Source organism: Thalassospira lucentensis (assembly GCF_032921865.1).
GTDB lineage: Bacteria > Pseudomonadota > Alphaproteobacteria > Rhodospirillales > Thalassospiraceae > Thalassospira > Thalassospira lucentensis_A.
Window position 1 is genome coordinate 4,422,192 of record NZ_CP136684.1, and the last position, 115,343, is coordinate 4,537,534.

The window sequence follows — 115,343 nt, forward strand, 5'->3', positions numbered from 1 at the left end:
TCGGGCACCGGCAAATCTGTCACGTTGAAATGCGTTCTGGGCCTGCTTGTTCCCGAACAGGGATCCATCAAGGTCAATGGGACGGAAATGGTTGGCGCATCGCGTTCAACCCGCGAAGACATGCTCGCCCATACCGGCATGCTGTTTCAGGGGGCAGCATTGTTTGACTCCCTGCCGGTTTGGGAAAATGTCGCCTTTGGGCTGATCGAAGGCCGCGGTATGAAACGCAAACAGGCCCGTGATATTGCGATTGCACGCCTTGCCGATGTCGGCCTTGGTTCCGAAGTCGCCAACATGTCCCCCGCGTCCCTTTCAGGGGGTATGCAAAAACGTGTCGGCCTGGCACGTGCCATTGCGACCGAGCCGGAAATCCTGTTTTTTGACGAACCGACCACCGGTATCGACCCGATCATGGGCGATGTGATCAACGACCTGATTGTCAAATGCACCCGTGAACTTGGCGCCTGCGCCATGACCATCACCCATGACATGGCAAGCGCACGTAAAATCGCCGACCGGGTTGCCATGCTGTATCAGGGCAAAATCATCTGGGATGGTCCGGTTTCTGAAATCGACAAGGCCGATAACCCCTATTTGCAACAGTTCGTTTCGGGTGATATCGAAGGTCCGCTGGATCTTGATCTGAAGCATCTCTGATTACCGATCAAGCCCCTCGCCCGTTTCGTTCCATCCTTATGCGCGGAGCCACCAGTGGCCAAAACCCAAAGTCGTTTCATTTGCCAGAATTGCGGTGCCGAATACCGAAAATGGACCGGTCGTTGTGATGCGTGCGGTGAATGGAATTCGATCGAGGAAGAACGCATCGAAGCCGGACCAAAGGCAACCGGTGGGATTGCCACCGGGACCAAGGGAAAGCAGCTTGATTTTGTAGCCCTTGAAGGTGAAAGCGCAAGCCCGCCCCGCATCATCACCGGCATTGCCGAACTTGATCGTGCGGTTGGTGGTGGGCTGGTGCCCGGTTCCGCCCTTCTGGTAGGCGGCGATCCGGGGATTGGTAAATCGACGATCCTGTTGCAGGCCGTTGGCGTCCTGTCAGCCAGACATAAATGTGCCTATATCTCGGGCGAGGAAGCGGTTGATCAGGTGCGCATGCGTGCCGCCCGTCTTGGACTTGAAAAATCCAAGGTCGATTTCGCCGCTGCCACCAGCCTGCGCGATATTATCGCCACACTGGATCAAAGCGCGCATGAAGTCGTGGTCATCGATTCCATTCAGACCATGTATGCCGATACCCTTGATAGCGCCCCGGGTACCGTTTCACAGGTCCGCGCGTGTGCGCTTGAACTGATCCGCCTTGCCAAGCGCAAGGGATTTGCCGTGATCCTTGTTGGTCATGTCACCAAGGAAGGGCAGATTGCTGGCCCACGTGTTCTGGAACATATGGTCGATACGGTTCTTTATTTCGAAGGCGAACGCGGCCATCAGTTCCGTATTTTGCGCGCGGTCAAAAACCGTTTCGGTGCCACCGATGAAATCGGTGTGTTTGAAATGGGTGATGCGGGTCTTGTCGAAGTCCCGAACCCGTCGGCCCTTTTCCTTGCTGACCGCGAGGCACCTGTATCGGGTACTGCCGTGTTTGCCGGGCTTGAAGGCACCCGCCCGATGCTGGTCGAGATACAGGCACTGGTCGCGCAATCGGCACTTGCCACACCGCGTCGCGCGGTTGTTGGCTGGGATTCGGCCCGTATGAACATGATCCTTGCGGTTCTTGATGCCCGTTGCGGATTACCGCTTAGCCAGTTTGACGTTTATCTGAACGTTGCTGGTGGGATGCGCGTGGGTGAACCCGCCGCCGATCTTGCCGTGGCGGCCGCCCTGATATCCGCGGTTGCCGATGCGCCTGTTCCCGCCGAAACCGTTATTGTCGGTGAAATCGGCCTTTCAGGCGAAGTCCGTCCCGTCGGTCAAATCGAATCGCGCCTGAAAGAAGCCGCCAAACTCGGCTTTGCCAACGCCTATTCGCCACGTACCGGCGCAAACGGCAAAAAGAAGATCACGATAAAGGGCCTGAACCAGCGCGAAATTGGCCATCTTCAGGATTTGGTAAATCTCTTCGGCGACGATGTCCGCGACAAGGTGCGTCCACGCGAAGGCATGTATTGATCATTGCCTGCCTTTATGTGCGCGCTTGCGAACAGACTGACCAACAGGATTTACTGAATTATGGATTTCTCCAGCCTGCCCGATCTTGGTGCACGGGACGTATTCGATCTGGTGATTGTGGGCATTGTCCTGATCTCGGGTCTGTTTGCATTTTTCCGGGGCTTTATCCATGAAACCCTGTCGATGATGGGGTGGGTCGGGGCTGGTGTCTGTGCGCTATACGGATACCCGATTGTGCGTCCCTATGTCCGCGATCTGATCCCGTCTGAACTGATTGCCGATCTGGCAACCGGGGTTGGTCTGTTTCTGATCACCTTCCTGATCTTTTCCTTCATCAGCGGCCGGATTGGCCGTGCAGTTCAGAATTCCGGACTTGATAGCCTCGACAGCACCCTTGGCTTTGTCTTTGGTCTTTTGCGTGGCGGTCTTATCGTCTGTATCGGCTTTCTGGCCCTGTCATGGCTTTTGCCAGCAACCTCGCAGCCAGACTGGGTTCGCGATGCCCGGACACGCCCGGTTCTGGAAGAGGGCGCGTTCCTGCTGATGCGCGCAATGCCCGATGAAATCTTTGACACAACGACCGAAGAAATGGCCCGTGCTCAACGTGATGCAGAAATCAACGACCAGACATACCGTCAACTTCTGGGTCCCGAGCCAAAAGGTGCTGGACCCAAGCCCCTAAACGGGTATACAAGGCCCTCGCGCGATGATTTGGATCGTCTGATAGAGGCGACCACCAACGAGTGAGGCGACAGGGTTTCGCATGGGTGCGGCATCCTGCGCCACCGGCGAGAGAGCGGAACCCACTCATGCTGACCACCAATCCATTTGACGACGACAAGCTGCGTGAAGAATGCGGTGTTTTCGGTGTTTTCGGTTCGCCCGATGCGGCGGCCCTGACGGCCCTTGGCCTGCATGCGCTTCAGCATCGCGGACAGGAAGCCGCTGGCATCGTTTCCTATGACGGCGAAGATTTTCCAGCACACCGGGCGTCCGGTCAGGTCGGGGACATCTTCGGTTCTCAAGACGTAATCAAAAGCCTGCAGGGCCATCGTGCGATCGGCCATGTGCGCTATTCCACAGCCGGGGGCAAAGGCCTTCGCAACGTGCAGCCGCTATTTGCCGATTTCGAATTCGGCGGGCTGGCAATTGCGCATAACGGTAACCTGACCAACGCGCTTGCCGTGCGTGAGCGTCTGGTCAAACGTGGTTCGATTTTCCAGTCGACCTCCGATACCGAAACCTTCATTCACCTGATCGCAACCAGCCTGTACGAGAAGATCGTTGATCGTCTGATTGATGCTGTCCGTCAGGTCGAAGGCGCATACAGCCTTGTGGTCATGACCCAGAAGAAACTGATCGGTGTACGTGATCCTCTGGGGGTCCGTCCGCTGGTTCTGGGCAAGCTGAATGACAGCTACATCCTGTCTTCAGAAACGGTTGGCCTTGATATCGTTGGCGCGGAATTCATTCGCGACGTCGAACCGGGCGAGATCGTTGAAATCACCGATAATGGCCTCAAATCAATCAAACCGTTCAAACCGGTGAAATCGCGTTTCTGCATTTTCGAACATGTCTATTTCGCCCGCCCCGACAGCATTGTCGAAGGCACAAGCGTCTATGACGTGCGCAAAAATATCGGTCGCGAACTGGCACTGGAATCCGGTGTTGAAGCCGATGTGGTCGTACCGATCCCCGATTCAGGCGTTCCGTCCGCCCTTGGCTATGCCGAGGCCAGCGGTGTTCCGTTTGAACTGGGCATCATCCGCAACCATTATGTGGGCCGGACCTTTATCGAGCCGACAGATCAGATCCGCCACCTTGGCGTGAAGCTGAAACACAACGCCAACCCCGGCAAGCTGAAGGGCAAACGCGTTATTCTGGTCGACGATTCCATCGTTCGCGGCACCACATCGACCAAGATTGTCGATCTGGTCCGTCAGGCCGGTGCTGCCGAAGTCCATATGCGCATCGCAAGCCCGCCGACCACCAATCCATGCTTCTATGGTGTTGATACACCGTCGAAGGAAAAACTGATGGCGGCCAATCACGACATTGAAAGCATGGCAAAGATCATTGGTGTCGACAGCCTTGCCTTTGTCACCATTGATGGCCTTTATCGCGCAGCCGGTCTTCCGGGACGCGACAATAACAGTCCGGCCTTCTGCGATGCCTGCTTCACTGGTGATTACCCGATCCGTCTGGTCGATCATCAGGCCGAGAACAAGGACCGTAAACTCAGCCAGCTTGTCGAAAGGCAGTCCGCATGAGTGACGCAAAGCGCCTTGAAGGCCGCGTCGCCCTGATCACAGGGGCCTCGCACGGGATCGGTCGCGCGGTTGCAAAACGTTTTGCCGCCGAAGGTGCCACTGTCATTGCGCTGGGTCGCAATGTCGGTGCGCTTGAAGAACTTGATGACGAAATCCGGGCTGACGGCGGGAAACTTGTACTGCTGCCGATGGACTTGACCATGTATGAAAAGATCGATGCCATGGGTGCATCGATTTATGAACGCTTTGGCAAGCTTGATATCGTCGTTGGCAATGCCGGACTTCTGGGTGAACTTGCCCCGGTCGGTCATATCGATACACAGGTGTTTGAAAACACGTATGCGACCAACGTCACGGCGAACTTCCGTCTGATCCGCAGTGTCGATAAACTCCTGCGTCTTTCCGATGCCGGGCGTGCGATTTTCGTGACCTCGAATGCATCGTCCAAGGGGCGTGCCTTCTGGGGCCTTTATGCTTCGACCAAGGCAGCCCTTGAAAGTCTGGTGCTGTCCTATGCCCAGGAACTCGAAGAAACGCCTGTACGCGTTAATCTGATCAATCCGGGCCGTATCCGCACCAAGATGCGCGCCGAAGCCTATCCGGGTGAAAATCCCGAAACGCTCCCGACTGCTGAAAGCATCACTGACGTGTTTGTCGATCTGGCTGCAGCTGATTGTACACGTCATGCAGGCGTCGTCGACGCCTACTGATACGGCAGTGATCGAGATTGCGAAGGCCGGACAGGTTGATTGTCCGGCCTTTTTCAATTCAGGCGGATGTTTTCGGCACAGAAATCCAGAAACGCCCGAACACGGGCCGGTAAATGCCCGCGCCCGCCAATATAAACGGCGTTAATATCGACACCGCCACCGGGATAAAATTCGTCCAGCAAGGGCTCAAGCCCGTCATTTGCCAGATCGTTTTCGACGTGAAACCGGGCAAGCCGAACGATGCCGCCGCCGGCAACGGCCAATTGACGCGCGCTTTCGGCATCCCCAACATCAAATACGCCGCCCGGCATTACAGACACCTCCTGCCCGTTTACCCGAAACGGCCAGTCCGGAATAACACGCTGAAAGTTGTACCCGATCAATGTATGACCTTGCAGTGCATCTACGGTCGTTGGTCGCCCGTGTTTTTCAAGGTATGCCGGGGACGCAGCAATCACCATCCGGCATTGGCCAAGCTTGCGCGCAATCAGTCCGGATGACTGTAATGGACCACTTCGAATCGCGACATCAGCGCGTTCCTCATACAGATCCATCACCTTATCGCTGACCGTCACATCCAACGTGATATCGGGATACTTTTCCCGAAATCGCGGTACCAGTGGCAAAAGGCGGTGCAGGCCGACCGGCACGTTGGCCGTCACGCGCAACCGTCCGCGCGGTGTCATTGCAGTTGCGGCTTCCTGTTCTGCCTCATTCAGATCGGCAATGATATCAAGTGCCCGCTCATAAAAACGCTGCCCTTCGGATGTCAGGTGCAACTTGCGGGTTGATCGATTGAACAATCGCGTTCCCAGCCGGTCTTCCAACCGGCCAACAAGCTTGCTGACGGCGGATGGTGTCATGTTGAAATCGCGCGACGCAGCCGAAAACCCGCCGCGTTCAACGACACGCACAAAGACTTCCATCTCGCCGGATCGATTGGTTTCAAGTCGAGCCATAGTGAATTCAACTCACAAATCTTCTTCTTAGAATATCCGTAGTTGAAAATGCGCCCTTTGTCCATATTCCGTCCATGAACCATTTCCAGCGACGGAGAAGACAATGGAATACAGACAATTGGGGAATTCCGGTTTGCGCGTTCCCGCACTTAGCTTTGGCGCCGGGACCTTTGGCGGCCGGGGTCCCCTGTTCGGCGCGTGGGGTACAATTGACGCCCGTGAAGCCAGCCGCATGATCGATATCAGCCTCGAAGCAGGCCTGAACATGTTCGACAGTGCCGACGTCTATTCCGATGGTGCGTCTGAACAGGTTCTGGGCGAAGCCATCAAAGGACGCCGCGACAAAATCATCCTGTCGACGAAGTTTGCCCTGCCTGTTGGCGATGGCCCGAATGACTTTGGCACCTCGCGCCACCGCCTGATCACGGCAACCGATGCCGCCCTGAAGCGGCTGGGAACCGATTATATCGACCTGCTGCAACTTCACTCCTTTGATGCATTCACCCCGATCGAGGAAGTCTTATCAACGCTTAATGACCTCGTACGCGCCGGGAAGCTGCGCTATATCGGCGTATCGAACTTTGCCGGGTGGCAGATCATGAAGTCGCTCGCCGTGTCTGATCGCCTTGGTTACAGCCGCTATGTCGCCCATCAGGTTTACTATTCACTGGTCGGGCGCGATTACGAATGGGATCTGATGCCGCTGGCACAGGATCAGGGACTGGGCGCACTGGTCTGGAGCCCCTTGGGATGGGGCCGGTTGACTGGCAAAATCCGCCGCGGCACACCGATACCGGATGGCAGCCGCCTGCATGAAACCGCACAATTCGGCCCGCCGGTCGAAGAAGATCATCTATATGACATTGTCGATGTGCTTGATGAACTGAGTGCCGAAACCGGCAAAACCGTCCCACAGATTGCCATCAACTGGCTGCTGCAGCGCCCCACCGTGGCGTCGGTGATTATCGGGGCCCGCAATGAACAGCAATTGCGCGACAATCTGGGTGCGGTTGGCTGGTCCCTATCCAGTGATCAAATCACCCGCCTTGATACCGTCAGCAAAAGGCAGCCGCCCTACCCGCATTACCCCTATTACATTCAGGAAGGCTTCGCCCGACTGAACCCGCCCCTATCTGCGTAAGGGTTATAAATACCTGCCACAGGGCCGATCATCCGGTGTTGATCACAACGGATTGATCGGCTCTGACTTGTCTTTGCCAACATCAACGGCTAGTCGGAATATCCGGTTTGATCATGCCATGGATACCCGATGCGATTTCTGCGCTGCCTTATCGTTTCTGCAATATTTGCCGCCACAGCACCTGCCTTCGGGGGGACTGAAGCATCACCGCTGACGCTGATGGGTGAAAGCAGCCAGTTTGTCGAACTTGATCCCCAACGGATCGCACGCAACACCCGATTTTATGACCGGCGAAATCACCCGACCGATATCAGCGCCTATCGCGGCAAAGTGGTTCTGGTCAATTTCTGGGCCAGCTGGTGCCTGCCCTGCATGGCAGAAATGCCGTCGCTTGACCGGTTGGCCAATGATCATTCCAATGATGACCTCGCCATCATTCCGATCTCGATAGACGAAGACGGATTGCTGGCTGCCATTCCCTTTTACCGCCGTTTGGGCCTTCAAAACCTTGATCTTTTTGTCGACCCGACGGGCGAAACAGCCTATAGCGACCGAGATAATCCCAGGGATGCCGAATTTGCCCTTTATGGCCTGCCGATCACATATGCCCTAGATCGTGATGGCCGTATTCTTGGCTATATATCGGGACTGGTCGATTGGCAGTCAGACGATGCTGCGGATTTCATTGACCGCCTTTTGGAAGCTGGCAAATAAAAACGGGGGCATTCCTGCCCCCGTTTGATGTTTGTACGATCAAGCCCTAGCGCTTTTTCTTCTTGTTGCCATAGGGGTTATCACTGCTGCGCAGATAAATGCGGATCGGAACGCCAGGCATGTCGAAATCTTCGCGAAGCCCATTGATCAGGTAACGCGTATAACTTTCGGGCAGTTCTGCCGCCTTGGAACAGTTGATAAAGAAACTTGGCGGACGCGATTTGGCCTGGGTCATATACCGCAGGCGGATACGACGCCCCGAAATGACCGGCGGCAAATGGCGTTCGGTAATGGCTTCGAGCCAGCGGTTAAGCTGCGATGTCGGAATACGGCGGCTCCAGATATCATAGATATCAAGAACGGTCGGCATCAGGCTGTCCGTGCCACGCCCGGTCAGGGCCGAGAATGTCAGGATCGGAATGCCCTTGGCCTGCGCAAAGGACGTATCAAGCTTGTCACGCAGTGCCGACATCACACCGGCCTTGTCTTTGACCGCGTCCCACTTGTTCACAGCAATGATCAGCGCACGGCCTTCTTCAAGGACCATGCGTGCAATCGTCAGATCCTGCTTATCAAGCGTATTGGTCGCATCAAGCATAATGACAACGACCTGTGCATAACGGATCACACGCAGGGTATCAGTGACTGAAAGCTTTTCAACGCGATCATCAATCTTCTTCTTGCGGCGCATCCCGGCGGTATCGACCAGACGAATAGGACGGCCTTCATAGGACCAGTCAACCGCGATGGAGTCACGGGTTAAACCGGCCTGCGGCCCGGTCATGACACGGTTTTCACCCAGAAGCTGGTTCAGAAGGGTCGATTTGCCCACATTCGGACGACCGACAATCGCAAGCTGGATTTTCGAATTGTCCTTGCGAACAACTTCTTCCTCGCCCTCATCGTCTTCGTCATATTCGATTTCAAAGGACGGGAATGAACCATCATCCTCGTCCATTTCATCATCTTCGAAATCGTCATCAATGGCGGCAAGATCGCCTTCCTGCCGCGCCTTGCGCTGCTTGTCGCGATATTCTTCCCAATGAGGACGCATGATATCGATCAGCAATTCCATGCCAAGCCCATGCTCCGCCGAGATCGGTGCAACATCGCCAAGACCAAGACCATAGGCCTCGTAAAGGCCGGCATCCTGATCCTTGCCCTCGTGCTTGTTGGCAATCACATAGACCGGTTTCTTGCGCTTGCGCAACCAGTCGGCAAAGTGATTGTCAAGCGGGGTCAGGCCCGCACGGGCATCAATCAGGAAAAACGCGATATCGCATTCCTCAAAGGCCATTTCGCTTTGCTGGCGCATTTTACCTTCGATGGAATCGTCAAATGCCTCTTCCAGACCAGCAGTATCAATAATGTCGAATCCCATATGGCCAAGACGCGCCTTGCCATAACGGCGATCACGCGTGACGCCCGGCTGATCATCGACCAGCGCCAGCTTCTTGCCGACCAGACGGTTAAACAGGGTCGACTTCCCGACATTGGGGCGACCGATAATGGCTACTTTCAGCGACATCTGACTTTCAGACTCATTGTTATAAAACGGCGATGTGCGCCGAGGGGCAGTTTACCCCGTTCCGGCGCACGCGCATATCAGGCAAAAGATCGGATCTTTTGCGAAAAACTGTGTTCGACCTGTCAGCGATACGCGATTAGATCGGCATCCGCAGTCAGGAAGTAAAGACTGTCACCCGCAACAGACGGCGGCAAGGTGATAGGGCCGGAAACTTCATCCTTGCCCATGATCTCGCCGCTATACGGGGAAACGGTCATGATTTCGCCCTGCTCGTTTCCAACGATCAACCGATCGCCAACCAGAACCGGACCGGTCCATACCATCGGCTCTTCCTGATCTTCGGGATCGACAAAACGCGGCAAAGCGGTCACCCATTTAACCTGTCCGGTGTCCCGACGCAAGGCAATCAGATCATTTGTGTTGGTAAGAACGAAAACATAGTCGCCAGCAACCCACGGTGATTGAATGCCACCGGCCTCCAGTTCCCAGACGCGATACCCAGTCCGCAGGTCAATCGCAACGGTCAGACCGGCGTTGCTTGTCGCAATCACCAGATTGTTGTCGATCACCGGAAGGCCACGAATATCGGCAATGGCCGACACCGCATCGGTACGCCCGGCAGATGCCAGCGCATCGGACCAGATCACCTGACCGTTTTCAACACGCAGCGCATACATTTCACCGGTGGTGTAGGCAGAAATAACAACCCCCTGGTCCACGGCCGGGCTCGCACCGCCGATAAAGGATGCGCCTTCTGATGCACCACGATGAGACCAAAGCGTATCACCAGTCATCGCATTCAGTGCGACAGTCTGGTTATCGACCGTCACGACAAAGACACGCCCGCCACGGACTGTCGGCGCACCGCGCATCGGGGCGGTCACCTGCGAACGCCACATGACGGTCGCACTTGGCGCATCAATCGCGATGACCTCGGCAAAGCCCGTCGTCGCGTACAAAATACCGTTTTCATAGGCAAGACCGCCCCCCAAAAGGGTGCTGTCTTCGTCCTCGTCCTTCGCCAGTTCAAGCGACCAGATACGCTTGCCGGATTTGGCACTGAAGGCACGAACAACGGCATCGGCATCAATGGTAAAGACAACACCGCGCGCAACAATCGCCTGGTTCAGCAGAAGATTGTCATCCATCGACCCTTCCCCGATGCCAACCGACCAATCCTGTCGCAAGACGTCGTTTTCAAGACCGACATGATGCAGGGCATGGCTTGGCAGACCACCATTCTGGGGCCAGTCGACCATCGGCTCCGGTTCCGGCAGGACCACACGCTGGTCGCTTAGTGCCACATCGGGCTGAACCGTGCTTTCAAGTGACAGCACGGCAAGACGTTCACCGGGAAGCGGCGGATCTTCGGATTCACCAAGCCAGCTGGAACATGCCGAAACGAAAACCGACATGCCCATAACGCACAAAAGGGATTTAATGTTGCGTGGTCTCAAAACCATATCCTCTGATCCAGTCCCTGTGAACAGGTTGCCGCTTTCATTACGCCAATCAGGCGTCAACGGCCTTCAGAATTTCACTCGCACGTGCCCGCATGCCCGACGGTGCTTCGCTGTCATCGGCGATTTCGGTCAACAGCGGCTTGGCTGCCTCGATTTCGCCGGCAGCAATATGCAACATCGCAATCATTTCACGCGCAGAGTAGTACCAGGGATTTTCCGGCACAGCGATTGGTTCAAGACGCGCAATCAAGTCTTTTGAATTTGCACCATCGGCATTGTTCATCGCGATCTGAACCACGGCAAGATCACGATAAATCTTTTCGACGTCGCTGTTACCTGCGATTGCCTCAAGCTCGGCAACAGCAGAATCCTTTGCTCCGGCCCGCAGATAGACAGCAGCCTTCTGGAAATGACCAAGGGCGACAAAACCGGCATTGCCATCCGCGATGATCGCGTCAAGCGCACCAAGTGCCGCATCCTGTTTCTCTTCGCCTGCCTGTGCCAGTTCGATGGCGTTTGCCATGCGCGTACCGTTTTCGATGCGCGAATTTTCCTCGTAGCTTTTCCAGCCTTCACGTCCGGCAACACCCAGCACGATCACGGCGGCCACGCCAACGATGTATTTGCCGTATTTGCGCCACAGCGCTTCATTGCGCTCGCGCTTTAGGTCTTCTTCGACTTCCTGGAAAATATCAACCACGAAAACCGCTCCAATCCGATCAAAAGAAAGCGGGCAACCTGCCCGCTTATCAGAATTAATTCCGGCAAGGATTTAACGCGCCAGTGCGCAAGGGGTCAAGTCCGCTGGACATCCGGAACCGCCAATATCGCAATTAAATCCCGCAAGTCCGGTTTTCATGCCCCAAAGGGCCCCCGGTCACCCTGTTTTGGGTGATGTAAACACATATCGCAGGAAAGAATTGCCGCCTGAGACAGATAACGATGCCTGAAAACGAACCGGAACCATTACCGGAATGAATGTCTGTGTTCGGATAATCGGTAAAACCGGCTGAAATGTGGCCAAACTGCCCCGACATTAAAGAGGGCTTTTGGGTTGGCCAAAACGGCACGTGGATTGCATTTGTAAATTCGGGAAACGGAATTTTAATCGTCACCGGGCAAATAGTGACCGGTCGATGCACGGAGATCACGATGAAAAGCTTGTACAAGGCGCATAGCCGTCAAGAGGCGAAACGGATGATCCGCCAGCGCATTCTGGCTGGATTATTCGCAACGCTGCTTGGCGCCGGGGTCTCTGGCTGCGACACCACCGCATCCGACGTTGCGGGTACCAATCTGTTCACAGGCGTTGAATGGTATATCGCCCTTGATGTTGTCAGCATCATCAACACCGACAAAACACTTGTCGATCACGTCGTTTCCCTTTCGACCGGCCGGGATTGCTCAACCATCCGCAAGATTGACGGCAAATCCTATTGCAAAAAGGACCCGGTTCCCGAACCTCCGCTTTATTGCTATCGCACTCTGGCCTCGGTCAGCTGCTATCGTACGCCTGATCCATATAATACCGGCGCCCAAACCGTTGACTGGCCACCGACCCGATCACGCAGCCTGTAACCTGGACAACCATCTGAAATTCCAATGATATTTGTAAAAACTTTGCCCCAACAGCCTATTCAAACTTGAGGCTGCGGACAAAGCGCGCTACCGTGTCATAAGGGCGTCACAAATGCCCGAACCCGGCCTTCTGAAATTACGTCCGGAGAAAGACATGGGTACATTGTTCAATCTGGCTCAATACCGCAAAGCCAAAAGCTTTGTGCATTTCGACCGGACTGAACTGATGCAACTCATGAATACCTATTCCAGACAGGTCGCAAGTGGTGCATGGCGTGACTACGCCATTGATCATCTTGATGGCATGGCCATGTTCTCGATCTTCCGTTCCTCGCACGAAACGGCCATCTTCACCGTCATCAAGCTTGGTGCAGATCACAAGAATGCCGGGCATTTCGTTGCACTTCACAGCGGTGAAAAAATCAAACAAAGCTCCGAAATCCAGAACGTTCTTGATGCCGTTGAAAAACGCGCCCGCAAAGTCATCCCGCTGTTCAAATCCCGTTAAAGATCGGTCCCGCCTTTTGCCCCTTTCCATTTTTTTCTTCCGTGCGCCCGTTCGCGGCATTCGCCCTTTTGTATACGGCCTGCTTGCCTTGGCATTCGCATGTCACGCGCCTCCGGCCCGCGCAGATTACACAAGCGGCTACAAGGCCTATCAGGCCGGCAATTATGAAATGGCCCGCGCGCAATGGCGCGTTGCAGCACAGGAAGACGATCCCCGTGCACAATATGCCCTTGGGCTGCTTTATTACCGTGGACTTGCCGGGCCAAAGGATTACCGGCAGGCTGCCGAATGGTTTTCTCTGGCCGCGCGTGCCAATCATCCCAATGCGATCTACTATCTTGGCCTGATGTATTTCAATGGCTGGGGACTGCGCTATGACCAGTTTCGCGCAACCGAGTTCTTCAAGCGTGCTCTTCGCGCTGCACCCGGCAATTCCGATGCAGCCTTTTTGATTGGCGAACAATATTTTCACGGACGCGGGGCAGAACAAAACTATGTCGAAGCCGCCCATTATTACAGGATCGCCGCCGAAAACGGCATGCATGCTGCCCAGTTTCTATTGGGCGCTATGACTGAACGAGGCTGGGGTGTTGAACCCGATTATGCCGATGCCTATTACTGGCTGCGCCGTTCGGCACTTGGCCCCCTAACCCTGCCGCCCGGTGTCGAACTTGAAATGGACCCGGCAACCGCAATCGCCAATCTAGAACCAAAGCTGCGTCTGGAAGAAATCAGACGCGTCGATAAACGACTTCAGGAACTCTCTGCTCCCTAACCCCCAAAACCAAAAGACCGCCCCAAAGGCGGCCTTTTGCATAATATTCATTCCGTGATCGGGATCAGGAAAATGCCTCATCCCAGGTACCGCGTGTCGCGGCCTTGGAATACTCGGTCGCACGATTTTCAAAGAAGTTGGTGTGCTCGACCGCATTCAGCATCGCATCCATCCACGGCAACGGGTTCTGTTCGATCCCGTATTGCTCTTCAAGTCCAAGCTGGCTAAGGCGACGATCTGCGATATAGCGAATATATTTCTTGATATCTTCCGCCGTCAGGCCCTGCACGGCACCGGCTTCGAACGAAAGATCGATAAACGCATCTTCGTGGCTGACGATGGTTTTGCAGGCCTCGATCAGGTCGCTGCACATTTCGTCATCCCAGATTTCCGGATTCTCTTTGCAGAATGTCCTAAACAGGCGGATGATGCTTTCGCAATGCAGGCTTTCGTCGCGCACCGACCATGTCACGATTTGCCCCATGCCCTTCATCTTGTTGAAGCGCGGGAAGTTCATCAGCATCGCGAACGATGCAAACAGTTGCAGACCTTCGGTGAATGCGCCAAATACCGCAAGCGTCTTGGCGATGTTGCGTTTGCCCTGTGCCGTCAGGCGCAAATCACCATGTTCATCAGTATATTCGTCCTCAGGACCGATGCCCCAAATCTGCATGTAATCGTATTTGTCCTTCATCTCCTTGTATTGGAGGAAGGCCTCATACTCGGCTTCGGGCATACCGATGGTATCGAGAAGATGCGAATAAGCCGCAACATGGATGGTTTCCATGTTCGAAAACGCCGCCAGCATCATCTGGACTTCGGTCGGTTTGAACACGCGGGTATAATGACGCATGTAGCAATTATTCACCTCGATATCCGACTGGGTGAAAAAGCGGAAAATCTGCGTCAGGAGGTTACGCTCGGCATCGGAAATCGTGTGGTTCCAATCCTTGACATCATCAGCCAGCGGCACTTCTTCGGGCAGCCAGTGAATCTGCTGCTGGGTCAGCCATGCCTCGTAGGCCCAAGGATAACGGAATGGCTTGTAAACCGGGTTTTCCGTCAGAAGATCAATTACTTTATCGTCAGACATATCGTCACTTCTCGCAAAAATTTCCGTGCCCTCAAGCCGCCTTACTGGCAGGCAAGGCATTCATCATAATCAGGTTCGCTGGCAGCCTGTGCGGTGGCAGCCGCAACCAGTGCCGGGATTTCGAACGAGCTTTCCGGGCTTGGCATATCGTCGTCATTCGACTTTGCCCGCCCCGGAATATTCGCAACCACCTCGGCCCGCTGGATCGATTTCGACCGGCAGTAATAAAGGCTTTTGACACCCTTCTTCCATGCCTGAAAATGGATCTGATGCAGATCGCGTTTATGAACGTTCGATGCCAGGAAGATGTTCAATGACTGTGCCTGATCGATCATCGGGGTGCGATCACCGGCCAGTTCGATCAGCCAGCGCTGATCAAGCTCGAACGCGGTCTTGAAGATGTCTTTTTCCAGATCGGACAGAAAATCCAGATGCTGAACCGATCCTTCATGCACAGTGATCGAGGTCCAGACTTCCTCGTTATTCCGGCCTTTTTCCTCAAGTACCTCGGCAAGATACTTGTTGCGCACGTTAAACGAGCCCGAAAGCGTCTTGTGGGTATAGGAGTTTGCCGCCATCGGCTCGATCCCCGGCGAAGCACCACCACAAATGATCGAGATCGAGGCTGTCGGCGCAATTGCCGTCTTGTTCGAAAAACGTGCTTTGATACCGTATTCGGCCGCATCCGGGCAGGAACCACGTTCTTCGGCCAGCTTCTCGGATGCCGCATCGGCATGTTTTTTGACGTGATCGAAAATCTGCTTGTTCCAGACCTTGCTCATTACCCCTTCAAGCGGCACCTTCTGCGCCTGCAGGAAGGAATGGAAGCCCATCACGCCAAGACCAACCGAACGTTCGCGCATCGCGGAATATTTCGCGCGCGCCATCGTATCGGGCGCATGATCGATAAAGTCCTGAAGCACGTTATCAAGGAAACGCAGAATATCTTCGATGAACTGCTCGTCGTCCTTCCAGGTCAGATAATGTTCAAGGTTCAGCGACGACAGGCAGCAAACAGCAGTACGATCCCCGCCCAGATGATCCTTGCCGGTCGGCAACGTGATTTCCGAACACAGGTTCGATGTCTTTACACTCAGCCCGGCCAGCTTGTGGTGTTCCGGCACCGCCCGGTTCACGGTATCGATGAACAGCATATAGGGCTCGCCGGTTTCAACCCGCGACGTCAGCAAACGTATCCACAATGAACGCGCGCTGATCTTGCGGACAACATGCCCGTCTTTCGGCGATGTCAGCGCCCATTCCTCGTCATTTTCAACCGCACGCATGAAGGCATCCGAAATCGCAACGCCCTGATGCAGGTTGGGTGTCTTGCGGTTCGGGTCACCACCGGTCGGACGACGCATTTCGGAAAATTCTTCGATCTCGGGATGGCTGACCGGCATGTAAACCGCAGCCGATCCGCGGCGCAGCGATCCCTGGCTGATCGCCAATGTCAGGCTGTCCATCACGCGAATGAACGGCACGACACCCGATGTCTTGCCGTTCTTTCCGACCTTTTCGCCGATCGAACGCAGATTGCCCCAATACGAACCGATCCCGCCGCCACGCGCGGCAAGCCAGACATTCTCGGTCCAGATATCGACAATCCCGCCAAGGTTGTCGTCCGCCTCGTTCAAAAAACAGGAAATAGGCAAGCCGCGGGTCGTCCCGCCATTCGACAGGATCGGGGTTGCCGGCATGAACCAAAGCTTTGAAATATAGTCATAAAGACGCTGCGCATGCGCTTCGTCATCACCATAGTAACTGGCGACGCGCGCAAACAGATCCTGATAGCTTTCTCCCGGCATCAGATAACGGTCGTTCAAAACCGCCTTGCCAAAATCGGTCAGCAATGCATCGCGCGAACGATCAACAATGACGCGCGCACCTTTTTCGTGCTGCACCACATCCAGCATCTTCATGCTTGTAGTCCCCTTACCTGAACGGTCGCCCGTTGGCGGCGATCCGCTTCCTGTTTGTTATCTTCATCAAACGGCACTTGCCTGATCCTGCCCCGATTGACGGTCTGCCAGATCACCAAAATCGCCGTTTCCAATGCCCGTTTGAAAATGGTTATGCCTGCTCAGGACCGGATTGAAAACACAATATGTAGTGGAAATAGATAAAAAACCGTCAATCGATTGTATCAGTTCCGTTACAATCCCGGATATCCAATGATTCGCGTCAAAGGCGCTTCTGGCGCGCCCTGTGGTCAAGCAAAAGATCAGCAAAATTTTTGCGAACTGCTTGATCCCAAAGGTTGAGTTTGGGGTGATCGGCATCCCTCAAATTCGCAAAATACCAGTCGCGATTCCCGATTTGAATTGCCCCAAACAAAAAGCGCCCGGACAAACCGGGCGCTTTTGCAGATACTCAAAACATGCTTAGGGCAGCTTGTAGGCCATCACGTAATCCCCGGCCTTGGTCCCGATAGAACCATGCCCACCAGCAACGATCAGCACATATTGCGTACCGTCATCTGTGGTGTAGGTCATCGGTGTTGACTGCCCGCCAGCAGGCAGTCGCGCTTCCCAAAGCTGTTTGCCCGTGGTGACGTCATAGGCACGGAAGTAGTTATCAACCGCCGCACCAAGGAACGCCACACCACCCTTGGTGATGATCGGGCCCCCGATGCCTGGCACACCAAGCTTGAACGGCAATGGCAGGGGCGTCATATCCTCGACCGTACCGTTTTTATGCTTGTAAACAACCTCGCCAGTGCGAAGGTCCGCGCCCGCGACATAGCCCCATGGCGGAGCTTGGCACGGTACGCCAACTGGTGACAGGAACGGTCCCATACTGACTGCATAAGGCGCACCTTCATTGCGGTTGATTCCCATCTCGCTGGCCTTTTCCGTACCGCGCGGCGGCACTTCGTCGCGCGGGATCAATTGCGATGTGAAAGCAAGATATGTCGGCATGCCGAACATGATCTGTTTTTCCGGATCGATCGCCACACTGCCCCAATTGAATGTACCGAAGTTGCCGGGATAAACCAGCGTCCCCTGCAAGGATGGCGGGGTATAGCGACCTTCATATTTCAGCTGATGGAACTGGATGCGACATGCAAGCTGATCAAACAGCGTAATGCCCCACATATCCTTTTCCGTCAGCGGTTCAGGCATGAAGGTAAGATCCGAAACCGGCTGTGTCGGCGCGGTGAAATCTTCCGGAATGGCGCCCCCCGGGGCCGGAACCTCTTTCACCGGAATAATCGGCTCACCCGTCCGGCGATCAAGGACATAGATATCCCCCTGCTTGGTCGGCCCGACAAGTGCCGGGACATTTTCACCATCGTCTGTGGTGATATCAAGCAATGCGGGCTGGGCCGGAACATCCATGTCCCAAAGGTCATGATGCACCGTCTGGCGTACCCACTGAACCTGCCCGGTTTCAAGGCTAAGCGCAACGATCGAGGATGAATAGGTTTCTACTTCTTCGCTGCGCCCCATGCCCAGTTGATCGGGCACTTTGTTGCCAAGCGGCACATAGATCATGCCGAGGTCCTCGTCAGCACTCGACACCGACCAGCTATTGGGCGAATTGGCGGTATAGGTCTGACCTTCGGGAATTGGTTCAGTCTGTTCCGGATTGCCGGAATCCCAATTCCAGATCAATTCCCCACTATCAACGTCATAAGCACGAATGACGCCAGACTGCGATTTGGTCGAATAATTGTCATTCACCGCCCCGCCAATAATGATCTTGCCATCGGCAATAACCGGCGGCGAGGTCGAATAATAGTATCCGGCCGGATTATAAGGCATGCCTTCTTCCAGATGCACGGTCCCCTGATTGCCAAAGTCCGGGCAAACCTCGCCGTTATTGGCATCAAGGGCAATCAGACGCGCATCCGATGTCGGCAGATACACCCGAGATGCGCAGGGGGCATCCGCAGCCATCGCGCTATCCTGATAATAAGTTACTCCTCGACATGTTTGATGCTGTCGGTCCGTATTGTCGGGGACCTCTGGATTGAACCGCCATTTTTCCTGCCCGGTTTTGGCATCAATCGCTATTGCCCAGCTATGCGGTGTGCAAAGATAAAGCGTGTCTTTGATCTTAAGTGGCGTCACCTGATAGGTTGTTTCAGGCACATCCTCGGATCGCCTTACATCGCCGGTCTGAAAGACCCAGGCCTGTTCAAGGGTCGCAACGTTATCGGCATTGATCTGATCAAGTGGCGAATAACGTTGCCCATAAGGCGTACGTCCATATTGATGCCAATCGCCTGCCGGAACATCGCCGCCCAGATCCGGGTTACTGACGACCGGGGTGTTATTAAGCTGGCCTTCGATCGCGTTGGGATTATTCATCATTGAATACACAGCAACGACAATTGCCAGGACAACACTGCCTTCCAGAACGAATGATCGTGCCGGCTTGACTTCCGGCACCGGCTGTCCGACCGAAAGTGTCTTGCGATAGACCGGCATTGCCAGCCACACACCGATCAGGACGGTCAAACCACCACGCGGTCCCAATTGCCACCAGTCAAACCCGACTTCCCAAACAGCCCAGCCAAGGCTTGCAAGCATGAAGAGGGCGTAAAACGGTAAAACGACAGGGCGCTTTGCAAATGATAGGGCTGCGGCAATCAGAAACGCCAATCCGGCTAGCGCATAATACCAGCTACCGCCCAGCAAAATCAGCCAGACGCCACCTGCACCAAGCGCCAATCCGATCAAAGCCATCAACCCGGATGTCAGAATATTGATCATGAGATTGTCCTCGTTGCACAAAAAGCGGGACATACCAACACAGCCTTTGGCCACAAGATGGCAGGCTAAAGGCAATATTGGCATTCATTCGGAAACGTGCAAACGCGCATCCCGGTTCCAACAAGCGTTTGGAAAAAAATAAAAAACCACCGGTTTGAATAAATCCGGTGGTCAGCAGCCATTTGGAATTTGTCCGGAAAAGGCCTAGTGATGGGTCTCAATAATAGTGCCGGACTTGACAACTTCGGTGATCGTTACGCCAAGGTTTTCATCAACAACGACAAGTTCGCCGCGCGCCACCAGCCGGTTGTTGACGTAAATATCAACCGGTTCCCCGACCTTGCGATCCAGTTCAAGTACAGCACCACGGGTCAGGCGCATCAATTGCGCGACCTGTATCTGGCTTTTGCCGATCACCGTCGATACGCGTACCGGCACATCATACGCCGCCCCGATTTCAGATGCGGCATGACGTTTGGCAAAGGGATCGTCGTCGTTATTGGCCATGGTAACCAGATCACCCAGATAAAGTGGAAGAATTGTTAAACTCTATTCTAGAGGTTAGCTTTGAAAAAAGTGTTAGCAAGCTTATTCGTAAAATTTACGGTAGTTTTCTGTATAATAATCGCCTACATCAAGAACCCTTCAACGATCCGCGTCACCAGCGCCAAACAGAAATACAGGACTTTTCATGAGCTACGATCGCCAATGGGTGGCTGATGCCATCAACATCATCGAAGCGGACTTCAACCGGTCTGCCGACACCCATCTGATCCGTCTTGATCTGCCGTCACTTGATGGCATAGGGCTTTACCTGAAGGATGAATCGACCCATCCTTCCGGCAGCCTGAAACACCGTCTGGCGCGCTCGTTGTTCCTGTATGGCCTTTGCAATGGCTGGATATCCAAAGACACCCCGATCATCGAGGCATCAAGCGGCTCCACTGCCGTGTCCGAAGCCTATTTTGCCCGCCTTCTGGGGCTGCGCTTCATTGCCGTGATGCCTAAATCAACGTCGCAGCAGAAAATCGATCAGATCGCCTTTTATGGTGGCGAAAGCCACCTGGTCGATCACAGCGGTCAGATTTATGCCGAATCACAGCGCCTCGCGCGCGAGCTGGGCGGCCATTACATGGACCAGTTCACCTATGCCGAACGCGCAACCGATTGGCGAGGCAACAACAATATCGCCGAAAGTATCTTTGATCAGCTCAAACGCGAACCCCATCCGGTTCCGCGCTGGATCGTGGTCGGTGCCGGTACGGGCGGGACATCTTCAACCATCGGCCGCTATATCCGTTACGGACAAATCCTTGGCATGGGATGCGAACTTTGCGTCGCCGACCCGGAGAACTCGGTTTTCTATGATGCCTACGAAACCGGTAAATGCGATATCACCGGGGAAAAGGCATCGCGCGTCGAAGGCATCGGCCGCCCCCGGGTCGAACCCAGTTTCAACCCGACTGTGGTTGATCACATGATCCGGGTGCCTGATGCTGGCAGTTTTGCCGCCCTGCAATATCTCGAAAGACACATGGGCCGTCGTTGTGGCGGGTCGACCGGCACTAACCTGATCGCCACCCTGTCACTGATCAGTCAGATGAAAAAGGCCGGTGAAACCGGATCGGTCGTGACCCTGCTGTGTGATGGCGGTGACCGCTATCGCGACACCTATTACAACCCGGACTGGATCGCCAGACAGGGTATCGACCTTGCACCTTGGCATGCGGCCCTCGAAGCCTTTGATAAAACCGGTGTGTTTGAAATGCCGATGGATTGCTGCACGGCTCACTGACCATCGCCATGTGACTGGAAACAAAAAAGACGGGCGGATTTCTCCGCCCGTTCAGGTGCTTCATCAAGGTTGAGGCAAAACTTAGCCCGAAATCGCGATCTTGCGCGGCTCCGGCTTCACTTCCGCTACTTTAGGGAGAGTGAGCGTCAGGACACCGTTCTTGAACGATGCCGCAATCTTGTCTGCATCGACGGTATCGGGCAGACGGAATGAACGTTTGAAGCTGCCATAGGTGCGTTCGACAACGCGGGCACCATCATTGCTTTCACGGGTTGATTTCTTTTCACCCGTAATCGTCAGGACACCTTCAAGCACCGAGACATCAACATCGCCCTGTTCAACACCCGGGAGTTCGGCGGAAAGTTCGATATTGTCATCGGTCTCATGGACATCGATACGCGGGGTCAAAAGCTTTTGCGGCGCTTCATTGCCATTTGTATCGGCAGAATTCACAAGCCCGTCACGTCCAAAGATCGAGCCGATCATACGATCAAAATCACGTCCGAGAACACCAAACGGATCACCATATGCCGGACGCGAAACCAAACGACGAGCAGTACCATTTACAGTCTGAAGACCAGTCATAATTACCCTCCTAAACAGACAGGTAGTTCTTGCGCCGCAGGTCCAGTCATGCTGCAACCCTGACGCGTACAAGGCCACCATGGCCCTTCAATTCAACAAATAGATCAGGGCGATTTTTCCGCAAGTAGGCGCACGCATTTTTTTGAAAAAATTTTTGCACCTTACTTCACTATCCTCCCTGCCCTTATCTGCCCGATCATTCCACAAGACGGAAAACCCTTGGGTCCCTATGGCGCGAACAGCAATTTCCAACTAGCTTCATGTCATTGTCGGCAGGAACCCCTGCCCCCACTGATACAGGACACCTCCATGAGCCACCTTTTTACGCCGCTCTCCATTGGCAAGCTTGAACTGGAAAACCGCATTGTCATCGCACCGATGTGCCAGTATTCCGCCGCGAACGGAAAGTTTACCGCATGGCATGACATGCATCTGGGCAATTTGGCCCAATCAGGCGCCGGCCTTCTGATTATAGAAGCCACCGCAATCGAACCGGAAGGTCGCATTACCTATGGTGATGTTGGATTGTGGGATGATGAAACCGAAGCAGCTCTTGGCAAAACCATTACCGCTGTGCGCAGCCATTCCGACATGCCGATTGCCATTCAACTGGCCCATGCCGGACGCAAGGCATCCTGCGAAAAGCCCTGGGATGGCGGCGGCGCCATCGCGCCAGATCACAAAAATGGCTGGCAGGTTGTTGCACCGTCTACAGTTCCGTTCCGTGCAGGTGATCCAGAACCCGAAGCACTAAGCACGTCACGCATTCGAGAAATCGTTCAGAGCTTCGCGGACGCTACAAAGCGTGCGGATCGCCTTGGTATTGACGCGATCGAGGTTCATGCGGCACATGGCTATTTGCTGCATCAATTCCTGTCGCCGCATTCCAACAAACGTCAGGATGACTATGGCGGGTCGCTTGAAAACCGCATGCGGATCGTGATCGAGGTTTATGATGCAGTTCGCGCCGCGTTCGATCCTTCCAAACCGGTCGGCATTCGCATTTCGGCATCCGACTGGGTCGAGGGCGGCTGGGATATTGACCAAAGCGTCCAACTGGCACGCGTCCTCAAAGAACGCGGCTGCGATTTTATCGATGTATCATCCGGCGGTCTTCACATTGACCAGAAAATCCCCCTTGGTCCGAACTATCAGGTTCCCTTTGCGGAACGCATCAAATCGGAAACCGGCATGATCACCATCGCGGTTGGCCTGATCACGGAACCAGAACAGGCAGAAGCCATCGTCTTCACCGGTCAGGCCGATGCCATAGCGCTTGCGCGCGGCATACTCTATGACCCACGCTGGCCCTGGCATGCTGCTGCAGCACTTGGTGCCGAGGTCAAGGCTGCCAATCAGTATCTGCGCTGTCAGCCAAGAACGCTGAAAAAACTGTTCGGTTAATCCGGAAAATCCCCGCATCTCATCTGGCTGCGGGGATTATTATCTCAATCGATACCGAAACAAAAAAGGGCCTCGCAGTGCGAGGCCCTTTCCGTAGTGAGAAGGTCGGTTGGTGGTAAAGCTTAGAAGCCCATACCGCCCATGCCGCCCATACCACCCATGCCGCCCATGTCAGGCGCGCCACCGGAGGATTTGTCTTCCGGCTTTTCAGCGATCATGCATTCGGTGGTGATCAGCAGACCTGCGACCGATGCTGCGTCCTGCAGGGCAGTACGAACAACTTTGGCCGGATCGATGATGCCTGCTTTGACCAGATTGGTGTATTCACCTTTCTGGGCATCGAAGCCGAATTCAACATCATCCTGCTCAAGCAGCTTGCCAGCGACAACCGCGCCATCAACACCTGCGTTCTGAGCGATCTGACGGACCGGAGCCTGCAGCGCGCGACGAACGATGTCGACACCGATGGTCTGGTCGTGGTTTGCACCTTCAAGACCGTCAAGAGCACGGGTTGCGTACAGCAGGGCCGTACCACCACCAGCGACAATGCCTTCTTCGACAGCAGCGCGGGTTGCGTGCAGGGCATCATCAACGCGGTCTTTGCGTTCTTTCACTTCGATTTCCGAAGCACCGCCGATTTTGATTACGGCAACACCGCCAGCGAGTTTCGCCAGACGTTCCTGCAGTTTTTCACGGTCGTAATCCGAAGAGGTTTCTTCGATCTGTGCTCGGATCTGGCCAACGCGGGCTTCGATCTGTGCTTTCTCACCGGCACCATCAACGATGGTGGTTTCTTCTTTGGTGATGGTGATCGACTTCGCGGTACCGAGCATGTCGAGCGTTACGCTCTCAAGCTTGATGCCGAGGTCTTCGGAGACAACCTGACCACCGGTAAGGATGGCGATGTCTTCGAGCATTGCTTTGCGACGGTCGCCGAAGCCCGGTGCTTTGACAGCAGCGATTTTCAGACCGCCACGCAGCTTGTTGACGACCAGCGTCGCAAGAGCTTCGCCTTCGACGTCTTCAGCAATGATAAGAAGCGGCTTGCCCGACTGAACGGCAGCTTCCAGAAGCGGCAGCAGCGGCTGCAGCGAGGAAACTTTTTTGTCGAACAGAAGAACATACGGGTTGTCGAGTTCGGCAACCATCTTTTCCGGATTGGTTACGAAATACGGCGAAAGGTAACCACGGTCGAACTGCATGCCTTCGACAACGTCGAGTTCAGTGTGCAGGCCTTTGGCTTCCTCGACGGTGATAACGCCTTCATTGCCAACCTTTTCCATGGCTTCAGCGATCATGTCGCCGACTTCACGGTCACCGTTAGCCGAAATGTTACCGACCTGAGCAATCTCATCCTTGCCCGACACTTTACGTGCACGGCCCTGGATGGCTTCGATTACTTTGGTGGTCGCAAGATCAATACCGCGTTTCAGGTCCATCGGGTTCATGCCGGCAGCAACGGATTTGTTGCCTTCACGAACGATTGCCTGTGCGAGAACGGTTGCAGTGGTGGTTCCGTCACCAGCCAGATCGGCGGTTTTGGAAGCCACTTCGCGCAGCATCTGTGCGCCCATGTTTTCGAACTTGTCAGAAAGTTCGATTTCCTTGGCAACCGAAACACCGTCCTTGGTCACGCGCGGTGCGCCGAAGGACTTTTCGATGACAACGTTACGGCCTTTCGGGCCGAGCGTCACTTTAACGGCATCAGCAAGGATGTCGACACCACGCAGCATTTTCGCGCGTGCGTCGGTGGAGAATTTTACTTCTTTAGCAGCCATAATATTCTTTCCTCTCTATGAGACGGATGAACGTGGATTTAAGTCACCAGAAGGCTGACTTATTCCATGATGCCCATAATGTCGGACTCTTTCATGATCAGCAGCTCTTCGCCATCGACCTTGACTTCGGTGCCCGACCATTTGCCGAACAGAACCTTGTCACCAGCCTTGACGTCAAGCGCGACAAGCGAGCCGTCTTCTTTGCGAACACCGGAACCGACAGCGATGATCTCGCCTTCCTGCGGTTTTTCTTTCGCGGTATCCGGGATAATGATGCCACCGGCAGTCTTGGTGTCGGATTCGACACGACGCACCAGCACACGATCATGTAACGGACGGAACTTCATGTTAGACAACTCCGTGTTTAAGTATGGCTCGATTAAGTACAAAACTAACCGGGATGAGCCCGTATTAGCACTCACCCCCGGCGAGTGCTAACAGCATGTATTGAAGCCATCGGAATTTGTCAACAGAAGAGAGCAAAAGGACGCAAAAATGTCATGATTTCAGGGTTTTTCTCGCACTTGCGAGAATTAAATCGGTGCCCTTTGCCCGCGCACCGCGTCATGATCATTTCGGTGAAATATCTCTATCACGCGCGCAGTCTCATGACAAAGGGCAATATTGTGACGTCATTCCTCATATCTGTCATACCCACCCTGGTAGATGCTTTCCGAGATTTTGTTTCAACCAAGGTCCCAAGCATCTTTATAAGTTATGTTAAGTGAGATATTCGTATTGTTGAACATTGGCCCGACCGGAACGCTGGCCTGCGGTTTGCCCCCCCTTCCAAAAAGGTGATTCTATGAAGCTTGAATCTCTGGAAATCCCCGAGGTAAAATTGCTGTTCCCGAAAAAATTCGAAGACGAGCGGGGCTTCTTTTCTGAAACCTATAATCAAGACGTGTTTGCAAAAGCCGGGATTACCCAAGGCTTCGTCCAAGACAATCATTCGCTGTCAAAAACCGCCGGTGTTTTACGTGGCCTGCATTTTCAGCGCGAACCATTTTCCCAGGATAAACTCGTTCGGGTTTTGCGTGGCCGCATCCTTGATGTCGCGGTCGACATTCGCCCCAATTCGCCGACACTTGGCAAATCGGTTATTGCCGAAATCAACGCAGATGACTGGAACCAGATTTTTGTTCCGCGCGGCTTTGCCCACGGTTTTCTGACGCTCGCCCCCGATACAGAAGTTGTCTACAAGGTAAGTCGCCCTTACACCCCATCTGCGGAGCAGACCATTCTCTGGAACGATCCTGATCTTGCGATTGATTGGCCGATGGATGAAAGCCGGTTGGTACTTTCGGCCAAAGATGCCAATGCCATGTCGTTCAAGGACTACCTCAAAATGGTCTGAGACCGAAGCTAAACCCGGGATTACATCCGATGCAGGCTGCGCAAAACGGATCGCAGATAGTCGCGATACGAACTGGCACCAAAAGCATCAATCAGCTTTTCAAATTGACCCTCATCAATTAGGCCTGTGCGTAATGCTATTTCTTCGGGGCAAGCAATTTTAAGGCTTTGCCGCTTTTCTACTGTTTCAACAAAGTTTGCGGCATCAAGCATCGCACCGTGGGTTCCAGTATCAAGCCAGGCATATCCGCGCCCCATCTTTTCCACCTGCAACTGCCCACGTTCCAGATACGCATTATTGACATCGGTAATTTCAAGCTCGCCACGCGCCGATGGTTTTATGGTTCTGGCGATTTCAACAACCTGCGCGTCATAGAAATACATCCCGGTCACGGCATAATTCGATTTCGGCTCTTTCGGTTTTTCCTCAATTCCCTTTGCCATTCCATTGTTATCAAATTCGACAACACCGTAGCGTTCCGGGTCCTGCACATAATAGGCAAAAACCGTTGCACCGGCGGTCTGCCTCATCGCATTGCCCAAAAGCTCGGTCAAACCATGCCCGAAAAATATGTTATCCCCCAGAACCAAGCAGCACGGGTCGTTGCCTATAAAAGTTGCCCCGACCCTAAACGCGTCGGCAAGACCGCGAGGTTCTTCCTGTACCGCATATTCGATCTGGAGCCCCCACCTTTGACCATCGCCCAACAGTTCGCGAAATAACGGCAAATCTCGCGGCGTACTGATCAAAAGAATTTCTCTGATTCCAGCCAACATCAACGTAGTCAGCGGGTAGTAAACCATTGGTTTATCGTAAACCGGCAAAAGCTGCTTTGACACAACCATCGTTGACGGGTGCAATCGCGATCCCGTTCCACCCGCTAGAATGATGCCTTTACGCATTTTCTATCCGCCCGCTTCAAGATTGTTCAAACATGCCGGAAGGCTCTCCGAAATATCGGGCAGCCCATAACCGAAAGTATCGGTAAATTTTTGTGTCGACATTATGGAATAGGCTGGACGCCTGGCAATCGTTGGAAAGGCATCAGAGCTTACCGGATCAATCCTGCAATTTCTTCCGGTCCAGTTTGCCCCAAACTGCTCAACCGCAGCATCATGAATACGTTTGGCAAAATCAAACCACGTCATCTGATTACCGGCAACAAGATGGTAAGTCCCAAATCCGGAGAAAGCCGGATCAACTATCAACGGCAACAATCGCAATGTTGCATTCGCCAGATCAATTGCCGATGTCGGACATCCACGCTGATCATTCACGACCGTCAAGGCATCGCGTTGTGCCATCAATCCCAGCATCGTTTTAACGAAATTCTTGCCAAACGGGCTGTAAACCCAGGCTGTACGGAAAATAAGGTGACGTTTAGCCGCAACCCTAACCGCGTTTTCGCCTGCCAGTTTGCTGGCACCGTAAACGCCAAGTGGCGCGACCGGATCATCTTCCCGATAAGGGTGGTTTGCCCCCCCATCAAAAACATAGTCGGTTGAAAAATGGATCAGTGGAATATGAAGATCGTCGGCAGCCCGGGCCATCATATCAACCGCATCGCAATTGACCTGATAGGCGTTCTCACGATCATTTTCGGCAAGATCAACAGCCGTATAAGCAGCAGCATTGATGACAACATGCGGCTGATTGTCCCGAATTGCCGAAGCAATTATCGACAGATCAGATAAATCACACTTGCTTCGATCCATGAGTATTAAACGGACTTGCGGGAAAGTCGCACCACATAGCGCCAGACTTCGTCCCAATTGGCCGTTTGCGCCAAAGACAAGTGCATTAATCATCACTATTTCACCGTTCCGAGCCGCTCACCTGCATATTTATCTTTCAGGATCGGCTCCCACCACGCCCGATTTGCCAGATACCATTTCACAGTCTGCTCCAGACCGCTTTCAAAGCTGTGTTTTGGTTCCCAGCCAAGCTCGTCGCGTATCTTCGATGGATCAATCGCATACCGCCAGTCATGCCCCGGGCGGTCAGTGACAAACCGAACCTGTGCCTCGAAGTCACTTTTCACAGCGTCGAACTCGAAGCGAGTTACAACGTCAAAGATGCTGCGTACAACCTCAATATTTGCAACTTCGTTGCAACCACCGACATTGTATTTCTCGCCAATTCTGCCCTCAGTCAAAATGGTAAAAAGCGCATCAGCATGGTCTTCAACATGAAGCCAGTCCCGCGTATTTTTACCATCGCCATAAACCGGCAATTCCTTGCCATGCAAAACATTCAGGATCATCAGAGGGATCAGCTTCTCGGGGAATTGATAGGGCCCGTAATTATTCGAACAATTGCTGATAATCACCGGCAACCCATACGTATGATGCCAGGCGCGCACCAGGTGATCCGATCCCGCCTTGCTTGCAGAATATGGCGAATTGGGCGCATAGGGGGTTTCTTCTGTAAAAAGCCCCTCGTCCCCAAGCGAACCATATACCTCGTCAGTCGAAATATGGTGAAATCGAAATTTCGACCTCCTATCGGCAGATAAGCCGTTGAAATAATCCCGTGCTGCTTCCAGCAGTGTGAATGTGCCAACAAGGTTCGTCTGAATAAATTCAGACGGCCCATCAATCGAACGGTCTACGTGGCTTTCTGCCGCCAGATGCATCACAGCGTCGGGCTGAAAATCATCAAATATCCGGTCAAGTTCCGCCCGGTTGCAGATATCCTGCTTCACGAAACGATAGTTGGGTAACGAAGAAACACTTTCAACAGTGCGCAAATCGGCCGCATATGTCAGCTTATCAAGGTTGAGAACCTCGATCTTTTTCTGCCCGGCCAAAAGCCGGCAGACCGCCGACCCGATAAACCCTGCACCACCTGTCACAATGAGTTTCATCAGCCCCGCCCGTTTGTCCGCCTTTGTCGCCCAAAATAACGACTTTATTCCACCGTAACCGACTTGGCGAGGTTACGCGGCTGATCGACATCCGTCCCCTTGTGAACAGCCACATGATAGGCCAGCATCTGTACCGGAATCGTATAAAGGATTGGCGCAACGAAATCGGCAACCTTTGGCAGTTCAACCGTGGCGGATGCCATATCACCAAGCTTCGCAAGCCCCTCTGCATCGGAAAGGAAAATCACCCGCCCGCCACGTGCAGCCGCTTCCTGCATGTTCGATGCAGTTTTTTCAAACAGCTCGTCGGACGGCGCAATCACGATGATCGGTACCGATTGATCGATCAGGGCAATCGGGCCATGCTTCATCTCGCCTGCAGCATATCCTTCGGCGTGGATATAGGAAATTTCCTTAAGCTTGAGCGCCCCTTCCATCGCAATCGGATAGCCAAGACCACGCCCCAGATAAAGCACATCGCGTGCATCTGCGATATTGATCGCAAGCTCGCGGATCTCATTGTCATGATGAAGAACTTCCGCCGCATGTTTTGGCACTTCGGTCAACGCATTGACAATGGCGGCCTCTTCGTCCTTGGCAAGCGTGCCGTTATCACGTCCGATCGTCACCGCAAGGCAGGCGAGAACGGTTAACTGCGTCGTGAATGCCTTGGTCGAAGCCACCCCGATTTCCGGACCGGCATAGGTCAGCAAGACCACATCGCTTTCGCGTGCAATCGTACTTTCCGCCACATTGACAATGGAAACGATCTTCTGCCCCTTGGACTTGGCATAACGAAGGGCCGCCAGGGTATCAAGCGTCTCGCCAGACTGCGAAAGGAATAGCGCAACGCCCCCTTTGGGAAGCGGCGGGCAGCGATAGCGGAATTCAGACGCAATATCGATATCAACGCCCAGTCCGGCGTAACGTTCGATCCAGTGCTTTGCCACCATACCGGCATAGTAGGACGTGCCACACGCGACAATCGTCAACCGGCTGACATCATTAAACGAAAACGGCATATCAGGCAGTTTGATCGTGCGCGTCGCCGGATTGATGAAGGCATGGAGCGTATCGCCAATTACCGCAGGCTGTTCAAAAATTTCCTTCTGCATAAAATGGTTATAGTTACCCTTGCCCATCATGGCCCCGGAAACAGCCGACAGCTTGGTTTCGCGGGTAACGTCATTGTCATGCTCGTCACGGACCTGAACGCCATCGCGGGTCACTTCGACCCAATCACCTTCTTCAAGGTAAATCAGCTTGTTCGTCAGGTGCGACAGTGCCATGGCGTCCGATCCAAGATACATCTCGCCCTCGCCCAGACCAACCGCAAGCGGCGTACCACGGCGCGCACCGAAAATCACGTCATGCTGCCCGGCAATCATGATCACCAGTGCAAAGGCACCCTCGATGCGATGCAAGGTGGCGGCAACCGCATCACGCGGCGATTTGCCCTGATCAAGGAATTCAGACACAAGATGAACGATAACCTCGGTATCGGTATCCGTGGCAAAAACCCGGCCCTTGCTGGAAAGCTCCGCCTTGATTTCCTGATAATTTTCGATGATGCCGTTATGCACCACTGCGACCTTGCCGTCAGTGTGCGGATGGGCATTGTTTTCAGTCGGCACACCATGCGTTGCCCAACGGGTGTGACCAATCCCGACATCGCCCGACAACGGTTGTTCAACAAGACGGTTGGCAAGATTGATCAGCTTGCCCTCGGCACGGCGACGGTCGATATGACCATTCACAAGCGTTGCAATCCCGGCACTGTCATAGCCACGATATTCAAGCCGCTTGAGCCCCTCAAGAATACGGTCGCTGACGCTGTTCTTGCCGATAATGCCGATAATGCCGCACATATTACTGTCTTCCCCGTCGAAATTTTGCCCGTCGCGCGCAAATGCGGCGCGTCAATTACCGTTACTTGCCCAGAAGGGCCTTCATCTTTTCGCGAAATAGCTTGGCCCACCCCGGCTTATCAAGCCTTTGCGCACGCTCAATCACCAGAGCATCGGCCTCGACCGTGCCAGTAATCGTGCTGCCCGCACCAATAATGGCACCCTCGCCTATCGTTACAGGGGCAACCAATGCCGAATTGGAGCCGATAAATGCACCAGCCCCGATATCGGTATGCTGTTTGCGGTATCCGTCGTAATTGCACGTGATGGTCCCGGCCCCGATATTGGCCTTTGCCCCGACCCGGGCATCACCGATATAGCTCAGGTGATTGACCTTCGCCCCATCTTCAACAACAGCCTTTTTGATCTCGACAAAGTTGCCAACCCGGGCACCGGCACCAATTTCCGCCCCCGGCCGCAACCGGGCATAGGGACCGATATCGGCCTTATCACCCACGACACAGCTTTCAAGATGGCTAAAGGCCTTGATCGTCACGTCATCGCCAACCGTAACACCCGGTCCAAAAACCACATTTGGTTCGATAATCACATCACGGCCCAGTTTGGTGTCGCACGCCAGATAAACCGATCCCGGATCAATCAGCGTCGCACCATTGGCCATCGCCGCCTCCCGCAAGCGTTCCTGCATCAGCGCCTCGGCCACGGCAAGCTGGCTTCTGGAATTCACACCAAGTGTTTCTTCCTCGGCGACCTCGACGGCAACGCAACTGTTTCCGTTGGCACGCGCCACCTCGACTGCGTCGGTCAGGTAATATTCGCCCTTGGCATTGGCATTTCCAATTGCTTCAAGGGTTTCAATCATGCTTTCCGCCCTAAAGCACATCACACCGGAATTGCAAAAATTGATCGCACGTTGCGTTTCGTCACATTCCTTGTCTTCAACAATCGCCAGCAACTCGCCATTTCCCGGGTCGGTCACAAGGCGCCCGTAGCCCGTTGGATCTTCCGGGCGAAAGCCCAGAACCGCAACCGCGTGATCGCCATCCTCACGCGCGGCAACAAGGCGCGACAAGGTTTCGGCGGTAAAAAGCGGGCTATCGGCATAAAGCACAAGCACATTGCCCATAAGGCCACGAAGGGCCTCTTTGGCGGCAAGCACCGCATGCGCGGTTCCAAGCCGATCCGTTTGTTCGAATGTCGGATGCGGGGAAACGGCTTCAATCAGCTTGGGCATATCGGGGCCGACAACAACCATGGTTTTGGTTGCATTCAGGTTTGCCGCCGTATCAATTACATGATTGACCATCGGCTTGCCTGCAACCTTGTGCATGACCTTCGGAAGCGCACTTTTCATTCGCGTTCCCATACCCGCAGCCAGAACCACCACACTTAATTCACGCGACATGCTTTAACCCTTTAGTGCCATGCGTTGCACGGCGTCCCCTTTTGTTTCGATCCGACCACAATATGCTCGTCCAAACCTGCCACAACCGATTTGAAGCAACTCCTAACCTATAATCCCCAAAGGCAAAAGCCCCGAAAGAATCACGTTTTGTTACTTCGTGTTAGCAGATGTTACCGTTTGTTAATGGCACCATTTCGGTTAAGGTCCGATAAACTGGTATTCGTTTTCAAAGGCAGCATCGCAAAATGGCAAAATTCATCCTGTTCGATCTTGACGGCACCCTGATTGACGGGGTGGATGATCTGCTGTTTGCGATGAACGAAACCCTTGCCGCCCACGACCTTGCGCCACTCGCCCGTCCCGAGCTCGAAGCCATGCTGGGCGATGGCACCAAAATGCTGACCAAACGCGCGTTTGATGCGCGTGGGCTCACGATTGATGGTCAACAACTTGATGACTACGAAGCCGATTTCACCACGCGTTATATCAGCACCGACTATGCCCATACCCGGCTGTTTGAAAATGCCGAAGCAACCCTTCGCAATCTGGCGTCCGATGGCTGGATCATCGGTCTGGCATCAAACAAGCCCACAGCCCCCTGCAAACGCATTCTTGAAAGGCTGGGTGTGTCCGATCTGTTTGCCGTGATTGCGGGGGGTGATGCAACGGACGTTAAAAAGCCCGATGGCGGCCATTTGACATTCGCCCTTGATCAAGCCGGATATGATCGGGCACGGGGTGATATTGCCATCATGGTTGGCGATCACGCCAATGATGTGAATGCCGCGCGCGATTTTGGCATTCCGGCCATTGCGGTTGCCTTTGAAGTCGATGATACACATGCAAAAAATCTGGGCGCGGACGGGGTTGTTACTGCATTTGAAACTCTGCCGGACGTGATCGGAAAAATCGTCAAACAGGCTGCTTGACACCCCCGGATCACCTCCTTATAACCCCGCGCTACCGACGGAAAACAAGCCACCCAACCGGGCCGCGATTTCCGAATTCGGGCGTATAGCTCAGTTGGTTAGAGCGTTCCCTTCACACGGGAGAGGTCACAAGTTCGAATCTTGTTACGCCCACCATTTTCCCAAACAATCGATCCTTTCACATAATTGCCCGCGCAATCCACCCGCGGGGAAACTGACCGTCTTTATTATGTGTGAAGAACAAAAAACCGGTCAGCAGTTTCCTGCCGACCGGTCGGAGTGCGCAATCAACGCTATCGCGTCTTGCGGGAGATTTGATCTAGTGGCTGTCTTTCGGAATTTCCTTGCCACGATGACCGACGAGGAAGTCGAAATCGGCCCCCTTGTCCGCTCCAATAACGCTTTTGTAATACAGGTACGCATAGCCACTTTCGGGTACCGGCACCGTTGATTTCCAGTTATCAAGGCGCTTTTTAAGCTCCTCGTCACTGATATCGAGATGCAGTTTGCGGTTTGGCACATCCAGCTCGATCATGTCGCCATTCTGCACCACCGCCAACGGGCCACCAGCAGCAGCTTCGGGGGATGTATGAAGGACAACCGTGCCATAGGCCGTGCCGCTCATGCGGGCATCGGAAATACGCACCATGTCGGTAATGCCCTTGCGCAGTACTTTGGGCGGTAGCCCCATATTGCCGACTTCGGCCATCCCCGGATAGCCTTTCGGCCCGCAGTTTTTCAGGACCATGATGCAGTTTTCATCGATATCAAGGTTCTCGTCATAGATCTTGGCCTTGTAATCATCGATGTCTTCAAACACCACCGCACGACCGCGATGGGTCAGGAGCGCCGGTGTTGCCGCCGACGGTTTCAAAACCGCACCATTGGGCGCAAGGTTGCCTTTGACAACCGCGATGCCGCCGCTTTGGGTCAGGGCCTTTTCGAACGGGCGAATGACATCGTCATTCCAGTTCTGCACATCCTTGACCTGATCCCACATGGTGTCGCCCGAAACGGTCAGTGCATCATTATGCAGCTTGCCCGCCTCGCCCAGCGCCTTGATCACGACGGGCAAACCACCAGCATAGAAGAATTCCTCCATCAGGTATTTGCCCGATGGCTGCAGATTCACAATCGTCGGAATATCACGGCCCAGACGGTCCCAATCATCAAGTGTCAGGTCGATGCCAACACGCCCGGCAATGGCGAGCAAATGGATCACCGCATTGGTCGAACCGCCAATCGCACCATTGACCCGGATCGCGTTTTCAAACGCTTCCTTGGTCATGACGTCCGATGGTTTCAGATCATCCTTGACCATCTGCACGATCCGGCGGCCCGTCACATGCGCCATCACGCGGCGGCGGCTATCCACGGCTGGGATCGCGGCATTGCCCGAAAGCGCCATGCCCAATGCCTCGGCCATGCTGGCCATGGTGGATGCGGTGCCCATCGTGTTGCACGAACCGGGCGAACGCGACATGGCGATTTCGGCTTCAAGGAAATCCTCGGTGCTGATCTTGCCAGCCTTGCGGTCTTCGGAAAGCTGCCAAAGCGACGTGCCCGAACCGATATCCTGCCCGCGCCATTTACCGTTCAGCATCGGCCCGCCGGTAACCACGATCGCCGGGATATCAACGCTGGCAGCCCCCATCAGAAGTGCCGGGGTGGTTTTGTCACAGCCCACCATCAGAACCACACCGTCAAGCGGCGTTCCGCGCAGCGCTTCTTCAACATCCATGGCCGCAAGGTTGCGGAACATCATGGCGGTCGGGCGCAATGTGCTCTCACCCGCCGAGAAAACCGGGAATTCAAGCGGCAAGCCACCGGCTTCGTAAATGCCGTGCTTGACGCGCTCCGCCAGATCGCGCAAATGCGCGTTGCAGGGGGTCAATTGCGACCAGGTATTGCAAATCCCGATCACCGGACGACCGTCAAACAAATCGGACGGCAGGCCCTGATTCTTCATCCAGCTACGGTGATAGATATTGTCCTTGCTGGTTCCACCGAACCAGCCTTCCTGCGAGCGCAGGACACGCGGCCATGCCGCCGGTTTGAACTTCGTCATGCCCGTTCTCCTTTATGAGTTTTTATCGAGACGGGTCCGATCCCATATGGATGTGGCATTCCATATGGGGGACTTTGAACGGCACGGCTTTGCAATTACCTGACCCCAGACAATTGATCCTGACCGAACCGTGCCGTTCCTCGTCTGCATGTTGTTACGCTTTGTTCTTGTTATAAACGTCAAAGATCACGGCGGCGAGCAGCACCAGGCCCTTGATAACCTGCTGCCAGTCGATACCGACGCCGATGATCGACATACCGTTATTCATGACACCCATGATCAGCGCGCCAACCACGGCACCGATCACCTTGCCAACCCCGCCAGACATTGACGCACCACCGATAAACACGGCCGCAATCACATCAAGCTCGAACGCAAGACCGGCTTTCGGTGTTGCTGTGTTCAAGCGCGCGGCAAACACCAGCCCGGCGAGTGCGGCAAGCATGCCCATATTGGCAAAGGTCAGGAAGGTCAGGCGCTTGGTATTGATGCCCGAAAGCTTGGCCGCCTTTTCATTCCCGCCCAGCGCATAAATACGGCGCCCAAGAGTCGTGCTGTTGGTGATGAAGGTAAAGATCGCAATCAGAAGCGCCATCACGATCAGAACGTTCGGCAAACCGCGATAGGTCGACAGAAGATAGGTGACATAAAGGATCGCAAGACCCGCAATCGCATGTTTGGCGGCAAAGAATGCCATCGGCTCTTCGACTTCGGCAAACTTCGCCTGTTTGGCACGGGCCCGCAGACCAAGAACCGGCAGGATCACGGCAATCGCAACACCAAGAACCATCGAAAAGACGTTAAACCGGCCTTCAATCAAACCGGCAAAGAAGTCCGGAAGGAAGCCAGACGACATCCCCTGGAAGCTGTCCGGGAACGGCCCGACAGATGCCCCACCCAGAAGGGCTAGCGTCAGCCCCTTGAACACCAGCATGCCCGCAAGGGTCACGATAAAGGACGGAATACGCCAATAGGCCACCCAGTATCCCTGTGCGGCACCGATCACCGCACCGACGATCAGACAGGCCGGGATCACAATAACCGTCGGCAAGTCCCAATGGACAATCATCACCGCAGCAAGCGCGCCGATAAAGCCAACGACCGAGCCGACCGAAAGATCGATATGGCCACCGACAATCACCAGCAGCATGCCCACTGCCATGATGATGATATAGCTGTTCTGAAGGAACAGGTTGGTCAGGTTGACCGGTTTGAGCATCACGCCATCGGTCATCACCTGGAAGAAGGCCAGAATCGCGATCAGCGCGATCACCATGCCGTATTCGCGCATATGCGTGCGCAGGTAATAACCCATTGATTTGCTGCTAGAAGTATCCGTCATTGTCTGCTTCCTCACGCTTTCAGGATCATGCGCATGATTTTTTCCTGGCTGGCATCGTTTGCCGCCAGTTGCCCTTTGATCTCACCCTCGTTCATCACGTAGATGCGATCGCACATGCCCAGAAGCTCCGGCATTTCCGACGAGATCATGATGACCCCCTTACCGTCGGCTGCCAGCTGGTTGATAATCGTATAAATCTCGTATTTCGCACCCACATCGATACCACGCGTGGGCTCGTCCAGAATAAGGACCTCCGGCCCGGCAAACAGCCATTTCGCCAGAACGACTTTCTGCTGGTTACCACCCGAAAGATTGACCGCCTTTTGCGCGACATTCGGGGTGCGGATATTGATTTTGCTGCGGTATTCCTCGGCCACCTGACGTTCGGCGCCTTCATTGATGACACCGCGTTCGGCAACACCGTCAAGATTGGCGAGCGTAATATTGGTCGTGATGCTTTCTTCAAGCACCAGTCCCATTTCCTTGCGGTCCTCGGTCACATAGGCAAGACCCGACGCAATCGCCTTTTCGACGGTCGTTACATCCGCAAGCTTGCCATTGATCAGGACTTCGCCGCTGATATCCGCGCCATAGGCGCGGCCAAAGATGCTCATGGCAAGTTCGGTTCGCCCGGCCCCCATCAGACCGGCAATCCCGACAACCTCGCCCGCCGCAACATCGATATTGACGTTTTTGACAACCTTGCGTTCAGGATGCAGCGGATGGGTCACATTCCAGTTGCGGACTTCCATCAGCTTGGCCGTACCGATATTTGGCGTACGATCCGGATAGCGGTGCGCCATATCGCGCCCGACCATATCCTTTACGATATCGTCCTCGGTAATTTTGCCGCCGCGCGCATCTAGGGTCGAAATCGCCTTGCCATCGCGAATGATCGTGATGCGGTCCGCAACGCGATTGATCTCGTTCAGTTTGTGCGAAATCAGGATCGACGTAATGCCCTGCGCCTTGAATTCCAGCAACAGGTCCAAAAGCTTCTGGCTATCATTTTCCTGCAAACTTGCCGTGGGCTCGTCAAGGATCAGAAGCTTAACCTTTTTCGAAAGCGCCTTGGCAATTTCAACAAGCTGCTGCTTGCCGACACCGATATTCGTAATCAGTTCGCTGGGTGTTTCGCGAAGGCCGACCTTTTTCAAAAGCTCACCGGTGCGCGCAAAGGTCGCCGGCCAGTTGATCACACCATTTTCACAAATCTCGTTGCCCAGAAAGATGTTTTCGGCAATCGAAAGCAACGGCACAAGTGCCAGTTCCTGGTGAATGATGATGATGCCGCGCTCTTCGCTGTCGCGGATATCCTTGAATTCCTGCACATCCCCGTCATAAAGGATGTCACCTTCATAGCTACCGATCGGGTAAACGCCACTCAGTACCTTCATCAGGGTCGATTTACCGGCCCCGTTTTCGCCGCAAAGGGCGTGGATTTCGCCACGTTCCACCTTCAGGCTGACATCGTCCAGCGCCTTCACCCCCGGAAAGGTTTTGGTGATGTTGCGCATTTCCAGGATGGTATCCATCCGGTCCTCCCACTGCCGATGCTATTACAACGGCCATATTCTCGGTCGCAGTCTTGTTTACCTGCAACTGTCCATTTTCGGCAGCACAGGAAAAAGGCGGGCCAGCATTCAAGAGCGAGCCCGCCCTTTGTCACGTTCAGCTCAGCAAATTACTGAACCTGATCCTTTTCGTAGTAGCCCGAACCGACCAGGATTTCTTCCCAGTTGGATTTGTCGACCATGACCGGTTCCAGCAGATAGGACGGCACAACCTTGACACCGTTGTCATAGGTTTTGGTGTCATTGATGGTCGGTTCTTTACCGGCAAGAACGGCATCAACCATCGAAACGGTGACACGTGCAAGTTCACGGGTATCCTTGAAGATTGTGGAATACTGTTCACCGGCAAGGATCGACTTGACCGACGGCAGTTCCGCATCCTGACCGGTTACAACCGGCATTTTCATGTCGCCAGAACCATAACCAACGCCCTTAAGCGACGACAGGATACCGATCGAAAGACCGTCATAGGGCGACAGGACACCATCAACCTGATCGTCAGTGTAATAAGCCGACAGCAGGTTATCCATACGGGCCTGTGCAACCGCACCGTCCCAGCGAAGGGTACCGACCTTGTCCATGCCCATCTGGCCGGATTTGATCACAACCGTGCCCTCATCGATCAACGGCTGCAGAACCGACATTGCGCCGTTATAGAAGAAGTAAGCGTTGTTATCGTCCGGCGATCCACCGAACAGTTCAACGTTGAACGGCGGTTCGCCCTGCGCCAGAAGACCGTCAACAAGCGAGGTTGCCTGCTGCACGCCGACCTGGAAGTTATCAAAGGTCGAATAATAATCGACATTGGCACTTTCGCGGATCAGGCGGTCATAGGCGAAAACCTTGATCCCGGCAGCCTTGGCATTTTCAAGTGCATTCGAAAGCGTGGTGCCGTCGATTGCAGCAATCACAAGGACATCGACGCCCTTGACGATCATGTTTTCAATCTGGGAAAGCTGGTTGGGAATATCGTCTTCTGCATATTGCAGATCGGTTTTGTAACCGGCGTCTTCAAACTGCTTAACCATGGACTCGCCGTCCGAAATCCAGCGTGCCGAGGATTTGGTGGGCATCGCGATCCCGACATATCCTTTTTCATCGGCATGTGCATAACTGCCAGAAATCATCGGGCTCATCATTGCGGCCGCGCCAAAGGCGACCCCTGCCATTACGGCACTGAGACGTTTCATATCTTTCCTCCCTAAAAGACACGGCCTTTACAGCCTTTTGCCCGACTTTCCAGGCAAAGCTGCCTGTATGCGCCGCGTCTTTGTTTTTCGCTTGGTGATGCATCCCGTTTTCCCGCGGGATGCGGCGCCATTATTCCGAGGCCAGACATAACAATCAAATAAGGAATTTCGAAACTTGCATATCAAAAATGATATATTAAACTTGCCCGGCAAGGAGAATCATCATGACCGACCCCGCCAAGACGCTGCCGCTCAGTTCCGCAAAATCCCTGCTGTTTCGATCCGGCAATCTGTTTCAACGTGGCCTGAAGCTTAGCCATCTGCGCATGATCGTCGCGATGGAGGAAACCGGGCAGATCAGCCAGGCCGCAGACATGTTGCAAACATCGCAGCCCGCGGCATCGCGTCTGTTGTCGGAAATGGAAACCATTCTTGAAGCCCGACTGTGCGTGCGCGGATCACGCGGTATTGAAATGACCAATGCCGGTCGAGCCCTTGCCCGACGTGCGCGCAGCATGCTGATTGAAATCCGCGAGGCCGAACGCGAGATCGAGGATATCAAACATGGCGGCGGCACGGTTTTTATCGGTGCGGTGACCGCCGCGGCAGTCGATCTGGTCGTGCCCGCGATCCGAACCGTACAGTCGATCAATGCCCTGCTTGAAGCCCATGTTTCGGTCGGGCCATCGCATTTGCTGATCAAGGATCTGCTGGCGGGCGATCATGATTTTGTCATTGGCCGCGTGCCCGAGGACATGGACCCGCGCCAGTTCAATATCCGCGAAATCCGAAGCGAGAAAATCCGTCTGATGGTCCGCGCCGGGCACCCATTGCTTGCCGAAAACAAAGCGGTATCCCTTGCCCGTCTTGCCAAGTTCGAATGGATTTTACCGCCACCGGGCAACCTGATGCGCCGTACGATCGAAGATGTCTTCATCTCACGCCATTTGCCTTTGCCGCATTCCAGCCTGAATTCCGCGTCACTTCTGGTCACCCTTTCCACCCTGTCGGGCACGGATGCCATTGCGCCAATGGCCGAAGAAGTCACATCGCTTCTGAGTATCGGGGGCATGATTGCCGAACTGCCATTTGACGATGCGATTGAAATCAAGCCCTACAGCCTGATTACCGCGCGCGGGCATCGTCTGTCGCCATCGGCACAACTTGTTTCGGATCATATTCTGGCCCGTATCGAAAAGCCCGCTCCATAATTTTGTGCCGCTGTCCCGGCCCCTACCAAATGCGAGTGGCGCAATGGCATATGTTTCGCATAAGATTTTGACACAAATACAGAACATTTCACCGGACACGTAATGCGACCTGTAACACTTGCAGTTTTGACAGTTTTGACAGTTTTGACAACCGGACTGGCTCATTTTCCCGCCACAGGCTTTGCGCAGGAAAATGCTGCCGAGATGCCGGTGGCCGATCCCTACGTCCTGTTTGACCTGCGCGACGATTTTGTCTGGAACCTGACGCATTACCAGATCCTCAACCCCGACGAGGATGTTGTAAGAACCCTGATCGCCGAAGCCGATCAGGGTCAGATGATTTTTGACATGGTCCTGCGTGATACAGTCCCGCCCTATTGCGAATTGCGGTTTGATCCGACGATTTGTGATGATCGTGGCACCCCGGTCGACTGGTATAGCGACCTTCCACAGACGATCTGCATGGATATTCCGGCCAATGTTACCTTTGACCATGCCGACCGGTTAAAGGGGGCAAAGTACCTGTGTCTTGAACCACGTGAACGACTTCTGTTGCCCGAAAGCTGGCAAAGCAGACAATCGGGTGCGCAAACCTATCTGTCGCAGCGGATCGAACCTGGGGCTGTTACGGTCCGCGACGATATCGCCACCATCGATATCCTTGTCCTTGATGCCATAAACACCCCGCTTTCGACATTGACACCCGAAGGATATGGTGACGCCAAAACTGGCATGACCGAGGATGAAGTTCGTGCTGCCATGATCGAACCGATGACATCAACCCGCGAAGGGACCGAGGATGCCGAATGCTATCACCTGCAATCGGCTGGCGGCCCGACGGGGCTTGGCTTTATGATGGTCGATAGCAAACTGGCCCGCATTTCGGTCTATGCCGACGAATATGACATCGCCACCAGCCTGATCCGAACTGGCCGCGCCATTCAGGTCGGCGATACCATTGATGACGTGCGCGCCGCCTATGGCGATGGCCTGATCGAGGAAGAACACGAATATGACGGCCCCGATGGCCGTTATCTGACATGGTGGGCAAATGATGCCAAAACATCGGGCATCCGCTTTGAAACCGGGCGGGACGGCACCGTAACCGCCATCCATGCGGGGACCGGCTCTATCGCCCGCTCCGAAAGCTGCTACTAGGCGTCCATCTCTGTATTGACAGCCTTTCGCCAGCGGATTAATGCCCTGCGTCTCCCTGCCTTGCGGGCGTCCTGCCCCAAAGGCCCAAACAATCATTTTTACGCCATCAGCTTGCCGCAAAGCGCTTTCATATCGTGCGCCTTGTGCAGGAAATACGAATGCAATCGCCTTATCCATCCAATCTTGTTGTTATCACCGGCGGGCCCGGTGCCGGCAAAACCACATTGATCAATTATCTTCACGAACGCGGCTATGAAATCAGCCGCGAAGTCGCGCGTGCCGTGATCGAGGAACAGCAGGAACGCGGCGGCAATGCCCTGCCCTGGGGCGATAACGAAGCCTATGCCGGGTTAATGACGCGCGGTTCGATCCGAGCCTGGCAACATGGCATGGGTCAGGACCCGCAAACGGTTTTCTTTGATCGCGGCCTGCCCGATACGCTCGCCCACCGGGAACTTTCCGGCCTACCCGATGATCCCGGGCTAAAACGCGCCATTGAAACCTATCGCTATCGCAGAACGGTTTTCATCCTGCCGCCATGGTCGGAAATCTACAAAAACGACAATGCGCGAACACAAAGCTTCTCTGAGGCCGTCAGAACATATGTCGTTCTGTATCGCACCTATCTGCAATGCGGTTATGAGCCGGTTGAAATCCGTAAAGGTCCCGTCGAACAACGCGCCGCCCAGATTCTTGCCCGCCTGAAACTTTAATCCGCCTTAGACAAGTCAAAAGAACACGCCTATGCCCCGACGGTCCGTCCCTCACAAGATCATGACTTCGCTCCTCGTTACTCTCCTATCGCCATTCGCCCCTATCGCTGCCAACGCCACCTGCTATGACTGGCCGCTTCGTGAACGTCAGGGCGAATATGCCTATGACGGCGACACCATCTATGTGAATATCCCCGGCCTTCCCGGCGAAATTGCCGAAATGTCGGTACGTGTGCGTGGGGTGGATACGCCCGAAATCCGTGGCAAATGCGAAACCGAAAAATCCCTTGCCGGCAAAGCCCGCGATTTCGCGCGTCAAAGCCTGAGATCGGCCAAACGCGTTGAATTCTGCGAACCTGAATGGGGGCGTTATGGTGGGCGTGTCGTTGCATCGGTGCGCATTGACGGCAAGGCACTTGATCAGGAACTGATCAATCAGGGTTTCGCCCGCCCTTATGACGGCAAAACAAAGCGCCAGCCGTGGTGCCAAGGGTGAACAAGCCACCAAAATCCATAACTTTGCCGTGAAGGCACTGGACATTGCGGCCAATCCGACCATCTTCGGAAGCATGACCAAATCACGCCTGCCGGAGTAACCATGACGAAATACACCAAGAACCCGGACGCAATCAAAGCCCTTGACGCCAACCAGTATCACATCACGCAAAACAGCGGCACCGAACCACCGTTTCGCAATGAATTCTGGGATCACAAGGAAGATGGGCTTTATGTCGATATCGTCTCGGGCGAGCCATTATTCACATCCCGCGACAAGTTTGATTCCGGCTGCGGCTGGCCAAGCTTCACCCGCCCGGTCGAAACCGATCATGTCGTCGCCCGCGAAGACAATACGCACGGCATGCGTCGGATTGAAGTCCGCTCCAAACATGGCGACAGCCATCTGGGCCATGTCTTCCCCGACGGCCCCAAAGAAGCCGGTGGCCTGCGTTACTGCATCAATTCCGCATCGCTTCGCTTTATCCCGGTCAGTAACCTTGAGGCCGAGGGATACGGAGACTACAAACCGCTTTTCGATTAAAACGACAAAGACCGGCAAATTGCCGGTCTTTTTCTTTACGGGCCTAAAAATCCCCCGGTGCGCATTGCAGACAGGTCAGCCCCATATCGCGCCATTTATCCACCACCCGCTTGCGATCATCGACCACCAGCCATGGGTTAAAACCATCCGCCCGGATTTGTGCCAGAAGGTCTTCCTTGACTTCCTCGTCCGTGCGGTGATCGGCATCTTCTGGGCGCAGATACATGCCGTCAAACGGAATGCCATGCGCACGAAGCCATGCTTCGGAGCGGTGCTGCCACCCAGCCGGGCGGCCCGAACAGATCACAATCGCCTGCCCGGATTGATGCAAAACCCGCAAAAGCCGTTCGATATCTGCAATCGGGGCGGCCCTGTCCATTTCATCGAAAAACGCATCCCAGTGCTTTTCCACCCCATGCACCAGATGCCCCAATTCATCAGCATCGAAATGGGCCAATGTGCCATCCATATCAAACACCACCGCATCACGAACGGACGATATGTTTACCCCTGAAGTACTGGTTGTGGGTTGGCTCACGCGGAAATCTCCCTGATCAAATCTTCGGTCAAATTTTCATATCCCCATCCCATTGCCGTCGGACGAAACAGGATCGGTGTTGCATTGGCAATGCGCGGGCCTTCGGCATCAAAACCGGTCATATAAAGAATGCAGCGCCCGACACCCGAATGGGCTACCACCACGGTCAGGCGATCACTGACCTCGGCCAGCGCGGTCTGCATGGCAAACGACACGCGCTGGCACATGGCATCAAATCCCTCGCCATTGGGCGGGGTATCGAACCGCGAACACACTTCGGAAATCGGGCGCCCTTCAAGGTCACCCCAATGGCGCTCGCGCAACCCGTCAAGAATGTGCAATTCATAATCGGGCAAAACCAGTTCGGCTGTTTTGCGCGCCCTGTCCTGCGGGCTGACATAGACCGCCTGCCATTTTCCCATCGCCATCAATGGTGCAATCGCACGCGCCTGTTCGCGGCCCGCATTGTTCAATGGCGGCTCGCTTGACCCGGCGATGATTTCGGCCTTGTTGGCATCGGTTTCCCCGTGCCGGATAAACACAAACGGCACTTTCGGAAAATCGAACGTCTTTGCAGGATAAATCATGTCTGGTTTTCGCCCATTTACAGATAAAACCGATCCGAAAGCTGTAACCGCCCGTCAAAGCCATCGACAAGGGCAAAGTCCTCCGGACGGCCATTAAACAGCGGCACGATCTGCATCGCGTGGCAGTCATTGGCCATCGCAACCACATCGTCAAATAGCGGATGCACGTTCCAGCGCCGGAAATGCGCATGGCCCTTTTCAACCATCCTGCGCGCCTCGACCGGCATGAAGCCGGTAAAGATCACATGCGCATCACGGCCAAGCCGACCTTCCTGTTCCCATTTTTCAATCAGTTCGCCCGCCGTACCATATGTCCCGCATGGGGCGTGACACAAAAGCAATCTGGCATCCGGGTTAAAATCGCGCGCCTTATCCTTAAGATCGCGCAATTTACGGATCGCATCAAACGACACATAGTCCGATCCCCCGTCGCCCAGAACCTGTTTAACGCGCCCATAGCACCGCGCATCCATCGACCAGTCGGCCATGCCGTGTTTTTCAAACAGCAACGCCATTTCAGCCGCCCGCCCGCTCGGCGGTACAGGAAACAGGATCTGGCCATCAAGTTTGGACATCTTGGTCAAAAGCCCATCGATCCGCACCTGCTGTGTCAGGCGCTCCATACCATAGGACGCGTCCATCAAAACCGTCGCCGCGTCGGGCGGCGTGTCATACAGGAAGTAATCAAACTCCTTGCAGAAATCGCCGGTGTAAAGCACCCCGCCACCCAGTTCAAAATGCAGCCATACTCCGCCAAAGGCATGCCCGGTCCTCCCGGTCGTAACCGTCACACCGTCAACCTGGATTTCCCCATAAGGTGGCAGGATAATCACATTCGCACCGGCGGGTAATGACCGTGCCGTGACTTCGGTACAATAAATCGGCAGGCCTGCCGCAATAACTTCGGCCGCGGCCCCAATATGATCGACATGATCATGGGTAATGAAAACAGCGTTAACTTTATTGAGCCATGCCGGGTCAAAACCGCTGTCATTTTCCGGACCGACCCCGCAATCAAGCAGCCAGCGCCGGTTGAAAAACTCCAGCCGCAGACAGGCCGGGCCCTTTTCACCAAGTCCCGATAAAACACGCATCCGGGCAGACATCAGGCGGCCTCACCTTCTGAACGGTCAAAGACCCAGCCGTCGGAAATCACAAGCCCGACCGTCTCACCAATCCGTGCCCGTCTGGTTGCGTAAACCGGCAGGATCTGATCGGCACCGACCCTCACCTGAAGCCGGAACCGACCGCCCAGATAAACGCAATCCTCGACCGAACCGCGCAATGTCCCGGCTTCATCGACCCAGACATCTTCGGGCCGCAGGCAAAGACCAAGGTCCTGCCCGTCGCTGTTATTTGCCGCCTTCTGGCAAATCCGCGCATGGATCGCCGCCTCGCCCAACCGAACAGAACACCGCCCGGTTCCCCGCATGGAAACATCGCCAATCGGCAACACTGCCCCGGCCCCGACAAAGCCTGCGACCATATGATCGGCCGGTTCCCGGTAAAGGGTTTCCGGGGCCGCCACCTGACGAATGCGGCCCTTGTCCATCACGGCAATTCTGTCGGCCATTGCCATAGCTTCGGCCTGATCGTGGGTGACGTAAATCATCGTCGCCCCGGTCCGGCGATGAAAATCCAGAAACGCCTGCTGCATGGTTTCGCGCAAGTGAACGTCAAGGTTAGCAAGCGGCTCATCAAGCAACACCGCACGCGGCTCCATCACTAGACAGCGCGCCAGTGCCACCCGCTGTCGTTGCCCACCCGAAAGTTCCGTCGGGCTGCGATCGGCACAGGGTTCAAGAGCGACAATCGACAATGCCTCGGCAATTTTCGCATCGCGTTCCGCCCGGCCAAGCCCGCGGACCTCCAGCGGGTAACCGACATTTCGCGCGACCGACATATGCGGCCAAAGCGCATAGGACTGAAACACGATGCCAAGGTTGCGTGCTTCGGGATTGACCATCACCCCGTTGGCCGGATCGGCAACCGCCTGCCCGCCCAACGATATGGTGCCATGATCGGGCTCCTCGAACCCGGCCAGAAGACGCAGCAATGTCGTCTTGCCGCATCCTGATGGTCCCAAAAGGGCAACAAATTCGCCATCCTTGATATCAAGCGACACCTGATTGACCGCACGGTAATCGCCAAACGATTTGGTAATCCGCGAAAGATTTATGTCTGCCATGGCACAACTCCCTTGGGCAAACGGCGTGATGCCAGTTGAAAACAGGACATCAACGCAATAACGACCAGCACAACCAAAACCGCCACGGCCGAGGCTAGAACGGTGTCGCCACTGTCATCGAGATTGAAGATCAAAACACCCAGCGTCTCGTTCCCGGCCGACCACAAAAGGGCCGAAACCGTCAATTCGTTAAACGCTGTCAAAAACACAAGTAACGCGCCGGCTGCCGCCGACGGTGCCGCCAATGGCAGCAGGATATCGCGCAACCGGCGGCCAAGCCCGGCACCACATGCCTGTGCGGCTTCTTCTAATGCCGGATCAAGCTGGGAAAAACTGTTCATCACCGGGCGCAGTGCAATCACCAGGAACCGCGCCAGATAGGCGACAAAAATGATCGCGAGCGTGCCATAGAGACTGACATCAATCACCGGAATGCGGATGAACAGAAGAATGCAGGCAATCGCCAAAACCACACCGGGCAAGGCATAGGGCACCTCGACCAGAAGATTGACCATATGGGTCAACCGGGTTGGCCGCCGGACAATCACATAAGCCAGCGGCAAACAGATCGCGACCAGCGTCACCGCCGCCCCAACCGACAACATGAAACTGTTATGGAACGCGCGGATGGTCGATGGCTGAACAAACAGAACTTCGTAAAACGCATCGAAACTGTAATTGGCAAGGCTCAGCTTCACCCCGAATGCCGGAACCAGTGCGGTCGCAATAAGTGCCATCAATGGGATCACCAGAATGGCCATCAAAACCGCCCAAAGCACCGCTTCAACCAATGTCCGCCGCTGGCCCAACCGGATGTCAAGCGGCCGCCCAACCATCCCCATCAGACGATAATCGCGCTTGCCCAGTAACCGGTGATGCAACGCCACACCGCAAATCGCAATCGCCCCGATCAGCATCGCCAAGACCGATACCTCGCCCAGAACCGACGGACCAAATCCGGCCAGTTTCTGATAAATCAGGGTCGGCAATGTCGAATAATTGGCCGGTATCCCCAGCATTGCCGGAATACCGAAATTGCCAAGGGCCGTGACAAACGCCATCGCCGTTCCGGCAATCAAACCGGGGCTGGTCAGCGGCAGGATGATCTGCCACCACAACCGACCGCCACGCGCCCCCGCCAGACGGGCGGCTTCGATCTGTTCGCGCGGCAGCAGGCGCAAATTGGCCCGAAGGGTCAGAAACACGATCGATGCATGCTGAATCCCCAGCAACAGCGCAATCCCCTCTGCCGAATAGAACGGCTGGGGCGATCCCATCGCCGGTGCCATGCCCAGCGCATTCAAAAGAGCACTGCTCGGCCCGGTCAATTGCACCCATGCCAATGCCGTAATCTGCGGCGGGATCATCATCGGGATCATGAAACAGAAAACCAGAACCGCCTTGGCGCGGATATCTGTCAATGCGACCAGAAAGGCAAACGCCCCCCCGATCAGAAGCGAGATAATCGTGCCAAGCCCTGCGGTATAAAGACTGTTGACGGTCGCCCGCCAGGTCGTCGAACTGCCCAGCACATCGCGGATATAATCCGCACTTGGCACACCACCGATAAACACGCCCTCAATCGCAAGGCGCACAATCGGTAAAATCGAAATCACGAACACCGGCAATAAAAGCCATGGCAGCAACCGGTCCGAAGACCGGTTGCCAACCGTCGGGCTTGCAAAGCCGGGCATGAAGCCGCGAAGGCGACTTGCAGCCTGCATTATTCAGCCCCGAAAATGTCCGCGAACTTTTTCTTGTTCGCTTCTGCCTGTTCGAGTGCCACTGCCGGATTGAAATCCATCAGCTTGATGTCACTGCGTGCCGGGAAACCATCCGGAAGCGCCATATCGCCGCGTGCTGGGACATAACCCATATCCAGAACCAGTTCCTGCCCCTTGCTCGACAGAACGAAATCAACAAACTTGTGCGCCGCATCGACGTTTTTGGCGTCTTTCATGATCGCAACCGGCTCGGTCACATAGGTAACACCCTCGGTCGGAAAGACGAAATCAACCGGCGAACCTTCAGCCTTGCCACGGATCGCAAGGAAGTCGACAACCACGCCATACGGCTTTTCGCCCGACGCCACAGCCTTGAACACGCCGCCATTACCGCCCTGTGCGCGTGCTTCGTTGGCGGCCAGTGCCTGGTAATAATCCCAACCCAGTTCCTTGTTTTCCGTCAGGGTCGACAGGTGAATAAGCGCTGCACCGGAATAAAGCGGGCTTGGCATCACGACCTGATTTTTCATCGCCGGATCGGAAAGGTCCTTCCAGCTTTTCGGGGCTTTTTCAACACCGGTATTATAAACGATACCGGTCGTGATCAGCTTGGTGGAATAGTAATAGCCATCCGCATCATAAAGGGCGGCTTCATAGGCCGAGGCTTCGGGCGATTTATACGCCTGCAAAAGACCTTCGCCTTTCATGCCTTCCAGTGTCACGGTATCGGCAATCAGCAAAACATCCGGGCGCGGATCGCCAGCGGCGATCTCGGCGCGCAGCTTTGCCATCAGCTTGGTGGTGCCGTCACGCACCCATTCGACTTCAACATCCGGATAGGCGGCCTTGAAGGCATCGACGGTGGTCTGGGCATCCTGATTTGGCTGGCTGGTATAAAGAACCAGTTTCTCGGCAGACTGACCAACAACCGGCAGCATCATCGCCGCAGTTACCACGGCAGCAAGAAGAACGTTACGCATCATCCACATCCCTTGATTGCGTGGGGCGTACCGTTTGCGGCCACCCCGAAGGTTTCGTTCGAAAACAATCCGACGGGGACGCTATATGGATTTCGATTTCAGTTGTGTGACAAAGCAAAGAATTAAATGTTTCAACAAGTCTACCGGGCTTTTCAGGCATAGATAACCCTGTTTATACTTCCTGATATCGCGAAACACATACTTTCGAACGAAAGAATATCAAAGGAAACCAATGTCTGATCCAGTGCCTCTTGACCGCCGTCGCGACCGGATTGTCGCCCTTGTCAAATCCTGCGGCTTCATGGCGGTCGAGGAACTGGCACGCCGCTTTAACGTCTCGGTCCAGACAATCCGGACCGATCTGCGCGATTTGCAGGAACAGGGCCGGATTTTCCGCCGTCACGGGCTTGCTGGGCCAGCCCCCGATCCGGATAACTCGGCCTATGAAAAGCGTGAAGTCTGGAACCGCAGCGGCAAACGCGCCCTTGCCACAAAAATCGCCGACATCATCCCCGAGGGATGCACAATCGCCATTGGCACCGGCACCACCGCCGAACTGGCGGCCCAAAGCCTGGCTTCACACCGCAATCTTACGGTGCTGACCAATAATATCCATGTCGTGCTGACATTGCAGAACGCACCCAACGTCACGCTGCGCTTGGCAGGCGGAACCATTCGCACCCGCGATCTTGATATTATCGGGGCCGACAGCGCGGAATTTTTTGGCTCCTACCGCGCAGATTTCGGGATTGTCAGTGTCGGGGGGATGTCGGAAACCGGCGACCTTATGGACTTCAACATGGACGAAGTCCGCGCGCGGCGCGCCCTTGTCGCCTGCTGCGATCACCCGATCCTTCTGGTCGATGAAAAAAAAGTCGGTCGCAAGGCCCTTTGCCGGGATGGCCATGCATCAGATTTCAAAACCGTGCTGCTCAACACCGCCCCGGGCGATATCCTGCAGCAGCAACTGGTTCGAGGTCGATCACAGGTGATCGTCGCGAACTAGGGTTACGCTGCGCCCAAACACCCCGTCGCCGACAGTGTCGGCTCTTCGCAGACATTCAGATCGCGGCAAACATGCAGGGTATGGTTCGGTGCCACCGCGATCCAGCTATCACTTTCGGTATCAAGCGGCTCGGACACGACAATCACATGATCCCCGCGCTTGCGCCAGTAAAGCGATGGCGGCTTGTCATCGCTAGCATGACGGATGGCACAAACGCTTTCGCCATTTGACAGGCATGCGGTAAAGCGGAAGGGGGCGGTTGCCCCGCGGTCTTTCATTTCACGTTCGACAACCTCAATGGTTTTGCGGATCGCGCGATGCGGATCAGTGCGCAAACCGAATGTCAGCATCAGACAGAAAATCAGCTCGCTATCGGTCGTGCCATGGCGGGTTGCGTAAAATTCGTCATCAATCATCGCTTCGAGCACACGCCGCACCAGCGGATAATCGCCGATCTGGCCGTTATGCATGAAAAGGTAATTTTCATGCGCAAACGGGTGGCAGTTCGTGCGGCTGGTTTCAGTTCCCGTCGATGCCCGGACATGGGCGAAAAACATGCCCGATCGGATATGATGCGCAAGCGACCGAAGGTTCGGATCGTTCCAGGCTGGCAGGATTTCACGATAAAGGCCGGGTGTTTTGCGTTCGTCATACCAGCCGATGCCAAACCCATCGCCATTGGTCGGCGTCTTGGCCTGTTCGGCATGCAGGCTTTGCTCAACAAGGGAATGGCGTGGCTCGAACACCAGTTTTTCAAGATAAACCGGATCTCCGATATAGCTTAGCCAGCGGCACATATGACTTCCCTTGGTTGACGTTACGGCATGAAGCAGCGCGACGCGTTATCTATGCCGGGGAACTACATTACGGTCAATGTGATATTTACGGTTTTGGTCGATCTTCCTGACACCCTGCACAATCTTCCGGATACAGTTGGGGATGGATGATAAAAAGAACAATAAAGCACTTGCCAACCGGGGGGATTATCCGTATTTTCCGCGCCACAAAATGAATCGTGCTGATGTAGCTCAGCTGGTAGAGCGGCGCATTCGTAATGCGTAGGTCGTAGGTTCAAATCCTATCATCAGCACCACTATAACCCCGTCGGGCGAATAGCCCTGCGGGGTTTTTTGTTGTCTTTCCCTGCACGCGATTTGACGTTTTTTGTCACAACCTCCGGTGCTCCCCGTCCTTCTGGCATGTGAACCGTCGCAATCCTTGTGAAATCCGGTTCGGCGCAGGCATGCACCTTCCGCAGCGTTTCGCAAGTGCAACCAGGGGATTGTCAGCATGACCGACAAAGACCACCAGCCCAACAGCACTGTAAATGGCACCGCCAGCACCGATAACGGCAATAGTAATCCCCCCAAAAGCCCCTCCGTCGATAACTGGCCATGGGCGCATGTACTGGGTTTCGACACGGCAAAGGAATGGGGGCTTGATGCCGTTATTCCCCGCCCGTCTCCGGCATCTCCAAACCCTGATCCGTCCAACACTGCGGCTGGCGGCGACAATCCCGGTCCGCTTGACGGGCTGTCAGGCCATACGCCATTGGCGGGGCAGAACCTGATTGAGTACGCCATGCAGAAAATTGAACAGGCCTTGGGGCAGCCGATGCAGGCGGTTCCGCCTCTCTCATCCTATGGCTATGACGAATATGGCAACCTGACCACGACTGCGGGGTCGGCTTCACCGGTACCGGCATCTGCGCCTACGACGCCCCCCGCGACAGAAAACACGGCACCGAACACATCAACTGCCATACCAACGGACGAAGCTCCAACGGACACAGATGGCAGCATCAATGATCTGGCGAATGAAGAATTACCACGTGGTTTTGTGGCCCCCGGAGATACGACTGTCTCACCTGCCTCCCCGACCCGCGGGATGTCCAGCACCTCCGGCCCGCAATCCTATCGCGTCGATCTGATCCGCGAAGACGGCCGCACAACGCGGCTTGAAGGCATTGTAACTTATGGCGATCTGTATCGTCCGCTTTTGCCCGAACTTTCCGGCAATACACAGAATGCCGACATATCCGACTGGTCGATCACGCTTGATCAATTACCCAATCCCGGCCCCAGCGGCAGCGACACGGATGCCATTGTCACAGCCCGGCTTGATGCCGCCGAAATTCCGGCCGACATCCGGCAATGGTCTTTGTCGGTCGGGCCACAAAATATCAATACTGCGCGGCTGGCAATCGATATCCCCGCCACCCTGCCGTCACTGACGCGTGCCAGCATCATTGGCGGATTACCATCCAGCGAATGGCACATGGTCGCTGCAACACTTGCCGCGGGCGCTGAAAGCACGGACACCGGCACCCCGATCCAGGAAAGTACCGAACCCGTCGCCCCGGCAAGCCTTGGCATGGATCAGCAGCTTGGCAGCCCCGACAGCACGCAGGAACCCTACATCGCCACCCTGCGCATCACATCAGCGATCACCAGCACCCCGGCGTCGATCCCGGTCCAACTGCAATATACCGGCACCCTGCCAAGCCCGATCCTGCAGGGCGATGTGCCCCTCACGACGGAAAGCAGCCTGTCACTTCGCATGCAGGTCATCGCACCAACCGATGGCAAATCGGGTGCAACCCTTGTTGCACTGATCCTGCGCGGGGCTGCGTCGGGCTTCTCAGTCACGGCACAGTTGCGCGGTGATCAGAAAATCTCGACCCCGACCGCGATGCTCGGTTGCGTTGATCCGGGGCAGGATACCGAATGCCGTGCCGAAAGCATGATCGCCAATGCGACCTCCAGCCTGCAAACCAGCCTGATCAGTATCACCGATGCCCCCGATGATGACGGGCTCGCCGCCTATGGCTTCGTCCTGCCCGCCCCGTCGGGTGACGACGACACCGACAACACCGTCCAGGCAGCAAAATCCGCCAAAGCGGATGATCCGGCGCCGACACCCCCGGCCAAAACGCCCCCGGCAAAAGGCAAGAGCAAGGCCGTGACTCCAGACACCACCACCGCCACAGACGACACAGACGGTGCCAAGAATGCTGACGATGCCGGAGGGACCGATGACACCAGCGGCACCACCGACAACAACACTGGAAAACCGGACAAGGGAGCCTCCTGATGACAAGCGGCCCGAACTTTCCCGGCGTCGAAACGGCAAGCAGCAAAAAGGATGCGGTGAAAAAGGCCTTCAATCAGGAATATCAGGCTACCATGAAGGCAATGGCAAATGCCGCTGATCGCGCCCGCGCCCAAATTCTTGATCAAAAGCTTGCCGCGGCCAGCCATTCCAGGTCAACACAGGATGCCAAGGCTGCAGTCGCGCAATCCCCATCATCCGGTCAAAGCCCCGCCAAATCAGGCGGCGCAACAGGCAGCACGCCCCCGTCCGATCCCGGCGCGATGGTTATGATCGAAATCGCCAATGAACTGCGTCGAATCATCGTCGCGGAAATCGACATGCGCATGAACCATCTCGCCAGACAGGTCGAAGAGGCAATTGCAAGCTCGCTTTCCGCCACGCCAGAGGATGCGACATCGTCGCCGGTCAAAACCGATGATCAGGTCCCGACCGACACCGCCGCAGACACCTCGGCGAAGCCTGATACCTCAGCCACACCCCTGGCTCAAACGGAACCAGCATTGCCCGAAAGCTCCCCGGATCCCCAACCACCGGAAAAGGAATGATTCGGCATTTTGCCAAAAGTTGCAAAACACCTCTCCGACACGCCACCAGAAGAAGGGGCACACTACCCCAACGGGAATGCAGATAAAGCGGATAAAAAACAATAACTTGAAATAAAAGTGATGCAATTTTTCATCTCGAGAATACAACAACTTTAGATTGCATTTTTCTTTTTATTCACAATTCAAACTGCACACCGTCATAATAGTCGCGAGAGACCTAAACAGCCTTTGGTTGTAATCTTTCTGAGGAGGGGTCCGAAGTGCAGTACGAAAAAAATAGCGAACCGGGACGATCGGAATTATCGGAGAACGAAATCACGTTCGCCAAATCACTAGATGATGCCTTGGAAAGGGCATTAGGGACAGGAGACAATGTAACATCCATCTGGTCGCATCTCAAAGACGAGCAACGCGCCAGACTGGCTGCGGACTACCTGGCCGCCCTTGATAACAATTCACGTAAAAGTTGTAATTTCGAGAATACGACCCAACCAGATCCTACCCCGCAGGAACCGCAGGCCGCCACAGAGCCCCCCGCCATTCCCCGCGGATATCCGGCAAACTTCAATCCTTTGGCCGGCTTACCAGGGCTGGAGCCATCATCCAACGGACCGAGCCCGACCGATATCATTGCAGGCAGTCTCGGCAACTTTGGCGGCATGCCCGGCATGAACGGATTTGCCGGATTAAACGGTCTGGCTGCCCCCGGAAACCCGATGAACCAGATGCAGCGATCCTTGCAGGATGCAATGTCGCTACTGGGCGATCTCGGTTTCGAACAACCCGCCCCCTGCCAACCACTTGGCACACCGCAATCTTCCCCCGCCCATGCAAGATCATGGCAACCCGATCCATTCGAAAACGCAGACGCCTCCGGCATGGAACCGGCTGCCCCAAATTTCTGGCCGCTCTGGATGGATCAACAGGACAGCCTTCTGAAACAATGCCTGAAACTGATGTCGGGCAATATGGACGACGCGCAGGATGCATTGTCGGAAGCCATGCTCAAGGCATCGGTCAAGTTCGAAGATTCCATGGACGAAATCCGCAATCACCGCGCCTGGCTTTCCCGGATCGTACATAATGCCTGCATCGATCTGCACCGCCAGAACCGACGCAAGGCGGAATACAAGGAAGAAAACCACGGCACCGCGGATGCCGCCCTCCCGCCGATTTCCGGTCGCAACGAACCCAGCCCCGAGGAATCCTTCCTCGCGACCGAAATGTTCGACCACCTTGAACGCGCCTTGCGCGCCCTTCCCGAAAAATTGCGCAAGCCACTTCTGATGCGATGTGTCGAAGACCGCAGCTATGACGATATCGCGGACAATCTCGGACTAAGCAACTGCGCCGTTCGTAAACGCGTCCAGCTTGCCCGCGATCATCTGCGCGGTGCCGGTATTCAGTAACCGCACCCTGATCCGCAACCCGGGCAGAAGGGCAAATGCCGTTCTGCCCGTTTTAAGACCGGCCTGAAAATGTCAGGCCTCCAAAAGACTTATCAAAGCCTTTTGCTGGCAAAAAAATTCACCCGTCCCGTCACAAGCCCGAATTGCCAGCGTCGATAGGATGAATTCGGGACGGAGAAACCCCGTCAGGATTTCCACCGCAAGCAGCATACGAAGGAGTTTTGAAATGGCGATTCCGACCCCGGTAAACGGTCAAATCACCGATGCCGTCACCCAGGCAAACGTCAAGGTGCTCGGTGATGCCCCTGCTATGGCCATGGGCTCTATCTTCCAGTCTCTGGCACATTCCACGGGCATTCTCTATGAAAATGCCGTCAGCGCCCAGCAGCAGCTTGGTATTGCATCCCAGGCCGCCACCAACCAGGGCGTCATCCAGATCTATTCGGTCGACACCATGGCCGATGCCGTCGCGACCTCGAAAATCGCGCAAAGCGATGTCCCCGACAACATGCTTTCGCTTCTGACCACGCTTCAGGCTGTCAAAAGCTAAGCCGCTTCCTCGAAGACCTCCCCGATTGGGCGGCCCGTTTTCCGACCGGCCGCCCAATATCGTTTCCCGGTAATTTTGCCCGCAGTTTTTGGCGGTTTGGCGTCACAAAGGCCCATCGTCCCCGTCAAATGACTGATCGCCGCGCACCACGCGGAACGGGCCGGTTTCCGGCATATTTTTCCAGGCAACCAGGAGACAGATTATGGCTGATAATACCCCGGTCAATGGCATGATTACCGATGCAGTGACCCAGGCCAATGTCAAAGTACTGGGCGATGCACCGGCCATGGCCATGGGCTCGCTGTTTCAGTCGCTGGCACATTCCCACGGCATTCTCTATGAAAATGCCGTCAGCACCCAGCAGCAGGTCGGCATCTCGTCGCAGGCTGCAACCAACCAGGGCGTCATTCAGGTCTATTCCGTCGACACCATGGCTGGTGCCGTCGCAACGCAGAAAATCGCCACCAGCGATGTTCCGGACAACATGCTTGCATTGCTGTCCGCCCTGAAGGCAACCACCGGCACCGCAGTGTCGTAATCCTTCATTGGTTTCGCCGCCCGAACCGGCCCGGCATGCAAAAGCTTGCCGGGCTTTTTTTGCGTCACAAATTTCGTCCTTCACCGTCATTGCGGTGTAATCCACGCGCCAGCCAAGGAGACCGTGATGGCACCGGCAAAAACCGACCCGTCCGACACCAATCCCGACGCAACCAAAATCGCCGACGCGATGATCAACCTGCAGGATGAGGTATCCCACCAGATCAGTGATGCTGTCAGTCTGGTCAACGTTGGCACCATCGGCATCGGCCCGGCTTACGCCACCCTGCAGGCCATGCTGGCCCAGTCACAGGCGCAGGGTGTTCTGATGGCCAATATGGTTTCCGGTCAACGGCAGCTCTCGATGACTGGCATGGCGACCCTGACCAAAAGCATCGAACAGATGATGTCGCGTCCTAACCGATAAGGATCAAAACGATGAGCTCTCCGCGCGAAGTCGACGAACAGATCACCGATGGCGTGACCCAGACCAACACTACCGTCATTGGCACCGCGCCGGCCATGGGAACCATGCAGACCTACCTGTCGCAGGCACAGGCACAGGGCGTACTGTTTGCCAACATGGTCAACGAACAGCAACAGCTTGCGGTGGCCAGCCTGGCAACCACCATGGAATGCGCCCGCAATACGCTGGCCATCGGAGACAAGGGCCCAAAGTCCTAAGGGGGGATGACAGCGGGACAGCAAAGCGCCCCCCCACCCTCAAGAGCGCACCGCCCCCCGCCCCCGTACCACCACCGGAAGATCCCGACAAACATGTCGAGCTGACCGACGAGGAACTCAAACGTCAGCAGGAAGAATACGAAAAACAGAGACAGGCCCAGCAATAGGAACATTTTAACCGGCGCGCCGGTTCTGATCGTGCCTGCGGGCACCCATCCAAGGCAAAGGCATGATGTCATGAGCGATATCGTCAATCCGCAAATCACCGATGCCGTGACACAGACCAACGTCAAGGTGCTGGGCGAAAGTCCTGCACAGGCGGTATCGATCGCCCTGCAATCGCATTCCCATGCAACGGGTCTGGCCATGGAAAACGCCACCCTGACACAGGGAAACATGCAACAGGTCGCCAATACCGCAACTTCGAAGCTGGTGGCAATGATCACCGCCCAGGCCGGTGGCTAAGGAACGCCCCGTTCGGGAATTTTGTCACAAAGATCAATCATCTGCGTCAAAACGGGTACGGTCATCGTGACCGCCAAATCGGAGGAAGAAATGGCTATTCCAACCCCAGTGAACGGTCAGATCACAGATGCGGTGACCCAGACATCGGTCAGCGTTCTCGGCTCGGCCCCGGCGAACGCCATGGGCATGATCTATCAAAGTGCCGCCCACTCGACATCGATCCTGTTCCAGAATGCCATTCAGGCCCAGCAACAGGCTTCCATGTGCTCGCAGGCTGCCACCAATATGGGTGTCATGCAGCTTTATTCGGTCAATACCATGGCCGGGGCACAGGCAACCGCCAAGATGTCGCGATCGGACAACAGCAATACACTTCTGACCCTTTTGGTCATTTTGGCAGCAACTCGCCGTTAGGCAGAATTCGGATGTCACGCGCCGTGCGTGTTATCCGAAGATTTCAGTGAGGGCGTGACATGGCAGACAACACCCCGGTTAATTCCCAGATTACGGACGCGGTCACACAGACCAACGTCAAGGTTCTGGGCGAAGCTCCGGCACAGGCAATGGGGCTCGTGTATCAGACGATGGCACATTCCATCAGTCTTTCGATGCAGAACGCCATGCAAACCCAGGGCGGCCTGCAACAGATTGGCAACGCCGTAACTTCCAGCGCGTGTCGCATGATCCTCGACAGCACCGGTGGCGGCATGGGTGGCGGCGGAAAAACCTGACGCTGCCAACATACGCACCACGCCCGAATACCCGGAAAGTTTACGCCCTGAATTTGAAAATGCCCCGTTAACGCAATGAGGCCCGTCATGGCAGATGATACCGATCCCAACGCATCCAATACGGCTGATAGCAGCACCCCGCCCGCCGCCGGTGCGGACAGTTCGACGGATACCTCCACAGACGGCTCACCGGGAAGTTCGGCAGCAAGCCCCTCTTCGGATGGGGCGTCGAGCCCGGGATCCTCTGGGGCATCGGGTGAATCTTTCGATAGCCCGTCTTCGACCAACAATCCCCCGTCGGGTGGCGGCGGCACCAGTTCACCCCCACTTAGCACCGCCCTTAATCCGCAAATCGTCCAGGCGGTCGGCACGACAAATCATGCCGTACTGAACGGTGCTGGTCCGGGCGCAAACGGGATTGCCTATCAAAAGGTCGCACAGGCCGCCGCCTATGCCGTACAGGACAGCACCGATTACATGCGCAACATCATGTCGATGGCATCCGCCACAACCGGTGTGGCCCTGCAAAAAATGCTGGTGGAAAAGAAGACCGATCCCTACGCCGATATCATCAAGGCAGCGACACAGGCTGTCACCGACGCCCAGCAGACATTTACCAGCGTCGGCACCGCTTCAAGCAGCGTGGTCAAGGATTTCGACAGTATGGCGTAAGCTTTGGCTTACGCCCAAAGGAAATCACCCGGCCTGCATCAACTGGATGCGTTCGCAGGCTTCCTTGAAGTCGGGCGCAAACAGTTTCAGGCTCAAACCTGTTCCCTGAAGCTCGAATGCACCCATTTCCTCTGTCGGACAGGAAATGAATTTTGCCACCTGATGGCTGACCAGAACCCGCTTGTTAAGCTGCTTGGTCAGTTGCTCGATCCGGGCGGCCTCGTTGGCCGCTTGCCCGATCACGGTAAAGTCGACACGATCAGGCACGCCGACATTGCCGTAAATCACATCACCGACATGCATGCCAAGGCCATAGTCAAAGGCGGGTAAACCGCTTTCTTCGCGCTGACTGTTCAATTGATCAATATTGATCTGTGCTTCGGCCGCGGCATAAACCGCCGCCGTACAGGCCTGCTCCAGATCCTGTTCATCCTCGCGGATCGGGAAAATCGCCAATGTCGCATCCCCGATATAACGCAAAACCTGCCCGCCATGTTTCAGGACCGCACCGGCAGTCGCGGCAAAGAAATCGTTCATTTCGCCGAGAAATGCGTCATCGCCGACGCTGGCGGCAACCGATGTCGAATTTCGCATATCCGAAAACCAGATCACCGCACGCGTCTTCGTACTGTCGCCCAGTTTGATCTGCCCATCACGCACCCGCTGCCCGGCGTCCGACCCCAGATAGGTCTGAAGAATGGTTTTGGTTTCTTCATGCATGATCCGCATCTTGCACGACACGGCAAAACGGCGCTGGATCGCCGACAGGATCGCCAGATCCTCGTCGGTAAAGCCACTCGGGCGGCGCGTCATATAGGTCATGAAGATACGGTTCGTACCAAGCGTGCTGTCACGATCCGTAGTGAACGGCGTCATCAGCGCCAGATAATCCGTCCCGCCGGTTTTGCGGAAAGTCTGCAAAACATTGAAATCAAGGATCGCACCGGGCCCGATCAGATGTCGGCGCATGAATGTGACATCGTTGTCCGACATCCACTTCATCGGACTTTCAAGCCAGTCGGGGTTCTTTTCGCGCACATCAAGATGTAGCGACCGCTCGACCCGCCCCTGATCCTTTGACCAGATATAGGAAACCCCTTCATACAGCGGATGCAGGGTCTTGAACCCGACCATGACGCGTTCGATCGGAATACCCGCCGCGACAAGTCGTGACACCATGCCTTCGACAATCGCGTCAATATCGGTATCTTCCAACGCACGTTCCATCAGCCAGTCATTGACCGCCCGCACAAAACCGCCGCCTGACAGGGCACTGTTCGTCCCCGGCAGCGATGTAACATTGTTCGTGGGTTTCGCGTTTTCCGACATGACGGGCTCCGTCCAATTCTTACGCTAATATGACACCGCATAAATGGGACAGGCTTGCGATTTCGCAATCGCAAAATCGCAAAAACTGCTCTGACCGGTATTATTCCTGACAAAATCGGGGCAAGCCAGCGAAACCTTAGTTACCTGCGATAAAGAATTAATGGGCAATCGGCGGTAGATAAATCCGGGCCAAAAGCCCACCAGACGGCGCATCTTCAAGATAAATTTCGCCACCATGGGCCCGGATGGCGGTGCGGGCAATCGCAAGTCCAAGCCCGATACCGCCCGTTTCACGATTGCGCGAGGATTTAAGCCGGAAGAACGGCTCGAACACCTGATCGCGCTGATCGGACGGGATACCCGGCCCGTCGTCACTGACTTCAATCCATATGCCACCATCATCGGCGGGCTTTAGCAACACTTCGACCTGATCGCCAAATGTCAGGGCATTTGAAATCAGATTGCCAAGGGCGCGCTTGATCGAAAGCGGACGACACGGATAAACCCGCGGCTCGCCATCACCAAGGAATTGGATCGGGCGACCGGTTTCAGCCAGATCCTCGACCGCCGCCTCTATCAGGGCAGCGATATCAATCTTGCGGGTCGCTTCGTTGGCCGTTTCCTCGCGGGCAAAGGTCATTGCCGCTTCGACCATCTGTTCCATTTCGTTTAGCGTTTCGATGATCCGCGACCGGTTTTCGGCATCCTCGACAAATTCCGCCCGCAGGCGCAGGGACGTGATCGGGGTGCGCAAATCGTGCGAAATCGCCGCCAGCATCCGGGTACGATCCTCGACAAAGCGCTTCAGCCTTGCGGTCATACGGTTAAATGCCTTTGCCGCACGGCGGATTTCAATCGGGCCGTTTTCCGGAACCGGTTCGGGATAATCGCCGCGTCCTACCCGGTCGGCTGCCTGCGCCAGAACCGCCCAGGACCGCGTCATGCGGCGCGCCAGGAAGAACGCGATAAATCCGATCAGGATCGCGGAAATCGTAATCCGCAAGATATTTTGCAACACTACGCGCGGCGGCGGAGCCACTCCGTTAATTCGCGCCTCCAGCCAGACAACAGGTTGCGCCGCGCCGGATGCCGATGCTGTCGGCCCTGCACCGTTTGCACCACCATCTGCCGTCACCCCCACCGGGAAAATTGGAACGCTGATCTGCATTAACGGTGCGGCGACACAATCCAGATGATCAAAGAAGCGCGGGCCGACATGACCTTGGCGATAATATCCATTTTCCTTGCGCCAATCCTTGCCGCGATCCCTTTCCTTGCCACCATCGTCGTCATCATGATGTTTTTTGCGGTTCTTTTTCTCGCGCTCCTCGACCGCGTGACAGTCATCCTCCGACAGGATATGAACACGCGCCGGCACCGCCGGCCCGTCAAGCGCCTGATTAAGCCGCTCGCTCAGCGTATAACTGATATCTGACATCGGCAGACTGTTATCGGGATTATCAACCAGACGCATGATGCTTTGCGGCGACTGACCGACTTTCAAGACATCGCGCCAGTTCTCCGATGGCGTTGCCGCCAGAATGCGCGAAATCGCTGCCACCCGCGCCAATGCCCCGCCGCGCCGTTCGCTCAGCAATGCGTCGCGACGCTCTTCCGCCAAAAGCAGTCCCAGAACAACATGGGTAAGAACCACGGCACCAAGGATCAGCAAAACCAGTTGCCCGACCAGCGTCTGCGGCCACAAACGGGAGATGAAACTGCGCCGTTTCATTTCTTCACCACATCGCAGGTAAACATATATCCCCCGCCCCAGACGGTTTTGATCAGGGTCGGGTTTTTGGGATCGGGTTCGATCTTTTTGCGCAGGCGGCTGACCTGATTATCGATGCTGCGGTCAAACGGAATGGCCTCACGCCCCTTGGTCAGGTCCAGCAACTGGTCGCGGTTAAGCACCATATTGTGGTGATCGACAAAGGCACATAGCAGGGCAAACTCACCGGCACTAAGCGGCACCACAACATCGTTCTCGTCACGCAATTCATGCCGCGTACGATCCAGTATCCAGCGATCAAAACTGATTTCACCCCCGGCCTTCTGGCCGCGCCGCCCGCTTGGCAAACTTTGCGCCCGCCGAAGAACCGCCTTGATCCGTGCGAGCAATTCACGCGGGTTGAACGGCTTTGCCAGATAATCATCAGCCCCCATTTCAAGGCCGATGATACGGTCGGTTTCCTCGCCAAGAGCGGTCAGCATCACGACCGGCACATCATAATTCTCGCGCAGCCACCGGCAGAGGCTCAACCCGTCTTCGCCAGGCATCATCAGATCCAGAACGATCAGATCAGGCAAAACATTTTCGCCCATCAGCTTGCGCAGTTCACGCCCGTCGGACGCCAGCGTCACGCGATATTCGTGCTGGCGCAAATAACGCCCCAGCAGATCGCGAATATCGCGGTGGTCATCAACGACAAGAATATGGGCCGGATCACTCATTAAGCTGTGCCTGTGTTTTCGATAATCTCTGATCGCAGCTTATCGCGCCGGATGTCCCATCAAAAACAGCAATTTGTATCAGATTGTCGCAAAAACCCGTTTTGGTAGACATTGCGACCATTTCCCCGGTTTACCGGGATCATTTCGCGACAAATCAGCGTCATAAAGGCCTCAGCCAAACAAAACGTCCCCCAACGAAAAGAGGCCCCCATTGACCCGTAACAGCAAACTTAAAATCGCATCCCTTCTGATCGCGACCAGCATTGTCGCAACCCCGTTTGCAACTGCCATTGCATCGGGCGGCGATCATCGCCCCTGGCAGATGAGTGACGATGACCGCGGCGATGGTCCGAAATTTGGTAAACATGACGGCGACCATCACAAGGGCATGTACAGCAAACACGGCATGCGCCGCACCACCCCGCTGACCATTGACGAGGCCCGTATTCTGGTCGATGCAATGCTGCTGCGTCGTGGCGCCACCGATCTTAAAACCGGCGATGTCGAACTGGTCGATGACGGCAAGGAAATCGAAATTACCCTGCTGAATACCAATGGCGATGTCATCGATACCGTAACCTTCGATGCCAAATCGGGTCGCCCGGATCGTGGCGAGATGCGCGACATGCATCGCATGATGCCCAAACCCGACCGTGAAGATCGCTTTGACCGTCGCTTCACCACCGAACAGATGACCCTTCTTGCCAGTGCCATGGTGATCCGGTTTGGCGGCGGCGAACTGACACTGGGCGAAATCAAGGAAACACCACGTGGCACCTATATGGCGACCGTCACCAACAAAGCTGGCGATATCGTGCGCGAAATGGAACTCAGCCGCGTAACCGGCCGCCCGATCAGCTAACCGCGGTCGGCCCGAACGGTCCGAACTGTTCCTTAGAATTCCTTCGCCCCAACTCCCTTTGTCCGGGTTCGTCCCCCACCCAACCGATAGCCCGGACAACACTGGCGCCCCCAACATTCCCCCGGGGGCGCCACTTTTTTGGGCCACCTGTCGATCTGCCGACCGGCCATACCCATTCCTTTCCCGCTTTCACTGCCCCGATCAATCGACACTCTGATTTGATGCCTCAAACATCTCCGATACCGCCATTTCGCATCAATTTTGGTTTGACGCGCTTCAGATCCCTGATCATTCTGCGTTTTTAGAAACCAAGAAGCTGCGTCATGATCGCCACCAACCTTTTGCCCATCCCACGTACCGCACTTGAAACCGACATTCCCGCGATCACAAAACTTTGGCAGGAAACCGGGCTTTATCGCCCCTATAATCCGCCGGAATGGGATGTGCGTTTTGCGCTTTCGGATCGCAATTCGACCCTGATGGTATGGGAAGATATCAACAATACTATCATCGCCACCGTGATGGTCGGCCATGACGGGCATCGCGGCTGGATTTATTATCTGGCCGTCGCGCCGAGCCATCAGAAAACCGGGCTTGGCAAAAAGCTGGTTGCCATCGGCGAGGACTGGCTGCGTAACCGTGGGGTCTGGCGGATGCAGTTGATGGTGCGATCAGAAAACAGCACGATGCAGGATTTCTATCGCCATCTTGGCTATCGCGCACTTGATGTCACCGTCATGCAAAAAGATATCGACATCCCGCCCGCTGACCGCTGAGAAAAAGAAACAGCTGTTAAGGTGCCACCGGCTGCCCGTGCGGCGTTCGTTCAGGGCTGTTACTGTTGTCGCCTCGATCATCGCGCGTAATTGCCAGTGACGCCCGCGCAATGCGGCGTGCACGTTCATATAAGCGGTTGATACGCTCGACCAGCGCAACTTCTGTGCGGTAACGGCGGATATCGGCATCTCTTGGGCCGATCTCGTCGCTGATGCGGCGCAGGGTAACATCCATTTTTTCGATGAACTCGCCCTTGCGGGCCAACACACGATTGGCGGCTTCGACATCATCACTGGCAAAGGCCGTCAGTGCCTGTTTAAGGCATTCTTCAGAAAAAGTGAATAATTCGGACATTTTTTCACGGCTATCTAATAATGGCAGATTGCGTTCGGCTAACAATCTGCCAACCAGCTCGGTCATTTCCTCGCTGATAATATCGCCGATAGCCTCCAGATGATTGCTGATCGCAAGCTTGTTTAACAGCCGGTTCTGATCCGATGGCAGCAATTCCGAATGGCGCAGTTTTCCGGCGAACCGCGCAATCGCATCCTGAAGGCTGTCAACCCCGTCATCAAGTTCGGCAATCTTTTCAAGTTTCTCAAGTGTCGGGTTTTGCATGGTTTCACGCCCACGCCTTACAACATCGCACACGATATCGCCCATATGCATGACCTCGTTACGCAGCAGCATCAGCGCGGCAGACGGGGTATCGGCGATGTCGTCGACCAGAAATTTTGGCGCAGGATCAAGCGGGGGTTCAAACACATCGTGCACTGGCACGCATTTTTCGATCAACCGTGCAATCCATGGCACGAAACCGATCATGATTACCACATTGGCAATGTTGAAAATGCTGTGCGCATTGGCAATTTCACGCGCAATATCAACCTGCCCACCGTTTTCACCCAGCGATATGACACGCACGATATCGGCCAGTTGCGGAATAAACGGCAACCAGACCAACACCCCGACCACGTTAAAGAACACATGCCCAAGGGCGGTACGCATCGCATCGCGGTTCTTGCCGATTGTCACCAGAAGCGCTGTGACACAGGTACCGATATTGGCCCCGAAAATCAGCGCAATCCCGCCTTCCAGCGGCACCAGTCCCTGCCCGGCCAGCACAATGACAATACCGGTCGTCGCCGCGCTTGATTGCACCAGTGCGGTAAAAAGTGCCGCAATCATGATCCCGATCAGCGGATTGGTCATTTGCGCCATCAGATCAATGAAGGGCGCATAGGTGCGAAGCGGTTCCATCGCATCGCTCATCATGCCCATGCCAAAGAACAAAAGCCCCGTTCCCAGCAACGCCCGCCCGGCAAGCGACCAGCCACGATGGGGAACGAAGCTCATGACGCCAAAACCGACCGCAATCATCAGCGGTGCGATTGCATCAATCCGAAAGGCAATAATCTGTGCGGTCAGCGTACTGCCGACATTCGCCCCCATGATCACCGCAATCGATTGCCCGAACCCCATCAACCCGGCCGACACAAAACCGACCACCAGAACGGTGGTAACACTGGAAGACTGGACAAGTCCGGTCATCGCCGCACCGGAAAGGGCCGCCATAAACCGGTTTCGCGTCATTTTCGCAAGGATCGCGCGCAATCTCCCCCCAGCCAGCGTTTTAAGCGCTGTCGCCAGATGATCCATGCCATACAGGAAAAGGGCAAGCCCGCCCAAAAGACCAATCGCCATCCAGCCCGGATGCAATTCCGACACCGCGGGATCATTGGCTGCCGCAAGAATGCCGTGCATCGGAAGAACGGCCAGCAGAACTGTCAGAACGGATAAAAAGGCAGATAAGCGAAGGAATGACATCGGCACGGAACCTGCCATAAACTATTGATATGCCATCATAGCACACAGAAATCCCGCGTATAGATCAGACTGGATTACCCCGATGTGCCCGCCCCGAACTGGCACGAAAGGATGCGCATATCGGCACGACATTATCCCATCGCGCAAACAGGAATTCCGCGATTTACTGGCGCAGTTACGCAGTGAAATCGCGGAACGATAATTCCTGCAGATTATTGTGCCGCAATCCGATCCGATTTTACCGATGCCAGACGTTTGCGCAGCACGGCAATCTGATCTTCTGTCAGGCGCAAACCAAGTTTCGAACGACGCCAGACAAGGTCTTCGACGCCACGCACCCATTCCTGATCAATCAGGTAACGGACTTCGGCTTCATACAAATCATGACCATAACAAACGCCAAGGTCAGCGATGCTGTTGCAACCATCAAGCAGCTTTTCGATCCGGCTGCCATAGGCGCGAACCAATCGTTTCAGGGTTGCGGCTGGCAACCAGTCATAACGGATACCATAGGATTTCAGGGCCTTTTCAAAGGATCTATCGGGCAAATCACCACCGGGCAGAACCTCGCCCGAAGTCCAGGGACGATCGGCCACGCCAAGCTGTTTTGAAATCAGTTGCAAGGCATGTTCGGCCAGTTTGCGATAGGTGGTGATTTTACCGCCGAACACATGCAGCGCCGGGGCTTTGCCCCGCCCGGATTCAAGTTTCAGCGTATAATCGCGCGAGACTTTCGAGGCGTTGGTAACTTCGCCGTCTCCCGCATACAGCGGGCGCACACCGGAATAGGACCAGACAACATCCATCGGTGAAATCGGCGTTTCGAAATAATCACCAGCCAGCTTGCATAGGTAATCGACTTCGTCAGCACTGATTTCAACCTTGGCCGGGTCGCCGGTAAAATCGACATCGGTGGTACCGATCAGGGTAAAATCATCCTGATAGGGAATGGCGAAAACGATGCGGCCATCCGGGTTCTGGAAAATGTAGCAATGATCATGATCGAACAGTTTCGGAACCACGATATGGCTCCCCTTGACCAAACGGATGTTCGCCTTGGTTTCGGCCTTAACCACACCGTTTTCAGGATCGATCAGCGAAGCACACCACGGCCCGGCGGCATTGATCAGCATCTTGCCACCAACAATGCGCTCGGCACCGCTATCGCGATCATGCAGGATCACCTGCCATTTGCCATCCTGCTGGGTTGCACCGACACATCGGGTGCGTGTCAGGATTTCGGCACCGCATTCGCGGGCATCCATGGCGTTCAGGACCACAAGCCGCGCATCATCGACCCAGCAATCGGAATAGACAAATGCCTTTTCCATCCCGGTCTTGAGCGGCTGCCCCGCAACGTGCTTGCGCAGGGAGATACCTTCGCTTCCCGGCAGTTTTTTACGGCCACCAAGATGATCATACAAAAACAGGCCAAGGCGGATCATCCATGCCGGGCGCAGGCCGGGAACATGAGGCAGAACAAACCGCAACGGCCAGATGATATGCGGCGCATTGCCCAAAAGGACTTCGCGTTCGCTCAGCGCCTCGCGTACCAGACGGAATTCATAATGCTCAAGATAACGCAGGCCGCCATGGATCAGCTTGGTACTGGCCGAAGACGTGGCACTTGCGAGATCGCTCATTTCGCACAGCAGGACCTTCAGCCCGCGACCGGCCGCATCACGGGCGATCCCCGCCCCGTTGATTCCGCCGCCGACGATGATCAGATCATATTCCGAATGGTTCTGCATGGCATGAATTCCGCGCTTTAGTTTCGATATTAACCATAAAATATTTCATTTTCGAAAATTTTCAAGCACTGAATTGTGACAATTTGTAGTCACATGATACCTGACGCCACAGTTACTCCTCTTAAACATCGGGAGAATTTACGCAAAAATTTCGATTTTGAAAAATATGAACAGATTTATTTGCGGCACATACGAAAACACCCCGCCAGAGGACGGGGTGTTGGGATGCTTCAGAAGCCGGAATATGAAGACGGAATCAGGAAAGCCAGCGACGCTGCCAGTCAGACAGCATGGCAATCGCCCAAAGCTGATGCGACCAATTGCGCCGTCCTGAGACGTGCTCGTTAAAGCGCTTGTCGATTTCCGCACGGTTCAGGCCAAGATCAGAATATAGCGCATCGCGTGCCAGAAGGTCCCCCACCCATTCCTTAAGCGGCCCGCGTAACCATTCGGCCAGTGGAACGCCAAAACCGGTTTTGGGACGGTCGATCAGTTCGCGCGGAACATATTTGTAAAGGATTTTGCGAAGGGCGACCTTGCCGACCGCCCCATCCAGCTTAAGGTGGGTCGGCATACGCCAGCCAAATTCGATGACGCGATGATCAATCAAAGGCACACGAACTTCAAGCGAGCTTGCCATTGATGCCCGGTCGACCTTGGTCAGAACATCATCCACCATATACATCATCGTATCCATGACCTGCATCGAGGACACATAATCAAGATTGCGGTTACGGCAGAACTTTTCGCCCGGAACGCGGAATTTCTTATGAGCTTTACCCGGTCGATCAGCCATCAGGACATCGGGGTCCCAAAGCGACAGCAACACCTGATAACGATCCAGATCATCGCGGATCGACAGAAGTGGTGCGACCTTGTAAATCTTGTCGCCCAATGCCGTCGTCCCGCGCTTGCCGGGCAAAAGACCGATCAGCGCATCCCATTGTCCGGGCGACAGCGCCGTAAGCCCCTTGGACACCAGCGACGACCCAAATGGGATATTTTTAGCGACGTTGCTGATCTGGCGCGCCCACAGATACCGATTATAACCACCAAAGGTTTCATCCCCGCCATCCCCCGAAAGGGCAACCGTAACTTCCTTGCGGGTCAGGGTCGAAATCAGGCTGGTCGGGATGGATGAACTGTCAAAGAACGGCTCATCATAGATTTCCGAAAGGCGCGGCACCAGATCAAGCGCATCCTGCGCAGTGACGTAAAGTTCGGTATGGTCGGTACCAAGATGCTTGGCGACTTCACCGGCAAAAGCCGCCTCGTTATAGGCATCATGATCGAAACCGATGGAATATGTTTTGACCGGCTGGTCTGAAATCGATTGCATTAGGGCAACGATTGTCGAGGAGTCGATACCGCCCGAAAGAAACGCCCCCAGGGGCACATCGGCAATCATGCGCCGTTCAACGGCATCGCGCAGCAAATCTTCAAGCGCGTCAATCGCACTTTGATCATCGCCACTCCAATGATGGTTCTGACCGCTTAGAACCGCATCTTCGACCGACCAATATGCAAATTCCGACGCATGTCCTTCATCCGCAATTTCAAGGATGTGTCCCGGCTGCAACATTTTGGCATGGGCATAGATCGAATGCCCTGATGGCACATAGCCAAACCGCAAATAGGCATCAAGGGCCGTCCGATTGACTTCGCGCGAAATGACATTTCCGCCAATCAGGCCCTTAAGCTCTGACGCAAAAGCGATATTGCCGTCAAAACGCGACCAGTAAAGCGGCTTGATCCCCAAACGGTCACGCACCAGCGTCAGCTTGCCGGTCTTTTTATCCCAAAGGGCGATGGCGAACATGCCAATCAAGCGCTTGACCGTATCGCGCACGCCCCAGCGCGCCATGCATTCAAGGATCACTTCACTGTCGGAATGGCCACGCCACGCGATATTTTCACCGGCCAGTTTGGCACGCAGGTCTTCGGCGTTATAGACCTCGCCATTATAGACCATGACATAACGGCCATCGGCCGAATGCATCGGCTGTTTTCCGGCATCGGAAAGATCAATGATTGCAAGGCGACGCTGCCCCAGTGCCAGTCCGGCATCGCTATCGCACCAGACATCGCCGCCATCGGGCCCGCGATGAAGCAATGCATCGGTCATGCGCGTAATGGTGTCGCGCAATTTATCGCCGTCGCTATTGCGACCGAGCCACAGACCGGTGATGCCGCACATGAAAATATCCCTTTATTATTTGCCCCTACTTAAAAACGATCCGGACGCGTTCGACAATCAAAATCATGGGCTTGCCGACACGGATTTGCAGTTTGTTTCGGGGATTTTGGTCGCATGCAATGGCAAGCGGTGATAAACAGGCAGCATTGCCCATCAAGCTGGAATGACCATGCTGAAACTGGATCGACTGTTCATCAAAATCCTGCAGGTTTTGCAAACCAACGGCCGGATTTCGAACCTTGATCTTTCAGAAGAGGTCAACCTGTCACCATCACCCTGTCTGGAACGGGTGCGCAAGCTTGAAGAAGCCGGGCTGATCACGCAGTATCTGGCGGAAATCGACCTTGATAAAATCGGCGCCAACCTGCACATCATGGCAGAAATCACGTTGGGCAATCATCTGGTTGACGATTTCAAACGGTTCGAAGCCGCGATCACCGACGTCCCCGAAGTCATATCATGCTACAAAATCGCCGGTCCGTTCGATTACACGATGGATATGATCTGCCGCGATATCGCGCATTTCAATCAGCTGAAAGAAAAGCTTCTGGCCGCCAAAATCGGGATCGAACATTTCCGCGGCCATGTGGTGATGGAACGCACCAAAACATTTTCGGGCTATCCGCTCGAAAGCCTGACCGCGCCCTCGCCACTTGACGGCGTGCTTAAGGGCTAGGCTTCACGCCTTATATCGAACCGATCCATCTTGCGATAAAGCGTATTGCGACTGATGCCGAGCGCCTTGGCGGTTTTGCTGATATGCCAGCGGTGCTCATCAAGCACCTGACGCAATGCATCGGCTTCAGCCCGCTTCAGGATCGATCCGGCAGGGGCCGGGTCGCGCGTAACGGTTTCGTGGAAATCATCGGGCAGGTGCGACCTCAGGATCAAACCACCCTCGGCAAAGACGCAGGCATATTGCAAGACATTAACTAGTTCGCGGATGTTGCCCGGCCAGTCATGGCGTGACAGCAATTCAAGAACATCGTCCGAACAACGAACATCCCCCGCCATATCGCCAGAAATACCGCGAAGAAGCCGGGCGATGAGATCGGGCAGATCGGACCGTTCGCGAAGCGCTGGCAGGGAAAGCCGCGCCCCTTTGATCCGGTAAAGCAGATCTTCGCGGAATTTGCCATCCGCCACCGCACGGGTCAGATCGACATTGCTGGCACAAATCAGACGGAAATTGACCGGCACGGACTTGGTACTGCCCAGCGGCTCAACCGTGCGCTGCTCAAGCACGCGCAAAAGCCGTCCCTGTGCCGATAACGGCATATCGCCGATTTCATCCAGAAACAGCGTCCCGCTATCCGCCTGTTTGATCCGCCCGCCAAAACCATCACGCGCCGCCCCGGTAAAGGCACCACCGGCATGACCAAACAATTCGCTCTCGATCAGGCTTTCGGGAAGGGCCGCGCAATTGATCGCGACAAAGGGTTTGCGCGCACCAACAGACGCCGCATGGATGGCACGCGCCATATGTTCCTTGCCGCTGCCGGTTTCGCCCGACATCAGAACATTGATACGGTTGGTCAGAAGCTTGCTGCCGACCTTGTAAAGACGACGGATTGCCGGGTCCTGATCGGGGATGTCACCGGTTTCGTTCGCCGCTAAACGCGCAGACGAACGCGATACTGGTGCGGGCCGCATCGAAATGAATTTGCGGCGCTGCTTTTCGGGCAAGGTCACCCGCCCGAACAAAAGCCCCCCACCATTAACCGGCAGGGCCTTGGCCGATCCCGAAGTCGACGTTTCCTCGCCCACGCCAAGGGTCGTGATCAGACCATCAAGATCAAAACCGAACATCGATTGCACATCGCGCGCATTGTCCGCCGCTGCCAGCAAACGGCGCGCGGTTGAGGTCGCCCCGCGGATGTTGCCATCCGGGCCAATCGAAATCAGGGCGTCACGGGTCGATCCGACATGCTGGGCATCGGGATGAAGATGCAGGACCAGATCAGACGCACATTCATCAAAGAACAGAATGCGTTCAAGCGCATCGGCATAATCGGCAATCAGGCTTCGGACCCGCAAACAATCCGTACGTTTGATGTCGTCGCGCACGGCAGAAACATCAAGGACCGAACAAACCTGCCCTTCAGGGTCAAACACCGGTGCCGCCGTACAGGTCAGCACCGCATGTTGCGCCAGAAAATGTTCGTCCTTGTGGATGGTGATCGGACGACCTTCGACGATACAGGTGCCAATACCATTGGTCCCCTCGCGTTCCTCGCTCCAGACGGCACCGGGCAAAAGGCCGTTGGTGCGAAACGACGGCAGCAGCGTGTGGGCCGCCACACTGTCAAGGATCACACCGTCATTATCGGTCAGGAAAACCGCATAGCCCGATGCATCAATCTTGCGATAAAGGGTGCGCACCAGATCATGGGCATGATGATAAAGCCGCCCGCTGCGGTCACGACGCTGCCGGGTTTGGCTTTCGGGCATGACTTCCGGACGGCGTAGCGTGTCATGGGCAAGGCCAAAGCGCTGTTCGCAACGTTGCCAGCTTTCAAGAACGGCGCGATTTTGGGCGACGCCACTTAACTGCAACGCAGCTTCGATCCGTCCACCATGATGGTTTCCAGACATAAGACGTTATCTCCCTTGTGCCGGTGTTTTATCGGGAATGCGTTCTGGCATCGCCCGGCTTGCGGATTTGTCCGCGTCCGATCACAGGCAGGATCGTAACACACCAAAGCCCCGAAACGCCAAAAGGTTTCACGGCAAATCCGCGGCATAATCGGGAGTGTCACGAATATGGGACAGTTTGTATCACCTGTGCCACCGTCGGGAACGGAATGACACAATCGCTCCTGATCACCGCCCTCCTCCAACCGATTGTTAAAAGACGAAAAAACGGATCATTCGATCATCTGGCACGGGATTTTACTAATTGGCACGGGCTTTGCGGAAATGTCAGGGCCAAAACCAAAAACAGGTGGCAAAGCCGCCTTCCGATCATGGAGGATCCAAGATGATTTACAAGAATCCGGGCGACGCGGGCAGCGTCGTTGCATTCAAATCCCGTTATGACAACTATATCGGTGGCGAATGGACCGCCCCGGTCAAGGGCCAGTATTTCGAAAATGTCTCGCCGGTGAATGGCAAGCCGTTCTGCGAAATCGCACGATCCAGTTCGGAAGATATCGAAAAGGCACTTGATGCCGCCCACGCTGCAGCAGAAGCATGGGGCAAAACATCGGTCACCGAACGCGCCAATATCCTCAATAAAATCGCCGACCGCATGGAACAGAACCTTGAAATGCTGGCGGTTGCCGAGACATGGGATAATGGCAAGGCGGTGCGTGAAACGCTGGCCGCCGACATTCCGCTGGCGATTGATCATTTCCGGTATTTTGCCGGTGCGATCCGCGCACAGGAAGGATCGCTTGGCGAGATTGACGACAACACCGTCGCCTATCACTTCCACGAACCGCTTGGCGTTGTCGGGCAGATCATCCCATGGAACTTCCCGATCCTGATGGCAGTCTGGAAACTCGCCCCGGCACTCGCGGCTGGCAACTGCGTTGTCCTGAAACCGGCCGAACAGACCCCGGCATCAATTTGCGTGCTGCTGGAACTGGTTGGTGATCTTCTTCCGGCTGGCGTGCTGAACGTTGTGCAGGGCTTCGGGGTCGAAGCAGGCAAACCATTGGCACAAAGCAACCGGGTCGCCAAGGTCGCCTTTACCGGTGAAACCACCACCGGCCGCCTGATCATGCAATATGCCAGTGAAAACATCATTCCGGTCACGCTGGAACTGGGTGGCAAATCGCCGAACATCTTCTTTGATGACGTGATGGCACAGGATGACGATTTCCGTCAGAAAGCCGCCGAAGGCCTGACCATGTTCGCGCTCAACCAGGGCGAGGTCTGCACCTGCCCGTCGCGCGCACTTATTCAGGAAAATATCTATGACAAGTTCATGGATGGCGTGCTTTCACGCGTGGCCCACATCAAGCAGGGCAACCCGCTTGATAGTGAAACCATGATCGGCGCGCAGGCATCGACCGAACAAATGGAAAAAATCCTGTCCTACCTTGATATCGGCAAGCAGGAAGGTGCCGAAGTCCTTTGCGGCGGTGGCAAGGCGGAACTGGGTGGTGATCTTTCGACCGGGTTCTATATCCAGCCAACCATCTTCAAGGGCCATAACCGGATGCGGATTTTCCAGGAGGAAATCTTTGGCCCGGTTGTTTCGGCCACGACCTTCAAGGACGAGGCAGAGGCGCTTAAAATCGCCAACGATACGCTTTATGGCCTTGGTGCCGGTGTCTGGACCCGTGATGGCACACGCGCCTACCGGTTTGGCCGCAATATCAAGGCCGGTCGCGTCTGGACCAATTGCTATCACCTCTATCCGGCACATGCGGCCTTTGGCGGCTACAAGCAATCGGGCATCGGACGTGAAAACCACAAGATGATGCTGAACCATTATCAGCAGACCAAGAACCTGCTGGTTTCCTATGATCCGAAACCGATGGGCTTCTTCTGATCGGAATGTTCTGGCCGGGGTCCTGTTCATCCCCGGCCCTTCCCGATACAGAGGAGGTTGTCATGACAACAGACCAAATTCCGGTAAGGGTCACAGCCACCGATGCGGCCATAGCCCTGATCCGGAAGCTCAAGGACATTCACGGACCGCTGATGTTTCATCAGTCAGGTGGATGCTGCGACGGCAGTGCACCGATGTGCTTTCCGAATGGGGAATTCAAAACCGGCGATCAGGACGTGTTGCTGGGCGAGATTGAAGGCAGCCCGTTTTATATCGGACGCGCGCAATTCGAATATTGGCGTCACACACAGCTGATCATTGACGTCGTGGATGGACGCGGCGGGATGTTTTCGCTTGAGGGACCCGAAGGCAAACGCTTTCTGACCCGATCACGCATCTTCACCGATGACGAATGGAATGCACTGAAACACGCCAAACAAGGAAACGAGCAATCTAAAACAGAAGCAAGAACGTAAAGAAGATTACCAACGCAGATCTACCCGTGACATTGCGCGATCCCTGCCTCCCAAAGAGTCTGCTCCGCAATGTCTGAAGATGCCGGACGCATCTTCCCCTTGCCCGTCGCCATCCCCCCCGAACAGGCGACGGGCTTTTTTTATCCCTATCGAAGCCATTAAAATTATTGCGAAAAAATCTGGAACAACGTCCCTACTGCATGTGTTCTGCAATTGGAAAGCGACCCCGGGACGCAAAGCGCCCGGAACTGAATTCCAACACAAAAGGAGCATCACATTATGCGACGCTCAATGATTACACTGACCGCCCTTTCCGCTATTGCCATGGGGACAGCCCCCGCGATGGCAGCAGAGCAGCAGAAAGAAAATCCGCAACTTCCCGAAACGACGCAGCAGTCGACGCAGAAAAATCCTGCGATCCTTAACGAAGCGGAATCGGTGCATCTTTCGGGGATGGTAAAAGAAATTACCGATAACCAGTTCACCATGAACTACGGCAATGGCGAAATTGCCGTCGATATGACCGATTACACCTGGTTCGACCAAGGCTTCATCAAAGCTGGCGACAAGGTCCGCGTTAATGGTGAAGTTTCCGAAGGGTTCTTCACCGACAAGATGGTTGTCGCGACGTCGATCTTCCTCCCGGAACGCGGCGCCTATTACACCAATGGCGAGGATCGCACCGGCTTTGTGAACAATAGCGGCCTTGCAACAGGCGACGAATGGGTGACATTCACCGGCGAGGTCACGGAAATCCGCGAAGATGAAATTGCCCTGAATACCGGCAATACATCAATCACTGTCGATACCAGTGATGTGCCGGAAAACAGTGCCGATGGACAGACCTATCAGAAAATCAAAACCGGGGATCGGGTTTCGGTCGCCGGGGAGATGGATGCAGCCGGCCTGTTTACCGACCGGGAGCTTGTTGCATCGTCGATTGTCGTCATGAATGACAGCGACACCTACATGCAGTAACCCGTTAAAGATAACCGTTACCTGAAGATATAAAAATGGCCGACGCCGGGAAACTGGCGTCGGCTTTTCTGTTCAGGATCAGGCCAAAATCACCAGAACCAGAAATCCCAGCGCGCACAGCACCAGAAGCGATAGAAGGGCCGCGGCAATCACCCGCCCTCCGACATGCATGAAGCTTCGGATATCGACACTTAACCCCAGTGCCGCCATGGCAAGGATGGTCAGGAAGGATGATATCGTGCGCATCGGTTCCAGCGCGATTTCGGGGATCAGACCAAACGAACGGGCTGCCATCATGGCCACGAACCCGACAATGAACCACGGCACCATCTGGGTCAGAGGCAGGCGAACCTCGCGTTTGCGCCCGCCCATCAGGGCAAGCGTAAAGATCACCGGGCCAAGCATCAGAACGCGGATCAGCTTGACCAGGGTGCCGACCTGCACGGCCAAGGCTCCTGCCGGGGCGGTCGCGGCCAGAACCTGCGGGACGGCATAAACCGTCAGCCCGGAAAAGATACCATATTGCGCGGCACTCAGGCCCAGACCGACATGCACCAGCGGCAAAACAAAGACAAAAAGAACCCCCAAAACGGCAGTAAAGGCGATGGAGGCCGCAACATCATCGGATTTTGCCGAAATCACCGGGGCGGTGGCGGCAATCGCCGAATTGCCGCAGATCGAATTGCCGCACGCCACCAGCATCGACAAATGCTTCGACAGGCCAAGTGCCCGCCCGATATGGAAGCTTAAAAACAGGCTGGCACAAACCACCAGAACGATGGCCGCAATCAGGCCAAAGCCCGCCTGCCCCAGGGCCTGCGCACTGATTGAGGCACCCAGAAAGACAATCGCAATTTCAAGCACCGTCTTGCCACAAAACCGCACACCGTCATGAAACGGCTTGGCAAGGCCGAACACGGATCGCACCACTACCCCCAGAAGGATCGCAAAAACCAGACTTTCGATCCAGCCATGCCCCAGAAGGCTACGCTCCGCCTGCTCGACCAGTTTCGCGATCAACGCAATCGCCGTGGTCAGGAACAGACCGGGCAAAAGAGATTTCAGGTGCGCTTTAAAAAACATGATTTGCCTGTGAAATGTGACAGGCAGAAAATCACACGATCAATCATTTACATCCATCGAATAAAAATGGATATTTCATTCGATATTTTCGAATGATTTATGGATAGACGCCATGATGACGCTTGAGCAACTCGCCATCTTTGTTGCCGTGGCCGAACGCGAACATCTGACAAAGGCCGCCGATGCAATCGGCCTGACCCCCTCCGCGGTCAGTTCGGCGATCAAGAACCTCGAAGGGTTTTATGGCGTTGCATTGTTCCATCGGGTCGGACGACGGATCGAGCTTAGCGAAACCGGGCGGCTGTTTTTAAACGAGGCCAAGGCGACCCTGGCACGCGCACGCGCCGCCGAACTGACACTGGCCGAACTTGGCGGCTTGCTGCGTGGTGAACTTAACGTCTATGCCAGCCAGACAATTGCCAGTTATTGGCTGCCGCCCTTCTTGATGCAGTTTCATGACCAGTATCCCGGTATTGCCATCAATCTTACGATTGGCAATACCAAGACCGTGGCCGATGCCGTCCGTGGTGGTGCCGCCGATATCGGCTTTATCGAAGGCGACGTAAATGAACCCGTCCTTGCCATGCGCGAAGTCGCCGAAGACGCCCTGGTGATCGTGGTCGGGCCCAAGCATCCATGGGCCGATGGAAGGCCGCTAAGCGCGCAGGACCTTACAACCCAAAGCAGCTGGGTGCTCCGCGAAGCCGGTTCCGGCACAAGGTCTGAATTTGAAAATGCCCTGCGCCAGTCGGGCGTTGATCCGCAAAAACTTAAAATTGCCCTGACATTACCGGCAAACGAGGCAGTGATCACCGCGGTTGAAACCGGCATCAGCGCCACCGCCGTTTCAAGCTTTGCCGTCAGTTCCCTGATCGCGCAGGGGCGGCTTTTCCGTGCGGCATTTCACATCCGCCCGCGCAAATTCATGATGCTGCGCCACGAGGAACGCCGCCAGACGCAAAGTTCGCTGGCGCTGGAAAAGCTTTGCCTTTCAACAAACGCATAATCGAATTTTTCCAGATCAAAATTGCGAATACGCAATGCACAATGCATGCGGGAACTTTATCTAATTGTCCTTATGAACACGGCCTCTGATCCTTTGCTTTCATCGGATCAGGTCATGTAATGAGCGATTTCGCGTTGCAGCGAAAAACGCGGCCGGACAGGAAGGCTTTGCCTGACAAAAGGACCAACGCCAATGTTTGATCCCGATATATTGGCCCGCATACAATTCGCGTTCACCATCTCGTTCCACATCATTTTTCCGTCTTTTACCATTGGATTGGCCAGTTTCCTTTTCGTGCTCGAAGCACTTTGGCTGCGCACGCGCGATGATACCTATCTGGCGCTGTATAAATTCTGGCTGAAAATCTTTGCGCTGGCCTTTGGCATGGGCGTGGTTTCGGGCATTGTGATGTCCTATCAGTTCGGAACGAACTGGGGGCCGTTTTCCGAATTTACCGGCGGGGTTCTGGGGCCGCTTATGGCCTATGAAGTGCTAAGCGCCTTTTTCCTCGAAGCCGGTTTCCTAGGCATCATGTTGTTTGGCCTTAACCGTGTCGGACCGAAATTGCATTTCACCGCGACCACCATGGTTGCGATCGGCACCCTGTTTTCGGCCTTCTGGATTTTGTCGGCCAATAGCTGGATGCAAACACCCACCGGCCATATCATCGAAAATGGCCGGGCGGTTGTCGAAAGCTGGTGGGATGTGGTGTTCAATCCAAGCTTCCCGTACCGGCTTGTCCATATGGTTCTGGCGGCATTTCTGACCACCGCACTTGTTGTCGGTGCCGTCGGTGCGTGGCATTTGCTGCGTGATCGGGAAAACCGCGCGGCACGGATCATGTTTTCCATGGCAATGTGGATGGCGGCCATTGTCGCCCCGGTCCAGATCGTCGCCGGTGACATGCACGGGCTTAATACCCTTGAATATCAACCGGCCAAGGTCGCCGCGATGGAAGGCCATTTTGAGACGCAGAATGGTGCCCCGCTGATCCTGTTTGGCTGGCCCGACATGGCGGCAGAGGAAACAAAATATGCCGTCGAAATCCCGAAACTGGGATCGATGATCCTGACACATGACTGGGATGGCAGGATCACCGGATTAAAGGATTTCGCCCCCGAAGACCGCCCGAATGCGACCATCGTATTCTGGACATTCCGCATCATGGTCGGGCTGGGCCTTTTGATGGCGTTACTCGGCATTGCCAGCCTGTTCGCCCGGTGGCGCAAATCGATTTATAGCTGTACGTGGCTGCATCGCTTTGCCCTGATCATGGGGCCAAGCGGCTTTATCGCCATTCTGGCCGGGTGGTTCACCACCGAAATCGGGCGTCAGCCATGGGTGGTTTACGGATTGATGCGCACATCCGAAGCCGGATCACCGGTCGCCCCGGCCGCGATTGCCGGATCGCTTGCCGCATTCGTTATTGTCTATACCATCGTTTTCGGGGTTGGCACCGCCTATATCATCCGCGCGATGAACAGGGACCCGCGCTTTGCCCATTCGCCCAAGGGTGAAGTGCTGCGCGCCGGTAGCCGTCCGGTTGCCGATCCCACCTTCCCGCAGGCAGGAGAATGATCATGGATTATCAACTGATCTGGGCCCTGCTGATTGCGGTTGCCGTTTTTGCCTATGTCACGCTTGATGGCTTTGATCTTGGCATCGGCATTCTGTTTCCCTTTATCAAGGACCCTGCCAAACGCGGCAGGATGATGAATACGGTTGCCCCTGTGTGGGATGGCAATGAAACCTGGCTGGTGCTGGGCGGTGGCGGGCTTTATGCCGCCTTCCCGCTGGCCTATTCATTGCTGATGACCGCGTTTTACATTCCGGTTTTCACCATGCTTCTGGCCCTTGTGTTTCGCGGGGTCGCGTTCGAATTCCGGTTCAAAAGCCGCGATCACCAAAAACACTGGGACTTTGCCTTTTCCGCCGGGTCGATCATTGCCGCCGCGATGCAGGGTGCGATGCTGGGCGCCTTTATTGAAGGGATTGTGGTTGAAAATGCCAAATTCGTTGGCGGCCCGTTTGACTGGCTAAGCCCGTTTTCGGTGTTCTGCGCATCCGCCGTTGTGGTCGGCTATGCCCTGCTTGGCACTGGCTGGCTGATCATGAAGATGGAAGGCAATTTTCAGGGACGTTTGCGTGGCCTTGCCAAGCCTGCGGTCATCTGGATGGCGGCCAATCTTGGTGTGGTGTCGCTGATGACAAGCTATATCCACCCGGCTTATGCGGCGCGCTGGTTTGATATGCCAAACCTGTTTTTCCTGGCCCCGATCCCGATTGTCACGGCCGGTCTGCTTTTCTGGCTCTGGCATGCGGTAAAGCACCGCGAAAAGACGGTATTTGGCATTACACTTGGAATTTTCTTCCTGTGTTATGCCGGGTTCGGCATCACGCTTTATCCCAATATCGTCCCGCCGATGATTGATTTCAGGACCGCCGCCGCACCGGATAACAGCCTGTCCTTCATGCTGGTCGGTGCTGCCATCCTGATCCCGATCATCCTGGCCTATACCGCCTATGCCTATTGGGTATTCCGGGGCAAGGTCGGGGATGAAGGATATCACTGATGTCCTTAGCACCATCCCCAAAAATCCGGCGTGTTCTTTGGTTTATCGGGCTCTATGCCGGGGGCATCCTTGTGATCGGGGCCTTGTCGCTTTTGCTGCGCAGCCTGATCACCGGGATTTCCTGAAAGGACCCGGTCACAAATACCGGATGTAACCGTCTACCTGCTGACACTTGTCAGCAACTCCGGCCCGGCAGAAAGGTCCCCCACCCCTGCCGGGCTTTTTTATTCGGGTCTACTGATCATTGGCCCAGATAATCGCTGTCCTCGACCTTTTCCAGCCAGTCGACCAGCGATCCGTTGACGGATTCCGCAATTGCGATATGGGTCATCGCGGTTTTATCGGTCGCCCCATGCCAATGCTTTTCCCCCGGTTCGAACCAGACGATATCGCCGGGGCGGATTTCTTCGCGGGGCCCGCCTTCACGCTGCGCCCAGCCAAGGCCGCTTGTGATGATCACGGTCTGGCCTAGCGGATGGGTGTGCCATGCGGTGCGGGCACCCGGTTCAAACGTTACGATGGCACCGCCGACGCGCGCCGGATCGGTGGTTTGAAACGGACTGTCGATCCGGACCGTACCGGTAAAGTAATCCAGCGATCCCTTGGTCGATGCCTTTGATGCGTTGCGTTGGATGTTCATGGTGATCCTTCGGCTGTGTTTCGCAATACGCCTTACTGATTGTGCACCCGCCGGATCAGCAAGGCCAGACGTTCGATGCCATCGCGAATGCGATCGGCCTTTTCCGTCGCGAAGCTGAGGCGCGCTGTATTACGGCCCGTGTGGTCACAGAAAAAGGCCTGACCGGGGACGAAGGCGACCTTGGCGTCGTGCAGGGCCTGTTCCAGCAACTGGCGACTATCGATATTTTCCGGCAGGGTCAGCCAGATGAACATCCCGCCTTCGGGTCTTGTATAGGACACGGTTTCGGGCATGAATTCGTCAAGGGCGGCCAGCATCGTATCGCGTTTGGCGCGATAGGCATCGCGGGTGGTATCCAGATGCCCCGGAAACAGTTTGCGTGCCGCACGCAGGGCGACTTCCTGATTGATGGTCGACACATGCAGATCGCCGGCCTGCTTCATCAGAACCAACCGTTCGATCACCGGACGCGGCGCACAGACCCACCCGATCCTAAGGGCTGGCACCAGCGTTTTGGAAAATGTGCCAAGCTGAATGACGGTTCCGGCCTGCGGATCGCCGTTGGTTTCATCAAGGGCAAGCAACGATGGCAAAACATCGCCTTCGTAGGACAGCTTGCAATAGGCCGCGTCTTCAAGAATGACCGCACCATATTTACGCGCAACTTCAAGCACCGCAAGACGCCGATCAAGACTATAGGACCGCCCGGTCGGGTTCTGAAAATCCGGCGCCAGATAGGCAATGCGCACACCACGTTCAAAGACAGCTTCGAGTTCGGCAATCACCGGGCCATCCTCATCCATATTCATCCCGACATAGGTCGGACGACGCATGGAAAAGGCCTGCATCGCGCCAAGGTAGCTTGGTTTTTCCACGACGATTTCACGCCCTGGTTCCAGTAGCAGACGGGCAAGCATATCAAGCCCCTGCTGCGCGCCACAGGTAATCAGGATGTTATCAATCCCGCGCACCGCCCCGCTGGCGGCCAGATCATCGGCAATCCATTGACGAAGCGCGGGCAGGCCTTCGCTGATGGAATATTGCAGGCTTTTGCGACCGGCAACCTCGTCGGTCGTCAGATCGCCATAGATGGCATTGAAATCGGCCAGCGGGAAAAGCGATGGATCAGGCACGCCCCCGGCAAAGGAAATGATTTCCGGCCGGTCGGCCACTTTAAGCAAATCACGGATTTCGGAAGCGGTAAGCGCACGGGCATCACGAACGATCAGGTCATTCCATTGGACAGTCATGGGGCTTCTCTTTAGGTCAGTGTTGTTGCCATTATTTGGTAAGAAAGACTGACCTAAATCAAGTTTATTTTTCTAAGGATGTTAATTTTGAAATAAAATTACCTTTGCGCTTTTTACTCGCCCGCATGTAATTCCGTTTCCATCCCCCGATCCCGCACCACCTGCCGGGCGTTTTTTGGCACCATAAACCCAATAATCAATCAACAATGTCAAAACGTCCCAAAGGTTATCATGACCGAATATGCAAAGTTTCAGCCCTGGCTCGACTGGCTTGATCAGCGTTTCGACAAAACGCTTGATCGCCTGAAATCGTGGTCGGCGATCAATAGTGGCACGGGCAATATCAACGGTCTTGACCGGATGCGTGACGCCATTCTGGATGCCTTTGCCGAACTTGACGCCACAACCTCCGTCATCGACCTGCCCGATGGCGAAGCAGTCGCCGCGGACGGCAGCATCGCGCCCGTGTGCTATGGCAAGCTTTTGCATTTTTCCAAACGGCCACAGGCCCCGGTTCGGGTTTTGCTGTGCATTCATTATGACACGGTCTTTGCCATCGACAGTGCCTTTCAAACCCCGCGCCTGATCGATGAAAACACCTTGAATGGGCCGGGTGTTGCCGATGCCAAAGGCGGCATCCTGACGATCCTCAATGCCTTAAGCGCACTGGAACGAAGCCCGTTTGCGGGTGGCATCGGCTGGGACGTGATCCTGAACCCGGATGAAGAAACCGGCTCCATCGGATCAGCCCCGTTTCTGGCAGAGCGCGCCCGTACCGCCGATTTCGGCATGTTGTATGAACCGGCACTGGAAGACGGCACCCTTGCCGGGGCACGCAAGGGATCAGGCAACTTTTCCGTCCGGATCAAGGGGCGCGCCGCCCACGCGGGGCGCGAATTCCATTCCGGGCGCAGTGCGATGGTCGCGGCCAGTGACTGCGTCATGCGCCTTGATCAGCTTAACGGCAAGGTTGGCGAGGCCACATTCAATATTGGCAAGATCGATGGCGGCGGGCCGGTCAATGTCGTGCCCGATAGCGCCGTGGTACGCTTTAACGTTCGGGTTTCAAACCATGACGAACGCCATCAGGCAGAAAATGAAATTGCCGATGTCATTGCCGCGATCAATCAGCGTGACGGCATCACGGCCGAACTGCATGGCCAGTTTGGCCGCGCGCCAAAACCAATGGCTGGCAGGACCAGGGCGCTTTTTGAATGGGTGCGCGAGCTCGGTCATGACCTTGATCTGGACATCTCATGGAAGGCAACGGGGGGCTGTTGCGATGGCAACAATCTGGCCGAGGCCGGATTACCCAATATCGATACCCTTGGGGTACGCGGTGGCCTGATCCATTCCGATCAGGAATTTGTGAAGCTCGACAGTTTGATCGAACGGGCAAAGCTTTCGGCCCTGATCCTGATGAAAGCCGGTTCAGGCGATCTACCCGACGCATTGAAAAAGACGGAGATATAAAATCATGATGCGTGTCCGCCCCGCCCGTATGAGCGACCTTGACCGGCTGGTTGATCTGGCATCCTCGGCCAGCAAGGGTCTGACCACCCTTCCGGCCAATCGTGACGTGCTTGAAGCCCGCATCACTGAAAGCATCGAGGCCTTCGGGGCAGATATCGACGGCCCCGGTGGTGAAAGCTATTTCATGGTTCTCGAAGATACCGCCAATGGCAAGGTCGCAGGCACCTGCGCGATCTATGCCGGGGTCGGGTTATCAAAGGCCTTCTATAACTACAAAATCCTGAAACTGACGCAATATTCGCATGAACTGAATGTCACGGTGACGTCACGCCTGCTGACCCTTGTGAACGATTATCAGGGTGCTACCGAGGTGGGCACACTTTACCTTGACCCGGACTATCGCAAGGACGGCAACGGGCAGCTTCTGGCGCGGTCGAGATACCTGTTGATGGGGTGCTTCAAGGAACGGTTTTCGAAAATGGTCATGGCCGAAATGCGCGGCTGGCAGGATGAAAACGGCAAATCACCGCTATGGGAAGCCTTGGGATCGCATTTCTTCAATATCCCGTTCCCCGATGCCGATTACATTTCGGGGATTGGCAATAACCAGTTCATTGCCGACCTGATGCCGAAATATCCGATCTATATCGAAATGCTGCCCAAGGCAGCACAGGATGTGATCGGCAAAACCCATGATGAAACGCGCCCGGCACTGAACCTTTTGAAAAAGGAAGGTTTCCGGTTTTCAAATGCGGTCGATATTTTTGATGGCGGACCCTGCGTTGATGTCCGGCTTGATGACATCCGCACCATCCGTCATTCCAAAATCGCTACCATCCGCAAAATTGTTGATCGCAGCCCGTCTATGGAACGCCACCTTGCCTGCACGCTGGAACTTCGCGGCTATCAGGCAAGCTGGCTTTATATGACGGTCGTGAATGGTACGCATGTCGATCTGGATCGTGACCAGGCCGAAATTCTTGGGCTGCACGCTGGCGATCAGATCCGTTTTGTCACCGATTAAACCGCAGGAGCAGGCATCATGATGACCCAGAAATCAAATCCCGCCCTGTTCATCAATGGCACATGGCAAACCGGCAATGGCAAAGCGTTTCACGCCGAGAACCCGGCCAATGGCAATATCATCTGGCAGGGTAATTCCGCCAGCCCCGATGATGTTATCGCTGCGATCATAGCGGCACGAAATGCCTTTCCGGCATGGGCAAAACGCGACCTGAATGAACGGATCGAAATCCTTGAACGGTTTGCCGGGTTGCTCAATGATCACAAGGACACACTGGCACGCACCATCAGCCTTGATGCCGGAAAGCCGCATTGGGAGGCCCTGACCGAAATCGGCGCAATGGCTGGCAAGATCGCGATTTCGATCAAGGCCTATCATGATCGCACCGGCACCCGCCACGGCGATGCGCCGGGCGGCGGACAGGCGATCTTGCGCCATAAACCCCATGGGGTGGTTGCGGTCTTTGGTCCCTATAACTTTCCCGGCCACCTGCCGAACGGCCATATCGTCCCGGCCCTTCTGGCGGGCAATTGCGTGGTGTTCAAGCCATCCGAACTGACCCCGCTCGTCGCCGGGGAAACCGTAAAGCTTTGGCAACAGGCCGGATTGCCCGACGGAGTTTTGAATCTTGTGCAGGGCGAACGCGATACCGGTATTGCCTTGGCGCAGCATCCTGGTATTGACGGACTGTTCTTTACCGGCAGTGTTCCGACCGGACGCCATTTGCATCATGCCTTTGCCGGGCAGATGGACAAAATCCTGGCCCTGGAGCTTGGCGGGAATAATCCGCTTGTGATATGGGACGCCGCCGATCTCGATGCCGTCGCCCATCATACCGTCATGTCGGCCTTTATCACGGCGGGGCAGCGTTGCACCTGTGCGCGCCGCCTGATCGTGCCATCCGGCGCAAGGGGCGATGCAATGATCACCGCGATCAATGATTATTGCGACAGGCTGATCGTTGGCGCACCGGATGATGATCCCGAACCCTTTATGGGGCCTGTGATTTCCAACCGGGCGGCCGATGGCCTTATCGCGGCACAGGCGAAACTTGTTGCCGATGGGGCCAAAATCATCCGCGAAATGACGCGTCCCGATCCTGCCCGCCCGTTCCTGACACCAGGTCTGATTGACGTGACCGATGTAAAGGATCGCGCGGACGAGGAACTGTTTGGCCCGCTCCTGCAAATCATCCGGGTCGATCACTTTGACGATGCGATCCGTGAAGCCAACAATACCCGTTTTGGCCTTGCCGCCGGGTTGCTGTGCGATGACGCCAGACTTTGGCAACGCTTCATCCATGAAAGCCGCGCCGGGATCGTCAACTGGAACAAGCAACTGACCGGCGCATCAAGTGCCGCCCCGTTTGGCGGCATTGGTGAAAGTGGCAACCACCGCCCATCCGCCTATTACGCTGCCGATTATTGCGCATGGCCGGTCGCAACCCTTCAGACCGACAAACTGGTCGCCCCCGATGCCGCCCCCAAAGGAGTACGCCCATGACCCGATACGCCATCGAAGCCAATTTTGACGGTCTGGTCGGCCCGACGCATAATTATGCCGGGTTAAGCTTTGGCAATGTCGCATCAACCAGCAACGCCAGCACCCTTTCCAACCCGAAAGCCGCAGCCCTTCAGGGCCTGACCAAGATGAAGGCCCTGCATGACATGGGCTTTGTGCAGGGCGTGCTGCCGCCTCATGAACGCCCGCATATAAAGACTCTGCGCGATGTTTTCGGCTTTGGCGGATCGGATGGCGATGTTCTGGCCTCGGCCTGGAAAACCAATCCGAACCTTGTTCTCGCGGCATCATCGGCATCCCCGATGTGGACGGCCAACGCCGCAACCGTTTCGCCCAGCGGTGATACCGATGATGGCAAGGTGCATTTCACCCCGGCCAATCTGTGCGCGATGTTCCACCGATCCATCGAACATCCGGTGACGGGTCGTGCACTTGCCGCGACATTCGCCAATCCCGATCATTTTACCCATCATCCCGCCCTGCCCGGCACGGATCATATGGGGGACGAGGGCGCGGCCAACCATACCCGTTTTTGTGGCGAACATGGTTTGCATGGGGTCGAATTTTTCGTTTATGGCCGTCACGCTTTTGATCCGGGTAAAACCCGGCCAAACCGTTATCCGGCGCGCCAGACGTTCGAAGCCAGCAGCGCGATAGCACGCCATCATGGCCTATCGGAAAACGGTGTCGTCTATGCGCAGCAGAACCCGGACCTGATTGATGCCGGGGTCTTTCATAATGACGTGATTTCGGTCGGCAATGCCAATGTGCTGTTCCATTACGAGGACGCCTTTGTCGACACGCCCGCCGTCATCAACGACATCCGGCGCAAGATGGACGGCATTGCCGATTTCACCAGCATTGAAGTGCCCAAAAGTGCGGTGCCGCTTTCCGACGTGATCAAAAGCTACCTGTTCAATTCACAGCTTTTGCGCCTACCGGAAAATGGTCAGATGATGCTGATCCTGCCGACCGAAGCCGAAGAAACCATATCGGTCCGCGATTACCTTTATGACCTGATCGGCAAGGGCAATACGCCAATCAGACAGATCAAGTTTTTCGACCTGCGCCAAAGCATGCGCAATGGCGGTGGCCCTGCCTGCTTGCGGCTGCGCGTCGCCCTGACCGAGGAAGAACTTGCCGCCACTAACCAACAAAGCCTGATTGACGATCAACGCTTTGCCGAACTGACAGGCTGGGTCGAAAAACATTATCGCGACCGGCTAAGCGCTGATGATTTCCGCGATCCAACGCTTCTGAACGAAGTCCGGACAGCGCTTGATGAGCTGACGCAACTTCTTGACCTTGGCCCGATTTACGATTTCCAGCGATAGAAGAAATAGCGAAGGTGCAGGCGAGTGCGCTTTCGCTATTTCAATTCGCCCAGTGTTACGACCATTTCCTGCTCGTTTTCGCGGCCTTCGCTGCCCGATACCCCGGCCCTGAAAACCAGAAGATCAATGCCGCCTTCTGCTTCCGACTTCACCTCTACGGTGAATTTGACGGTGACTTCGATCACTGAGCTGCTCAGATCACCGACAGTAGGATCATTGGCGATCCGAAAACTCGGCGGCAAAAATACTACCCCCGCAAGACCATCGCCAACACCCAGCATGCTGCTGACAATTGCATCGGCAACCGGATGTTGTTCAAGCGCGGCAGTTACATCTTTGCGGGTTGCCGTTTGGCATATCTCGACTAGATCACCATCGGTAAGCCTTGCCGCATCATCTGCCTGCAAGGTTATTTTGTAAATTCGACTGGCAACGGTACTCCGTTCCCCCGAGAGATTTGCCGAAACCGGTACAAAGCTAAATGCCCCACCGGCTTCGCCACCGACGGTGGATGATTTGGCTGTCGCCAGTGTTACTTTTGCATTTAATGGCCTGCGTCCATGCCACGGCAAATCGTCCGCCTGACAGATATCTGCAATTCTTAAAATGTTTTCGGCAATCTGCAACGACACCCGCAATTCTTTAAGCACATCCGAAACAGCTTTCTGTTCCATTGTGTTTTTGACAACCGGAACAGAAAGCTGGCCGATAGGGGCTCCCGCCGTGCAACCAGAAAGAAAGGCGACCATCCCCAGGATCAAAAATTTTCTCATCTTCCCCTCGTCAACCCTCAACTCTTGATTGTTTTTATCATAAAATCAGATGGCGAAGACAAACCGTTTTCTGAAATCAGCATTCTTCACCGTCGGGAAGTGCTGCTTCGAAATTTAATACCGGACCAACCATGGCAGAATAACCGGAATAACAAGCTTCACGCCCCACACAAAGTCCGGGAGACTCGCCATGTCGACCCTCTATGATACCGAACTCCTTAAAAGATCGGATGCGGCCAATATCCTGCATCCGGCATCCGTGGTTGCCGATGTGTCAAACAACGGCCCGGCCCGCATTTTTGTCGATGGCAAGGGCGCGTTCATTACCGATACCGACGGCAACAGGATGCTGGACGGGGTTGGCGGACTTTGGTGCATGAATATCGGCTATGGCCGGACCGAGATCGGCGATGCGATGAAGGCCGCATCCGATCAGATGGGCTATTTTCATACCTTTGCCGGGGCATCCAACCCGGCCCAGATCGAACTGGCCGAAAAGCTGGTGGCAAAAATGCCCGATCACATCACCAAGGTGTTCTTTGGCAGTTCCGGGTCGGATGCCAACGATACATTGATGAAGATCGTCTGGTATTATAACGGGCTTCGCGGCAAACCGGAAAAACGCAAGATCATCGCCCGCAAACAGGCCTATCACGGCACCACCATTGCCACCGCCAGCCTGACCGGGCTTGCATCATTTCATCGCAATTTCGGCCTGCCGATCCCTGAAGTCAAACACACGTCGCTTCCGCATTATTACCGCGAAGCCAAACCGGGCGAGAGCGAGGAACAGTTTTCGGCCCGGCTGGCAAACGAGCTTGAAGACCTGATCATCGCCGAAGGCCCGGAAACGGTCGGTGCCTTCATTACCGAACCGATCATGGGCGCTGGTGGTGTCATCACCCCGCCAAAGGGCTATTTCAAAGCCGTTCAGGCGGTTCTGAAAAAGCACGATATCCTGTTCATCTGTGACGAGGTTGTTTGCGGTTATGGCCGCACCGGACATTGGTTTGGTCATCAGCTTTATGACATTCGCCCCGATATGATCGCCACCGCCAAGGGCCTGACCAGCGGCTATTTCCCGATGTCGGCAGCCTTTATCAGCGATGATATCTGGAAAGTCCTGCGTGACGGGTCGGCAACACTCGGCGCATTTGCCCATGGCTTCACCTATTCCGGCCATCCGGTCGGGGCGGCCGTGGCACTGGCGAACCTTGCAATCATCGAAGGTGAAAATCTGGTCGCGAATTCGGCGAAAACCGGAGCCTATCTGCATGCGCGGCTTAACGACACCTTTGGCCATCATGCCCATATCGGCGAAGTGCGCGGTGTCGGCCTGCTGGGTGCCTTGCAACTGATGGCGGACCGCGACACCAGAACCGGGTTCGATCTGAAACACAAGATCGCCGCGCGCTGTGCGGCGGCGATTGGTAATCATGGTGTAATTGTCCGCCCGCTTCCAACCGCAGACAGCCTGGCATTTTCCCCGCCCCTGACGCTAAGCCGGGACGAAGCCGACCAAATGGTCGATGCGATCAAAAAGGGCATTGATCAGGTGATGGGCGAACTGAGTACCGATGAACGCAAGGGCATTGCGGCCTGATTTTCGCCCCCCCAAATCCTACCCCACTTGCCCGACCGGAATACTGGTCGGGCCGTTTTTTTATGTGTAAGGTGGCGCAAACAAGATAACGGCGACCCCGATGATCAAGATCGACGAGATCAACCTTAAAATCCTGCGCGCCCTTCAGGCCAATGCAAAGCTGACCAATCTCGCCCTTTCAAAGCTGGTGGGACTAAGCCCGAGCCCGTGCCTTGACCGGGTCAAAAAGCTTGAAAAGGAAGCGGTGGTCAAACGCTATCGCGCGGTACTTGATATCGAAAAAATCTGCCCGCATGTCCGGGTCTTTGCCGAAGTCACCTTAACCGGCAAGACCGCCGCCGATTACAAACGCTTTGCCGATGCGGCCAAAACCATCCCCGAAGTCGTTGCCGCCTACCGGATTTCAGGACCGTATGATTATATGCTGTGCCTCGTTTGTCGCGATGTGCAGCATTATCATTCCCTGTCCGAAGACATGATCCACGGCAATCTTGGCATCACCAAATTCATCGGCCATGTCGCTTTGGCCCAGACCAAGGCATTCAAAGGCTATCCGGTTTGACGTCCGGGCTTCATCGACCACAAAGAAAACACCCAAAGAACATATTTCCTTTGTACTAGAAAATATGTGGTTATCTTTTTTGTGTGATTTGGATAGATCGCGCTTGCATCAAAGCCGTTTCCATATTACCCATCAAAGCAACGTGAAATATATTTATAAACACAAATTTTGTGTTGATTGATCGGCAGGAACGAGAATGCAGCCTAATCTGACCCATCTCCGCCAGCTTGAGGCCGAGAGTATTCACATTATCCGCGAAGTTGCGGCGTCGTTCGAACGGCCGGTGATGCTTTATTCCATCGGCAAGGATTCGTCGGTTTTGCTGCATCTGGCGCGCAAGGCATTTTACCCGGCCCCGCCGCCCTTCCCGTTGATGCATGTCGATACCACGTGGAAATTCCGCGAAATGATCGAATTTCGCGACAAGGTGGCGGCGGAATATGGCTTTGAGCTGATTGTTCACATCAATCAGGAAGGTGTGGAACAGGGCATTGGTCCCTTCACCCATGGATCGAGCCTGCATACCGACGTCATGAAAACCCAATCGCTGAAACAGGCGCTGAACAAATACAAGTTCGATGCAGCCTTTGGCGGTGCGCGCCGGGATGAGGAAAAAGCACGCGCGAAAGAACGCGTATTTTCGTTCCGCACCGAAACCCATCGCTGGGATCCGAAAAACCAGCGCCCGGAACTTTGGGATATATACAACGCACGGATCAACAAGGGCGAAAGCATTCGCGCCTTCCCGATATCGAACTGGACCGAGCTTGATATCTGGCAATATATCTATCTCGAACAGATCCCGATTGTGCCGCTGTATTATTCGGCCAAACGCCCGGTTGTTGAACGTGACGGCATGCTGATCATGGTTGATGACGACCGCATGCCGCTTAATCCGGGTGAAAAACCGGAAATGAAATCGGTGCGTTTCAGAACGCTTGGCTGCTATCCGCTGACCGGTGCGGTTAAGTCCGAAGCCGCCACCCTGCCCGACATTATCCAGGAAATGCTGCTGACCCGTTCAAGCGAACGTCAGGGGCGCATGATCGACCATGATCAGGCCGGTTCAATGGAAAAGAAAAAGCAGGAAGGCTACTTCTGATGTCACACAAATCCGATCTGATTGCCGATGACATTCTCGGCTACCTGAAAGCCCAGGAAGAAAAAAGCCTGCTGCGTTTCATCACGTGTGGCAGCGTTGATGATGGCAAATCGACCCTGATTGGCCGTCTGCTTTGGGATTCCAAACTGATCTTCGAGGATCAGCTTGCGGCCCTTGAATCTGATAGCCGCAAGGTCGGCACCCAGAATGGCGAAATTGATTTCGCCCTGCTGCTTGACGGGCTTCAGGCCGAACGCGAACAGGGCATCACGATTGATGTCGCCTATCGGTTCTTCTCGACCGACAAGCGCAAATTCATCGTCGCCGATACCCCCGGCCACGAACAATATACCCGTAACATGGCAACCGGCGCCTCAACCGCCGATGTCGCCGTGATCCTGATTGATGCCCGCAAAGGCATCCTGACACAGACACGCCGCCACAGCTTCATCACGTCGTTGCTGGGGATCAAGCATGTGGTGCTGGCAGTGAACAAGATGGACCTGATCGACTATGATCAGGCCAAGTTCGACACCATTGTTGCGGACTATAAAGAATTCGCCAAAGACCTTGGCTATAGCTCGATCACGCCAATCCCGTTATCGGCCCTTCGCGGCGATAACATGATCGAAGCCAGCCCGAACACCCCGTGGTACGAAGGCCCGACGCTGCTCGCGCATCTTGAAACCGTTCAGGTCGAACAGGATGCGATTGAAAAGCCGTTCCGTCTTCCGGTTCAGTGGGTCAACCGCCCGAACCTTGATTTCCGTGGCTTTTCCGGCACCATCGCGTCGGGCATTATCAAGCCGGGCGATCCGATTGCCGTCACCGCATCGGGTCAGACCAGCAAGGTCAAGGAAATCGTCACCTTTGACGGCAACCTTGATCAGGCCTTTGCCGGTCAGGCCGTCACCCTGACGCTTGAAGATGAAATCGACATTTCGCGCGGCGATGTTCTGGCCCGCCCGGATGAACGCCCGGAATTTGCCGACCAGTTCGAAGCCCGTATCATCTGGATGCACGAAGATCATCTTCTGCCCGGCCGCCCCTATATCATCAAGATGGGTGCACAGGTCACCAACGCGCAGATCAGCGACCTGAAATACAAGGTCAATGTCAACACGCTGGAACATATTGCCGGCAAGACGCTGGAACTGAACGAAGTCGGCATTGCCAATATCGCAACCGACAAGGCACTGGCCTTTGATCCCTATGATGACAACCGCCATTCGGGCCGGTTCATCATCATCGACCGTTATTCCAACGCCACCGTTGGCGCAGGCATGGTCAACCATTCGCTTCGCCGTGCGACCAACGTCAAATGGCAGGAAATGGACATCAACAAAAAGTCGCGTGCCTATCAGAAAGGTCAGCAATCGGCCGTTCTGTGGTTCACGGGTCTTTCGGGTGCCGGTAAATCGACCATCGCCAACCTGGTCGAGAAAAAACTGCATGCCATGGGCAAGCACACCTACACCCTTGATGGCGACAATGTCCGTCACGGATTGAACAAGGACCTTGGCTTTACCGATGCCGACCGGGTGGAAAACATCCGCCGCGTCGGTGAAACCGCCAAGCTGTTTGTCGATGCCGGGATCATCACGCTGGTATCCTTCATCTCGCCGTTCAAAAGCGAACGCCAGTTTGCGCGTAACCTTGTCGAAGATGGCGAGTTCATCGAGGTCTTTATCGACACCCCGATTGAAGTCTGCGAACAGCGCGACGTGAAAGGCCTTTATAAAAAGGCCCGCGAAGGCAAGATCGCCAACTTCACCGGGATCGACAGCCCCTATGAAGCACCGGAAAACGCCGAGATCACGGTCAATACATCCGATCAGACCGCCGAACAGGCAGCAGAGGTCATCGTTGCCAAGCTCGAAGAGTTCGGTGTTCTGGGTGCGTGGTATCCGGAAATCTGATCATCTGACGTCCATAATTCAAATGCAAAACCCGATGCTCCTGACATCGGGTTTTGTTTTGGCGCAATGACTTGGACCGTTCCTGACATTTCCTGGATTGATGATGCTTGACTCCTGTTTCATCCTGACCACATAAAAAGAACAAATCAGGAACAAATATCATGTCGGACAGACGTCTTCATCTTGCCCGTGCCGCGTTGCAACGGGCCGAAAAACAGTGGAAGGGACAGGTCACCTGTCTGCCCGGCGGTGCGGACAGGGTTATTCGCCGTGCCTTTGGCGGGGTCGATCTTGCACATCACATCAGCATAGGCGGAATTGCCCCGGTTGGCCTGCATGAAATCATCTGCGGCCATGATGATACCGGCGCATCTGTTCTGGCATGGTATCTGGCGCGGCTTTCCATCGGGGATCAAACAGGCAAAAGCCTGTTCTGGATCCGGCAAAGGCGCGCGATTGATCAGGGCGGGCTTTACCCGCTTGCGCTGCCAGAGACGGACATGCCGGTCATGATGGCGGTTGACCAGCAGGCCACCGCCCTTTGGACCTGCGAGGAAGCGGCAAAATCCGGACAGATCGCCAGCATCATAGTCGAAACCACGGATTATGACCTGACAGCAGCACGCCGCCTGCAACTGGCCTGCGAAGCCGGGCACACCCGCCTGATTGCGATCCGACATATGCGGTCCGATGGCAAAACCATCGCATCCAGTGCGCATACACGCTGGCGGATAACACCGGATGCACCGGCACATTCAACAACAGGCAACCGACACATACTCAGCCTGATCGGGGGACGCGGGGTTCGACCGGGCAGTTGGAGAATGCAAATTGATGCAACAACGTTTTCTTTATCTGTGGCTGACGCATTGGAAAACAGACTGCCACCGGATCGATATGCCGAAAACCGGGGATGACAGCCCCAAACCGGAACCGGTCGTGATAACACGCGCCGATCACAAGGGCGTTCTTGTCTGCGGCAGTGACAAGGCAGCACAATCACGCGGACTTGCACCGGGCATGCGCCTTGCCGAAGCACGCAGCATATACCCGGCTTTGCGCGACCTTCCCGAACAGCCCGATCTTTATGAACGCCATCTGGCCCGCTTGATCCGGGCGATGGACCGATACAGCCCGTGGGTTGCCCGCGACCGGTTCCTGCAGGAAGCCGGTCAGGACGGCCCCATGGATGGGGGCGATGCCGGATTGTGGCTTGAAATTACCGGCGGCAGTCATCTTTTTGGCGGGGAAAGCGCCCTTCTGGAATTGGTTCTGCGCGATGTGAAATCACGCGGCTATGACTGCCGTGCCGCCATTTCCGATACGGCAGGTGCGGCATGGGGGGCGGCACGATGCCACCCTGCCCCGGCTGAACAACGGATTTTAAGCCTGCCACGCGATCACGATATTGCCGCCGGTTTTCCGATCTCCGCCCTACGTCTGCCCGAACAGACACGGGTCACCCTGTTTCGGCTGGGGCTGAAACATCTGGGCGACATCACCCCGATGCCGCGCGCCAATATCACCACACGTCTGGGGCAGGAAGTTTTGCAACGGCTGGACCAGTTTTATGGTCGCCTGCCCGAACATCTGAATTTCAATCTGCCAGATCGGCCATGGCTGATCCGGCGCAGCTTTGGCGAACCGCTGGGCGATGCGGCCAATCTGGCAATTGCCGTTGAAAGCATGATCACGGAACTATGTGATAATCTGGCGCAGGAAAATCTTGGCCTGCGTCGGATCATCCTGCGCTGTGTGCGGGTTGATGGGCATACCCATACCATCACACTTGGCACCGGAAGCCCGTGCCAGTCCGCCCCGCATGTCTTGCGATTGCTGTCTGAAAAAATGCCCGGTGTCGATACCGGTTTTGGCATCGAACAGGTGATTGTCTATGCCCCGTGGGTCGAACATGTGGCCTTTCGCCAGTCGCGCCTTGATCAGCAACAGGAAGAAACCACCGACCAGATTGCCCTTGCCCAGTTGATCGACCGAATTTCCCATCATCTGGGTCCCCGCGACATGCTGTTTCATCCCGGCCACCACGCAAGCCATTTGCCTGAACGGGCTTCTGTGCGACAGGCCGTTAACGCCCGGACATATCCGGCCAGACGCACCGACATGACATTACCCAAACGCCCGGTGCGCCTGATCGACCCACCCGAACCGGTCGAAATCCTTGCGCGCGACACCAATGGCACGCCAAGCCGCCTGCGCTGGCGCAAAATGGCGGTCGATATCATCCATGCCGAGGGACCCGAACGGATTTGTCCGGAATGGTGGCAATGCCTTGATCAGGATGAATATGCCCTATCCCCGAAAACGCGGGATTATTTCCGCATCCGTGATCAGGCAGGCCGGTTGTTATGGGCCTTTCGGACCGGCACAACCGGGCAGGATATCTGGTCCATCCATGGATTATTCGGGGACTGACATGACCGATTTCCCCCTTCAGCAATCGGCACCTGCCTATGCCGAATTACAGGTCAGCAGCAATTTTTCCTTCCTGCGCGGTGCCTCCCACGCCGAAGAACTGGTTCTTATGGCCGCGACCAAAGGATTGCATGCCATTGCGATAACCGACTGTAACACCTTGGCCGGGGTCGTGCGTGGCCACACGGCACATCAGCCCCACAGGGACCGGCTGAATTATATTGTCGGCTGTCGGCTTGATCCCGTCGATGGTCCGTCGCTGTTATGTTACCCGACGAAACGCACCGCCTATGCCAGGTTATGCCGGTTACTGACCCTTGGCAAACGCCGTGCGCCAAAGGGCGAATGCGAAATTTATCTGGCGGATATCATAAGTCACGCCGACGGATTGCTCTTTATCGCGGTTCCGCCACAGGTCCCCGATGACACCTTTCGCACGCAGTTGATCGCCCTTAAACGCCACTTATCAGGCCGTTTGTGGCTTGCCATCGGGCGGTTCATGGACGGGTTTGATAGCGAACGGCTGGCCTTTACCGAGGCGGTCGAGGCAGAACTTGCCATCCCCGCAGTTGTCACCAATGACGTTCATATGCATGTCCGGTCGCGCAAACCGTTGCAGGATGTCCTGACCTGCATCCGCCATCATTGCCGGATCGAGGATGCCGGATATCGGCTGTTTCCCAATGGTGAACGCCATATCAAAAGCCCGCAGGACATGGCGAAACTTTTCCCGACCCATCCCGAATGGCTGGCCCGTACGATTGAAATCGCCGATCAATGCCGGTTTTCCCTATCCGAATTACGCTATGAATATCCCGATGAAAATGACGGATCGGGCGAAGGCACACAGGAACGCCTGACCCGCCTGACATGGGAAGGTGCTCATAAACGCTATCCCGACGGCATCCCCGACAAGGTCCGGGGCTTGATCGAAGCAGAACTTAAACTGATCGACGAACTCGGCTATGCCCCCTATTTCCTGACCGTGCATGACATTGTCGCCTTTGCCAGATCACAAAACATTCTGTGTCAGGGACGCGGATCGGCGGCCAATTCATCGGTCTGTTTCTGCCTGCATGTCACATCGGTCGACCCGGCCAAGGTGGAACTTTTGTTTTCGCGCTTCATCAGCAACGCGCGGAACGAGCCACCCGACATCGATGTTGATTTTGAACATGAACGTCGCGAAGAGGTGATCCAGCATATCTATCAACGTTATGGCCGAGACCGCGCCGGATTGACCGCAACCGTAATTTCATACCGGTCGCGAAGTGCGATCCGCGATGTTGGCAAGGTGTTCGGCCTGCCCGAAGATACCATTGTCAAACTGACCAAAACCATCTGGGGCTCGGGCAGCAAGGGGGCCCATGATGAAATGATGCGCCAGTCGGGCATTCATCCCGATGAACCGCGTCTGAAAGCCGTTCTTGATCTGGCCGGCGAACTGACCGGGTTCCCGCGTCATCTGTCGCAGCATGTTGGCGGCTTTGTCATCACCCGTGGCCCATTATGCGAATTGTCCCCGATTGCCAATGCCGCGATGGAGGACCGCACCACCATCGAATGGGACAAGGACGATATCGATGCGCTGGGTATCCTTAAGGTCGATGTGCTTGCCCTTGGAATGCTAAGCTGCATTCGCAAGGCATTCGATGAATTGCGAAACCACAAGAATATCGATCATGATCTGGCAAGCCTGCCCAAGGAAGACGGGCGGGTTTACGACATGCTGGAAAAAGCCGACAGCATCGGCACGTTTCAGGTCGAATCCCGCGCACAAATGAGCATGCTGCCGCGATTAAAACCACGCAGCATCTATGACCTGACCATTCAGGTTGCCATTGTCCGCCCCGGCCCGATCCAGGGCGGCATGGTTCACCCCTTCCTGCAACGGCGCATGGGCCGCGAAAAGGTCGATTACCCGTCAAAGGAACTCGAAGCCGTCCTGAAACGCACCTGTGGCGTGCCGCTGTTTCAGGAACAGGCCATGCAGATCGCCATTGTCGCCGCCGGTTATACCGGCGGTGAAGCCGATGAATTGCGCCGTGCCATGGCAACCTTTCGCCGCACGGGCACGATTGGCGCGCATCGCGACAAATTCATCAATGGCATGCTGAAAAACGGATATGATGCCGAGTTTGCCGAACGCTGCTTCAAACAGATCGAAGGCTTCGCCGATTACGGTTTCCCCGAAAGCCATGCGGCCAGTTTTGCCATCCTTGCCTATGCGTCATCATGGCTTAAATGCCATCATCCCGATGTGTTTTTATGCGCCCTTCTGAACGCACAACCAATGGGGTTTTATGCCCCGGCGCAACTGGTTGCGGATGCCAAAAATCATGGTGTCCGGGTGCTGGAAATCGATATCAATCACAGCTTCTGGGACAACCATCTGGAACGGGAACTGGGCCGCGCCAGCGGTCATCTTTCCGTCCGGCTGGGCTTTCGCCAGATCAAGGGGTTCGGGCAGTTCGATGCCCTATCCCTGATATCAAACCGCCCGGTCGGCGGGTTTCAGGATATCTTTCTGATGGCACGCCAGACCGGGTTATCGCCCGCCGCCCTTGAAAAACTGGCTGAGGCCGATGCGTTTGGCTCCCTTGGCCTGTCCCGGCGCGAAGCATTGTGGGCGGTCCGCCGGTTTGGCAAGGGGCGCAAGGCCCCGGCGGCCCTGCCCCTGTTTGAAGCAGCCCAGAATTTCAACCACAATATGGGCGTTTCCGCCGAATTCGGGCCCGAGGCCCCGGTCAATCTGCCAATCATGGGACCAGGCGAAGAAATCATCGAGGATTACGCAAGCCTGCGGCTGTCGCTTAAGGGGCACCCGGTATCGATGCTGCGCGATGCCCTGTCCGCAGCCGGGGTTTGCAAATCGACCGATCTGGTCAATTTCAAGAATAACGAACGGATCAACCATGCCGGTCTTGCCATTGTTCGCCAGCGCCCCGGCACCTCGTCCGGCGTGGTTTTCATAACGCTTGAGGATGAAACGGGCATCACCAATCTTGTGGTTTGGAGCAAGGTGATGGAACAGTTCCGCCGCGAGGTCATGACCGCAACCGTCCTTGGCGTATCAGGCAAGCTTCAGCGTGAAGACGGTGTCACCCACATCATCGCTGATAAACTTGTCGATCTGTCAGGAATGCTGCAAAGCCTGACGGATAACACCCGCATTGCGCGCGCCAATAACACCCATCCCCGCAATCTGCGCTGGGCCACACCCGCCGCAGGACCATCCGATCAAACCGGCCCCCTTGCCCAAAACCTTGAACAGCTTGAACAACGTCACGGCAAACAGCAAAACACATCACGCCTTAAGGTCGATAGCCACGATTTCCACTAATCCCTCAAACGAAAACACCCCGGCATTTGCACCGGGGTGTTTTGCAAAAGACCGACATGACCGATCAATCTTTATCAAGGTTCTGCCATGCATCATAGGCGGCAACAACCGTTGCCATCTGCGCGGTATGGGCCGCGATGAAGGCATCGCCATAGATCGTTTCATCGGGATATTCGGTAATCAGGGTCAATGGCACGTCATGACGATCATCAACCGAAATCATGCACGGAAAACCATTGATGATCCGAAAACCGGTTTCACCGGCATGAATGCGATAAAGATCAATCTGTGCCGCGTTGAATGCCAGAAGCCCCGGAATGGCGGCAAGTTTTCGGGTAACCTGATCGATAAAGTTTTCCGCCCGTTCCGACCATTCATCATGATGGCGCATGATCAGGAAGAACCCCTTTGGCAGGGTCCACATGCCAAACCCGCGCGGAACATATCCCGAAAGAGGCCGGGTCCATTCATGACATGGATAGCCATGCAGATTGACATGCAGGCTTGCCCCGCTGATGGCACGCGCCCGCACCCGGATTTCCTTTTCATAAAGGCCATCACCGCTGCGATATTCCATGTCATCGCCAAGCGCTGTATAGCGCGCCGCGTGATGCATATGGGTCGGATTATCAACAATCAGGCGCTGATGAAGGGCATAACCATCCGGGTTTTCCAGCGGTGAAATCGTGAAATGCGCCCCATCGCGTTTTGCCAGCTCCAACGCCCCGCGAAGCGCGCCCGCAACACCTGAAATCTCGTTGGGATGCTGCCCGCCACTGATCATGACCGGCAAATCCGTACCCTTGTGATAGCGCGCATTCAGAATGCGCCCGGACCGCGACGTCGCGTGGAATTCTTCGCCTTTGATCCCGTCAAGCTCGGCGCGGATTTGCGCAACCGTCAACGGGCGGGTGGCGCAATCAATCTGTTGCATCTCACCCGCTGTCTCGTCCTTTGACAGGGGGCGCAATTCAACCGTGACACGGGTCTCGCCATCCCCATCACCAGCACTGGACACCTGACGGATTTCCGGGACAATCTGCCCCGGCTGCAATCCGCGATCGCCCAGCGGACGACCTGATTTGACCTGAAAATATTCCAGCAGCGAGAAATAGAAATCCTCATGCAGGGCTTCATGCAGGCTCAGAACCTCGTGGCCATGGGCGATCTTCTGATCATGCCCGGGCAGCTCGACCGAGATATTCAGTTCTTCGAAATAGGGTTCCTGATCGCCCCAGTCATGATCGGCAATGGCCGACATGGTCCGGGCAAAAAGGGCCTCATATTCGGTTTCAATCCGTTCATCGCGGACAATCTGACCATCGGCATCGGTAATCCGCACCCACCCGGTCGGCGACAGATGGGTTTCATCAACTACATCCTGATGCACACGGTTTGGCGCAAAGACTTCATGACGGGTTTCAACCCCATCTGATCCGCGCAGGATCACATCATAGGTGCAATCACAACGATCCGATGCCTCGAACGTGATCGAGGCTGGCGCAACCAGGGCCGCCAAGGGATAGGTTTCAAGCAGGAAGCGATTATCCGCCGCATTTTCATGACGCGGATAACGCACCGTGATATCGGCAACGCCCGATTTTGCCAGATCAATATCTTCAAGAAAGAAATGCAAAAGAGGCTTATAGGCACTGCGAATGCGGGCCTTGATCCCCTGCTGGGCCAACTTTTCCTCGGCCGCGGCACGGGTTTGGGCATCGTTAAACAGCCATGCCTCGATAAGCTGCCCGGGGCGGGCAGCCTTGACGATTTCATCGATCAGGTTTGGAAGGGTCGGCGCAAAGGTGGTGGCGAAAATCTGTCTCATTTGGACGTCCTGCCTGTGGGATCAAGGCTATCGCGCAACCAGTCGCCCAGAAGGTTCAGGCCAAGCACGGTCAGAAGAATGGCAAGTCCGGGGAAAACCGATACCCACCAGGCATTCTGCAAATAGGTCCGCCCATCCGCCAGCATCCCGCCCCAGCTTGGGATCAGGGGATCAACCCCCAGCCCAAGGAAGGTCAGGCTGCTTTCAAGCAGGATGTTGGTCGCAACATTAAGCGTCATCAGTACGATGACCGGCCCGATCAGGTTCGGCAGAAGATGACGGAACAGGATATGAATATCGCGCACGCCAATCGCCTTGGCCGACTGGATGAATTCCCGATCCCGCAATGACAGAACCGATCCCCGCACCAGACGGGCATATTGCACCCATTGCGCAATGATCAGCAGAATGATCATGTTGGTCAGTCCACCGCCGATAATCGCGATAAAGGTAATCGCCAGCAAAATGAACGGCAATGCCAGCTGCACATCGGCAAAGCGCATCACGATCATGTCCCAGAAACCGCGATAATATCCCGATATCAGGCCCATGATCACACCAATGACAACCGCCCCGGCAACGGAAAGCAAACCCACCTGAAGCGATATTTTGCCCCCCGATACCACACGCGCCAGAACATCACGCCCCAGCGGATCGGTGCCAAAGATATGATCGGCATTGGTAAACGGCGCAATAAGGCGGGCCGAAAGATCAATCTTGTCCGCCCCACCGGGAAACAGCAGATCGGAAAACACGACCAGAAAACAGATGCCACCGGTCAGAACAGCACCCAGAACGAATTCAAGATTTTTAAAGCGCGCAAACCGCGCCTTGGTTGCAGTGGTCGCCATGGGGTTACTCCGTCCGGATACGTGGATCAATCAGGCCATAGGCAATGTCGACAAGCAGGTTCACCCCGACAATCATGATCGACAGAACCGTAATCACGGCCTGCAGAACCGGATAATCACGTGCACCAACGGCATCAAAAGCCAGCGTGCCCATTCCCGGCCAGTTAAACACCAGTTCGACAACAACAATCCCGCCCAGAAGATTGCCGAACTGCAAACCGAAATAGGTCACAAGCGGGATCGCACAATTGCGAAGCGCGTGTTTATAAAGAACGACCTTCTCGCTAAGCCCCTTGGCGCGTGCGACCATAATGTATTGCGACTGAAGGGTTTCCAGCATCGAGGTCCGCACAAGCCGCACATTGGTTGCGGTCAGGATCACCCCCATGGTGATCGCCGGCATGATGAAGTTTTCAATCCCCGTCATGCCACTTGGCGGCAGGAGCCGGAAAGTAATCGACAGCAACAGCACCAGCATGATCGCCAGCCAGAAATTCGGGAATGACAACCCGACCAGCGACAGGATGCGAATGACCTGATCGGGCCATTTGCCACGCGAAATGGCCGCCTTGATCCCCAGCGGGATCGAAATCACGATGGATACGAACATCGATGCAAACGCCAGCATCAGGGTCGCGGGCAACGCATTGCCAATCAGGGCGGAAACCTGCGTTCCACCAAGGAAGGACCGACCGAAATCAAGGCTGAAAAGCCCCAGCATGAAATCGGCATACTGAACAAAAAATGGCTGGTTCAAACCAAGGGATTCACGAATACGTGCAAGGTCTTCCTCGGTGATGCTGCCGGCCCCCTGGCTTAACATCAGCGCCGGGTCACCCGTCAGGCGGATGGCAAACGAGACAATCAATGTCACCGCGACGACCACGAAAATCGCCTGCAAAAGGCGTTTGATCAGAAAACCAGCCAAAACACTTGTCCTTTAAAGAAATAGGCATGAAAGCCGCCCGGCATCTGTCCGGGCGGCTTTCGCTTCACATCAGTCGACAGTCACTTCCGTCAGGCGCAGACGGCTGTCGGGAACCGGGGTGAAATTCTTGACGCGCTTGGAAACCCCAAAGATCGCATTAAGGTTATAAAGCGGCATTTCCAGCGCACGATCGGCCGTGTAATGCGCAATCGACTGCAGGATTTCTTCACGTTTGGCACGATCGGTAATCGCACGCTGGGATTCCAGCAGCTTGTCGAGTTCCGGGTCGCTGTCATACGGGTTCCACTTTTCGCCCGTGTGATACATGGAATAAGCGGTGTTATCATAATCAAGCGTCCAGCCACCCCACGACTGCTGGAACATCGCGCCGGTTTTACCCGCCGGAATGATGTCGTTAAGCAGAACGTTGGTTTCATATGGCTTGATCGTCGCATTCAGGCCAATCACCTGAAGGTAGCTGGCAACGGCCTGGACAACTTCGTTAAAGGTTGCGTCATTGCCGCGAATGTCGATCTGGATTTTCGTGCCCGGTGCAACACCGGCTTCTTTCAGAAGCGCCTGTGCCTTGGCCGGATCATACGGCAACGGTTTCATCGACGGGTCATTGCCAAACGACAATTCACCCTGGAAACTTGCAATCGGCGATGCCTGACCACCAAGGATCGAGTCAATGATCGCCTGACGATCCACACCGTAAATCATCGCCTTACGGACTTTTTCATCCGCCGTGATGCCGTTGCCGGTGTTAAAGCGAAGCGCATAAACCGTCGGGCTTACGGTGGTGACGATATCGATATTTTCGTCTTCCTGAATGGTCGGGATCATGCCGATCGGAATGGTCGGCGGAATGACAAGGTCAACGTTCCCGGCCTGAAGTTCCGCAACCGCGGTCGACGGTTCACTGATGAAGCGATACTTGATGGTCGAAAGTTTCGGCGCACCGCCCCAATGATCAGCATAGGCTTCAAGCGTCAGACCAACTTTCGGCTCATAGGAAACCATTTTGAACGGACCGGTGCCGATCGGATGGGCGTTAAAATAATCTTCGCCTTTTTCCGCGATATATTTCGGCGGAACAATCATCGCACCATAACCGGCAAGCTTGGTCAGAAGCACCGGATCCGGCTGGATCAGATGCATGTCGACGGTGTTTTCGTCAATAACTTCGACCGATTTGATCGCAGCATAGTTTGACCGCTGCGGTCCCTTTTTGCCTTCATCACCCATCAGGCGATCAAAGGTGAATTTGACCGCTTCGGCATTGAACGGTTCGCCATTCTGGAAAGTCACGCCTTCGCGCAGATGGAAACGGATGCGCGTGCCGCCATCAAATTCTTCCCATGATGACGCAAGCCCCGGAACCAGTTTGGCATCCGGCCCGCGATAGGTCAGACCGTCATAAATATTGGTCGCAACCGACGACCAGTTGACCAGAAACGTATCAACCGGGTCCCAGCTACCGGGGTCCTGTGGTGATGAAATGGTCAAGGTGCCTTCGGCATATGCCGGCGCAGTTGCCATCAGGCCGCCCGCAAAGGCAAGAGCCATCAGCGCACTGCGCATTCCCTGTTTTTTCGTCATGTTATTTTTTCTCCGTTGTTGGTGGCTTGGCGCGAGGAGAGACAAGGCTTGCGACCCAAGGGCCGCTTAACGTGCGTCGGCCACAAAGTGACCGGGCGCAATTTCACGATGGGCAAGAATGGCCGGTTCATCACCGACCCGGCGGATCGGGCTTGGAATTTCACCATCCATCAGGATGCGGTCGCGCACGATTGTGGGGTCGGCGACCGGCACGGCACTCAGAAGCCGCTGGGTATAGGGATGGGTTGGCGTTTCAAGAACCTGCTGGCGCGATCCAAGTTCGGCAACCTGACCAAGGTAAAGCACGGCGACCCGGTGGCTCATTTTTTCGACCACCGCCATGTCATGGCTGATGAACAGATAGGCAAGCCCGTGTTCTTCCTGAAGTTCCATGAACAGATTGATGATCTGTGCCTGGATCGACACATCAAGCGCCGAAAGCGCTTCGTCGGCGATGATCAGCTTGGGATTGGATGCCAGTGCGCGCGCGATACAGATACGCTGGCGCTGACCGCCGGAAAATTCATGCGGATAACGATTGGCATGGGCCGATGTCAGGCCGACCCGTTCCAGCAACTGGTCAACGCGTGCGGCAATCTGTTTTTCGCCCTCAATCAGGCGGTGCGTGCGGATCGGCTCGGCAATCGAAAACCCGATTTTCTTGCGCGGATCAAGGGACGCAAACGGATCCTGAAAGATATACTGGATTTCCTGACGCAGGCGCTGCTGTTCGCCTTTACCCATTGCACTAAATGCGCGGCCTTCGAAACTGATATTGCCCGCCGTTGCCTTCTGCAATTGCTGGATCGTTCGGCCGATGGTCGATTTGCCCGATCCGGACTCTCCGACAAGGGCAAGCGTTTCACCACGATAAATATCAAAACTGACATTCTCGACAGCGTGAACCCGGTGGGACACCCCGCCAAACAGGCCTTTTTTGATATCAAAGCGCGTCACCAGATCACGCACTGACAATAACGGGGCCTCGTCGTAACGTGCTGTGTTCTGGATATGCTCCGTCCCGACCAGGCGCGGCGTATCGCCATCCATCATCGTCACCGGGAACCGTTTGGGGAATGCTTCGCCCGTCATGCTGCCCAGTTTGGGCACCGCGGACAACAGGGTTTGGGTATAGGGATGGGCAGGATTGGCAAAAATATCGGCAACCGTACCTTCTTCAACCTTTTTGCCCTTCCACATGACGACAACATCATCGGCAACTTCGGCAACGACCCCCATGTCATGGGTGATGAAAATCACTGCCATGCCAAGTTCCTGTTGCAGGTCGCGGATAATGGTCAAAATTTGCGCCTGAATGGTCACGTCAAGGGCCGTTGTCGGTTCATCCGCAATCAGGACTTTGGGCCGACAGGCAAGCGCCATGGCAATCATGACGCGCTGGCGCATCCCGCCCGAAAGCTGATGGGGATACCGCCCCAGAAGTTCCTGCGCATCGGGCAGCCGCACCATATCAAGCAACCGTTTGCTTTCAACAAGCGCATCGGGCTTCGACATGCCTTCATGCAGCATCAGGGATTCCGCAATCTGATCACCGATGGTGAAAACCGGGTTCAGCGACGTCATCGGCTCCTGAAAAATCATCGCGATGTCTTTACCGCGAATGCGGCGCATCTGTTTTTGCGACAGTGCCAGCAGATCTTCATCGCGATCTTTTGACGTAAACCGGATACGCCCCGATGCATAGGATGCGCCCATCATATCGGCCAGACGCATGATCGACATCGATGTCACCGACTTGCCCGATCCGGACTCCCCGACAATTGCCAATGTCCTTCCGGGTTTCACGGCAAAACTCAGATTTTCGATGACCCGGCTGTCGCCGAACTCAACGGACAAATCTTCGACGGACAGGATCGGAACAGAAACAGAATCAGTCACGCAAACATCCTCGGCAATGTAAGGCGGATGCGCGGGTGGCGCGCACCGGTCAAACCGGTGTCAGTGCTGCAAGACGTGATTGGCGCCAGATCGGGTTTCTCGTCCGGCACGGTGGGGGCCGTGGCCTTCTGACGATGCGTAACGGAAAGTTGTAACGCGGTCCCTCTTAACGACGATTGCCAACAACCCTGATACCGAATTCATGGTTTTTTATTTTGTATACAAACCTCATCATTTATTCGACAAATTGTCAACGAATTGAATTTAACTAAATTCAATTCGGTTTGAATGCCCTGTCGCCGCATAATCCACCGCACAGCCCGGACGCATTAAAGGTTTGTTTCAAAACCATAATTTCGCAACGCAGCATTTCCCTCCATGTCACGGGTAATCCAACACACCCTGCAACCCAAAGACGAACGCATCACGACACTTTCGTAACACGCCCAAAAACTCCTCATGACCCGACCTCAAACCACCCTTCCCTTTGCCAAACCGGACCAGTTTTTCGGTCATCCCTTAAGCCCCGCAAAATTGGCTCCCTTCATTTTGCCAAAACGGCTCTTTATGACGCACCAATAATATCCCAGACTGCATTCTCCCTCGCCTCGCAACAAAGGTCATCAGATGCCATCCGAATATAAAAACGAATTTGGTCAGCCGGTCGGCCGCCCGGTTGAAAACTGGAAAGAATGCCCGATGCCACCACGCAGCGACATGGTCGGTCGCCATGTCATTGTCACCCCGGTCAATGTAAAACGCGACGCCAGACAACTGTTTGACGCCAACCGCGAAGCCATGGACGGATCGCGCTTTACCTATCTTTTCACCGACGCATTCACCGATTTTGACACTTATCAGGCGTGGCTTGAAAGCATGGCCGCCACCAGCGACCCGATGCTTCATACCATCATAGACAAGGCATCGAACAAGGCCGTTGGCATTGCCGCCTTCATGCGGATTGATACCAAATTTGGCGGCATTGAAATCGGCAATATCAACTATTCCCCGGCCCTGTCGCAAACCATCGGCGGCACAGAGGCGATGTATCTGATGATGAAACGCGCCTTTGACGAACTTGGATACCGCCGGTACGAATGGAAATGCGACGATCAGAACGCCCCGTCACGCGCCGCTGCCCTGCGATACGGCTTCACCTACGAAGGCACCTTCCGCAACCACATGGTCTATAAGGGGCGCAACCGCGATACCGCGTGGTTTTCGATCACCGATCTTGAATGGCCAGCGGTAAGGGCCGCGTTCGAAGCATGGCTTGCCCCTGGCAACTTTGATGAAACCGGCAAACAACGCAATAGTCTGCAAAGCTTCCGCAAGGTATAATCACACGCAGGGAACACAAGCAACGCGCGCATTCATGATCGCGCATAGCGGGAGGTTATGCCATGCCGTCCTTTTCCGTTTGCCTGCAAAAAAGCCTGAAACACCTGATAACAAGCATCTTTCTGGTCGGCGCGGCACAAATTGCACGCGCCGATATTACCCTGCCGATGCCCGCCCCGGACCAGATCAATCGGATCGAGCTTGACGGTTACGAGCAGCTTGAAGAGCTTTACGAAAGCCTCGATTACACCCAGCAAAGCTGGCAGGAAGGCAAACGTGAAGTCCCGCGCCTGTTCCTGCAAACCATCCCCGAAAGATGGCGCAGCGAGATTAGCGATCAGGTCACCGTTGCCACCAAAAAACGGATTTTCTTCCGCACATTAGGGCCGCTTGCCCTGCTCGCGAACGAGGAAATCGAATTTCAGCGCGTCGCACTGGAAAAGGCCATTGCCGATGGTGACAATACCGTAATTACGGAACTTGCCACCCAGTACAGGGTCGATGGCGCCCCGGGGGACAGCACAACCATCGCCGAACTGCGCGAACGGATCAATCCGGTGCCGCCGTCACTTGTTCTGGCGCAGATGGCAATTGAAAGTGGCTGGGCCACATCGCGCTTTGCCGCCCTTGGCAATGCCCTGTTCGGCCAATGGACCTATGATGGCGAAGGCATCACCCCCGAACAGCAACGCACACATCTGGGCGATTATAAAATCGCCTCCTTCCGAACCCCGTTCGGATCGGTGCGCGCCTATCTGCTGAACCTTAACACCCATAATGCCTATGCCGATCTGCGTGACATGCGCGCAAGCGACATCGCGGCGGATCGACAGTCAACCGGTATGGAACTGGCCGAAGCCCTGATCCGCTATTCCGAACGCGGGGAAGAATATGTCAAGGAAGTCCAGGCCGTCATCAGGCAGAACGGCTTGCAGGAAGTCGACAATGCCGTCCTTGAAGGACAATATTATCACCTGATCCCGATCGGTGCGACGGCACAATAGGTTCGCATTCACAAGCCGACAGCCGGTGCCGGGCTATTCCCCGACACCGGCAAAGCTGCGCATGTCGAATATGCTGTTATCCAGAAACGCATCCGGGCCGACAAACGCCCGGTCCGCGGCATCATTCACGCCCTCAACCCGCCAGTCATCATGCGGAAGCGCAACATCAAGCCCCTTGACCGCACGGCGATAAAGGTCGGGTCGGTATATGTCGGATATAAGCGTATTGAAATCGACGGTGGCATCCACCTGTCCCCACCGCTGCATCTGCGTGCCGACCCACGCCCCCTGCGACAGCCACGGGAACGTCGCGGTATAGCGATAAAACACATGGCGATCGGGTGCCTCAATCGGATTGTCCCCGGGTTTCAGAACCGGTCGGCCAAGCAACGATGCCCGCAGAATATCAAACGATGCGCCGACATGGTTTTCACCAGACAGCAATTGCGCCAGTTCGGTGCGATTTTCCGGCTGATCGGCCCATTCCGCCGACCGGACAAGCGCACGCACCAGTGCATCCACCGTATCGGGATTGGACTGCACCCAGTCTTCGCGCACGCCAAGAACCTTTTCCGGGCTGCGCGCCCAGATATCTTCCTTAAGCGCGACAATCACCCCGTCCCCATGGAACACCGCCCGCTGGTTCCACGGCTCCCCCACGCAATAGCCATCAACCCAGCCATTGCGCAGACTGTCAAACATCCGTGGTGGCGCAATCACGCCAATATTGACGTCCTTATCGGGATCGATACCGCCCGCCGCCATCCAGTAACGCAGTTCGTAATTATGGCTTGAATACGGGAATACGGTCGCAAAGGACATGATCGGACGACCGGCCGCCCGGTCCTCGTCGATCACTTTTTTAAGTGCCCGTGCCGAAAGCCCGCGCGGCCCGTGCATCGCCGCCGGATCCGCTTCAAGCATCCGCTGATAAAGCCGGGTTGAAACCGTAATCGCGTTCCCGCCGCGCCCCAGCGCCATCGGCACCGCAATGCGCTGCGACGGCATCCCGCCAAGCCCAAGCCGCGCTGCCAGCGGAATACCCGCCAGAAGATGCGCCGCGTCATAAACCCCATAAGACAGCTTGTCGCGAATGGCCGCCCAGGACATTTCCCGGATCAGGGTCAGGTCGATATTTTCTTCCTCGGCAAAGCCCTTGGCACGCGCCACGACAGGCAGGGCACAATCCACAAGTGGCACAAAGCCAAGTCGAACCTGTTTAAGGGACATGCATTAGAACTCCAACTGAAAGGCCGTGATCACGCTTTGCGCGATTTCAGAAATTTTGCGGTTCTGTTTCATGGCGTTTTTGCGCAGCAGGTTATAGGCCTCATCCTCGCTCAGCCCCTTTTCCTGCATCAGAAGTCCTTTTGCCCGATCAATCAACTTGCGATCATTAAGCTTGGCCTTGGCTTCGTCCCGTTCCCGGCGCAACTGGTCAAACGCGTTGAAACGCGAAATGGCCATTTCGACGATGGGCCGAATACGATCCTGACGCAAGCCATCAACGACATAGGCACTGACCCCGGCCTCAACCGCCTCGCGGATCGTGTTGCTGTCACTTTGATCGACAAACATCGCAATCGGGCGCGCAATAACACGCGATACCTGAAACATCTGTTCCAGCGTATCACGGTCCGGGTTTTCAAGATCAATGATGATGATGTCGGGGGCCAACGCCTGAATGCGTTCGACCAGATTGTATGACGTGCCGATGCGGCTGACGCGGGTATAGCCACTTTCGACAAGGCCGCGCTCGACTATGGCGGCACGGTCCGGGTTTTCGTCGATCACCAGAATGCTGAAGTCTTCAAGCTTCATTTAGAACCTTTTCCCTGACGATCAAGGTCTCTCTCCTGTCTGTTCTTTTTCGCCCGAACCTTGATGGCCCGGTGAGAACCGGGATGCGGCACCTGCCGCATCCCGGAAAGATCGTGTGTTACTCTGCCGGAACCGCCTGCGCACCGGATGGCAGCGCATCGCGTTCCTGCATGGCTTTTTCGAAACGTTCCTTTTCCTCGGCCACGGTCTTTTCCGAGAAACGAACCGCAAGCGCTGCAAAGGAACAGATAATCACGGCAATGCCAAGATACATCAGGCCCTGCTGATAGGTCAGCGCTTCGGATTTGAACAGGAAGCCCGCGGCAACCGCCCCGGCATTCCCGCCCGCACCAACAATACCGGCAACCGAGCCAAGCGCCTTGCGGTTAACAAACGGAACAATCCCGAATGTCGCACCTTCGGACATCTGCACGAAAAGCGAGAAGACCACCATCATCGAAACCGCGATGACCAACGCATCCATCATCGAAAACGCAACAAGTGCAACACCTTCGATGAACAGCGCCAGGAACAGGAACTTGACCCGTCCCGAAAGCCCGCCCTTGGCGGCAAACTTGTCGGAAAATACCCCGCCCAGCGTACGGGCAAAGATGTTCATCAGGCCAAACAGACCGGCAATCAGACCGGCTGTCTGAAGGCTAAGCTCAAACCGGTCAAAGAAATAGATCGCGGCAATGTTGTTGATCGTAAGCTCGACACCGAAACACGCCCCGTAAACCAGAAACAGCGCCCAGACCCGGTAATCCTTGGCCGCGGCCAGCATGCCCTTGGTCGCACCGGCATGATCGTCTTCCGGTGACAGGGCACCGCTTTTGCGCATGTCGGCATAGTTGCCATCCGGCGCATCGGTGGTGAAGAACCAGTAAAGTGCCGCAACCACCAGCATGATCACACCCGGAAAGACCATCGCCAGACGCCAGCCCATGGTTTCCGAAACGCCAAAGCCAAGCACCATGGCAAGGATCAGCGGCATGACCATCTGTGTCACACCACCGCCAAGGTTACCCCAGCCCGCCGTAGTCGCATTTGCGGTACCGACAACGTTCGGCGCAAACATGGTCGAGGTATGATACTGCGTGATCACGAACGATGCCCCGATCGAACCGATGGCAAGACGCGCCAGCAGGAATGTTTCATAGCTGTCGGCAAGCCCGATCAGCATGACCGGCAAAGACCCCAGAACCAGCAACGCCGTATAGGTCTTGCGCGGGCCGATTTTATCGCAAAGCGGCCCGATCAGAAGGCGCACAAGAACGGTAATCGCGACAGACGCGATGATGGTATTGCCGATTTCACCCTTGGTCAGGCCAAGATCATCGCGCACAAGCGGCATCAGCGGCGCAATGCCGAACCAGCCAAAGAAACACAGGAAGAACGCAAGCCAGGTCAGGTGGAAAGTCCGCATCTGGACAGTCTTGAGACTGAAGAGATTGATCCGCGGAGCCTTGTTTTTGATTTCCATAACAATGAAGCCCTTCGTTTGGGTCACTCCGAACCGGTTTCCCGGTTGTCGCGACCGACGGTTATTTCCCCAAGGGCCGCACGCTTCATCAGATGGATTCCGCTGGCGGCCCGTCATTCGTTTCGACTGCGGCTGCGCCATCGTTGCGCGCCAAAATCAAACGTCTGATCGCCCGCCATTGGACGAAGAACTGTAAGTCACCCGTCATTGGGCCTGCTTCCGTCGAAGCGGCTCACACGAAACAAGTTGTGCAAACCGCGCGCCAATTTTTTCGCAACGCGGAAATTTTCAAATAATTCCCTGAAATTCAATACAATTTATCCACCGCAACTGCACAGACGAAAAACTCACCCCGCCTGAAAGCAGCATACTTGCACATTTTTTAATCTCATCATTTTGCGTGTGGTTATTTTTTAAACAATCACAGGTTTCATGCAATTTTTGCTTATCCCGCAGACATCAAAAATCTTATTTTAAATCAGTATTTTGCAAGTTTTTCGGCGCAATCTGCAGTTCTGGCACGCAACTTGTATAGTAAGGGGCAAGAGCGCGGGCAAGGTCGCCTGCTGCCGCGGCAGAAATGCCAAACCCCTATATAGAATCCAATGGCGGGTTCACCCGGATAACGACGTCCGTTGCGAGATTGCCTTTTTGACAGGCAGTGCGCACCGGGCGTTTTTTTTTGCCAATTCGCTTCCCGCGATCAGGAGCCAGAGACAAATGAACCACGTCCCTGCAGCACTTACCAAGAAACCCCGCCTTGTCGTCATCGGCAACGGCATGGCCGGCATGCGCACCGTCGAGGAAATCCTCGGTCGCGCCCCTGACAAATACGAAATCACCGTTTTCGGGGCCGAGCCACGCGTGAACTATAACCGCATCATGCTATCCCCGCTTCTGTCGGGCGAAAAGGAATTCGACGATATCGTCATCAACACCGCCGAATGGTATCAGGAAAACCGCATCCATCTGTTTTCCGGCGATCCGGTGATTGAAATCGACCGCACCCGCAAGGTCGTCATCTCCAGAAGCGGCACCGAAACCGCCTATGACCAGCTTCTGCTGGCCACCGGTTCCGACCCGATCATGATCCCGGTCCCCGGCCACAAGCTTTCGGGCGTTGTCACCTTCCGCGATGTCGATGATGTCGATACCATGCTGAAAACCGCGGCGAATGGCGGCCCTGCTGTCGTCATCGGTGGCGGTCTTCTGGGTCTTGAGGCCGCCGTCGGCCTGCAGGCGCGTGGCATGTCGGTCACGGTCCTGCATCTGGCGGGCCATGTGATGGAACGCCAGCTTGATCCGTCGGCCGGTTACCTTCTCGCGCAGGAACTTGGCCGTCGGGGCATCAATGTCATTACCGAGGCCGACACCGCCGAAATCGTCGGCACCGATTGCGTAACCGGCGTCCGGCTTAAGGACGGGCGCATGATCCCGGCTGATCTGGTGGTCATGGCTGTTGGCATCCGCCCCAACGGGCGCCTTGCCGCAGACGCGGGACTGACCGTCGAACGCGGCATTGTCGTTGACGATGTCATGACCACCAGTGATCCGGATATCTTTGCCGTTGGCGAATGCGTGCAGCATCGCGGCCAGTGCTATGGCCTTGTTGCACCGCTGTTTGAAATGGCAAAATCCTGTGCCGATCATCTGGCCGAAATCGCAACCAATGGCTATGCCGGTTCGGTCACCTCGACCAAACTGAAAGTCACCGGGGTCGATGTTTTTTCCGCCGGTGATTTTTCCGGCGGTGGCGAAACCGAAGAAATCGTCTTCCGCGATGCCGGACGCGGCGTTTACAAACGCATCGTTCTGGAAGACGGCAGGATCAAGGGTGCCGTCCTTTATGGCGATACATCCGATGGCGGCTGGTATTTCCAGCTGATGAAAGATGCTCAGGACGTGACCGAGCTTCGCGATACCCTTGCCTTTGGCCAAGCCTTTGCCGGAGGATCCGCCGGAAACCCTCTTGATGCCGTTGCCGCCCTGCCAGACGACGCAGAGATTTGTGGCTGCAACGGCATTTGCAAGGGAACCATCGTTTCCGCCATCACCGAAAAGGGCCTGACAACGCTTGACGAAGTCAAAGGCCACACCAAGGCATCCGCATCCTGTGGTTCATGCAGCGGCCTTGTCGAAAACCTTCTGGCGGCAACCCTTGGCGGTGATTATCAGGCGGCTGCGGTCAAACCGATCTGC

The 115,343-nt window shown here is 55.3% G+C and carries 102 protein-coding genes and 2 tRNA genes (2 of these 104 cut by a window edge); 57 read left to right on the top strand and 47 right to left on the bottom strand.

Annotated features, from left to right (window positions below; genetic code table 11):
- The 5 genes from R1T41_RS21290 to R1T41_RS21310 form a co-directional block, all read left to right on the top strand.
- Positions 1-657, top strand: the 3' portion of a protein-coding gene (locus R1T41_RS21290; protein WP_317339114.1) for an ABC transporter ATP-binding protein. It extends 120 nt beyond the left edge of the window; the window shows 657 of its 777 coding nt (coding positions 121-777); its start codon lies off the left edge, out of view; its stop codon occupies positions 655-657.
- Positions 658-711: 54 nt separating this feature from the next.
- Positions 712-2,124, top strand: coding sequence for a DNA repair protein RadA (radA, locus tag R1T41_RS21295; RefSeq protein WP_062959523.1), 1,413 nt, complete (start codon positions 712-714; stop codon positions 2,122-2,124).
- Between the two features lie 60 nt (positions 2,125-2,184).
- Positions 2,185-2,871: a CvpA family protein gene (locus tag R1T41_RS21300; RefSeq protein WP_317339116.1), complete on the top strand. Its 687-nt coding sequence runs from the start codon at positions 2,185-2,187 to the stop codon at positions 2,869-2,871.
- Between the two features lie 62 nt (positions 2,872-2,933).
- Positions 2,934-4,394: an amidophosphoribosyltransferase gene (gene purF / locus R1T41_RS21305; RefSeq protein WP_317339118.1), complete on the top strand. Its 1,461-nt coding sequence runs from the start codon at positions 2,934-2,936 to the stop codon at positions 4,392-4,394.
- Positions 4,391-5,104, top strand: coding sequence for an SDR family NAD(P)-dependent oxidoreductase (locus R1T41_RS21310; RefSeq protein WP_317339120.1), 714 nt, complete (start codon positions 4,391-4,393; stop codon positions 5,102-5,104). Before purF ends, R1T41_RS21310 begins: the two co-directional genes overlap by 4 nt.
- Before the next feature lie 53 nt (positions 5,105-5,157).
- Here R1T41_RS21310 and R1T41_RS21315 read toward each other — a convergent pair whose 3' ends face one another.
- On the bottom strand, positions 5,158-6,063 hold the full coding sequence (locus R1T41_RS21315; RefSeq protein WP_317339121.1) for a LysR family transcriptional regulator: 906 nt from the start codon (positions 6,061-6,063) through the stop codon (positions 5,158-5,160).
- A gap of 103 nt (positions 6,064-6,166) precedes the next feature.
- Here R1T41_RS21315 and R1T41_RS21320 point away from each other — a divergent pair, with 103 nt between their 5' ends.
- Both R1T41_RS21320 and R1T41_RS21325 read left to right on the top strand, forming a co-directional pair.
- Positions 6,167-7,204, top strand: a complete 1,038-nt coding sequence (locus R1T41_RS21320; RefSeq protein WP_317339123.1) for an aldo/keto reductase — start codon at positions 6,167-6,169, stop codon at positions 7,202-7,204.
- A gap of 129 nt (positions 7,205-7,333) precedes the next feature.
- Positions 7,334-7,918, top strand: a complete 585-nt coding sequence (locus R1T41_RS21325) for a TlpA disulfide reductase family protein (protein ID WP_317339125.1) — start codon at positions 7,334-7,336, stop codon at positions 7,916-7,918.
- Positions 7,919-7,964: 46 nt separating this feature from the next.
- Here R1T41_RS21325 and der read toward each other — a convergent pair whose 3' ends face one another.
- The 3 genes from der to R1T41_RS21340 all read right to left on the bottom strand — a co-directional run bounded on the left by der (position 7,965) and on the right by R1T41_RS21340 (position 11,609).
- The gene (gene der, locus R1T41_RS21330) at positions 7,965-9,446 is read right to left on the bottom strand and encodes a ribosome biogenesis GTPase Der (RefSeq protein ID WP_062951930.1); all 1,482 of its coding nucleotides are present in this window, start codon (positions 9,444-9,446) and stop codon (positions 7,965-7,967) included.
- A 122-nt stretch (positions 9,447-9,568) separates the two neighbouring features.
- Positions 9,569-10,909, bottom strand: coding sequence for a PQQ-binding-like beta-propeller repeat protein (locus tag R1T41_RS21335; RefSeq protein ID WP_317339127.1), 1,341 nt, complete (start codon positions 10,907-10,909; stop codon positions 9,569-9,571).
- Between the two features lie 49 nt (positions 10,910-10,958).
- Positions 10,959-11,609, bottom strand: a complete 651-nt coding sequence (locus R1T41_RS21340; RefSeq protein WP_062951928.1) for a tetratricopeptide repeat protein — start codon at positions 11,607-11,609, stop codon at positions 10,959-10,961.
- A gap of 452 nt (positions 11,610-12,061) precedes the next feature.
- Between R1T41_RS21340 and R1T41_RS21345 the strand changes: the two genes are divergently transcribed.
- The 3 genes from R1T41_RS21345 to R1T41_RS21355 all read left to right on the top strand — a co-directional run bounded on the left by R1T41_RS21345 (position 12,062) and on the right by R1T41_RS21355 (position 13,770).
- A complete protein-coding gene (locus R1T41_RS21345; protein WP_062959530.1) occupies positions 12,062-12,487 on the top strand; it encodes a hypothetical protein in 426 nt (141 codons plus the stop codon).
- Positions 12,488-12,641: 154 nt separating this feature from the next.
- Positions 12,642-12,995: a DUF2794 domain-containing protein gene (locus R1T41_RS21350; protein WP_317339131.1), complete on the top strand. Its 354-nt coding sequence runs from the start codon at positions 12,642-12,644 to the stop codon at positions 12,993-12,995.
- A gap of 88 nt (positions 12,996-13,083) precedes the next feature.
- Entirely contained in the window at positions 13,084-13,770 is a 687-nt protein-coding gene (locus tag R1T41_RS21355) for a tetratricopeptide repeat protein (protein ID WP_247742294.1), read from the top strand.
- Between the two features lie 64 nt (positions 13,771-13,834).
- Here R1T41_RS21355 and R1T41_RS21360 read toward each other — a convergent pair whose 3' ends face one another.
- From R1T41_RS21360 to fliN, 5 genes are all read right to left on the bottom strand, one after another.
- Positions 13,835-14,863 carry a ribonucleotide-diphosphate reductase subunit beta gene (locus tag R1T41_RS21360; protein ID WP_317339134.1) on the bottom strand — a complete coding sequence of 343 codons (1,029 nt, stop codon included), beginning with the start codon at positions 14,861-14,863 and terminating at the stop codon, positions 13,835-13,837.
- A gap of 41 nt (positions 14,864-14,904) precedes the next feature.
- A complete protein-coding gene (locus R1T41_RS21365; RefSeq protein WP_317341603.1) occupies positions 14,905-16,779 on the bottom strand; it encodes a ribonucleoside-diphosphate reductase subunit alpha in 1,875 nt (624 codons plus the stop codon).
- 72 nt (positions 16,780-16,851) lie between these two features.
- Positions 16,852-17,145: a hypothetical protein gene (locus R1T41_RS21370; protein ID WP_317339136.1), complete on the bottom strand. Its 294-nt coding sequence runs from the start codon at positions 17,143-17,145 to the stop codon at positions 16,852-16,854.
- A 102-nt stretch (positions 17,146-17,247) separates the two neighbouring features.
- Positions 17,248-19,584, bottom strand: coding sequence for a glucose/quinate/shikimate family membrane-bound PQQ-dependent dehydrogenase (locus tag R1T41_RS21375; RefSeq protein WP_317339138.1), 2,337 nt, complete (start codon positions 19,582-19,584; stop codon positions 17,248-17,250).
- A gap of 204 nt (positions 19,585-19,788) precedes the next feature.
- On the bottom strand, positions 19,789-20,091 hold the full coding sequence (gene fliN / locus R1T41_RS21380) for a flagellar motor switch protein FliN (protein WP_062952044.1): 303 nt from the start codon (positions 20,089-20,091) through the stop codon (positions 19,789-19,791).
- Positions 20,092-20,275: 184 nt separating this feature from the next.
- On the opposite strand from fliN, the gene R1T41_RS21385 reads away from it, so the two are divergent.
- A complete protein-coding gene (locus R1T41_RS21385) occupies positions 20,276-21,379 on the top strand; it encodes a PLP-dependent cysteine synthase family protein (RefSeq protein ID WP_317339139.1) in 1,104 nt (367 codons plus the stop codon).
- 81 nt (positions 21,380-21,460) lie between these two features.
- On the opposite strand, the gene R1T41_RS21390 is transcribed toward R1T41_RS21385, so the two are convergent.
- Positions 21,461-21,964: an Hsp20/alpha crystallin family protein gene (locus R1T41_RS21390; protein WP_317339141.1), complete on the bottom strand. Its 504-nt coding sequence runs from the start codon at positions 21,962-21,964 to the stop codon at positions 21,461-21,463.
- Positions 21,965-22,273: 309 nt separating this feature from the next.
- Between R1T41_RS21390 and R1T41_RS21395 the strand changes: the two genes are divergently transcribed.
- On the top strand, positions 22,274-23,368 hold the full coding sequence (locus tag R1T41_RS21395) for an NADH:flavin oxidoreductase/NADH oxidase (protein ID WP_317339143.1): 1,095 nt from the start codon (positions 22,274-22,276) through the stop codon (positions 23,366-23,368).
- 122 nt (positions 23,369-23,490) lie between these two features.
- Here R1T41_RS21395 and groL read toward each other — a convergent pair whose 3' ends face one another.
- Together groL and groES are read right to left on the bottom strand one after the other, a co-directional pair.
- Complete coding sequence (gene groL / locus R1T41_RS21400; RefSeq protein WP_062952040.1) at positions 23,491-25,146, bottom strand: chaperonin GroEL; 1,656 nt, start codon at positions 25,144-25,146, stop codon at positions 23,491-23,493.
- A gap of 59 nt (positions 25,147-25,205) precedes the next feature.
- Positions 25,206-25,493: a co-chaperone GroES gene (gene groES, locus R1T41_RS21405; RefSeq protein ID WP_007090384.1), complete on the bottom strand. Its 288-nt coding sequence runs from the start codon at positions 25,491-25,493 to the stop codon at positions 25,206-25,208.
- A gap of 458 nt (positions 25,494-25,951) precedes the next feature.
- Between groES and rfbC the strand changes: the two genes are divergently transcribed.
- Positions 25,952-26,503 (top strand): dTDP-4-dehydrorhamnose 3,5-epimerase, encoded by a 552-nt coding sequence (gene rfbC / locus R1T41_RS21410; RefSeq protein WP_317339144.1) that lies wholly within the window; start codon positions 25,952-25,954, stop codon positions 26,501-26,503.
- Between the two features lie 20 nt (positions 26,504-26,523).
- Here rfbC and rfbA read toward each other — a convergent pair whose 3' ends face one another.
- From rfbA to glmU, 5 genes are all read right to left on the bottom strand, one after another.
- Positions 26,524-27,405: a glucose-1-phosphate thymidylyltransferase RfbA gene (gene rfbA / locus R1T41_RS21415; RefSeq protein ID WP_097052401.1), complete on the bottom strand. Its 882-nt coding sequence runs from the start codon at positions 27,403-27,405 to the stop codon at positions 26,524-26,526.
- A 3-nt stretch (positions 27,406-27,408) separates the two neighbouring features.
- Positions 27,409-28,311, bottom strand: a complete 903-nt coding sequence (gene rfbD / locus R1T41_RS21420) for a dTDP-4-dehydrorhamnose reductase (RefSeq protein ID WP_317339146.1) — start codon at positions 28,309-28,311, stop codon at positions 27,409-27,411.
- A gap of 2 nt (positions 28,312-28,313) precedes the next feature.
- Positions 28,314-29,369, bottom strand: coding sequence for a dTDP-glucose 4,6-dehydratase (gene rfbB / locus R1T41_RS21425; RefSeq protein WP_317339148.1), 1,056 nt, complete (start codon positions 29,367-29,369; stop codon positions 28,314-28,316).
- A gap of 44 nt (positions 29,370-29,413) precedes the next feature.
- On the bottom strand, positions 29,414-31,237 hold the full coding sequence (gene glmS / locus R1T41_RS21430; RefSeq protein ID WP_317339150.1) for a glutamine--fructose-6-phosphate transaminase (isomerizing): 1,824 nt from the start codon (positions 31,235-31,237) through the stop codon (positions 29,414-29,416).
- A gap of 61 nt (positions 31,238-31,298) precedes the next feature.
- Complete coding sequence (gene glmU / locus R1T41_RS21435) at positions 31,299-32,642, bottom strand: bifunctional UDP-N-acetylglucosamine diphosphorylase/glucosamine-1-phosphate N-acetyltransferase GlmU (protein WP_317339153.1); 1,344 nt, start codon at positions 32,640-32,642, stop codon at positions 31,299-31,301.
- 245 nt (positions 32,643-32,887) lie between these two features.
- Here glmU and R1T41_RS21440 point away from each other — a divergent pair, with 245 nt between their 5' ends.
- Entirely contained in the window at positions 32,888-33,571 is a 684-nt protein-coding gene (locus R1T41_RS21440; RefSeq protein ID WP_317339156.1) for an HAD-IA family hydrolase, read from the top strand.
- A gap of 79 nt (positions 33,572-33,650) precedes the next feature.
- Positions 33,651-33,727: transfer RNA gene (locus R1T41_RS21445), tRNA-Val, on the top strand.
- Positions 33,728-33,890: 163 nt separating this feature from the next.
- On the opposite strand, the gene araD is transcribed toward R1T41_RS21445, so the two are convergent.
- From araD to chvE, 4 genes are all read right to left on the bottom strand, one after another.
- On the bottom strand, positions 33,891-35,639 hold the full coding sequence (gene araD / locus R1T41_RS21450) for an L-arabinonate dehydratase (RefSeq protein WP_317339159.1): 1,749 nt from the start codon (positions 35,637-35,639) through the stop codon (positions 33,891-33,893).
- A 154-nt stretch (positions 35,640-35,793) separates the two neighbouring features.
- Positions 35,794-36,981, bottom strand: a complete 1,188-nt coding sequence (gene mmsB, locus R1T41_RS21455; protein ID WP_317339160.1) for a multiple monosaccharide ABC transporter permease — start codon at positions 36,979-36,981, stop codon at positions 35,794-35,796.
- A gap of 11 nt (positions 36,982-36,992) precedes the next feature.
- Positions 36,993-38,516, bottom strand: coding sequence for a multiple monosaccharide ABC transporter ATP-binding protein (gene mmsA / locus R1T41_RS21460; RefSeq protein ID WP_317339162.1), 1,524 nt, complete (start codon positions 38,514-38,516; stop codon positions 36,993-36,995).
- A gap of 149 nt (positions 38,517-38,665) precedes the next feature.
- Positions 38,666-39,745 (bottom strand): multiple monosaccharide ABC transporter substrate-binding protein, encoded by a 1,080-nt coding sequence (gene chvE, locus R1T41_RS21465; protein ID WP_062952028.1) that lies wholly within the window; start codon positions 39,743-39,745, stop codon positions 38,666-38,668.
- 224 nt (positions 39,746-39,969) lie between these two features.
- Between chvE and R1T41_RS21470 the strand changes: the two genes are divergently transcribed.
- From R1T41_RS21470 to msrB, 5 genes are all read left to right on the top strand, one after another.
- Entirely contained in the window at positions 39,970-40,956 is a 987-nt protein-coding gene (locus R1T41_RS21470) for a LysR family transcriptional regulator (protein ID WP_317339163.1), read from the top strand.
- 135 nt (positions 40,957-41,091) lie between these two features.
- Positions 41,092-42,114 (top strand): hypothetical protein, encoded by a 1,023-nt coding sequence (locus R1T41_RS21475; RefSeq protein WP_317339164.1) that lies wholly within the window; start codon positions 41,092-41,094, stop codon positions 42,112-42,114.
- A 158-nt stretch (positions 42,115-42,272) separates the two neighbouring features.
- The gene (locus R1T41_RS21480; protein ID WP_062952025.1) at positions 42,273-42,827 is read left to right on the top strand and encodes an AAA family ATPase; all 555 of its coding nucleotides are present in this window, start codon (positions 42,273-42,275) and stop codon (positions 42,825-42,827) included.
- Between the two features lie 61 nt (positions 42,828-42,888).
- Positions 42,889-43,323 carry a thermonuclease family protein gene (locus R1T41_RS21485; RefSeq protein WP_317339166.1) on the top strand — a complete coding sequence of 145 codons (435 nt, stop codon included), beginning with the start codon at positions 42,889-42,891 and terminating at the stop codon, positions 43,321-43,323.
- 102 nt (positions 43,324-43,425) lie between these two features.
- Complete coding sequence (gene msrB, locus R1T41_RS21490) at positions 43,426-43,866, top strand: peptide-methionine (R)-S-oxide reductase MsrB (RefSeq protein WP_297014355.1); 441 nt, start codon at positions 43,426-43,428, stop codon at positions 43,864-43,866.
- A gap of 43 nt (positions 43,867-43,909) precedes the next feature.
- Here msrB and R1T41_RS21495 read toward each other — a convergent pair whose 3' ends face one another.
- Genes R1T41_RS21495 through R1T41_RS21520 form a run of 6 tightly spaced genes read right to left on the bottom strand, consistent with a single transcriptional unit; the run spans position 43,910 to position 49,886 of the window.
- Positions 43,910-44,404 carry an HAD family hydrolase gene (locus R1T41_RS21495; protein WP_317339169.1) on the bottom strand — a complete coding sequence of 165 codons (495 nt, stop codon included), beginning with the start codon at positions 44,402-44,404 and terminating at the stop codon, positions 43,910-43,912.
- Entirely contained in the window at positions 44,401-44,991 is a 591-nt protein-coding gene (locus tag R1T41_RS21500) for a histidine phosphatase family protein (RefSeq protein ID WP_297014353.1), read from the bottom strand. Before R1T41_RS21500 ends, R1T41_RS21495 begins: the two co-directional genes overlap by 4 nt.
- Positions 44,992-45,008: 17 nt before the next feature.
- Entirely contained in the window at positions 45,009-46,097 is a 1,089-nt protein-coding gene (locus R1T41_RS21505; protein ID WP_317339171.1) for an MBL fold metallo-hydrolase, read from the bottom strand.
- Positions 46,097-47,179 carry an ABC transporter ATP-binding protein gene (locus R1T41_RS21510; protein WP_317339173.1) on the bottom strand — a complete coding sequence of 361 codons (1,083 nt, stop codon included), beginning with the start codon at positions 47,177-47,179 and terminating at the stop codon, positions 46,097-46,099. The genes R1T41_RS21505 and R1T41_RS21510 overlap by 1 nt, the downstream gene beginning before the upstream one ends.
- Positions 47,167-48,903 carry an iron ABC transporter permease gene (locus R1T41_RS21515; protein ID WP_317339174.1) on the bottom strand — a complete coding sequence of 579 codons (1,737 nt, stop codon included), beginning with the start codon at positions 48,901-48,903 and terminating at the stop codon, positions 47,167-47,169. The genes R1T41_RS21510 and R1T41_RS21515 overlap by 13 nt, the downstream gene beginning before the upstream one ends.
- Positions 48,903-49,886, bottom strand: a complete 984-nt coding sequence (locus R1T41_RS21520) for an ABC transporter substrate-binding protein (protein ID WP_317339176.1) — start codon at positions 49,884-49,886, stop codon at positions 48,903-48,905. The genes R1T41_RS21515 and R1T41_RS21520 overlap by 1 nt, the downstream gene beginning before the upstream one ends.
- 229 nt (positions 49,887-50,115) lie before the next feature.
- Here R1T41_RS21520 and R1T41_RS21525 point away from each other — a divergent pair, with 229 nt between their 5' ends.
- The gene (locus R1T41_RS21525; RefSeq protein ID WP_062959553.1) at positions 50,116-50,889 is read left to right on the top strand and encodes a DeoR/GlpR family DNA-binding transcription regulator; all 774 of its coding nucleotides are present in this window, start codon (positions 50,116-50,118) and stop codon (positions 50,887-50,889) included.
- A 2-nt stretch (positions 50,890-50,891) separates the two neighbouring features.
- Here the strand turns inward: R1T41_RS21525 and R1T41_RS21530 are convergent, their stop codons facing one another.
- Positions 50,892-51,686 (bottom strand): class II glutamine amidotransferase, encoded by a 795-nt coding sequence (locus R1T41_RS21530; protein WP_097052426.1) that lies wholly within the window; start codon positions 51,684-51,686, stop codon positions 50,892-50,894.
- Positions 51,687-51,906: 220 nt separating this feature from the next.
- Here R1T41_RS21530 and R1T41_RS21535 point away from each other — a divergent pair.
- The 12 genes from R1T41_RS21535 (at position 51,907) to R1T41_RS21590 (ending at position 59,596) form a co-directional block, all read left to right on the top strand.
- Positions 51,907-51,982, top strand: a tRNA-Thr gene (locus R1T41_RS21535).
- Positions 51,983-52,179: 197 nt separating this feature from the next.
- Positions 52,180-53,982 carry a hypothetical protein gene (locus R1T41_RS21540; RefSeq protein ID WP_317339178.1) on the top strand — a complete coding sequence of 601 codons (1,803 nt, stop codon included), beginning with the start codon at positions 52,180-52,182 and terminating at the stop codon, positions 53,980-53,982.
- Complete coding sequence (locus R1T41_RS21545; RefSeq protein ID WP_317339180.1) at positions 53,982-54,548, top strand: hypothetical protein; 567 nt, start codon at positions 53,982-53,984, stop codon at positions 54,546-54,548. Before R1T41_RS21540 ends, R1T41_RS21545 begins: the two co-directional genes overlap by 1 nt.
- 260 nt (positions 54,549-54,808) lie before the next feature.
- Positions 54,809-55,957, top strand: coding sequence for an RNA polymerase sigma factor (locus R1T41_RS21550; protein WP_317339182.1), 1,149 nt, complete (start codon positions 54,809-54,811; stop codon positions 55,955-55,957).
- A 226-nt stretch (positions 55,958-56,183) separates the two neighbouring features.
- Positions 56,184-56,507: a RebB family R body protein gene (locus R1T41_RS21555; protein WP_062952013.1), complete on the top strand. Its 324-nt coding sequence runs from the start codon at positions 56,184-56,186 to the stop codon at positions 56,505-56,507.
- A 202-nt stretch (positions 56,508-56,709) separates the two neighbouring features.
- Positions 56,710-57,045 carry a RebB family R body protein gene (locus R1T41_RS21560; RefSeq protein WP_062952012.1) on the top strand — a complete coding sequence of 112 codons (336 nt, stop codon included), beginning with the start codon at positions 56,710-56,712 and terminating at the stop codon, positions 57,043-57,045.
- 126 nt (positions 57,046-57,171) lie between these two features.
- Positions 57,172-57,471 (top strand): RebB family R body protein, encoded by a 300-nt coding sequence (locus R1T41_RS21565; protein WP_062952011.1) that lies wholly within the window; start codon positions 57,172-57,174, stop codon positions 57,469-57,471.
- An 11-nt stretch (positions 57,472-57,482) separates the two neighbouring features.
- Entirely contained in the window at positions 57,483-57,728 is a 246-nt protein-coding gene (locus R1T41_RS21570) for a RebB family R body protein (protein WP_062952010.1), read from the top strand.
- Positions 57,729-57,965: 237 nt separating this feature from the next.
- Complete coding sequence (locus R1T41_RS21575; protein WP_062952008.1) at positions 57,966-58,193, top strand: RebB family R body protein; 228 nt, start codon at positions 57,966-57,968, stop codon at positions 58,191-58,193.
- 90 nt (positions 58,194-58,283) lie between these two features.
- The gene (locus R1T41_RS21580) at positions 58,284-58,607 is read left to right on the top strand and encodes a RebB family R body protein (protein WP_062952177.1); all 324 of its coding nucleotides are present in this window, start codon (positions 58,284-58,286) and stop codon (positions 58,605-58,607) included.
- Positions 58,608-58,666: 59 nt separating this feature from the next.
- A complete protein-coding gene (locus R1T41_RS21585; RefSeq protein WP_062952007.1) occupies positions 58,667-58,924 on the top strand; it encodes a RebB family R body protein in 258 nt (85 codons plus the stop codon).
- A gap of 87 nt (positions 58,925-59,011) precedes the next feature.
- The gene (locus tag R1T41_RS21590; RefSeq protein WP_317339186.1) at positions 59,012-59,596 is read left to right on the top strand and encodes a hypothetical protein; all 585 of its coding nucleotides are present in this window, start codon (positions 59,012-59,014) and stop codon (positions 59,594-59,596) included.
- A 24-nt stretch (positions 59,597-59,620) separates the two neighbouring features.
- Here the strand turns inward: R1T41_RS21590 and R1T41_RS21595 are convergent, their stop codons facing one another.
- The 3 genes from R1T41_RS21595 to R1T41_RS21605 form a co-directional block, all read right to left on the bottom strand.
- Positions 59,621-60,925 carry an adenylate/guanylate cyclase domain-containing protein gene (locus tag R1T41_RS21595; protein WP_062952006.1) on the bottom strand — a complete coding sequence of 435 codons (1,305 nt, stop codon included), beginning with the start codon at positions 60,923-60,925 and terminating at the stop codon, positions 59,621-59,623.
- A gap of 157 nt (positions 60,926-61,082) precedes the next feature.
- Positions 61,083-62,657, bottom strand: a complete 1,575-nt coding sequence (locus R1T41_RS21600; protein ID WP_317339188.1) for an ATP-binding protein — start codon at positions 62,655-62,657, stop codon at positions 61,083-61,085.
- The gene (locus R1T41_RS21605; RefSeq protein ID WP_062959560.1) at positions 62,654-63,379 is read right to left on the bottom strand and encodes a response regulator; all 726 of its coding nucleotides are present in this window, start codon (positions 63,377-63,379) and stop codon (positions 62,654-62,656) included. Before R1T41_RS21605 ends, R1T41_RS21600 begins: the two co-directional genes overlap by 4 nt.
- A 211-nt stretch (positions 63,380-63,590) precedes the next feature.
- On the opposite strand from R1T41_RS21605, the gene R1T41_RS21610 reads away from it, so the two are divergent.
- Both R1T41_RS21610 and R1T41_RS21615 read left to right on the top strand, forming a co-directional pair.
- On the top strand, positions 63,591-64,241 hold the full coding sequence (locus tag R1T41_RS21610) for a hypothetical protein (protein WP_317339190.1): 651 nt from the start codon (positions 63,591-63,593) through the stop codon (positions 64,239-64,241).
- 323 nt (positions 64,242-64,564) lie between these two features.
- Complete coding sequence (locus R1T41_RS21615; protein WP_317339191.1) at positions 64,565-65,017, top strand: GNAT family acetyltransferase; 453 nt, start codon at positions 64,565-64,567, stop codon at positions 65,015-65,017.
- A 16-nt stretch (positions 65,018-65,033) separates the two neighbouring features.
- On the opposite strand, the gene R1T41_RS21620 is transcribed toward R1T41_RS21615, so the two are convergent.
- The 3 genes from R1T41_RS21620 to asnB all read right to left on the bottom strand — a co-directional run bounded on the left by R1T41_RS21620 (position 65,034) and on the right by asnB (position 70,793).
- On the bottom strand, positions 65,034-66,845 hold the full coding sequence (locus R1T41_RS21620; protein ID WP_317339194.1) for a Na/Pi cotransporter family protein: 1,812 nt from the start codon (positions 66,843-66,845) through the stop codon (positions 65,034-65,036).
- A 212-nt stretch (positions 66,846-67,057) separates the two neighbouring features.
- A complete protein-coding gene (gene glpD / locus R1T41_RS21625) occupies positions 67,058-68,596 on the bottom strand; it encodes a glycerol-3-phosphate dehydrogenase (protein WP_317339196.1) in 1,539 nt (512 codons plus the stop codon).
- 256 nt (positions 68,597-68,852) lie between these two features.
- On the bottom strand, positions 68,853-70,793 hold the full coding sequence (gene asnB, locus R1T41_RS21630) for an asparagine synthase (glutamine-hydrolyzing) (protein ID WP_317339198.1): 1,941 nt from the start codon (positions 70,791-70,793) through the stop codon (positions 68,853-68,855).
- A gap of 169 nt (positions 70,794-70,962) precedes the next feature.
- Here asnB and R1T41_RS21635 point away from each other — a divergent pair, with 169 nt between their 5' ends.
- On the top strand, positions 70,963-71,469 hold the full coding sequence (locus R1T41_RS21635) for an Lrp/AsnC family transcriptional regulator (RefSeq protein ID WP_082832740.1): 507 nt from the start codon (positions 70,963-70,965) through the stop codon (positions 71,467-71,469).
- Here R1T41_RS21635 and R1T41_RS21640 read toward each other — a convergent pair.
- On the bottom strand, positions 71,466-73,388 hold the full coding sequence (locus R1T41_RS21640; protein WP_317339201.1) for a sigma-54-dependent Fis family transcriptional regulator: 1,923 nt from the start codon (positions 73,386-73,388) through the stop codon (positions 71,466-71,468). The genes R1T41_RS21635 and R1T41_RS21640 overlap by 4 nt on opposite strands.
- A 385-nt stretch (positions 73,389-73,773) precedes the next feature.
- On the opposite strand from R1T41_RS21640, the gene adh reads away from it, so the two are divergent.
- The 3 genes from adh to R1T41_RS21655 all read left to right on the top strand — a co-directional run bounded on the left by adh (position 73,774) and on the right by R1T41_RS21655 (position 76,748).
- Positions 73,774-75,294, top strand: coding sequence for an aldehyde dehydrogenase (gene adh, locus R1T41_RS21645; protein WP_317339203.1), 1,521 nt, complete (start codon positions 73,774-73,776; stop codon positions 75,292-75,294).
- 62 nt (positions 75,295-75,356) lie between these two features.
- Entirely contained in the window at positions 75,357-75,770 is a 414-nt protein-coding gene (locus R1T41_RS21650) for a DUF779 domain-containing protein (protein ID WP_097052442.1), read from the top strand.
- A 279-nt stretch (positions 75,771-76,049) separates the two neighbouring features.
- On the top strand, positions 76,050-76,748 hold the full coding sequence (locus R1T41_RS21655; RefSeq protein ID WP_317339205.1) for a NirD/YgiW/YdeI family stress tolerance protein: 699 nt from the start codon (positions 76,050-76,052) through the stop codon (positions 76,746-76,748).
- Between the two features lie 78 nt (positions 76,749-76,826).
- On the opposite strand, the gene R1T41_RS21660 is transcribed toward R1T41_RS21655, so the two are convergent.
- Positions 76,827-77,831 carry a YeiH family protein gene (locus R1T41_RS21660; RefSeq protein ID WP_317339208.1) on the bottom strand — a complete coding sequence of 335 codons (1,005 nt, stop codon included), beginning with the start codon at positions 77,829-77,831 and terminating at the stop codon, positions 76,827-76,829.
- A gap of 112 nt (positions 77,832-77,943) precedes the next feature.
- Here R1T41_RS21660 and R1T41_RS21665 point away from each other — a divergent pair, with 112 nt between their 5' ends.
- The 4 genes from R1T41_RS21665 (at position 77,944) to R1T41_RS21680 (ending at position 81,535) form a co-directional block, all read left to right on the top strand.
- Positions 77,944-78,837: a LysR substrate-binding domain-containing protein gene (locus R1T41_RS21665; RefSeq protein ID WP_317339210.1), complete on the top strand. Its 894-nt coding sequence runs from the start codon at positions 77,944-77,946 to the stop codon at positions 78,835-78,837.
- 192 nt (positions 78,838-79,029) lie between these two features.
- Positions 79,030-80,415 carry a cytochrome ubiquinol oxidase subunit I gene (locus R1T41_RS21670; RefSeq protein ID WP_317339212.1) on the top strand — a complete coding sequence of 462 codons (1,386 nt, stop codon included), beginning with the start codon at positions 79,030-79,032 and terminating at the stop codon, positions 80,413-80,415.
- Positions 80,412-81,410, top strand: coding sequence for a cytochrome d ubiquinol oxidase subunit II (gene cydB, locus R1T41_RS21675; RefSeq protein ID WP_317339214.1), 999 nt, complete (start codon positions 80,412-80,414; stop codon positions 81,408-81,410). The genes R1T41_RS21670 and cydB overlap by 4 nt, the downstream gene beginning before the upstream one ends.
- Positions 81,410-81,535, top strand: a complete 126-nt coding sequence (locus R1T41_RS21680; RefSeq protein WP_212684554.1) for a DUF2474 domain-containing protein — start codon at positions 81,410-81,412, stop codon at positions 81,533-81,535. Before cydB ends, R1T41_RS21680 begins: the two co-directional genes overlap by 1 nt.
- 116 nt (positions 81,536-81,651) lie before the next feature.
- Here R1T41_RS21680 and R1T41_RS21685 read toward each other — a convergent pair whose 3' ends face one another.
- The gene (locus R1T41_RS21685) at positions 81,652-82,050 is read right to left on the bottom strand and encodes a cupin domain-containing protein (RefSeq protein WP_247795070.1); all 399 of its coding nucleotides are present in this window, start codon (positions 82,048-82,050) and stop codon (positions 81,652-81,654) included.
- Between the two features lie 32 nt (positions 82,051-82,082).
- The gene (locus R1T41_RS21690) at positions 82,083-83,300 is read right to left on the bottom strand and encodes a PLP-dependent aminotransferase family protein (RefSeq protein WP_317339218.1); all 1,218 of its coding nucleotides are present in this window, start codon (positions 83,298-83,300) and stop codon (positions 82,083-82,085) included.
- 231 nt (positions 83,301-83,531) lie between these two features.
- On the opposite strand from R1T41_RS21690, the gene R1T41_RS21695 reads away from it, so the two are divergent.
- Genes R1T41_RS21695 through astB form a run of 4 tightly spaced genes read left to right on the top strand, consistent with a single transcriptional unit; the run spans position 83,532 to position 88,652 of the window.
- Positions 83,532-84,773, top strand: coding sequence for a hydrolase (locus R1T41_RS21695; protein ID WP_317339220.1), 1,242 nt, complete (start codon positions 83,532-83,534; stop codon positions 84,771-84,773).
- Positions 84,774-84,777: 4 nt separating this feature from the next.
- Positions 84,778-85,797: an arginine N-succinyltransferase gene (locus tag R1T41_RS21700; protein WP_317339222.1), complete on the top strand. Its 1,020-nt coding sequence runs from the start codon at positions 84,778-84,780 to the stop codon at positions 85,795-85,797.
- A gap of 18 nt (positions 85,798-85,815) precedes the next feature.
- Positions 85,816-87,300: a succinylglutamate-semialdehyde dehydrogenase gene (gene astD, locus R1T41_RS21705; protein WP_317339224.1), complete on the top strand. Its 1,485-nt coding sequence runs from the start codon at positions 85,816-85,818 to the stop codon at positions 87,298-87,300.
- Positions 87,297-88,652: an N-succinylarginine dihydrolase gene (astB, locus tag R1T41_RS21710; RefSeq protein WP_317339226.1), complete on the top strand. Its 1,356-nt coding sequence runs from the start codon at positions 87,297-87,299 to the stop codon at positions 88,650-88,652. Before astD ends, astB begins: the two co-directional genes overlap by 4 nt.
- Before the next feature lie 35 nt (positions 88,653-88,687).
- Here the strand turns inward: astB and R1T41_RS21715 are convergent, their stop codons facing one another.
- Positions 88,688-89,326 (bottom strand): hypothetical protein, encoded by a 639-nt coding sequence (locus R1T41_RS21715; RefSeq protein ID WP_317339228.1) that lies wholly within the window; start codon positions 89,324-89,326, stop codon positions 88,688-88,690.
- A 289-nt stretch (positions 89,327-89,615) separates the two neighbouring features.
- Here R1T41_RS21715 and R1T41_RS21720 point away from each other — a divergent pair, with 289 nt between their 5' ends.
- The 7 genes from R1T41_RS21720 (at position 89,616) to R1T41_RS21750 (ending at position 100,387) form a co-directional block, all read left to right on the top strand.
- The gene (locus R1T41_RS21720; RefSeq protein WP_317339229.1) at positions 89,616-91,028 is read left to right on the top strand and encodes an aminotransferase; all 1,413 of its coding nucleotides are present in this window, start codon (positions 89,616-89,618) and stop codon (positions 91,026-91,028) included.
- A gap of 100 nt (positions 91,029-91,128) precedes the next feature.
- Positions 91,129-91,590: an Lrp/AsnC family transcriptional regulator gene (locus tag R1T41_RS21725; protein WP_062951983.1), complete on the top strand. Its 462-nt coding sequence runs from the start codon at positions 91,129-91,131 to the stop codon at positions 91,588-91,590.
- Between the two features lie 196 nt (positions 91,591-91,786).
- Positions 91,787-92,692, top strand: coding sequence for a sulfate adenylyltransferase subunit CysD (cysD, locus tag R1T41_RS21730; protein ID WP_317339230.1), 906 nt, complete (start codon positions 91,787-91,789; stop codon positions 92,690-92,692).
- On the top strand, positions 92,692-94,611 hold the full coding sequence (gene cysN / locus R1T41_RS21735) for a sulfate adenylyltransferase subunit CysN (protein ID WP_317339232.1): 1,920 nt from the start codon (positions 92,692-92,694) through the stop codon (positions 94,609-94,611). The genes cysD and cysN overlap by 1 nt, the downstream gene beginning before the upstream one ends.
- Positions 94,612-94,772: 161 nt before the next feature.
- Positions 94,773-95,528 carry a protein ImuA gene (locus R1T41_RS21740; RefSeq protein WP_317339234.1) on the top strand — a complete coding sequence of 252 codons (756 nt, stop codon included), beginning with the start codon at positions 94,773-94,775 and terminating at the stop codon, positions 95,526-95,528.
- Positions 95,446-97,044 (top strand): DNA polymerase Y family protein, encoded by a 1,599-nt coding sequence (locus tag R1T41_RS21745; RefSeq protein WP_317339236.1) that lies wholly within the window; start codon positions 95,446-95,448, stop codon positions 97,042-97,044. The genes R1T41_RS21740 and R1T41_RS21745 overlap by 83 nt, the downstream gene beginning before the upstream one ends.
- A gap of 1 nt (position 97,045) precedes the next feature.
- Positions 97,046-100,387, top strand: a complete 3,342-nt coding sequence (locus tag R1T41_RS21750) for an error-prone DNA polymerase (RefSeq protein ID WP_317339237.1) — start codon at positions 97,046-97,048, stop codon at positions 100,385-100,387.
- A gap of 64 nt (positions 100,388-100,451) precedes the next feature.
- Here R1T41_RS21750 and R1T41_RS21755 read toward each other — a convergent pair whose 3' ends face one another.
- The 5 genes from R1T41_RS21755 to R1T41_RS21775 all read right to left on the bottom strand — a co-directional run bounded on the left by R1T41_RS21755 (position 100,452) and on the right by R1T41_RS21775 (position 107,495).
- Positions 100,452-102,215, bottom strand: coding sequence for a M14 family metallopeptidase (locus tag R1T41_RS21755; protein WP_317339239.1), 1,764 nt, complete (start codon positions 102,213-102,215; stop codon positions 100,452-100,454).
- Complete coding sequence (locus R1T41_RS21760; protein WP_007091389.1) at positions 102,212-103,066, bottom strand: ABC transporter permease; 855 nt, start codon at positions 103,064-103,066, stop codon at positions 102,212-102,214. Before R1T41_RS21760 ends, R1T41_RS21755 begins: the two co-directional genes overlap by 4 nt.
- A 4-nt stretch (positions 103,067-103,070) precedes the next feature.
- Positions 103,071-103,994 (bottom strand): ABC transporter permease, encoded by a 924-nt coding sequence (locus tag R1T41_RS21765; RefSeq protein WP_247795092.1) that lies wholly within the window; start codon positions 103,992-103,994, stop codon positions 103,071-103,073.
- A 69-nt stretch (positions 103,995-104,063) separates the two neighbouring features.
- A complete protein-coding gene (locus R1T41_RS21770; protein WP_317339243.1) occupies positions 104,064-105,596 on the bottom strand; it encodes an ABC transporter substrate-binding protein in 1,533 nt (510 codons plus the stop codon).
- Between the two features lie 66 nt (positions 105,597-105,662).
- Entirely contained in the window at positions 105,663-107,495 is a 1,833-nt protein-coding gene (locus tag R1T41_RS21775; RefSeq protein WP_062959586.1) for a dipeptide ABC transporter ATP-binding protein, read from the bottom strand.
- A 627-nt stretch (positions 107,496-108,122) separates the two neighbouring features.
- Here R1T41_RS21775 and R1T41_RS21780 point away from each other — a divergent pair.
- The gene (locus R1T41_RS21780; protein WP_317339244.1) at positions 108,123-108,836 is read left to right on the top strand and encodes a GNAT family protein; all 714 of its coding nucleotides are present in this window, start codon (positions 108,123-108,125) and stop codon (positions 108,834-108,836) included.
- 62 nt (positions 108,837-108,898) lie between these two features.
- Positions 108,899-109,840: a glucosaminidase domain-containing protein gene (locus tag R1T41_RS21785; protein WP_317339245.1), complete on the top strand. Its 942-nt coding sequence runs from the start codon at positions 108,899-108,901 to the stop codon at positions 109,838-109,840.
- A gap of 33 nt (positions 109,841-109,873) precedes the next feature.
- Here R1T41_RS21785 and R1T41_RS21790 read toward each other — a convergent pair whose 3' ends face one another.
- From R1T41_RS21790 to R1T41_RS21800, 3 genes are all read right to left on the bottom strand, one after another.
- Entirely contained in the window at positions 109,874-111,070 is a 1,197-nt protein-coding gene (locus R1T41_RS21790; RefSeq protein WP_062959589.1) for a CmpA/NrtA family ABC transporter substrate-binding protein, read from the bottom strand.
- Between the two features lie 3 nt (positions 111,071-111,073).
- On the bottom strand, positions 111,074-111,661 hold the full coding sequence (locus tag R1T41_RS21795) for an ANTAR domain-containing response regulator (RefSeq protein ID WP_007091383.1): 588 nt from the start codon (positions 111,659-111,661) through the stop codon (positions 111,074-111,076).
- Between the two features lie 118 nt (positions 111,662-111,779).
- Positions 111,780-113,171: an MFS transporter gene (locus R1T41_RS21800; RefSeq protein ID WP_231858269.1), complete on the bottom strand. Its 1,392-nt coding sequence runs from the start codon at positions 113,169-113,171 to the stop codon at positions 111,780-111,782.
- A 693-nt stretch (positions 113,172-113,864) separates the two neighbouring features.
- Here R1T41_RS21800 and nirB point away from each other — a divergent pair.
- On the top strand, positions 113,865-115,343 hold the 5' portion of the coding sequence (nirB, locus tag R1T41_RS21805; protein WP_317339250.1) for a nitrite reductase large subunit NirB. Its footprint extends 990 nt past the window's final position; the window shows 1,479 of its 2,469 coding nt (coding positions 1-1,479); its start codon is at positions 113,865-113,867; the stop codon falls past the right edge of the window.

Coding starts and splice junctions, on each gene's coding strand:
- R1T41_RS21750 (WP_317339237.1), top strand. CDS start 97,046: ATGACCGATTTCCCCCTTCAGCAATCGGCACCTGCCTATGCCGAATTA.
- R1T41_RS21395 (WP_317339143.1), top strand. CDS start 22,274: ATGAGCCACCTTTTTACGCCGCTCTCCATTGGCAAGCTTGAACTGGAA.
- R1T41_RS21580 (WP_062952177.1), top strand. CDS start 58,284: ATGGCTATTCCAACCCCAGTGAACGGTCAGATCACAGATGCGGTGACC.
- R1T41_RS21585 (WP_062952007.1), top strand. CDS start 58,667: ATGGCAGACAACACCCCGGTTAATTCCCAGATTACGGACGCGGTCACA.
- R1T41_RS21700 (WP_317339222.1), top strand. CDS start 84,778: ATGATGCGTGTCCGCCCCGCCCGTATGAGCGACCTTGACCGGCTGGTT.
- R1T41_RS21310 (WP_317339120.1), top strand. CDS start 4,391: ATGAGTGACGCAAAGCGCCTTGAAGGCCGCGTCGCCCTGATCACAGGG.
- R1T41_RS21755 (WP_317339239.1), bottom strand. CDS start 102,215: ATGAGACAGATTTTCGCCACCACCTTTGCGCCGACCCTTCCAAACCTG.
- groL (WP_062952040.1), bottom strand. CDS start 25,146: ATGGCTGCTAAAGAAGTAAAATTCTCCACCGACGCACGCGCGAAAATG.
- cydB (WP_317339214.1), top strand. CDS start 80,412: ATGATCATGGATTATCAACTGATCTGGGCCCTGCTGATTGCGGTTGCC.
- R1T41_RS21375 (WP_317339138.1), bottom strand. CDS start 19,584: ATGATCAATATTCTGACATCCGGGTTGATGGCTTTGATCGGATTGGCG.
- R1T41_RS21660 (WP_317339208.1), bottom strand. CDS start 77,831: ATGTTTTTTAAAGCGCACCTGAAATCTCTTTTGCCCGGTCTGTTCCTG.
- R1T41_RS21745 (WP_317339236.1), top strand. CDS start 95,446: ATGCAACAACGTTTTCTTTATCTGTGGCTGACGCATTGGAAAACAGAC.
- glpD (WP_317339196.1), bottom strand. CDS start 68,596: ATGCAGAACCATTCGGAATATGATCTGATCATCGTCGGCGGCGGAATC.
- R1T41_RS21690 (WP_317339218.1), bottom strand. CDS start 83,300: ATGACTGTCCAATGGAATGACCTGATCGTTCGTGATGCCCGTGCGCTT.
- R1T41_RS21665 (WP_317339210.1), top strand. CDS start 77,944: ATGATGACGCTTGAGCAACTCGCCATCTTTGTTGCCGTGGCCGAACGC.
- R1T41_RS21570 (WP_062952010.1), top strand. CDS start 57,483: ATGAGCTCTCCGCGCGAAGTCGACGAACAGATCACCGATGGCGTGACC.
- R1T41_RS21315 (WP_317339121.1), bottom strand. CDS start 6,063: ATGGCTCGACTTGAAACCAATCGATCCGGCGAGATGGAAGTCTTTGTG.
- R1T41_RS21795 (WP_007091383.1), bottom strand. CDS start 111,661: ATGAAGCTTGAAGACTTCAGCATTCTGGTGATCGACGAAAACCCGGAC.
- asnB (WP_317339198.1), bottom strand. CDS start 70,793: ATGTGCGGCATCACCGGTCTGTGGCTCGGTCGCAATAGCGACGGCGAT.
- R1T41_RS21695 (WP_317339220.1), top strand. CDS start 83,532: ATGACCGAATATGCAAAGTTTCAGCCCTGGCTCGACTGGCTTGATCAG.
- purF (WP_317339118.1), top strand. CDS start 2,934: ATGCTGACCACCAATCCATTTGACGACGACAAGCTGCGTGAAGAATGC.
- adh (WP_317339203.1), top strand. CDS start 73,774: ATGATTTACAAGAATCCGGGCGACGCGGGCAGCGTCGTTGCATTCAAA.
- R1T41_RS21500 (WP_297014353.1), bottom strand. CDS start 44,991: ATGATTTATCCTGCAAAGACGTTCGATTTTCCGAAAGTGCCGTTTGTG.
- R1T41_RS21635 (WP_082832740.1), top strand. CDS start 70,963: ATGCTGAAACTGGATCGACTGTTCATCAAAATCCTGCAGGTTTTGCAA.
- R1T41_RS21385 (WP_317339139.1), top strand. CDS start 20,276: ATGAGCTACGATCGCCAATGGGTGGCTGATGCCATCAACATCATCGAA.
- glmS (WP_317339150.1), bottom strand. CDS start 31,237: ATGTGCGGCATTATCGGCATTATCGGCAAGAACAGCGTCAGCGACCGT.
- R1T41_RS21715 (WP_317339228.1), bottom strand. CDS start 89,326: ATGGAACAGAAAGCTGTTTCGGATGTGCTTAAAGAATTGCGGGTGTCG.
- R1T41_RS21680 (WP_212684554.1), top strand. CDS start 81,410: ATGTCCTTAGCACCATCCCCAAAAATCCGGCGTGTTCTTTGGTTTATC.
- R1T41_RS21325 (WP_317339125.1), top strand. CDS start 7,334: ATGCGATTTCTGCGCTGCCTTATCGTTTCTGCAATATTTGCCGCCACA.
- R1T41_RS21600 (WP_317339188.1), bottom strand. CDS start 62,657: ATGAAACGGCGCAGTTTCATCTCCCGTTTGTGGCCGCAGACGCTGGTC.
- R1T41_RS21650 (WP_097052442.1), top strand. CDS start 75,357: ATGACAACAGACCAAATTCCGGTAAGGGTCACAGCCACCGATGCGGCC.
- glmU (WP_317339153.1), bottom strand. CDS start 32,642: ATGTCGCGTGAATTAAGTGTGGTGGTTCTGGCTGCGGGTATGGGAACG.
- R1T41_RS21300 (WP_317339116.1), top strand. CDS start 2,185: ATGGATTTCTCCAGCCTGCCCGATCTTGGTGCACGGGACGTATTCGAT.
- rfbD (WP_317339146.1), bottom strand. CDS start 28,311: ATGATTAATGCACTTGTCTTTGGCGCAAACGGCCAATTGGGACGAAGT.
- groES (WP_007090384.1), bottom strand. CDS start 25,493: ATGAAGTTCCGTCCGTTACATGATCGTGTGCTGGTGCGTCGTGTCGAA.
- R1T41_RS21590 (WP_317339186.1), top strand. CDS start 59,012: ATGGCAGATGATACCGATCCCAACGCATCCAATACGGCTGATAGCAGC.
- R1T41_RS21360 (WP_317339134.1), bottom strand. CDS start 14,863: ATGTCTGACGATAAAGTAATTGATCTTCTGACGGAAAACCCGGTTTAC.
- R1T41_RS21615 (WP_317339191.1), top strand. CDS start 64,565: ATGATCGCCACCAACCTTTTGCCCATCCCACGTACCGCACTTGAAACC.
- astB (WP_317339226.1), top strand. CDS start 87,297: ATGACCCGATACGCCATCGAAGCCAATTTTGACGGTCTGGTCGGCCCG.
- R1T41_RS21470 (WP_317339163.1), top strand. CDS start 39,970: ATGACCGACCCCGCCAAGACGCTGCCGCTCAGTTCCGCAAAATCCCTG.
- fliN (WP_062952044.1), bottom strand. CDS start 20,091: ATGGCCAATAACGACGACGATCCCTTTGCCAAACGTCATGCCGCATCT.
- R1T41_RS21560 (WP_062952012.1), top strand. CDS start 56,710: ATGGCTGATAATACCCCGGTCAATGGCATGATTACCGATGCAGTGACC.
- R1T41_RS21390 (WP_317339141.1), bottom strand. CDS start 21,964: ATGACTGGTCTTCAGACTGTAAATGGTACTGCTCGTCGTTTGGTTTCG.
- R1T41_RS21595 (WP_062952006.1), bottom strand. CDS start 60,925: ATGTCGGAAAACGCGAAACCCACGAACAATGTTACATCGCTGCCGGGG.
- R1T41_RS21655 (WP_317339205.1), top strand. CDS start 76,050: ATGCGACGCTCAATGATTACACTGACCGCCCTTTCCGCTATTGCCATG.
- R1T41_RS21575 (WP_062952008.1), top strand. CDS start 57,966: ATGAGCGATATCGTCAATCCGCAAATCACCGATGCCGTGACACAGACC.
- R1T41_RS21620 (WP_317339194.1), bottom strand. CDS start 66,845: ATGTCATTCCTTCGCTTATCTGCCTTTTTATCCGTTCTGACAGTTCTG.
- rfbB (WP_317339148.1), bottom strand. CDS start 29,369: ATGAAACTCATTGTGACAGGTGGTGCAGGGTTTATCGGGTCGGCGGTC.
- R1T41_RS21335 (WP_317339127.1), bottom strand. CDS start 10,909: ATGGTTTTGAGACCACGCAACATTAAATCCCTTTTGTGCGTTATGGGC.
- R1T41_RS21685 (WP_247795070.1), bottom strand. CDS start 82,050: ATGAACATCCAACGCAACGCATCAAAGGCATCGACCAAGGGATCGCTG.
- R1T41_RS21725 (WP_062951983.1), top strand. CDS start 91,129: ATGATCAAGATCGACGAGATCAACCTTAAAATCCTGCGCGCCCTTCAG.
- rfbC (WP_317339144.1), top strand. CDS start 25,952: ATGAAGCTTGAATCTCTGGAAATCCCCGAGGTAAAATTGCTGTTCCCG.
- R1T41_RS21530 (WP_097052426.1), bottom strand. CDS start 51,686: ATGTGCCGCTGGCTAAGCTATATCGGAGATCCGGTTTATCTTGAAAAA.
- R1T41_RS21720 (WP_317339229.1), top strand. CDS start 89,616: ATGTCGACCCTCTATGATACCGAACTCCTTAAAAGATCGGATGCGGCC.
- chvE (WP_062952028.1), bottom strand. CDS start 39,745: ATGAAACGTCTCAGTGCCGTAATGGCAGGGGTCGCCTTTGGCGCGGCC.
- msrB (WP_297014355.1), top strand. CDS start 43,426: ATGACGAAATACACCAAGAACCCGGACGCAATCAAAGCCCTTGACGCC.
- rfbA (WP_097052401.1), bottom strand. CDS start 27,405: ATGCGTAAAGGCATCATTCTAGCGGGTGGAACGGGATCGCGATTGCAC.
- R1T41_RS21440 (WP_317339156.1), top strand. CDS start 32,888: ATGGCAAAATTCATCCTGTTCGATCTTGACGGCACCCTGATTGACGGG.
- R1T41_RS21565 (WP_062952011.1), top strand. CDS start 57,172: ATGGCACCGGCAAAAACCGACCCGTCCGACACCAATCCCGACGCAACC.
- der (WP_062951930.1), bottom strand. CDS start 9,446: ATGTCGCTGAAAGTAGCCATTATCGGTCGCCCCAATGTCGGGAAGTCG.
- R1T41_RS21780 (WP_317339244.1), top strand. CDS start 108,123: ATGCCATCCGAATATAAAAACGAATTTGGTCAGCCGGTCGGCCGCCCG.
- mmsA (WP_317339162.1), bottom strand. CDS start 38,516: ATGGATACCATCCTGGAAATGCGCAACATCACCAAAACCTTTCCGGGG.
- cysN (WP_317339232.1), top strand. CDS start 92,692: ATGTCACACAAATCCGATCTGATTGCCGATGACATTCTCGGCTACCTG.
- R1T41_RS21670 (WP_317339212.1), top strand. CDS start 79,030: ATGTTTGATCCCGATATATTGGCCCGCATACAATTCGCGTTCACCATC.
- R1T41_RS21505 (WP_317339171.1), bottom strand. CDS start 46,097: ATGTCTGCCCGGATGCGTGTTTTATCGGGACTTGGTGAAAAGGGCCCG.
- cysD (WP_317339230.1), top strand. CDS start 91,787: ATGCAGCCTAATCTGACCCATCTCCGCCAGCTTGAGGCCGAGAGTATT.
- R1T41_RS21525 (WP_062959553.1), top strand. CDS start 50,116: ATGTCTGATCCAGTGCCTCTTGACCGCCGTCGCGACCGGATTGTCGCC.
- R1T41_RS21345 (WP_062959530.1), top strand. CDS start 12,062: ATGAAAAGCTTGTACAAGGCGCATAGCCGTCAAGAGGCGAAACGGATG.
- mmsB (WP_317339160.1), bottom strand. CDS start 36,981: ATGACGGATACTTCTAGCAGCAAATCAATGGGTTATTACCTGCGCACG.
- araD (WP_317339159.1), bottom strand. CDS start 35,639: ATGACGAAGTTCAAACCGGCGGCATGGCCGCGTGTCCTGCGCTCGCAG.
- R1T41_RS21480 (WP_062952025.1), top strand. CDS start 42,273: ATGCAATCGCCTTATCCATCCAATCTTGTTGTTATCACCGGCGGGCCC.
- R1T41_RS21790 (WP_062959589.1), bottom strand. CDS start 111,070: ATGTCCCTTAAACAGGTTCGACTTGGCTTTGTGCCACTTGTGGATTGT.
- astD (WP_317339224.1), top strand. CDS start 85,816: ATGATGACCCAGAAATCAAATCCCGCCCTGTTCATCAATGGCACATGG.
- R1T41_RS21485 (WP_317339166.1), top strand. CDS start 42,889: ATGACTTCGCTCCTCGTTACTCTCCTATCGCCATTCGCCCCTATCGCT.
- R1T41_RS21370 (WP_317339136.1), bottom strand. CDS start 17,145: ATGCCGATCACCCCAAACTCAACCTTTGGGATCAAGCAGTTCGCAAAA.
- R1T41_RS21605 (WP_062959560.1), bottom strand. CDS start 63,379: ATGAGTGATCCGGCCCATATTCTTGTCGTTGATGACCACCGCGATATT.
- R1T41_RS21785 (WP_317339245.1), top strand. CDS start 108,899: ATGCCGTCCTTTTCCGTTTGCCTGCAAAAAAGCCTGAAACACCTGATA.
- R1T41_RS21510 (WP_317339173.1), bottom strand. CDS start 47,179: ATGGCAGACATAAATCTTTCGCGGATTACCAAATCGTTTGGCGATTAC.
- R1T41_RS21640 (WP_317339201.1), bottom strand. CDS start 73,388: ATGTCTGGAAACCATCATGGTGGACGGATCGAAGCTGCGTTGCAGTTA.
- R1T41_RS21365 (WP_317341603.1), bottom strand. CDS start 16,779: ATGCTGGATGTGGTGCAGCACGAAAAAGGTGCGCGCGTCATTGTTGAT.
- R1T41_RS21545 (WP_317339180.1), top strand. CDS start 53,982: ATGACAAGCGGCCCGAACTTTCCCGGCGTCGAAACGGCAAGCAGCAAA.
- R1T41_RS21320 (WP_317339123.1), top strand. CDS start 6,167: ATGGAATACAGACAATTGGGGAATTCCGGTTTGCGCGTTCCCGCACTT.
- R1T41_RS21350 (WP_317339131.1), top strand. CDS start 12,642: ATGGGTACATTGTTCAATCTGGCTCAATACCGCAAAGCCAAAAGCTTT.
- R1T41_RS21770 (WP_317339243.1), bottom strand. CDS start 105,596: ATGACGAAAAAACAGGGAATGCGCAGTGCGCTGATGGCTCTTGCCTTT.
- R1T41_RS21760 (WP_007091389.1), bottom strand. CDS start 103,066: ATGGCGACCACTGCAACCAAGGCGCGGTTTGCGCGCTTTAAAAATCTT.
- R1T41_RS21540 (WP_317339178.1), top strand. CDS start 52,180: ATGACCGACAAAGACCACCAGCCCAACAGCACTGTAAATGGCACCGCC.
- R1T41_RS21515 (WP_317339174.1), bottom strand. CDS start 48,903: ATGCAGGCTGCAAGTCGCCTTCGCGGCTTCATGCCCGGCTTTGCAAGC.
- R1T41_RS21520 (WP_317339176.1), bottom strand. CDS start 49,886: ATGATGCGTAACGTTCTTCTTGCTGCCGTGGTAACTGCGGCGATGATG.
- R1T41_RS21555 (WP_062952013.1), top strand. CDS start 56,184: ATGGCGATTCCGACCCCGGTAAACGGTCAAATCACCGATGCCGTCACC.
- R1T41_RS21740 (WP_317339234.1), top strand. CDS start 94,773: ATGTCGGACAGACGTCTTCATCTTGCCCGTGCCGCGTTGCAACGGGCC.